We start from the raw sequence: 115,343 nt of genomic DNA, 5'->3' as shown, positions 1-115,343 counted from the left end.
GGGTACCCAGTCCACATTCTTTGGTCCTATTAAATATGGCATTTTGCCGGATCATTTACGCGAAGAAGAATTGATCGGCGGTAATGGTTTGATTGGAATGGCGACATTTCTTGCAATTTTGCTTGGCACCATCGCCGGTGGATTACTCATAATGACGGATTTCGGCGTCGGTATTGTGACTGTATTGGTTCTTGCGGTGTCCGTATCCGGATACCTGTCAGCACAGAAAATACCTGTTTCATATGGTGGGTCACCGGATCTTAAAATCAATTATAATTTTATGGCTGAAACCATAAATATTATCGGCAAGGCCCGCGCAAAACGTCCTGTATTTTTGTCGATAATGGGTATTTCGTGGTTCTGGTTTTATGGTGCAACATATCTTGCGCAATTTCCAACTTTCGCCAGTGAGGTTCTTGCATCCGATGAACAGGTAGTGACATTATTGCTTTGCACATTTTCCATTGGTATCGGCCTTGGTTCTATGATTTGTAACCGCCTTGTAAAGGGAATGGTGACGGCGCGTTTTGTACCGCTTGCGGCACTTATGATGACCGTATTCAGTGTGGATTTATATTTTGCAAGTGGCAATGTGGTGACACCCACTTTTGCGGCGGCGGGTGAATTAAGCGGGGTAGTTGATTTCTTATCTGAAAGTGCCAATTGGCGCGTGGTTGGCGATTTGTTTGGTATCGCCATATCAGGCGGTATTTATATCGTGCCACTTTATACCATTATGCAAACGGGCGCGGGGGACGCGGAACGTTCACGCATCATTGCTGCTAACAATATTTTAAATTCACTCTTTATGGTGGGTTCGGCTGTTGGTGCAATGGTTCTTATCATGATGAATTTCACGTTACCGGAAATTTTCCTCGTAATTGCGATATTAAATGCGTTTGTTGCCCTTTATATCTGTCAGTTGTTACCACAGGATTTAATCCAGTCTATCATCAGAACACTGCTTAAAACATTTTACCGCGTGGAAATTACGGGATTAGAAAATTACCGTAAGGCGGGCGATAAAGCGGTGGTGATTGCCAATCATACATCATATCTTGATGCGTTACTATTAGGCGCATTTTTACCCGATCAACTTACCTATGCCATCAATACACATGTTGCTGAAAAATGGTGGGTAAGACCTGCATTTACATTTTTCAATTTATTGCCGGTTGATCCAACAAATCCAATGTCGACCAAAACAATGATTAAGGCCGTGCAGTCAGGTAAGCGACTTGTCATTTTCCCGGAAGGAAGGCTTACCCAGACGGGGGCACTTATGAAAGTATATGAAGGGCCGGGAACAATATCATATCTATCGGATGCGCCAATGTTGCCGATCAGGATCGATGGTGCGGATCGTTCCCCCTTTTCAAGGTTAAAAGGCTTAATCAAGCGCCGGATGTTCCCGAAAATTAAATTGAATATTCAGGAACCGGTTAAATTTGATGTGCCGGAAGGCTTAAGTGCCCGTGCGCGGAGAAATTGGATCGGACGTGAATTATATGACGTGATGTCGAATGTGATCTTTAAAACCAGTAATGTTGACCGGCCACTATTCCATGCGCTTATTGATGCGAAGAAAGTCCATGGTGGCGGTAATATTGTACTTGAAGACGTGGAACGTGCACCGATCAATTATAATAAAACCATATTGGGTGCATTTGTGTTGGGCAGGAAAATTGCTACATTGACCGAGCGTGGTGAAAAGGTTGGTTTGATGCTTCCTAACACGGTTGGGGCTGTTGTTACATTCTTTGCTTGTCTTGCATATGGACGTGTTCCGGCGATGCTTAACTTTTCAACCGGTACAGGGAATATGATTTCTGCCTGTAAAACGGCGGAAATTAAAACCATTTTGACGGCCAAGCGTTTTGTTGATCTTGGCGGGTTAGAAGAAACGGTTGAGGCACTCGAAGAATATGCAGATATTGTTTATTTGGAAAATGTAAAAGAAGAAATCGGTATTGGTGATAAATTGTTTGGGTTGGTTGCGAAATTCTTACCAAACACATTCCACAATATCGTTGCCGGAAATCCGAAAGCGGATGATGAAGCGGTTGTATTATTTACATCCGGTTCCGAAGGCACACCAAAAGGGGTGGTTTTAAGCCATAAAAATATCCAGTCAAACAGATATCAACTTAGCGCCCGTGTTGATTTTACACCAAGCGATAATGTCTTTAACGCATTGCCGATATTCCATTCATTTGGTCTTACGGGTGGATTATTGCTGCCGATCCTGTCGGGATTAAAGATATTCTTATATCCGTCGCCCCTTCATTACAGAATTGTTCCAGAACTGGTTTACGACAGCAACGCGACCATCATGTTTGGCACGGATACATTCTTAAGCGGATATGCCAGATTTGCGCATCCTTATGATTTTTATTCCATGAGATACGTATTCGCGGGGGCTGAGAAATTAAAGCCGGAAACACGTACCCTTTGGGCAGACAGATTTGGTGTCCGCATACTTGAAGGATATGGTGCCACTGAAACATCACCTGTTCTTTCAACCAATACGGCCATGCAGGTAAAAAGCGGCACCGTTGGCCGTTTGATGCCGGGCATTGAATATAAACTTGAAGATGTTCCGGGCATTGATAAAGGTGGCAAGTTGGTTGTGAAAGGCCCGAATGTGATGAAAGGTTATTTGCGCGCTGAAAATCCGGGCGTTCTCGAAGAACCGGATGGGGGATGGTATGATACCGGTGATATCGTTGAAATTGACGATGAAGGGTATATCACCATCGCAGGACGCGCGAAGAGGTTCGCCAAAATCGCCGGTGAAATGGTATCACTTACTGCCGTAGAAGGCATCGTTAGTACCCTATGGCCGGAAGATTCCCATGCGGTCGTATCGCTTCCCGATCCGAAGAAGGGTGAACAGCTTGTACTTCTCACCACAAATAAAGAAGCGGATAAAAATTCTGTGCGTGACGGTGTAAAAGCCGCGGGACATTCAGAATTGATGGCGCCGAAAACCATTTTAACGGTAGATGAGGTTCCTGTACTTGGTACCGGTAAAACAGATTATGTAACTGCACAGAAACTGGCCGAGGAAAAAATATAAGCTTTTTTATGTTAAACCTGTTAATGTCCGCCTTAATAATTACAGGGTAAAGTAAAATGGACGAAGTTAATCAAAAGAAAGCCAAACTCGCGCTGATCTATATGGCCGTGATTATGGCACTCGTATTTTCAGTATGGCAGGTGATGCTGAATAATTTCACGGTTGAAAAGGCCGGTTTTTCCGGATTTGATATCGGAAGTCTACAATCCGTGCGTGAAATTCCAGGTTTTCTTGCTTTTACCGCTGTCTTTATTCTTGTTTTTATCCGCGAACAAACATTTGCGATTACGGCGCTTGGGGTGTTATCGGTCGGCGTACTGGCCACGGGATATTTCCCAAGTAATGCGGGGCTTCTTATTACGACATTTATCATGTCGGTTGGTTTTCATTATTTTGAAACCATAAACAGCAGCCTGACGTTACAGTGGTTACCGAAAAATCAGGCGGCATCATTTATGGGGCAGGTGATTGGTTATAGCTCATTTGCAGGGTTATTGGCATTTGCCGCTGTGTGGCTATTATATAAACAAATCGGCCTTGATTATATCTGGATTTACACCATTTTTGGCACGCTTGGGATTGCCATGGTATTGCATCTTTGGTTCATGTTTCCAAGGTTTGAAAATATTGTGCCGCAACGCAAAAAACTGTTCCTTAAAAAACGTTATTGGGTTTATTACTTGCTTACCTTCTTAAAGGGTGCAAGACGTCAGATTTTTATGGTTTTTGCCGCTTATCTGATGGTGGAAAAATTTGGCTATACACTTGATGAAATTGCCGCGCTTTTCCTGATTAATAAGGCGGCGAATATCGTTATTGCACCGCTTCTTGGTAAAATGATTGAAAAGATCGGTGAACGAAAAGCGCTGACCATTGAATATGTTGGTTTGGTGGGTGTTTTTGTTGGTTATGCTGTGGTGGAAAGCGCCATGATTGCCGCGGTTTTATATGTGGTTGATCATTTGTTCTTCGGGCTAGCCATCGGGATTAAAACTTATTTCCAGAAAATCGCTGATAGCGAAGACATGGCAGCGACACAAAGTGTTAGCTTTACCATTGACCATATTGCGTCGGTGGTTATTCCGATTACATTTGGTGTGATTTGGATGTCTGATCCATCGCTTGTGTTTTATGCGGGTGCGGGTTTTGCGTTTTTATCATTGATTGCATCGAACCTGATACCGAATAGCCCGGCACCAGGGAACGAATTTATCTGGTCGAAAAAACGGCTCGCCGCCTGATTATTCCCAGACAACCAGTTTTAAACGTTGGCCGGCACGGATCATCGAATTGTCATTAAGGCCGTTCATCGCCATAAAGCGTTCTTTTTGGTATTTGTCGAATGCCATTCTACTCGAAAGGCTATTAATGCTATCACCACTTGCCGCACGAATAACACGGATTTTACGGCCTTTAATGGCGGCTGCTTCCTGATCCGATAATTTATTAAACGTATATGATGTACGCTGCAGGCTTTCTGAAAGGCTATTATACTTACTTTGCGGGGTCAGCATCAAGAAATGGTACCCATTATTTCCGCTATGCTGAATGGCGATAAGGCGGACGATATAATTCTGATTATTCATGGACATTGTCGTATAGCCGGTCGCAGCTGCCATGCCATTAATGTCTAAATCTTGTAAACTTTGCATGGCGTTTTCAATTTTATATTTTTGCCAAAGTTCAGAGGCATGATCACGTACTGATTTTCCATTCATATTAGCACCTGCAAAAATGATTACCGCGCCTTCCGCTGTTCCAGTTCCGCGTGCCATCACGACCTGTGATGAATTTTGAAGTATGTAATTATCAGGAACAGTGAATTTAAATTTCATGGATGGATGCTTAAATTCTTTACCGTCAATAATGCCTTGCTTTGGATCATCGCCAAAACGCATTCCATCGATAATATTGAAATACACCTCTTGATTACGGTTTCTGCTGTTTTGTGGGATACCTGTTTGTGTGGCACCTTGGAATGCACGTGCCACACGCTCTTGAGTGTTTGGATGGGTTGATCCGAAATCAGTACCGCGGCTTTCCCCTTCGCGGTTTGCGAGGGTCAGTTGTAATTTATGTTCGTTATCTAGGCCGTTTAACATGCTTGATGCTGCATATGGATCAAATCCGGCGCGGCTGGCATATCGAATGCCCAGCTCATCGGATTGATGTTCCTGGTCACGGGAATAGCTCATTAGATAAGCTTGTGCCCCTTGGCCAACACTATTGGCAAGGGCGCTGTTTCCTGTGGCGGCACCGACCAGTATGGTACCAAGACCAGCAAACATTTGATTGTTATATCTTTTGGCAGAATGGCGCGCGGTCACGTGACCAATTTCATGACCGATGACGGACGCCAGTTCAGATTCATCATTCACAAGTGCCATAATCCCGCGGGTGACATAAACATAACCGCCCGGAAGCGCAAATGCGTTAACAAGTGGGGTATCAAGTACTGTAAAGGTAAATGGATAATCGCTCAGTTCAGAATTGGCCACTAGCCTTTGGCCCATGTCATTCACATATTGGGTGATACGCGGGTCATTATATGTGCCTCCGTTATCTTTTAGAATGCCTGGGTGTGCTTCTTGACCTATGGACATTTCCTTTGATGGTGACATAAAGGGGGTAAAATCTCGTTTACCTGTTGCCGGATTAACGGTGGTACATGCCGCAAGAGTTAGAGGCAGAAGAATCGTGAATGCTTTTTTTATTTGTTTTTCAAATATCATTTATGTGTTCCTTCACTGTATCACCAGTTGTTCGGGATGCGTTAGATCGATTGACGGACCATTGTAATATTTTAGCCAGCCACGAACAAATATATTTTTACCCTTTAAATAGGACAGATTTATGTCTTTTTCTTCGAACATTTTTTTAACCCGGTTGGGGATGACAATGGTGAAATCTTTGCGGTAATCTTCGCCGAAATTCAGGTATGTATTATTTCTGACTGTGGCGACTTCTAATACTCTGCCGGATATCACTTGAAAACTATTGGTGTGGTCACCTGAATTTTCCTGTGGTTTTATTTTATAAAAATCCAATGCCCATATACCCATGTCACGAGTGCGCGCTTTATATTCTTCGGTGTACATTTCGCCTACGATGCTGCGGTTGTCAGCAAAACTATAAACCCGTGCCATGCCCTTTTTTAGCATTTCGCCCTGAACCCATGTGCCATCTTCAAGGAATAGATGCGCGAGCGCACGCCCGTATCGGTCCATCTTCCTGCCACCATAATAAAGAGAAACCGTTTTTCCCATTACGATTTGGCTGAGTGCGTCTTTTGATTCATATCCAAGGGGCCATTCAATGAAATTTTTTCGGCCTAATGCGATTTTTGGAGCTTGTAATCCAACCAATCTTACTTCCGTACCATTTGCAAGCATCACGGTATCGCCATCGACGACTTCAGTGACAGTGGATGAAAAATTATCCTCCGTTTCCGGTTTTAAAGATGCGCGAATTAAATCACTTTCATATGCAAAAAGCACATTGAAAGTGGATATAAAGGTAAAAAGAATGGCAAGAATAGTTCGCATAAAAGCGATCATACAGTGTCACTTAAATACGTCAAATTGTTATTAAAAACCGATGGTATCGGATTTAAAGGATTGCTCTATTTTCTTTGTTTCAAGATTTGCGTTTTGTTGATCTTGATATTGTGCTTCTTGTTCTATAGTCAGGTTCAAGGATTGATTTTGTTTAGCACGGTCAGCCACTTTATTTAGTGATTTTGAAAGATTGATATCATTCTGTTCATTATCAGATTTTAATTCGTTAAGTGTTGCGCGTGCATCTCTTAACTTATTTGTGACTTCAGGGCGTTCCCCAATTTTTGATGAAGGATCATTCTTAGAGACCTCTACACCCGGCACATTAATTTGAGGTTTGAGATCTTCTGGCTTTGGCGCTGCCGTATCTTCATAGAGCTTTTTATGGGCTATAAACTCTGCTTGTGCTGCTTTTGTATCTCTTTTGCCACGAAGTTTATCTTGTTCAACACCGACGGCAATACGCTTATTATCTTGAACGCTGCGTTCTGTGTCTATTTTCACGGATTTATTATCTTGAAACTGTAATAGTGTCAGCATGTTGTTGGCTGAAAAAAGTGGCTTGCCCGGCATCGGTCCACTTGCCTTTTGTGCGTAAGCAGGATTATCAAAAACCTTATGATCGCTATCCGCTTTAATTGTTTGGCTGTTTACGTGGCGAAGGCGAATGTCTTTTTTATCACGGGTATTCGCGATTTCAGTTTTTTGTTGGTCTTGATTAACAGCATCCTGATTGGTGCGTAACTTAATGTCCTGCTTCTTTTGAAGCTGGTTTTCCTGGGCTGCTTTAATGTTGTGGTTGTGCGATAGACCATATGCCGATTGTCCGGCAAACGAGCCCGCAACGCTTTCAATCGCTGACACGACTAACTTCTCCAACTTAACTCAATCAGGATTTTTATGATTTTTGTGATGCCCTGATACTATTACTATACTCAAAACTATTTATGCTCTTTTGGCGGCATTTATTAGTCTATATATTCAGTGATAAAAAAAAGAAGTTAATGGTTTGTTAACGATTATTTTCAATTTTAGCCAACTCGCGATTTTATGGAAAAATGTAATTTATGCGCGTGCTTTTTTTGCTTTTCTACCTGTTAAAGGTTTAATGTATTTTCGGTATGCGAGTGCAAGCCCAGTCCAGACGAGAATGGCTGCAAAGAGTGATACAATACCCGCCACTGTTTGTCCTATTATGCCGAGTGCCTCACCCGTGTGAAGAAAGCGGATGAAATATCTGGCTTGTTTACCTGTGGAATAATCCTGATATGGTTCCCATTTGGCTGTGCCACCATCTGCGCGGCTTAAATAAAGGTCCGCTTTTTTCTGCGGTTCGCCGCCATTTCCTGTATCAACTGAAAATCTGACATTTTCATCGGTCGCTTTAGGATATGTCATGGTGATGGTTGTCCAGTTTTCACGCATGGTGACGGCTTTATCAAACATACTTTCAAAGGGAACGTTTTGATCAAATGTTGGCGCGCCCGCATTTTGCGCGCCTCTATTCCTGACCGGCGGTTCTTCGCCGGCCATTTGATACACAAGATTATTGGCCCATGAATAATAAAATACGGTCGCGGTTGCCACGATTACGATCAACGGAATTGCAGACCAAATACCCATTACATTATGCCAGTTAAAATCGCGGGCACGTGATGAATTTGTTTTTCTGAAGAAAAGAATTTTCTTGAAATTTTCTTTTGTAAATACGCGAGGTAACCACAAGTACATTCCTGATATAACAATAAATAAAAACATCAAATTGGCAGCACCCGTAAACATACGAGCGGTTGAACGGTTTTCACCGGTCATAAGCAGCCATCTGTGTAAGCTGCGCATATCACTGAAGAAACCCTTTACCCCTTTGGGGCCGTTTCCTAAGATTTCACCATTATAGCGGTTGATATAGTAATAATCGCCACCGCGCACAACAACCGGAGCTTCAGGATTATTTTCGAGCTTTACACTGCGTAGCGGCTTTTCGCCAAAAGCGGCGTTATTTTTTGATAAAATTTCATCAATAGAAAGCGGTGCTTCACCCATTGGAACTTCACGGTCATATGAGCCTTCTGCCCATGAAATCATCTGTCTTTCATAAGTCAGAATAACCCCTGTAACAGACATGATAAAAATTAGAACACCAGCAATGACACCACAAATAAGATGTGGCCAATAGATCAGCTTGCGAAATTCCATGATGCGCACTCATATTAATATTAATAATTATTATTATTATCAAGCAATATTAAGAATGATTCTTATTAAGTCAAATAGATTTTATTAATTTTACTTATTTTTGTAATGAAGCTAATTTATGATCACAAAAAATAATCACGATAAACCAACGGGAACAACCATGGAAAAAATCAATAAAATACGTCGCGGTATTTTGAAATCGGTGCCAGCTGGCGCAGCACTCGCTTTAAGCACAAATGCAAGTGCGCAGGAAAAATATACCAACATCAAATTTGATCATGGTGTTGCCAGTGGTGATCCGTTACAGGACCGCGTTATCATCTGGACAAGGGTTGCGCCGCAAGATGCCGGTTTTTCCGGTGATATTTCCGTTGAATGGGAAATGTCAGAAACGGACGATTTTTCGTTGGTTGTCAAAAACGGAAACGCGCAAACAAATGCTGATCGTGATTTTACTGTTAAGGTTGACACAACCGGATTAAAAGCGGGTCAGAAATATTTTTATCGTTTTCGTGTTGGTTCCAATGTCTCTGTGACGGGTGAAACAAAGACATTGAACGCATCGGGTCTTGATGAATTAAACTTGGCTGTGGTGTCATGTTCAAATTACCCATGGGGTTATTTTAATGGGTACCGTGCGATTGCGGAAAGCGGACCGTTTGATGCGGTGCTTCACCTTGGTGATTATATATATGAATATCAGGTTGGTTTTTACCAATCCCCCAATGCCGCCAAAATGGGTAGGCTGGTTAGCCCTGAACATGAAATAAAATCATTATCTGATTATAGAACAAGATATGCACTTTACCGTGCGGATGAAGATCTTCAGGAAATTCACAGACAATATCCGTTCATTACCGCATGGGATGATCATGAATTTGCCAATAATGCCTATATCCAAGGGGCGCAGAACCATAGTGATGATGAGGGCGACTGGACGAAACGCCGAAAAAATGCGGCAAAAGCATATATGGAATGGATGCCAGTACGTGTGACCGAAGGGGGCCTGCCAACAGTTAGGTCATTTGAATTTGGTGATCTTGCGACCCTTGCGATGCTTGATACCCGTATTGTGGGTCGTGAAAGACCGCTTGAATATGGCCGTGATGTTGAAATTGTTGATGGCAAACCGGATTATGCCGCATTTCACAAACGCCTTGAGACAGAAGAAAGATCATTGATCGGTCAGGAACAGGAAAAATGGCTTGATAAAACGCTCGCGCAATCAGCCAGTCGAAACGTACCATGGCAGATATTAGGGCAGCAAATCATCATGAGTTACCGCCCCGAACCACCACTTGATAATGTTTTTACGCCGGAAGAAATAAAAACATTTTCGGCGGGTGAACAGCTTAGTATCGAGGTCGCGCGTGAACAGGGTGGTTTTTATAATCCGGATGCCTGGGATGGATATCAACCGGCCCGTAAACGCGTGCTTGATATGCTTGATAAACATGATGGCAATCCAATTGTTTTAACGGGTGATACCCACTGTGCTTGGGCTATGTCGCTTACCGATAAAAAGGGTGGCAAGCATTATGGGGCGGAATTTGGCGTTCAGGGCATTACATCGCCGGGCCGTGGGGACCGTCTTCCAAAAGTAAAACAAGTGGAACAAGCCTATTATGATCATCTTGATCATATGGCGCTCGCGAACCTAAAAGGGCGTGGTTACATGACCCTTAAAATTACGCCTGAAGAAACGATTACCAATTGGTATGTTTTATCGACAATTGAAAGCCGTGAATTTGATGTCGAACTCAGAAAATCGCTAAAATATCAAGCGGGTGATGTGCTTGATGGTAAAGTTGATCTGATCGATATGACGAAGGGGTAACCCCCGTATACTTGAAAGTTACCATATTTATTCGTAAGCTTTAAATCAGGGAGCATTAAGTGAAGAATAAATATAAAAATTTCAAGCCAAGCGCAGAACAAATGGCATTATGGCCGGATGTATCGGGAAATGATGTTAATGGGCGCGGGGAAACGGAAATTCGGCCGCCATCCCCCATATATTGGCAAACGCCATCAATGACCCCGTTCGGCCCATTAATGAATTTTTTTGAAAAGCACGCCCACCCGGATGAAGACTTATACCGCACCCAAATGGAAACGGACCGCATTCGCGATACAGAAGTGCCGCCCGCATCAAGCGTCCGTATTGAAAAATCATCGGCCAATTGGACTGATGAATTAAAGTCTGTCGGCCTTGATAGTGGTGCGGTATGTGTTGGTATTACAAAAATGCGACCTGAATGGATTATTGACGGTTTTGAAGTGCCCTATGATACCGTTATTACCATTGGTGTTGCCATGGATTTCGAAAACTTGAAAACAGCACCGGAACCACCGGCCGCGGTCGAGGTTGTCAAAAAATATGGCGAAGCACACCTTGTTACCCATGCCATTGCCACGTGGATCCATGAACAAGGTTGGAACGCCATTTCATATGGCGGATCAAATAATGTACCTATTCAGCTAATTCCACCTGCCCTTGAAAGCGGCCTTGGGGAGCTTGGTAAGCATGGGTCACTTATAAACCGGGTAAATGGTTCCGTTTTAAGGCTAGGTGGACTTGTAACCAATATGCCGCTTGTTACTGATACACCGGATACATTTGGTGTTGATGATTTCTGTATCAATTGTAAAGCGTGCGAGAATATCTGCCCACCGGATGCCATCAGTGCGGATAAGCAAATGGTAAGAGGTATTGAAAAATGGTATGTGGATTTTGATAAATGTCTGCCGTTTTTTAATGAAAGCACAGGATGCGGTATGTGTCTTGCCGCCTGCCCCTGGAGCCGTCCTGGCATCCAGGAAGGATTGATTAAAAAGATTGCTAAGAAAAAAGCGTCGAGGGCAAATTAACAGATCAAGAAAACGTTATTAGAAGTCCTTTCTTTTCAATTGAAAAGTTACGCAAATTGGGTAAGCTCATACCCCATAATAATGAACCAGAAAAATCAAGGGGTCTTTCCATGCATAAAGCCTTAATTTCAATGTTTTTTGTTTTCTTACTTGCGTCATGCGGTTCGGAACAAACAAGTGAGCCATCATCTACTGATACTATGGAAGTGGCACATAGATCGCAGAATGTCACCATTTACCGTGATGAATGGGGTGTGCCGCATATCCACGGTAAAACGGACGGTGATGCGGCCTTTGGTATGGGATATGCACAGGCAGAAGATAACTTTGAACAGCTTGAGCTGGGTTTCATTATGGGAACAGGTCGCCTATCCGAAATTCTGGGTGAAGATGCGGTGATTGCCGATTGGGTGGTCCATAGTTTTGAAAATAATGAACTGTCAAAACGCGATTATGAAAATGCCTCACCGGCGATTAAAGCATTACTTGATGGTTATGCGGCGGGTATCAATTATTATATGGAAACCCATCCTGAACTGGAAACACGTCTGCTTGATCATGTTGAGCCATGGTATTCATTGGCGTTAATCCGTCGTTGGTATTATCTGGGCGGTTTCTTAAGCCGCCTAAGGTTCACAATGGATGAAAGAACCGCTGCATTTGAAGCGATTAATGGCAATGACCTTGAAATGGCACAAATGGATTATCCGGAAATTGATCCGGAAGACCGTAAAGAGTTTGGTTCAAACAGTTGGGCCGCGAATGGTGCAAAAATTGACGGTACTGGTTCCATGTTATTCATTAACCCACATTTGCCAGCATTTGGTATTGGTCAAACATACGAAGCACATATGCTGTCTGATGAAGGATGGAATTTCACGGGTTATGCCCGTTTTGGTTATCCGCTTCCGTATATCGGGTTTGGTGAAAACCTTGGCTGGATGAGTACTGATAATTTTAGCAATCAGGAAGACAGCTGGATCGAACATTTTGATGATCCTGAAAACCCACTTTCTTATACATATGGTGATGGCACACGCGAAGCTACCGAATGGGAAGGTGAGATTAAAGTGAAAGACGCAGGCGTGCGCAAAGTCAAATACCGTAAAACCCATCATGGTGCGGTGGTTGCCATGCGTGATGGCAAATATTTAAGCGGCATGTTCGCCACTTATGATCAACCGGGTTGGCTTGATCAATGGTATAATATGCAACGTGCCAGCAACCTTGAAGAATTTACCAAGGCCATTGAACCGCAACGCATGAATTTCGGTAACATCATGTATGCGGATCGTGACGGTAATATTTGGTATATTTATAATGGTTCAGTTCCAATCCGTAAGGACGGGTTTGACTGGAACACTGCGGTGGACGGAAGTAACCCTGATGCCGACTGGCAGGGATATCATTCGCTTTATGATTTGCCGCAGGTGAAAAACCCTGTTTCAAACATGATGCAAAATACCAACACGACACCGTTTAACGCTAGCATGTCGGAAAGCGATGCGAAGGAAGAAGATTACCCATATTACATGGTCCGCGAAGGGGATAATGCACGTTCGCGCAACGCGAGACGGATTTTAAATAAACATGAAGTGTTTGATTATGACACGTGGGTTTATGAAAGCCTTGATACAACAATGGTCGAATGGGATATTTCAAAACCGATCATCAATGATGCATATGCCGCGACCTCAGCATCAAATACGGAACGTGCGGCAAAACTTGCACCAGTGATTGAAATGTTAAATGCGTGGGATGGTGTCGCAACACTGGAAAGCATTGCACCAACCGTATATGTGGAATGGTTTGAAGGATTATACAGATCAAAACCACGTGGTTCAGAATTTACGGACGAAGAAGTGATTGATTATCTTGAGCGTGCAGTAGACCTGCTGAATGACAATTTTGATACGTGGCAAGTGGCATGGGGTGAGATGAACAGGTCACAGCGCCCACCACTGAATGAAGCAGGGGACCCTGTTTTCGATGATAACGCACCAAGCATTGCCACTGTTGGTGTGCCGGGTTGGTCCGGCGGCAGTCAGATTGTTTTTAATAATCGTCGTGACGGATTAAAGAAACGCTATAAAACTGGCGGTAACAGCTATACGGCCGTGGTGCATTTCCCATCTGGTGATGAGAAAGTAAAATCAAAATCTATCCATGTGTTTGGTGCAAGTGCCGATCCAAGTTCCCCGAATAATATGGATCAGGCCGCGATGCTTGCCCAAAAACAATATAAACCAGCATGGTTATATCTTGAAGATGTAAAGGCAAACGCCGCTCGTTCCTATCACCCTGGTGAGGAATAAGATTGCAATGATTGATTAGGCGGGTGTGGTGATTTCACCCACCCGTCCATAAAATGTCATGCTTGCTTTTTCAGAAATGGCAATGCCCGGTTCTGAATTATACGCCAATACCACCAGCATGCGGGTTTTATCACCAATGGTTGGTGTAACGCGGTGGATTGCGTTACGTCCCCTGAATAGCACAAGCGTGCCCTCGTCGGCTTTTAAATGTTTGACGGGGGTATTTCCATCAAGCACTTCTTTAACACCGTCATAATTCATTTCGCCCTTATCCGCATCACGCATGTTTTCCACATATTCAAATTCACCGCCCCCATTTGGTTGTTGAATAAGAAGCGTGGTTGCAAATGATGAATTATCAAAATGCCATCCTAGTTCCTGCCCTTCATCTGCGTAATGAAGGTTTATGGATGAAAGGCTGTCTGCGTAATCATAGAGCGCCTCTTCACCGAGAACAGTTGCAAGAAACTTTCGAAAATCATGATCATCATAAAGCGTATGAAGCGGTGAACCGTCCGGAATTTGATCATCCTGAATGCATCCCTTGGATGATGTGACGGATGTTCTCATTGCGTGACCTTCCGGATAGCTCGTATCAGGCGTCATAAGATAAACATTGTGTTCTTCATGACAGTAAAAGGCGAGGTGCTTGTTATCACTGCCTTCTTTACGGATATATTCAACGGCATCATTTGTTAAAAACTGATCCAGAACCAATGCACCGGTTTTATCCAGTGTTTCTTTGCATTTTTCGATGAATGTTTGATCTGTGATCGGATGATCAGCCAAGTTTACTATGTCGGAAATATTCATTACTGCCTCACAAAATAATTAACCCTGCAATGAATAGCACAGGAAATGAAATTATTGAACGCAGTATAAAAATAAAAAACAGGTGATGCAGTTTTAACGGCAGTGAAGACCGCAAGATGATCAAGCCCACTTCGGACATATAAATAAGCTGCGTGACAGCAAGCCCTGCAAGTACAAATTTGACCATTTCATTTTCAATGTCGGACGCGACAATGGCGGGCATAAATTGATCAAGGAAACCAATGATCATGCCGGGCGCGGCACGTGCGGCATCTGGAAAATTAAACAGATCAAGCAGCATCAAGATGGGATAGCTTAAAATATTAAAAACAGGGGTATTATTCAGCAAGATAATCGTCATGGTTCCAATAGCCATGGACGGGGCAATAACGCCGAAAATAACGGAAATGGCACTGTGCCAGCTCGTTAAGATAATTTTTGATGTTGGTGGTGCATTTTCCGCTCGAATGGACGCAAGTTTTATAGCTTGTTTAAAGAGTTTTAAAATTCCCCGAAGAAAACCATCAGAAAAATCATACTGAATTTCTTCTTTTTTTTGTTTATTTATATAATTATTGTTTAATTTTGATAATGGGGGGATGCGAACTAGAATGATCGCACATATCATACAGGCTATGCCTATTGCGATATACCAGCTGATGAAAATACGTTCTATCCCAGCAACAGAGGCAATCAAAAAACAGAATGATACGGAAACCACCGAAAAATTAACAGCCACTGATGCTGCTTGCCTCGTGGAATAATATCCTTTCTCATATTGGCCGATAGTGATCAATAGCCCGACATTAGATGATGTCAAAAATGATGCGAGGGCATCAATTGCAGATCTGCCAGGTAACTTGAAAAGAAATCTAAATAATATACTGACTATTGTACCTATAAATTCCATAAATCCAAATTCGGTGAGGAACGGCATTAAGAAACAGGCGACAGTGATAATGAAAAAGATGGTCGCGCCGATTTCAGTGAAGACCGTAAATCCGTTATCCTTACCCCAGACCAGTTCCGGGCCAATTTGGAAATAAACCATGATGGCAAATATCGCCCCCAAAAGCCGCATTAAAAACCACGGGAAGGATGTATTGCATATAAGTCTTATTGATTTATTGGTGGTTGCCCATGTGGGTTTAAAAAGTTGATACCAACCGCTGCTCACGGCAGAAATGATCACCACAGAAACGATGATTTCCAGAATATATCCTTCAAACGGTGTTCTAAAAAGGGTCGTGAGCACCGCGAGCAAAATTGTCGTGTTGCCATTATATTCAACGGGCGTTAGGAACAGTAAAATGCCGACCGTCGATGGAATGATAAATTTTAAAATTGAACTGATGCGCAAGTGAATAGCTTCCCTTTTTCAGAGCATGCTAACACGAAATATAACGCTGTAAAACTTTTTTAGCTATGCCCTAAGCCATTGAGAAAAAGGGATAGATGAATGAGACAATAACTTCTAATGTTGATTTCTTTTCCATAACAAACCTTCATAGATATATTTTTTTTATATCTTTAAAGTACACATAATGGATTAAAATTATCTTAATGACGAAATTCCAAAAAAAATCCCGGCAATCGCCGGGATCTTCATTGCGTTAAAAATAAAACCGGTGTGATTAGTTCAGAACCATCACATCACAGCTTAACTCACGGATGATGCGTTCTGATTTATTGCCTTTCATTGCGGCCATAACACCGCGGCGGGCAAGAGTACCGATCACTACGATATCCGCGTCAATTTCTTTTGCAGTTTCAGAAATAATCGCACGTGGGCCACCTTGTTTGACGTGGATGTTTTCTTGTTTTGTATCAGTTTCTTTGATCAGCTTGGCGCGGTCAGGGTATTCCATGCCGTCTTCATAACCATTTACCAGATGCTTTTCTGCGGAATATTTATCAGCAAGTAATGCGCTATATGATAGAATTTTATCATTGAGTTCAGCATAACGCGGGTTATCAGTTTGCATGTTAACTGCTGCAAGAATGTTGTTTCTTTCCATATTTGTATTTGGATGCACAATCATGACCGGGCATTTTGATGAACGTAGAAGCGCCCATTTTGATGGTGTTAGGTCAGTACGCCCGTCTTCTGTCGCATAATCAGAAACGATCACAAGATCGGCATCATATTTTTCACAGGCAGCATTGATTGATCTATGCCATGCATCTGTCCAGATAACTTCGGATGTAAATTTAACGCCTGCATCGGCCATTGGCTTGGTCATTTCATTGAACCAGTCGCCATCACATGAAAAATCATAACGGTCATGCATTTTATGCAGCTTGTCCATTTCAAGTGAAATAAACAAATGGATGTTAACACCGCCTTCAAGAACGTCGTTCATTTTCATTGCACGGTTTAGTGAATATTGTGTTTTTTCAAGCGGATCGATTGAAACAACAATATTTTTAAGATTTAAATCAGACATGACATTTTCCTTTCCTGAGTGTTCGTGTCGCGTGAGGGCAATATGACCTAAGGGTGAGGAAAATTATTTGATCTAGGTTAAATTTTGACCGATTTATGAATTTTTGCTGAATTATTCGTTACTGGTTACGGCCAGTTTTAAAGCAAGCCCCACGAAAACTGTGCCAGCAATTCTGTTTAAGATGGTTTGTGCCTTATCCGATGATTTTAAGAAATCACCAATGGAGCCCGCCAAATAACAAATGGTCATAAAGACGATCAAAGTGGCGATATTAAATATAGTACCAAGCAATAAAATCTGCCCGGGAATATTTCCAAGCGCTGGATCGGCGAATTGCGGCAGAAATGCCAGAAAGAATACAGCAATTTTTGGATTGCTGATATTCATGATGATACCGCGACGGTATAATTTAAAGAAACTGATATCTTGAATGCTTTTGCCGTTTATTTTGGCATCCCCCGCGTTAAAAGCCCCCCACGCAAGATAGAGTAAATACCCAACCCCGAAAATCTTAAGAGCGGTGAATGCAACAGGCGAGGTTTGAAAAATAACGGCGATACCAAGGGCAACAGCAACCGTATGACAGAAAATACCAGTTAATAGACCAAGTGTAACAGCAACACCAGCACGTCTTCCAGCAACGGCGGATTGTGTCAGCACAAAAATATTGTCCGGCCCCGGCGTAATACCAAGCAAGATGGCCGTCACAAAAAATGCTGTTAATAATTCAATTGGTAACATGTTTATTCCTTTAAAAAGATACCATAAAGGGCATATCCCTGAATGCAAGCCCTTGCTTGCAGTTTTTAAATCAATATGTCATTGTCATCCCTAAAATAAAGGAGGGTTCCAATGAAAAAAATACTCATTCATTTTATCTGCTCATTTCTGGTATTGACGACTTCGGTTCTGGCGCAGGATCTTAATATTAAAAGAATGGAACCCGGTTTTCATAGGATGGAAGTGACCCACCCTGATGGTACATTACAGCGTTATGTGATTAGTATTCCGGAAAATTACGATAGTAGCACACCAACACCAATGATCCTTGGGCTTCATTACGGCTTTAACGGAATGCGCGGTGATAACCGTCCTGAACCATATTGGACAGAAGGTTTTTTTAATAAAATCTATAAACAGGCGTTTGAGCCATTAAATGCTATTTTCCTCGCGGCTGATTCTGTCAGTGGTAATTGGCAAACACCTGAAAATGAAAAAGCACTAAATGCATTATGGGCGGCGGTTAATAAAACCTATAACATTGATGAACGTAAAACGATTGTAACAGGTTACAGCATGGGTGCATTTGGTACATGGCACTGGGCATCCAAATATCAGGACCGATTTGCCGGTGCATTCCCGATTGCCGGAATGCCTGCGGATATGAATACATATCGTGATGGTGTCAAATTGCTGGATACCGATTGGAAAATTCCGCTTTATATCATGCATTCCCATGTGGACGGTTTAATCGACATTGAACCTACAGTGGAATATGTAAAAATGCTGAAAGAGCAGGGCAAGGATGTCACCTTCCATGAACTCTTTGTCCTGACCCATCATCAGGAAAATCTGTTGCCGGAACCAGTTGGGCATGCCGTTCCATGGATCAAGAAAATTTGGGCAAAAATTGACGCTGAATAAATAATGGAACTTTTGGCTTTAATATTAGTGACACTTATTGCGTCTGTAGTGCAGTCGGCAACTGGTTTTGGATTTGCGCTGATTGCGGTGCCTGTTTATCTGCTAATATTAAATAGCGCAGCTGCCGTTCAAGTGGTGATTATCATATCAATTGCAATGTCTATCCCGCTTGTAATTAAGCTTAAAAATGAACGACCGACAAATTTCATGCGCTGGATATTTCTGGGTTGCTTGATCGGGTTTCCGATCGGTGTTTATATGTTTTTGAAACTGGATCTTAAGGCCATAAAAGCGGTTGTGGCAACATTTGTCATTTTGATCAGTATATCAAATGCGTGGCAGATGTTTTTATCAAAGCGTGGCAAAGATCTGCTGGATGTGAACAAATTGCCGAAACCGCTGCTTTCATTTGTTGGTTTATTTTCCGGTATTTTTGGCGTTGCTATGGCCATGCCTGGGCCGACATTGATGCTATTTTTATCAAGAACGGCACTTCGGAAAAACGAGGTTCGCGCCGTTATGATGGCGATTTTTGTTTTTGCCTATAGTGGCGCAACCATCATGCAAATGGTATTTGTTGGAATTGAAAAACAAACCTGGATTAATAGTGCCATTGTACTTCCGGCGGCACTCTTGGGTGTCTATGTGGGGCATTTGCTTTCTAAAAAAATTAATGAACGCTTGTTTAAGGGGATCATTTTGGTGATCCTGATATTAACAGGCGTTTTTATGCTGATGAATTTATAAAGGGTTCTCATGTTAACAGGTCATTATCCCAGAACGAAACTTGCCTTTACACCAACACCGATTGAAAAGCTTGATCGGTTAAGTGAATTTCTGGGTGGGCCGGAAATTTATATAAAACGTGATGATCAAACGGGGCTCGCGTTTGGCGGTAATAAGGTTCGTCAACTTGAATATTATTTTGGCGAAGCCGAAAAACAAAACGCAGATGTGATTTTGATCACGGGGGCCGTACAATCCAATTATATGCGCACCGCTGTTGCAGCCGCTAGAAAACTTGGTATGGATGTGGAAGTGCAGCTCGAAGAACGCGTGCCGGACCAACCGCAGGAATATTATAAATCCGGCAATCCCTATCTGATGAAATTGATGGGGGCAAAATTTCATCATTACCCAGTCGGTGAAGATGAAGAAGGCGCAGACAATGCGTTATATGAGCGGGCGGAGATATTAAAATCACATGGAAAAAAACCTTATGTTATTCCGCTTGCCGGTCATCATCTGCCCCTTGGCTCGCTTGGATATGTGGATTGTGCCGCCGAAATTAATGATCAAATGCCTGATGCAGATTATATTGTCACTGGATCAGGAAGCGCGACAACACATTCTGGTGTGTTGGCGGGATTAAGGGCGATTGGTAACAATACACCTGTCATTGGCATATGTGTAAGGCGTGATAGACATGCTCAGCAGGAAAGAGTTCATAAAAAAACAGAGATCGTAATGGATATGATCAATGTTGATAAATCTGTTCCGTTATCAGACGTACAGCTTTTTGATGATACGCTTGCCCCCGGATACGGAAGGTTGAATGACTATGTTAAAGAGGCAATAAAACTGGCGGCAGAAAAAGAAGGATTGCTAGTTGACCCGGTTTATACGGGGAAGGCACTAGCGGGCTTGATAAAATTAATTAGGGACGGAAAATTTTCCAAATCCGATAAAATTTTGTTCATTCACACGGGCGGGACACCCGCATTATTCGGGTATCCTGCACTGACGGAAAGTGATTAACGACAAGGCGCGAATGTGGTTGAAACCAGTGCAGTGCTGTTCGATACAGCAGCGCGCTTCATCCCGTCCGAATTAAAGGCCATGGCGATTTCACCTGATTTACTTACTGCGATAAGGCCGCCATTACCACCAAGTCGCTCAACTTCATCAAGCATGCGCCAAAGTGCTTCATCTAGAGTATCACCAGCCAGTTTATAACCATTGGCCGCGGTTAATGCACCACCAGCACGCACAAAATATTCACCAGTGCCAGTACAGGAAATGGCGATATCCTGATCTGCCCAGGTACCTGCGCCAATAATTGGTGTATCGCCCACACGTCCCGCCGGTTTACCAAATACACCGCCAGTTGATGTTGCAGCCGCGAGATTTCCATGAATATCAAGCGCTACAGCACCAACCGTGCCATGCATCATGTCTGTTTGTTCCGTATCTTCCTGACTAACGCCGATGGGCAGAACATAATAATTTTCAGGATCACCTATTTTTTCAAATCCATGTTCATCGGCAAATTGATTGGCGCCTTGTGCAGTGATCATCACACAAGGTGAATTTTGCAAAACGGCCTTGGCGACGCCGATCGGGCTGATGACATCCTGAATGGCAGATACGGAACCGGCCGCTTGTGTGTGTCCTTCCATAATGGCGGCGTCTAGTTCCACTTTGCCCATGACATTTGGGGCGGACCCTTTACCAGCAACATAAAGGCCAGAGCTTTCCAGATTGGCCACCATAATTTCAACGACATCAAGTGCTGTTTCGCCCGATTTAAGAAGTGCTTCCCCTTCGCGGGTGAGTTCTTCCATATGGGCTTCGGTTACAGAATAATCTTTTCCGGCTCTTGGGCCGGCACCCCCATGTAGTGCAAGTGCAAACTTATTGGTCATCACACATTTCCTTATCGTCGTATTATTGGCGGTTAATCAATAAAATCCGCTATAAGATAATTTCTTTAATATGTATAGGATTATTTGGCAGGGCAGGTGTTTTCGCCTAATGTTTTGCCATTTAAAAAAGTCAATGTGGCATATGTTGCGATGCCAGGAACACCTTGATGACGCATTACATCGGCGGTCGCCTGTTCGACAATAAATTGATAACTAACACCCGACGACAAGCTACTTGCCGGAATAGTAAATTCCGTTGTTTCATAAGTCAGATATGGTTTGCCGTTATATGGTCTGCCACTGTGGGCAATGTTGTTTCCGAAACAATCAAACCCGAGTACGAACGTCAGATCGGCTAGTTCGCTATTAGGGTTTTTCATGTTGCCTTTCATCGGTGTCCAATGAACGATTAAATCCTGTTCAGGGTCAATATCATTTTCGTCTATGTCCAGTCCATTTTGGGACAGTGAAATCGTTGCCGGTAACGGCATGATATCCGTTGTGTCACGGCGGGTAATCGCCAGTGGTTGTCCGGTCATTTCACCATTTGGCGTTTGATAATTGAAAATATAGGTGCCATCTGGGTGGGCATCATGCAATTCTTCCGGTGTCATGGTTCTGGCGCCATGGGCAAGGAATTGTGGCCCTTCCGGGTTAAAGGGTAATGAAAAGGATGAATCATCAGCACTGGTTAATGTACCGCCCAATATTTTTCCTTTTTCTTTAGGCATTATTTCGGCAACGAAATGATGATCGCGTAATTCATGGCCCCCATCAGCATCTTGGTTGTAAAGTGACATTTTACCGAGCACAATAAACAGGACGTCTTCGTTTACAGGATGAATTTCATTTTCACCTGCGCAAGATGCCAAAGAAAATAGCATAAGTGAAAGCAGAGTTTTTTTTATCATATGATTTCACCATCCTCGATGTACATTTTTTTACCAACATTTTTGGCACTGTGTTTTAAGGCATCAGTTAACGTCGCCTTTAATCCATCAAGATTTCTATTTTGGATAAGATGCAGGATTTTATTATTTAAAAACACGAGGCTTGTTTGTCTACGTGGTTTGCCGATGGATAGAAAACATGGAAATCCATTTACAATAAAACCGCCGAGTACTTCGATAAAGTCCATATCATGAATGACAGATTTTTTGCCGATCACTTCGAAATTAAGGGCGATTTTTCCCTCGTATCCTTTTGGAATGCCGTTATAAGCTCTCCTAATCATAATGCCTTTAAGATCAGGTCTCCAGTTTTCGTCAAGGTTTGGCATAAAACGCCACATGCAATAATAATCGCGGCATGTTTTGGGTCTATTTTCATAGACGGTGCAGCCGTGTTTTTTTGATAAATGCTGACATTTTACACCGGGCAGCTTTAAAAGCTCTGGATCTTGAATGGTTAATTCGACACAGCATGCTTCGCATTTGCCGCATTCGCGTCCTTCAACCAGCAATGTATTATCCATAAATTTTATTCCCCATTTTCTGCTTCAACCACGGCGGTTGTTTCAATTTCAATTTTAGCTTGGGATTCCATTAATGCAGATACCTCGACACATGCCATTGCGGGGAAATTTTTCCCCATAACATCGCGGTAAATGGCTCCCATTTCTTTTAAGTTTGAAAGATATTCTTCGCGGTCGGTAATATACCATGTCATGCGCACGATATGTTCTGGCCCTGCATTATCACACGCAAGCACGGCAACGGTATTTTCAAGTGTTTTTCTAAATTGATCGGTTAAGTTATCACTTTCAAATTCTTCGCGTTCGTTCCAACCCACAAGTCCCGCCACATAAATAGTGCGGCCGTTTTTAACACTGATTGCGTTTGAATATCCTTTTGGTCGTGGCCAGCCATCTGGCAAAAGATGCTTCATTTTTATTATTCCTCGAACTGTATTAATGTTTCCCTGGCGATGACCACTTTTTGAACTTCGGTCGCCCCCTCATATATTCTAAGCGCACGAATTTCCCTATATAATTCTTCTACTTTGACACCGCTGACGACACCTTGTCCACCAAAAATCTGGATGGCGCGGTCAATGACCTGCTGTGCGGTTTCTGTTGCGTGCATTTTTGCCATGGCGGCTTCACGGGTGACGCGGCCCGGTTTGGTATCTTTCGTCCACGCTGCACGGTAAATCAGTAGCGCACTTGTATCAATATCTGTGGCACTGTCGGCAAGCATGCCTTGAACGAGTTGTAAATTATGAAGTGGCGCATTAAAAAGATGGCGTTCATTGGTACGTTTAACCGCATCTGATAAGGCGCGTCTTGCAAACCCCAGGGCCGCCGCACCAACGGTTGATCGGAATATATCAAGTGTTGCCATTGCGGCTTTGAAACCGTCGCCGCTGTTTCCTAAACTTTTAGAAACAGGAATCTTCACATTGTTAAATTCAAGTGTCGCTAGTGGATGTGGTGCGATGACCTCTATCCGTTCTGTGATTTCTAATCCGCTGGCATCAGCATCAAGAATAATGGCTGATAATCCTTTTGCACCCGGTGCGTCACCAGTTCTTGCAAAAAGAACATAATAATCGGCTATACCACCATTGGATATGAATGTCTTTGCACCGTTAATGACATAATGATCATCATTAAGTTCGGCTGTGGTTGTCATATTGGCGACATCAGAACCACTTTCCGGTTCGGTAAGGGCAAATGCCGCCATTTTTTTGCCGCTTGCAACCGCGGGCAAATATTCTCTTTTTATGTCATCTGAACCAAATAGTGTGATTGTGCCGCTGCCAAGGCCCTGCATGGCGAATACGAAATCCGCGAGACCGTCATGACGGGCAAGTGTTTCACGGATCAGACATAATGATCTGACATCCAGATTTTCATGAATGCCGCCATATTCTTTTGGAACGACATATTGAAGCCAACCACCACTGGCTAGTTTTGATAGAATATCCTTACAGGCGCGATCAACATCACAATGGTCAATGTTGTTTAGATGTTCCTGACACCATTTTTCCAGATCAATAGCGAGTGTGCGATGGTGATCTTCCAGAAAGGGCCAATCGAGATATGTTTGATCCACGTTGATATTCATCAGTCACCTTCAAATACTGGTTTTTCTTTATTCACGAATGCATGATATGCGCGTTCGAAATCTTTGGTTTGCATGCAAATTGCTTGCGCTTGTGCTTCTGCTTCTATGGCCGCGTCGATGCTCATATCCCATTCCATATTCAGCTGGTTTTTGGTGATGCCATTGGCAAATGTTGGGCCAGATGCGATTTTTGATGCCATCTTTTCCGCTGCGGCGATCAATTCGTCACCGGATACAAGCTGATTGAAATATCCCCAATTGTATCCTTCTTCGCCGCTCATGCTACGCCCAAGGTATAATAGTTCTGATGCGCGCCCCTGTCCGATAATGCGTGGTAATATGGCACAGGCACCCATATCACATCCGGCAAGTCCCACTTTGTTAAATAGAAACGCTGTCTTACTTTCCGGTGTTCCGATGCGTAGATCACTTGCCATAGGGATAATCGCGCCAGCGCCCACGGAAATACCATCAACCGCGGCAATAACCGGTTGCGGACAAGCACGGATGGCTTTCACAAGATCGCCGGTCATGCGTGTGAAATCCAACAGTTCCGTCATATCCATTTTAACGAGTGGCCCAATAATATCATGGACATCACCGCCTGATGAAAAATTGCCTTCGTTCGGGGCAAAAATAACCACTTTTACATCTTTGGTGTAAACCAGATCACGGAATGTATCGCGTAATTCAGCATAGCTATCAAAGGTAAGCGGATTTTTTCTTTCCGGTCGGTCAAGCTTGATGGTGGCGATGCCGTCTTTGAAATTCCATAAGAAATGTTCCGGATTGAATGTTTCTGGGTTCATGATTATTCTCTTTCTTCCCCGTCGATGATAATGATTTCACCGTTTAAATTCTGTTCGCATATTTTGATGGCTTGTTCTGCGATTTCATCAGGCTCGATTAATCTTTGTTGCCCGCTTGGGGCCAACATGCCATTGATGGCTTCTTCTTCGGTTTTTCCTTTTGCCGCCATGATATTTTTAACCGCATTCATGACAAGGTCGGTTCTGGCATATCCGGGGCATAAAGCGTTTACGGAGATCCCCTTATTTGCCATTTCAAGGGCGAGCGATTTTGTTAACCCCACGACGCCATGTTTCGCCGCGCAATAGGCGGATGTATAGGCATAACCATGCAATCCGGCGGTGCTCGCCACATTGATGATGTTACCCGCACCGCGTTCCAGCATGTCAGTCATTACGGCACTGGTGACCAGATAAGTTCCGGTTAGATTAAGATCAATCATAAATTTCCAGCGGTCCAAATCCATTTTTTCGAAAGGTCCGCTGTCCGCATCACCTGCATTATTCACAAGAATATCAATGGGTTTGAATTCACTTGTCTTTTGGATGGCATTTTGAACACTTTGTTCATTCATGATGTCGATTTGAACGGCGTGGATTTTATCATTTTTCTGGGCGATTTTTTCAAGGCGTTCAAGGTTACGCCCCATAATCGTTACATCGGCGCCCCCAATTACCAAAGCATTGGTGATCGCAAGGCCAATACCGGTTCCGCCACCGGTTACCACTGCATGTTTTCCTGATAGTGCCATCTTCGCCCCTAAAATATTCATTACATGTAAAGTAAAAAGAGAAAAGCTTAGGCGCAAGTAAAATAAAAATATGTTTCAAATTTATGATATTATTTGCAAAATCAAATGATTCGTATTTATAGTATCTATTAAGACAAAATTTTAGGGAGGATTCTATGTCAAATACATTAGCCGATCTGGCAACAGGACTGGGGACTGGTGATATCGAAGTTGTTGACTTAACGCAAGTGTTAGGACCTGACACACCGATCATCCATCTGCCGGAAGAAATTGCCAAAAATTCAGCACCATTTTCAATGGAGCAAATTTCGAAATATGACGAAGACGGACCAGCGTGGTATTGGAACGTTATTCATATGGGTGAACATACTGGCACCCATTTCGATAGCCCGATCCATTGGGTCAGTGGTAAAGATTATCAGGACGGTGGCACGGATACATTGCCGGCACAAAATCTGGTTGGCCCTGCGTTTGTGATTGACTGTTCAAAAGAAACAGCAGCAGATAAAGATTACCTTTTGACCAAAGAAGGTGTGCAGGCATGGGAAGCAGAACACGGTGAAATTACAGCGGGTTCATGGGTGCTGATGCGTACGGACTGGCTTGGTTTGGTTGGCCGTGATAATTTCTTAAATGCGGATGAAAATGGTCCGCATTCACCGGGACCATCAGCATGTTGTATTCAGTATTTAATTGAAAAAGACATCATGGGTTGGGGTGTTGAAACCGTTGGTACAGACGCCGGTGCGGCCGCGATGTTTGAAATTCCGTTTCCTGCGCATTCATTAATGCATGGGGCCAATAAATATGGTCTCGCGAGCCTTACCAATCTGGATAAGCTTCCGGCGACGGGTTCGATCCTTATCGTGCCGCCATTAAAAATTGAAAATGGTTCCGGTAGCCCGCTGCGCGTACTCGCGTTAAAGGATAAATAATCCTTTATGGCGGAACGGTCCTTTAAAAAAGAAGTTGAAAAATTAAGACTGGGTAAAGGGGAAGACTTTCGTGGCGAGGGCATATTAGCCGTCACGAAAGCTCTTCTCCAGTCCGGTGTTTCTTACGTGGGCGGGTATCAAGGATCCCCCATATCCCATTTGATGGATGTTTTGGCGGATGCGGAAGAGATTATGAATGAACTTAATGTTCATTTTGAAACATCTGCGTCCGAGGCCACAGCCGCCGCTATGCTGGCGGCGTCGGTGAATTATCCGTTAAGGGGGGCTGTGACCTGGAAATCCACAGTTGGAACCAACGTGGCCAGTGACGCGCTTGCCAATGTATCATCCGGCGGGGTGACGGGTGGTGCGCTGGTTATTGTCGGCGAAGATTACGGCGAGGGTTCCTCAATCATGCAGGAACGAAGCCATGCTTTTGCCATGAAATCGCAAATGTGGTTGCTAGATCCGCGTCCGAATTTAACGTCGATCGTTGATATGGTTGAAACCGGTTTTGAACTTTCTGAAGCGTCAAATACACCCGTGATGCTTGAACTGCGTATCAGGGCTTGTCATGTATATGGCCGCTTTACCGCCAAGGATAATGTGGAACCTGAATTTAAATTACAGGATGCCATGGAAAACCCGAACAGGGACACGTCACGGATCGTTTTACCGCCTGCCAATTATCTTCATGAACATGAAAAACTAAAAAACCGCTGGCCCGCTGCGGTGAAATTCATCAAAGATAATAAACTGAATGAATTGCTTGGTGGTGATAGAAAAGACATCGGCATCATTGTTCAGGGCGGCCTATATAACAGTTTGATACGCGCCCTTGAATTACTGGGGTTAAGTGATGAATTTGGCAATACGGATATTCCTATTTATGTGATGAATGTGACCTATCCGGTCATTGATGATGAAATTCTTGAATTTACCAGTGGCAAGGAAGCGGTCCTTCTTGTGGAAGAAGGGCATCCCGAATATATCGAACATGAACTGAGCAATATTTTGCGTAAGGCGAAATCTAGCGTCTTGTTGCATGGTAAAGATATGATCAGTGATATTGGGGAATATACCACCGATGTCATAAAGGCGGGCCTTGAAAAATTTGCCCGACAACATGGATTGATTGGTGAAAAATCATTCGATGTTAAAAAGTTTGATATGGTTGATGTGCCGCCGCGTCCGGCTGGATTTTGTACGGGATGTCCGGAAAGGCCGATGTTCACAGCCATTCAATTGGTACAAAAAGAAATCGGCGACCTTCATATTAGTGCGGATATCGGCTGTCATTTATTTTCTATTTTGCCGCCTTTTAATATTGGCAACACCACAATGGGTTACGGCCTTGGGTGGGCGGGGGCATCAGCTTTTAATAAAGATGCGAATAAACGCACGCTTTCCATCATGGGGGACGGCGGATTTTGGCATAACGGACTGACCAGTGGTGTCGGAAATGCGGTTTTTAATCAGACCGACAATGTGTTGATGATTGTTGATAATAACTATTCTGCGGCCACGGGCGGACAGGACCTGCTTTCATCAAAAGGGGAACATGAAAAACGCAGTACCCAGCATTCTATTGCTGACGCCGTTAAGGGTGTGGGCGTTAAATGGGTGAAAACGGTGCGTACATATGACCTTGTAGAAATGCATAGCACGCTATTGGACGCCATGACGACCAGCTTTAAAGGGCCAAAGGTTATTGTCGCGCAGGGCGAATGTATGCTCAACAGGCAGCGCCGTGAAAAACCGATTTTTAATAACAATGTTAAATCCGGCGAACGAATGGTGCGAGACCGGTTTTATGTGGATAGCGAAACATGCACAGGTGATCATAGCTGCATACGCTTGTCAGGGTGTCCGTCACTAACGTTAAAAGAAAATCCAGATCCCTTAAAATCCGATCCTGTTGCCTATGTGGATAATAGCTGCGTGGGATGTGGCCATTGTGGTGAAGTCGCTCATGCAGAGGTATTATGTCCGTCATTTTCAAAAGTATCGCTTATTTATAATCCATCATCATGGGATAAATTTAAGGATAAATTCAGACGTAATGTAATTGGTTGGATGCAACATGGCGCAGAAAAGAAACGCATGACTAGATTAAAGAAAGCGGGGCTATTATGACAAATTCCCGTGACAGAATTTCTATTGCCGTTTCTGCCCTTGGCGGACAGGGCGGCGGCGTGCTTAGTAACTGGATTGTGGAACTGGCCGAAGCCAACGGATACCGCGCCCAATATACCGCCATCGCCGGTGTGGCGCAGCGAACAGGGACAACCATTTATGCCATTGAAATTTATCCTGAAAATAATATTAAAGATCAAGAACCGGTCCTTGCTTTAATGCCAGTATCCGGTGATGTTGATATTTGTATCGCCGCCGAATTAATGGAAGCGGGACGCGCCGTCAACCGCGGCATTGTAACACAGGACAGAACAACCTTAATCGCATCGGATCACCGTGTTTTTGCCATTTCAGAAAAAGAAAATATGGGCGATGGGCGGTTGGATAGTGATGCGGTGCGTGATGCCATTAAAAAGGCCGCTAAAAATTTAATTCTGTTTGATATGAATGAAATGGTGCTTAAATCATCAAGCGTTATTTCAAGTGTATTATTTGGCGCTCTTGCCGGATCAGGGGCATTGCCGTTTAAACGTGAAACATTCGAAGCAACCATTAAAAAATCTGGTCGTGCGGTGGAAAGTAACCTCGCTGGTTTTGAGCTTGGTTTTAATGCAGCGCAGAATGGAAGTATCGAAAAACAGGAAAACCAAAGCCCAGTAAAATTACTTGATAGTGTTAAAGATTTCCCAGAAGAGGCACGAGCAATCATTACATATGGTGTGCATAAATTAGTGGATTATCAGGATGTGGAATATGCAGATGAATATCTTGCCAAGCTTGAAGGGATTAATGATCCGACGCTTTTAACAGAAACAGCAAGACATTTGGCGCTTTGGATGTCATTTGAAGATATCATCAGGGTCGCCGATTTGAAAACGCGCGTGGAACGAAATGAAAAAATATCATCCGAAGTTCGCGCAGGTGATCATCAAATCTGGTACGGGCATGATTTTTTCCATCCCAGATATGAAGAATTTTGCCATACGCTGCCGGCAGGGCTTGGCCAGATGATGAAAAACTCTGCGTTTTGGAAAAGGTTTTTTTCCAGATTTTTCAAGAAAGGCCGCATTATCCGCCCAAAAACAATAATCGGGTATTTAATATTACGCTTTGTTGCGAGTTTAAGGGGCATGAGACGTAAAACATTACGGTATAAAGAAGAAATGACGCGCATCAATGCATGGCTTGAAATTGTAAAGGCAAAACAAGGCGATAGTGAATTAGCACTTGAAATTTCAAAATGTCCGCGTTTAATTAAAGGGTATGGCAGTACCCATGAACGGGGCATCAATCGCTTTTCACGCATTATGGCGTTAATTGAAAATGATGAAACAATCACGGCAGAAACAATTATAAGGATACGTGATGCTGCCCTATTAAGTGAGCGGGGGATAGAGTTTAACGAAGTTCTGAAAGACCAGAAAATGACGGAGGTTTCAGAAAAAGATGCAGGAAAAGGTGAGTTTGCATGGGCCGGATCATCCTGATTTCATTTTAGATGATTACCCGCTTTATAATTTAAACAGAACGTCCGCGACATATACGCAGCAGACAACAGAACGATTAAAAGATCTGGATATGGATCAACCAAGCTGGCGTATTTTGATGTTGCTTGGCGATAAGAATCCAAGCACGGTTGGTGAGCTTTCCAGAAGATCTGTGACCAAAATTTCTACCATTACCCGCATCTTGATCCGCATGGAAAATGATGGCTTGATCATCAGAAAACCATTTCCGGATGATAACCGCGTGATCGAAGTTTTTATCACCGAAAAAGGAACGGGCATGTTATCGGACTTGCGCGCACTGGCCAGTGATGTTTATAAAAAAGCATTTATCGGCATAGAAGAAGACGATATCATCAAATTCACCAATATCCTGATGCAGGTTAGACAAAATTTAAGCGAGTAACATGAGCGCACATATTGATACATTTGCAAAAGATAGATTGCCGGCACGGGACACATGGCCGGAATTTATTTTTGGCGATGATGTACCACCATACCCAAATGTCTTAAATGCTGCGGCCGTTTTGCTTGATAATGGCCATCCCGAAAATGACGCCATTAAAATGGGGGATATATGCTGGTCATATTCTGAACTTGATAAAATTTCCAATGATGTGGCGCTGACGCTTGTTGATGATTATGGCTTGGTTCCCGGCAACAGGGTTTTACTGCGAGGGGATAATAGTCCCATGCTCGCCGCTCTTTGGTTTGGTGTTTTAAAAGCCGGGTGCATCGTTGTCACGACCATGACCATGCTAAGGCAAAAAGAACTAGATGGGATTATCGGTGTTTGCGAGCCGGATATGATTATCATGGAAAATGATCTGTCCATTGATTTGCTGTCATCAAGTCGTGGCAAAGCAAAACATGTTGTTTCCTATAATGATATTCAGGGAAAAATGAACGGCAAATCAGGCCAGTATGATGTGGTGCAAACCGCCAGTGATGATGTTGCCATTCTTGCTTTTACTTCCGGGACAACGGGACTTCCCAAAGCGACAATGCATTTTCACCGCGATATTTTGGCGATGGCGGATACATTTTCGAAATATACACTAAAAATGAAATCGGATGATGTTGTATGCGGTTCACCGCCGCTTGCATTTACATTTGGGCTTGGCGGGTTATTGGTTTTTCCAGCCCGTGTTGGTGCCTGCGTGGTTTATTTGGAAAAACCGGGTCCCGATGCCATTTTGGACACAATTGAAAAACATAAAGTCACGACCTTATTCACCGCGCCGACAGCTTATAAAGTACTAACGGGGCAGGTTCATGAGCGTGATATTTCGTCACTAAAAACTTGTATTTCTGCGGGTGAAAATTTGCCTAAATCAGTGTCGGATGATTTTTATGATGCAACAGGCATAAGGTTAATTGATGGCATTGGTGCCACGGAAATGATTCATGTGTTTATTTCCGCAAGTGGCGATGACATCAGACCCGGTGCAACGGGAAAGGTCGTTCCCGGCTTTATCGCCGAAATACTTGATGATGACGGAAATCCGTTGCCGGACGGTGAAGCGGGAAGATTGGCGATTAAAGGGCCAACGGGATGCCGATATTTAAATGGTGATCGGCAAGGAAATTATGTTGAAAACGGATGGAACATCACGGGTGATATTTTCAAAAGGGATCAGGATGGCTATTTTTGGTTTGTGGCCCGTGGTGACGATATCATTATTTCATCCGGCTATAATATTGCCGCTCCGGAAGTGGAACAAGCCGTGATGGCCCATGATGCGGTTCAGGAATGTGCGGTTATTGGCGCGCCAGATGAAGATCGCGGTACAATTGTAAAAGCCTTTATTGTTTTAAAAAGTGGGTTTAAAGGCGATGATGATTTGATCAAGGATATTCAGGATTTTGTGAAATCCATTGTGGCCCCATACAAATATCCACGTGCCATTGAATTTATTGATGCGCTTCCAAAATCAGCGACGGGAAAGCTGCTTAGGAAAGATTTGAAAAATTAATCTTCGTCGAGTGTTGCACGGGACTGATTTAAGAAATTTGTGAATTCTTTCATATGTTCCATATCAAGGGCACTTAAGGCATTTTCCACCCACTGGGCATTATTTTCGGCCATTTCAGTAAACAGCTTAGTGCCATTATCGGTGATGGTGATGATGAAACTGCGGCGGTCATCTTTTTTCGCGGTTTTAACGATAAGGCCGTCTTTTTGCATGCGGTCAATCAGGCCCGTGATATTCCCTTTGGATGCGATCAAGCGTGACGCAAGTTCACCAACGGTTAAGCCGTCACCATTTTCACGAACCAATTGTGAAAGCACATCAAAACGCGAGATATTCTGGCCATAATTCTGGCGCAGCTTGTCATCGATAATCTGTTCCAATTTATTGGAATATCGAAGCAGCTCAATCCAGAGTTTGAGGCTTTCTCTTTGTCGTTCTGTGTATTTACTTTCAACCATTCTTTTTAGTCCTCCGTCAGTGCACTATATCGGGAACAATAAAAACTGCAAGTGTGCAATATTAGTTTACATGTAAGATAAATGAGGTTACTGTATTCCTTTCACAAGAGAGGAACAAAAATGAAGATATCAGTGATCGGTGGGGGTCCGGGCGGATTATATTTTGCATTACTGACGAAAAAGGCAAAACCGGATTGGGAAATTGAAGTCTTTGAACAAAACAGGGCTGATGACACCTTTGGTTTTGGTGTGGTTTTTTCCGATGATACACTGGATGAATTTTTAAGCCGTGACCATGAATCATATGAACTGATCCGTGATGAGTTTGCATATTGGGATGATATTATCATTAAATATAAAGGGGAAGAGGTCAGATGCGGCGGCAACGGTTTTGCCGGTTGTTCCAGACTTAATCTGTTAAAGGTATTACAAAACAGATGTTCTGATCTGGGGGTCAAAATTACATACGGTGCAAGAATTGATGCATCAACGCTTGAGGATGATTTTGCAGACAGTGATATGATTCTTGCCTGTGACGGGATCGGGTCCAGTATCCGCGAACAGTATAAGGAATATTTTGATCCGAGCATCACGGTGAAATCGAACAGATTCACATGGATGGGATCAACCAGAAAAGTGGATGATTTTACGTACTTTTTTAAAGATACGGAGCATGGCCCCATTTGCGCCCATACCTATCAATATGAAGAGGGTACATCGACATGGGTCTTTGAAATGTCAAACGAGTGCTGGGAAGCCTTTGAATTTGAAGAATTTGATGAGCAGGGATCAGCCGATAAGTTAGAAAAGATTTTCGCGGAAGAGTTGGAAGGTCATAACCTGATCATCAATCGTTCCATGTGGCGTCAATTCCCGCGTATTTATTGCAATAATTGGTATCATAAAAATATCGCTATTCTTGGCGATGCAAAGGCATCAGCACACTTTTCAATTGGATCAGGATCAAAACTCGCCATGGAATGCGCGATTTCATTATCGGATGCGGTGGTGGAACATGGCGAAAATTCCATTGAAAAAGCATTTAAACAATATGTTGCGGAACGTGAAACACCGGCTCAAATTTTACAACATAATGCGGATGTGTCACTTGCATGGTTTGAACATATGGACCGTTCCTGGGATATGGATTTGATGCAGTTTGCAGCGGTCGTTATGTGCCGTTCAAAATCGATTACATATGATAACCTGATTTTGCGCGATCCTGAGTTTGTCAAGAAAATGGATGATGCATGGTACGAGCGGTATTATCAGCAAAGTGGATATGATTACCGCGAAAGCAGACCGACACCGATGTTCACCAAATTTAAACTCGGGGAAATGGAATTAAGAAATCGTGTGGTGATGTCACCAATGGCACAATATTCCGCGGATGAGGATGGCAACCTGACCGATTGGCATCTGGTGCATTATGGTGGTGCCGCACGGGGCGGCATGGGATTAATGAATGTGGAAATGACATGCCCGTCACCGGAAGCCCGCATTTCACTTGGCTGTCCTGGCATGTGGACCGATGAACATGAGGCGGGATGGAAACGCATCGTCGATTTTGTTCATGAAAATACAAAAACAAAAATTTGTATGCAGCTTGGACATGCGGGACGTAAAGGATCAACCCAACTTGGATGGGAAACACCGGATCACCCGATTAAGGATCAGGGGAAAAATTGGGATCTGTTATCAGCATCATCAATGGAATTTCTGGACGGTATTTCAGACATGCCGAAAGAAATGAACCGTGATGATATGGATAAGGTCATTGCCGATTTCAAACAAGCAACCGTGCGCGCTGACCGTGCCGGATTTGATATGATCGAAATGCATGCCGCCCATGGTTATTTGCTGGCGTCATTCCTTTCGCCATTAACCAATGTACGTGATGATGAATATGGTGGATCCATTGAAAATCGAATGCGTTTCCCGCTTGAAGTATTCGCGGCAATGCGTGAAGTTTGGCCAGCTAACAAGCCAATGTCGGTGCGTATTTCAGCATCCGATTGGAAAGAAGGCGGCATAACGGAGGAAGACACATTCGCAATCGCAAATGCATTTAGGGATGCGGGTGTTGACCTGATTGATGTGTCCGCTGGACAAACAGTCCCTGATCAAAAACCGGTTTATGGTCGTATGTTCCAGGTTGGGTTTGCCGAAGCCATTCGTAATGTTCCGCGTGTTGCGACAATGGCTGTTGGTGCCATTACAGAACCAGCGCAGGTGAATACCATTTTACACACAAGACGGGCTGATCTTGTGGCCATCGGAAGACCGCATTTATGGAATCCGTTTTTCACACGTGAAGCGGCAGCATGGTATGGGGTGGATTTGCCTGATAATGACTGGGAAAAACAATATCTTTCTGGAAAACAGCAAGCCTATAGCTTAAAAGAGAAGGCAAGAGCACAGCAGCTTGAATGGCAACAAAAAGCCAAACCAAGCAGCCATAAATAATATCTTTTGAGGGAATAGCAAATGGCCGTTTTTAAAGTCACGAGAAAAATTCGATTTGGGCAAACCGATGCCGCCGGGATCACATATTACCCGCGTCTGGTGGAAATGATAAATGATATCGTTGAGGATTTCTTCGCCGAAGTCGTAAAATTTTCATATAAGGAAATGATTGTTGATACGGACTACGGCGTCCCAACCGTCAATTTAAATGTAAATTTTAAAAGCCCGGCTGAACTGGAAGATTATGTTGAATGGTCATTAGTGGTAACAAAAATTGGTCGAGCATCATTTTCTGTATTTATTGAGGCCAAAGTCGGCGAAAAAGAAATCTTAAGCGCTGATGTAAAACTCGTTTACATCAAAGGAAAAGGCAACATCATGAAAAGCCACCCGCTTCCTGAATTTGTGAAAGAAGCCATGCAACCCTATATGACGGAGGATGCAGCAACTTGAGCATCGTAAGCACCAGTATAAATGACAATATCGCAGTTGTTACTATTGATAACCCGCCCGTAAATGCGCTTTCGCATGCGGTTCGCGACGGGGTTTCAAAAGCCTTAAGCGAATTAAACAATAACGATACTGTAAATGCCGTCGTGATCCATTGTGCGGGAAGAACATTCTGTGCGGGTGCTGATATTACCGAATTTGGCAAACCACCTGTAAGCCCTACGTTACCGGAACTGATGGCGGAAATGGATGAATTCTCCAAACCACTGATTGCCGCGATGCATGGAACGGCTTTGGGCGGTGGGTTTGAAGTGGGGCTTGCCTGTCATTACCGTGTGATGGACGGGCGCGCAAAAGTCGGTCTGCCGGAAGTGAATTTGGGACTTATGCCTGGTGCAGGTGGCACGCAACGATTGCCGCGTTTAATCGGTGCTGAAAAATCCCTTGAAATGATTACGTCCGGAAAACCAATTAAGGCCGAAAAGGCATTGTCACTCGGGGTGGCTGATTTGGTGTCGGATGATTTGTTATGTGACGCTATAAATTTTGCAAAAGATAAAACCGTTAGACGCATTCGCGATTTAAAGTGTGACGCGGGCGAAGAATTATTTGCTGACTTTAAAAAGAAAATTGCCAGAAAATCGCGCGGGTTTCTTGCGCCTTTTGCTGCTATTGATGCCGTAAAAGTGGCATGTGATCTTGATTTTGATGCAGGGATAGAGTTCGAACGTGAAAAATTTATGGAACTGGTGGCAAGTTCCCATTCAAAAGCGCAAAGGCATCTTTTTTTCGCGGAACGTCAAGCCGCGAAAGTAGATGGCATTGATAAAAATACGGCCACAAGAGATATCAATAACGTCGCCGTGGTTGGTGGTGGCATTATGGGATGCGGTATTGCCGTCAATTTCTTAAGTTCCGGTATGGCGGTCACGCTTCTTGAAATTACGGGTGACGCTGCAAATGCGGCGAAACAAAAAATTGAAAAAATTTATGCATCCAATGTCAGTAAAGGCAGAATGACGGACACACAAATGGCGGCCGCCATGAACGCGTTATCGGTAACGACGTCTTATGATGATTTATCAGATAGCGATCTGATGATTGAGGCCGTATTCGAGGATATGAACATCAAGAAAGAAGTGTTGTCAAAACTGGATAACGTGGCCAAAGATGGTGCGATTATCGCGACCAACACATCATTCCTGGATATTGATGAAATGGCAACGGCAACAAGCCGCGTTTCAGATGTCATCGGCCTTCATTTCTTTAGCCCGGCGCATATCATGCCGCTTTTGGAAATTGTAAAAACGGATAATACATCTAATGAAGTAATCGCAACCGCATTTAAGCTTGCGAAAAAAATTAGAAAAACACCAGTTCTTTCCGGCGTATGTTATGGGTTTATTGCGAACCGTATGTCATCCTGTTATGGCCGTGAAGCGGGACTTTTGCTGCTTGAAGGTGCAAGTGTCGAACAGGTTGATCAGACCATGTATGATTTTGGAATGCCCATGGGCATGTTCAGCATGCTTGATATGGCGGGGATTGATATTGGTGTGATGGCCAGATCAAAGCTATCAGATGATGCTTATGATAAGCGAGCGTTCAGTGTGCATGCTGCATTGGTGGACGCCGGACATAAGGGTCAAAAAACAGGGGCAGGTTTTTATGAATATGATGGGCGTGATAAAAAGAAACACGCGCTCGTAGAAGAGCTCGCTGAAGAATTTGCCAAGAAATATAATATAAAGCGCGACGATATTTCATCAAAAGAAATCGAAGAGAGATGTATTTTCGCGCTTATTAATGAGGGGTATAAAATTGTCGAAGAGGGCATCGCCCAAAGGACAAGTGATATTGATGTTGTTTATGCATTTGCATTTGGTTTTCCGCGGTACAAGGGCGGGCCAATGCATTATGTAGAACATCTTGGGTTAAAATACGTGTTAAAAAGAATAAATGAATTTGCCGCAAAATATGGGGACAGGTGGTGGAGACCGTCGCCATTATTGGTGAAACTTGCTGAAGAAAGTGAAGAAAATGTCTGATGATCCTGTAGAATATGTTGTTGAAAATAAACCGTGTCTGGTAAGCCTTGAAGAAGGGAAGAAATACGCATGGTGTACCTGTAAATTAAGTAAAACACAGCCATTCTGTGATGGTGCCCATAAGGGGACGGAACATAGACCGATGGTGTTTAAGGCAGAGAAAACGGAAGATGTTCTTCTTTGTGCCTGTAAAGCAACAAAATCAGGCCCATATTGTGATGGTGCCCATAATAACCTTGAAGATGTTTACGCTGAAGCATCTGATGCTGAAATCTTATCAATGAAAGATTCGGTTCAAATTGATCAGGATGCAAACGGTAAAGCACTTGTCGATGGTGGTGCATATGTTATGACACCAAATGATAAAAATGATACGGTCGTGGGTAATTTAAGGTATCAACCGGTCATCGCCAAGGAAGACGGTGCAACTAAATTAAGTCTTCACCGTTTAACTGTATCAGCTGGAACAACCAAGTGGATGGAATATGAAGGGGTCGATACGGTTCTGTATTTCGTATCCGGCGCGGGTACTGTTGATATCGCAGGCCGCGAATTTAATGTTGATAAAGAAGCGGGTCTTTATGTCCGCCCTGGTGAAAAATTCCGTGTGATTACGGATGAAGAAATGGTGATTTATGCGACCGCATGTCCATTACTAACGGATTTAACGGTTACGGATGACAATGAAACAACATTCCAGACGGAACAGGAAGAACGATACATTGCATTTGATGAGGCAACAGCAAATGTGATGGCGAACCGCATTTATCAGGAACTCGTGGATAAAAAGGTTGGGTCAAACGAGGTAACACAATTCATTGGTCAAATTCCGAAATCGCGTGCGGCAATGCACCGCCATTTATATGAAGAAGCGATCGTCATTTTGACGGGTTACGGGAAAATGTGGACCGGAACTAAAGTCACGGAAGTAAAGACAGGTGATGTATTATTCCTGCCGCACCGTCAGGGCCATTCTGTTGAATGTACGGATGAAGGTGGAATGCAGTTGATGGGTGTATTTTATCCATCCGGCAGCCCGGCTATTAATTATTAGGATTTATGAAAACCATGAAATCAATGCGTGCTTATCGGGAACATTTCCCGATATTTAAAAATACTGTTTATATCAATAGCTGTTCTTATGCGGCCTTGTCGTTAGAGGTCGAAGGCGCTTTCCAGCGTTATTTGAAAGACCGTCATGAGGTCGGCGCGGACTGGATTGGGTGGTGTGACCGTTTGGAACGAGTGCGTTCCTTATTTGCAGATTTACTATCAGCAAAGGCAGATGAGATGGCCGTGACCACATCCGCATCCGCATCATTAAGCGCCATATCCAGTAGCCTTGATTTCAGTGGCAAAAGAAAGAAAATCGTAACAACCGATCTTGCTTTCCCGACAGAGGCACAAGCATGGCATGCACTTAAAAAGCATGGCGCTGAAGTGGTGCATGTGAAAGAAACGGACGGTATGATTGATCTTGATGATCTGGACCGTCTTGTTGATGATGAAACCTTACTGGTTGCCGTGCCGCTTGTGTGTTACCGCAATGGTGCACTTGCGGATATTCCCGCGATCCGTGATATTGCCAGAAAGAATGGCGCACTTATTTTGGTGGATGCGTATCAGGGTGTGGGTGCGGTTCCCATTGATGTTAATGAATGGAAAGTGGATTTCATCGTTGGCGGGTCGCTTAAATATTTGCTTTCAACGGCGGGTGTTGGGTTTTTATATGTACGCGAAGACCTGATTACCAAATCAGAACCCACACAAACCGGATGGTTTGCGCAAGAAGATATCCATGCGATGCTTATTCATGATAATATACCGGCAACGAATGCACGTCGTTTTGAACAAGGTACGCCATCGGTCCCTAATCTTTATGCAGTGGAAGCGGGGCTAAAATTAATTCTGGAAGTGGGCGTGGAAAATATTCGTGAACATGTTGCCGCTTTAAATGAGCGTCTTAAAAAAGGAGTTCAGGAAATTGGCGGAAAACTGATGTCACCAATGGACCCGAATAAGCATGGCGCTATGATCACTGTGGCATCAACAGATGAATATGCTTTAGTGGCGGCACTGGCCGAAAGGAACATTATCGCGTCCTGTAGAGATGGTAATTTAAGAATATCAGCGCATTTTTATAACAACAATGATGACATTGACGCGGTCATTGGTGCGTTAAAGGATAATAAGAATCTGCTTGCATAATTAACATCTCTTTGGCATGATCTGTTTTATTATGTTACTGACCAGTAACTTTTTTAAAAGGACACGATCAAGAGATGACCAAAATTACCACAGAAGATGACATTCGCAGCTTAAAACTCCTTGAAAAGAAGGTGTTATGGCTCGCGAGTTATATGATCCACAATGCCAATCACTTAAGACCAAGCCGTGATGGGCTAAAAGTCGGTGGTCATCAGGCATCAAGTGCGTCTCTAGCCAGTATCATGACGGCGCTGTATTTTCATATTCTTGGTCCCAATGACCGCGTTGCGGTTAAACCGCATGCGTCACCAATTCTTCATGCGATCATGTATTTGATGGACCGTCAGACACAGGAAAAGATGCATAATTTCCGTGCCTTTGGTGGTGCGCAGTCATACCCATCCATGACAAAAGATACAACGGATGTTGATTTTTCAACGGGATCCGTTGGTATGGGTGTGGCCGCAACGCTATTTAATACGCTGACGCAGGATTATATGGTTGATCATGGCTGGTATGATGAAAATGCGACGGGCCGGATGATTGCGCTTGCGGGGGACGCGGAATTTGACGAAGGAAATATTTTTGAAAGTCTACTTGAAGGATGGAAACATCAGGCAAGAAACCTATGGTGGGTGATTGATTATAACCGTCAAAGCCTTGATGGTGTTGTTGATGATGCTTTATTTGAGCGGATCAGCGGTGTTTTTGATAGTCTTGGTTGGAAAGTATCAACCTTGAAATACGGTAAAAAACTGATGAAGGCCCAAGATGGTCCCGCCGGTGAAGCGATCCTGAATTGGATTGATAATTGTCCGAACCAATTATATTCCGCGCTTACCTATCAAGGGGGCGCTGAATGGCGTAAACAACTTGAAGAAGAATTAAAAGGCACCAGCGGGATTGGTGAATTTCTGGATAGTTATGATGATCCGGAACTTGCTGAAGTGATGACGAACCTTGGCGGTCATGATCTTGAAACATTGACCGAAGCTTTCGGTGAAGCAGACAGCGAACAACCACAATGCTTTATTGCTTACACGGTCAAGGGTAAAGGCTTGCCGCTTGCAGGGCATAAGGATAACCATGCGGGTCTTATGAGTGTCGGCCAAATGGCACAATTCCAGAAAGATCAACAAGTACCGGAAGGCGCAGAATGGGATAAATTTGGTGGTGTTGAAGAGCATGCGGAAAAATTAACCCATTATATTTCAAACTGTGATTATCAGCAGCGCCATAAAACCATGAAAAAAGCGGCGACAATCCGCATTCCGGAAATTCCGGCGCCAAAAGATGATCTTCAATCCACGCAAGAAGCGTTCGGAAAAATTATGTTCGAACTGGCAAAGGGTGACAGCGAACTGGCGGACCACATTATTACCACAAGCCCGGATGTGACATCATCAACAAACCTTGGGCCGTGGGTGAACAGAAGAAAACTTTATGCCCGCGAAGATGTAGCGGACGTATTTAAAGATAAACGCATCCCAAGCTCACAAATCTGGCAAAAAGGGCCAGCAGGGCAACATATGGAACTTGGGATTGCGGAAAACAATCTGTTTTCATTGCTCGGGCAACTTGGGCTTGCACATAAAAATTTTGGTGAAAGATTGTTCCCTGTGGGCACACTTTATGATCCGTTCATTGCACGTGGTCTTGATGCCCTTAATTATGCTGCGTACCAAGGCGCCCGATTTATGCTAGTGGCGACACCATCCGGTATTACACTTGGGCCAGAGGGCGGTGCTCATCAATCGATCGGCACGCCTCTTATTGGCATATCGCAACCGGGCCTTACGACACTTGAGCCATCTTATGCTGATGAGTTAGCTGTACTGATGAAATGGGGTTTTGAAACCATGCAGGATGAGGATGGATCATCCGTATATCTACGTCTATCAACCAGAAAAATTGAACAGCTCCCAAGAACCCTTACTGAAGAAGATAAAGATAACATCGTCAAGGGTGCCTATTGGTTAAGAAAACCAACAAGCAGTACATCTCGCGTGATTATTTATGCGGGCGCCATTGCACCAGAAGTAATGGGCGCGGTTCAGGATCTGCAACAGGAAAACAAGGATATGGCCGTGATGGCGGTAACATCATCGGATATTCTTTATCGTGACTGGGCCGCATCAAGAAGAAGTTCGGCGATTAATAAACGCCCGAAAGTGTCTCATATTGAAAAATTATTGGATGAATTGCCACGTGATTCAATGGTTGTGTCTGTTTGTGATGGTCATCCGTTAAATCTATCATGGCTTGGTAGTATTCGTGGTAATCCAGTTGTGCCGCTGGGTGTTGAAGCCTTCGGACAAACCGGTGACTTGCCTGATTTATATGAGCACTTTATGATCGACAGCGCCGCCATTGTTGGCGCGCACGGAAGATTAAAGAGGCATTAATGAAAGCAGTTCTGTTTGAACAATATGGTGACATGCCAAAAATCAAAAATGTTGCCGATCCAACACCGGAAAATCATGGTGTTGTCTTAAAAGTAATGGCAACAGGCGTCTGCCGCAGCGATTGGCATGGCTGGGTTGGTCATGATCCTGATATTCCACTGCCCCATGTGCCGGGTCATGAACTTGCCGGTATTATCGAGGCGGTTGGAAAAGACGTTACAAAATGGCAAGTCGGTGACCGTGTCACGGTGCCGTTTGTTGGTGGTTGTGGTCACTGTCCTGAATGCGATAGTGGCAATCAACAGGTTTGCGATAATCAGTTCCAGCCCGGATTTACCCATTGGGGATCATTTGCCGAATATGTCGGCATTCATCAGGCGGATTTAAATCTGGTAAGATTGCCGGATAGTATGAATTTTGTAACGGCCGCCAGTCTTGGTTGTCGGTTCATCACATCATACCGCGGTATTGTGGAACAGGGTAAAGTCGCTGATGGTCAATGGGTTGCGGTTCATGGCTGTGGTGGTGTTGGCCTATCCGCAATTATGATTGCCCGTGCCTATGGTGCACGCGTTATTGCCATTGATATTGATGATCAAAAACTTGAATTTGCAAAATCCATCGGTGCTGAGTTTGGTATCAATGCGAAAACAACTGCCAATGTATCAGAAGCCATCTTTGAAATTACGAAACGTGGTGTTCATATTTCTATGGATGCGCTTGGAAATCCGATTACGTGCGAAAATTCAATCAGGTCACTAAAGAAACGTGGAAAACATATTCAAGTTGGACTTTTGGTGGCTGATCAAAGCACACCGCCACTACCAATGGATATTGTGGTTGCCAATGAACTTGAAATAATCGGAAGCCACGGTATGGCCGCGCACAGATACCCGGAAATGATGGATATGATTGCAGCGGGGAGCCTCGCGCCAGAGAAACTAATCGGTCAGGAAATATCGCTTGAACAATCCATTGATGCCTTGATCAATATGGATAAATTTGAAAGTAACGGTGTTACCGTTATTTCCGAATTTTAAGTTTGATTTCAGTTATTTGTGCTATCAATCATAATTATTTTTGAAAAATATCATAATCACTTTATGATAAAGTCATTAATAGACGCAGGTAATATGTCATCATATGAAAGTTAGATTGTTTGCAATAAATACCATACTGATTTTTATGGTTCTTTTCTTGAGTAATGCGTCTGCGCAGCTTGTCGGAAGCAGTTCCCTTTCCCGTGGTGAAATAAATGAACACCTCGAAAGCGGTAATGTGCTGGATTATGAATATATCCTTAGCAAAATTCCCAGAGCCGAAAATGACAGAATAATTGAGGTCGAATTGGTCAGTTTTGACGGAAACCTTATTTATTATTTTGAAATTCTTAAAGAAAACGGCGTCGTTGATGTCCATCTGATTGATGGCAGAACAGGGGAAGATGCATCGCATCTTAAGGATGAATAATGCGGCTATTACTTGTTGAAGATGATCCGAAATTAGGGCCGAGATTAGCCGACGATTTAAAATCAAAGGGCTTTGCCGTTGATCTTATCACCACAGGCGAGGACGCCGAGTTTATGGGAAATGAAATTTCTTATGATGTTGTGATCCTTGATATTGGCTTGCCGGATATTTCGGGGTTAGAGGTTCTTAAAAACTGGCGTAAAGACGGCAATGCATCCGCCGTACTTATTTTGACCGCGCGTGATGATTGGCAGGAACGTGTGGATGGTTTCCAGGCGGGCGCAGATGATTATCTGGGAAAACCGTTTCATTTTGAAGAACTGCTTGAACGATTGAATGCCCTGATCAGACGTACCAAGAAAAAAGTCACAAAAACAATGGAATGCGGTGATATCAAACTGGATGAAAATAGACAGTCCGTGATTAAAGGGGATAAAGAACACCCATTAACCGGGACAGAATTTAGATTGCTCCGGTATATGATACTGCATCAAAATGAAATTTTATCAAAAGGGCATCTGACCGATCATATTTATGATGATGGTTCCGATAAAGATAGCAATGTTATCGAAGTTTATGTCAGAAGACTGCGTAACCTTCTTGGGGCCGAATATATCAAAACCAAAAGAGGGCAAGGCTATATTTTCGGGATAGACCAATGAGCAGCTTGAAGACCCGATTAAATCTTGGTGTTTTTCTGGTTTCATTGATCTTTTTCAGCACGTTGATGATCATCAATATTGTATTCTTCAATAGTTTTGGAAAAACATTCGTAGAATCAAGATTACAGTATGATACGGACGGTCTTATTGCCAACTTAGCACCTGATGAAAGCGGGCTTTTAAGGCTTAATGAGGTAAGCCTTAATCCGGTGTTCTCAAACCCATTTTCCGGAAATTATTACCGTATCGATTTGGATCATCAAACATACCTTTCCAGATCCTTATGGGATCAGACGCTTGCTGAAGCTGATCTTGAAGTTGGGCAAGTAAGGCTAATTGAAAGCGATGGCCCGGTTGAACAGAAACTTTTAGTGCTTCAGGGCGCATATGAAAAAGAAGGCCAGAAAATAATAATTTCTGTTGCCGAGGATTATACGCCAATCACAGAAAACTTACAGTCACTAACCATTGCGCTTGTGTTTTTAAATGGTGGTATTGTTGTGCTGCTCATGCTTATTCAGCGCTTCATTGTGAACAGGGGGATGGAACCATTACAAAAAACATCGGAAGAATTAACGGCAATTGGGTCCGGTGATAAATATTTCCTAGATGAAAAAGTACCTGAGGAAGTTTTACCACTGGTGCGGGAAATTAATAAATTAATGGTGATGGTTGATAACCGTATTAAACGATCATCAACGGCGCTTGGTAATCTTGCGCATGCATTAAAAACACCGCTTGCACTTATTGAACAAAGTGCGTCGGGTAGTAAAGATGAACGATCATCAGAAGAAATCATCAGTGCGACGGCGCAAATTAAGCATCAGCTTGATAGTGAACTTAAAAGAGCGCGTATTATCGGCACATCAGCACATGGTCATAAAATTAATATCAAAACCATGTTGGTGCCGCTGATTGATACATTGGAAAAGATCTATCAGGATAAATCCTTGGAAATCAGTGCAGACATTAATGACAATGCCACCTATGTCGGGGATCAGCATGACATGATGGAACTGTTTGGTAATTTGCTTGATAATGCATGCAAATGGGCAAAGAGTAAAATTGCAGTAACTGTTGAAGGGCGACATAATTTTAAAGTCATCATCGAAGACGACGGCCCCGGTATCACGGACGAAAAAATTAAAGAAATTGAAAAACGCGGTATCAGGCTTGATGAAGCGGGTGAAGGGCACGGTTTGGGGCTTTCCATTGTTCGTGAAATTATTGATCTGATCGGTGCCGATATAAAATATGGTAGGTCAGAACAGTTGGGGGGGCTTAAAATCACAATTCAGCTTGGTTCAAGTTAGTCTTTACAAACTCCGTAAATTATTGTCCAATACCTGCCATAAGAGTGGGACTTAACAAAAATTTCAAATATACGGAGGAGAATTCATGACATTTAGAACTCTAGGAAAAACGTTGCTTGCGACAAGTGCAATTGTTGCAGCCATGACAACATCGGCACTGGCACAGGATAACCCATATGAACCTGTGGGTGACGCATGGTTTGATTTGCCTGATGGACGTCAGTGGGGCGCGACAAGCACAGTTTATTATGCAGGTGATAACAAAATCTGGGTCGCAGAACGTTGTGGCGGTAATTCAAATTGTCTTGATACCCCGGACGTTGATCCGATTATGCTGGTTGATCAAGACGGCAATATTTTAAAAAGTTTTGGTCGTAATATGATCGTCTGGCCGCATGGAATGCATGTGGATCCGGATGGCAATCTTTGGATTGCGGACGCACGTGGTGACGAAGAACGCAAAGTCGGTCATCAGGTTCATAAATTTAGCCCGGACGGAGAACTGTTGATGTCCATCGGGACAAAGGGTGTTGCCGGTCAGGATAAATATGTATTCACAAATCCGAATGACGTGGCCGTTGCGCCAAATGGTGATATTTTCGTGGCTGATGGTCACCGTCCCGGAACAAACAACCGTATTGTGAAATATAACAGCAAAGGCGAATACCTGATGGAATTTGGCACGATGGGTGCGGAACGTGGTGAATTTAATGAACCACATGCCCTTGCGATCAATTCAGAAGGTAAATTGTTTGTTGGTGACCGCCATAATTCACGTGTGCAGATTTTCGATCTGGATGGTAACCATATTGATCACTGGACACAATTTGGTCGCCCGAGTGGTATTTACATTGATAAAAATGACGTGATGTATGTGGCGGATAGTGAATCAAACACTGGTTATCAGCGTAACCCTGGTTGGGAACGTGGTATCCGTGTTGGTGATAGCCGTACGGGTTGGGTGCATGCATTTATTCCTGATCCAAATCAGGGGTATATGCCGGGCACCAGTGTTGCGGAAGGTGTAACCGCCGATGAAGACGGTAATATTTACAGTGCTGAAGTACGTCAACGTAAAGTACGTAAATATATTCCAAAAACATACCGCGGTGAACCACGCCGCAGATAATGTTTGATTATTGATTGAAAAGCCCCCATTTTACGTGGGGGCTTTTTTTTATGGGATAAATTATGGAAATCATCAGAAGCAAAGAATTTAAAGCGGATAAAGCGTGGGGTGCCAAAGATATTGCAAATATGGACGGTATCACGACGCGACTTCATTGGACTGATGAGCCATATATCTGGCATATCAATGACGGGGAAGAGGTTTTTGCCGTGCTGGATGGCCGCGTCGAAATGAAATACCGCGAGGACGGAAATGAGCATGCCGTGGTCCTTGAAACAGGGGATATTTTTTATGCATCCATTGGTACGGAACATGTGGCGCATCCTATTGGCGCAGCACGAATACTCGTTATTGAGAAAGAAGGTAGTGTATAATTAACCAAAATATCGTATAATGATAAATCAAGAACACAAACTCGTCATGATTCTGTTTTATACTTGGTTCATTACACGTTCTTTTATTGATAAAAATAACATTTTACTCTCGAAAATTTGATCATAATTTTTTAATTCGCAACCGTTTATTTGATATATTTAATATATTGAAAAATTTGCATAATGAGTTGCAAATCGGGGAAGGAAGTCGGCGCGTGATAAGGCTTCCACATACGCAAAAATTAGGAAACTTATCCAAGTCCACTTCCTTCTGAAGACCTGTCAGAATAGGTGAGCGTAATCCCATAGTATCAATAACGCCTCTTCTGTCTGACAGTTACTTTAATTCTTTATGATGGAGAGTATTATGACAGCAGAACTAAATGTATTTGACGAGTTCTTCAAGCAATACGAAGAATATAAAGAGACAGAAATGTCCCTTCGGGATTATTTGCATGGATGCTCTGAAGATCCGTCAATGTATGCTTCTGCTTCTGAACGGATGATAAAAGCCATTGGTGACCCAACCCTTGTTGATACATCCAAGGATGAACGTCTGGGCCGCATCTTTATGAACCGCACCATAAAAATTTACGATGGGTTTAAAGATTTTTATGGCATGGAAGAAACCATCGAAAGAATAGTTGGTTACTTCACCCATGCATCACAAGGGTTAGAAGAAAGAAAACAGGTACTTTATTTGCTCGGCCCTGTGGGTGGTGGTAAATCATCACTGGCGGAACGATTAAAAAGCCTGATGGAAAATGAACCGATTTATGTGCTTAAGGCTGGCGATCAATTAAGCCCAATTTTTGAATCGCCTTTAGGTTTATTTGATAAGGAAAAAATGGGTGACTTGCTCGAAGAAAAATACGGTATCGCAAAACATAGATTAACCGGGCTTGCGTCCCCATGGGCGCTAAAAAGACTTGAAGAATTTGACGGTGATATTTCCAAATTTTCGGTGGCACGATTAAGACCATCCAAATTAAGACAAATCAGCATCGCGAAAACGGAACCCGGTGATGAAAATAATCAGGATATTTCAACACTTGTCGGTAAAGTGGATATCAGAAAACTTGAATATTTTAGTCAGAATGACAGCGATGCCTATTCATATTGCGGTGGGTTAAATGCAACAACGCAAGGCATTTTGGAATTCGTGGAAATGTTCAAAGCCCCGATCAAAATGTTGCATCCATTATTAACCGCAACACAGGAAGGAAATTATATTGGTACGGAAAACCTTGGCGCCATTCCGTTTCAAGGCATCATCATGGCCCATTCAAATGAATCTGAATGGCAGACCTTTAAAAACAACAAAAACAACGAAGCCTTTATCGACCGTGTTTACGTGATCAAAGTACCTTATTGCCTGCGGGTTGATGAAGAGGCGAAAATTTATGAAAAACTTTTATCCGGCTCAGAACTGGATACCAGTAGATGTGCGCCGGGCACGCTTGATATGCTTTCAAAATTTGCTGTGATGACGCGGCTACATGAACATGAAAATTCAAACTTGTTTTCAAAAATGCGGGTTTATAACGGTGATAATTTAAAAGATGTCGATCCCAAAGCAAAACCAATTCAGGAATATAAGGATACAGCCGGCATTGACGAAGGAATGAAGGGCGTATCCACACGGTTTGCGTTTAAGGTTCTTGCAGAAACTTTTAATTACGACACGCTTGAGGTCGCATGTGACCCTGTGCATTTGATGTATGTGCTTGAACAATCCATCTTACGGGAACAGCTCCCTGATGATATGGAAAAACAATATCTTGATTTCATCAAAGGTGAACTTGCACCAAGATACGCTGAATTCATCGGTCATGAAATTCAAAAGGCCTATCTGGAATCCTATTCTGACTATGGTCAGAATCTTTTCGACCGATATATTTCATACGCTGATAGCTGGATCGAAGGACATGATTTCAAAGATCCGGATACCGGACAATTGCTTGACACAAAAATTCTGGATCAGGAACTTTCAAAAATTGAAAAACCGGCGGGTATTTCAAACCCGAAAGATTTCCGTAATGAGGTCGTGAAATTTGCGCTTCGGGCTCGGGCCAATAATAAAGGGCGTAACCCAAAATGGTCCTCTTATGAAAAGCTACGCGAAGTCATCGAAAAACGTATGTTCAGTAAAGTGGAAGACCTGCTTCCTGTGATTAGTTTTGGTTCCAAGAAAGACAAAGAAAGCGAAGTGAAACACCATGAATTTGTCAGCCGCATGACAGAGCTTGGCTATAGCGAAAGACAGGTTCACAGACTTGTGGAATGGTACATGCGGATCAATAAAGCCGGATGATGAGGGGTGATGAAAGACGTAAGGAGAATGAAACCAACAAACGAAAGTAAATGAGTAATGATGCATATAATTGACAGACGCCTTAACCCAAAGGGTAAAAGCATATCGAACCGTCAGCGCTTTCTTAAACGTGCGAAAAAGCAAATCAAGAAAGCGGTCAATGATGCCATTACCAATCGAAAAATTTCAAACACCGAAGGGGAAGAAAATATCCGCATCCCCGCTGATGGATTGCATGAACCACGCTTTATCGGTGATCAGGAAAAAGGAATTCGCGATAGAATTTTTCCTGGCAACAAGGATTTTATGCCCGGAGATAAAATTAGCAGACCACCAAGTGGCGGAAAAGGCGCCGGAAGCGAAGCCAGTGAAGACGGTGAAGGTGAAGACATGTTCCAATTTTCACTGACCAGAGATGAATTTCTGGATATCTTTTTCGAAGATATGGAATTGCCGGATTTCGTCAAAACATCAATAAAAAATGAAACCACCCATGAATTGCAACGGGCCGGATATAGAAGGTCCGGATCTCCAAGCAATCTAAACCTGAAGCTAACCATGAAAAATAGTCTGGCAAGACGGTTATGTCTTAGACGGCCTAGCGATGAAGAACTTCAAGCCTTAGAAGCAGATATTGCAAAAGTCGAAGCAAAGAAAAGAAAAACCGATGCTGATAAGGAAATGCTCGAAAAACTGCGTCAGACGTTAAAGAAAAAATCAGGCAGGCGTCGGGTCATTCCATATATCGATCCTCTTGATGTGCGCTTTACTAGTTTCAATCAAATCGAAAAACCAACGACACATGCGGTAATGTTTTGCCTAATGGATGTTTCCGGTTCCATGAGCGAGGTTCACAAAGACCTTGCCAAACGTTTCTTCATGTTGCTGCATCTATTTCTGATCAGGCAATATTCAAAAGTGGATATTGTGTTTATCAGGCACACCCATATGGCAAGCGAAGTGGACGAGGATACATTTTTCCATTCCCGTGAAACGGGGGGAACCAAGGTTTCAACGGCATTGGAAGTAATGAATGACATCATCAAGGAACGCTATCCCGCCGAAGATTGGAATATCTATGCCGCGCAGGCATCCGACGGTGATAATTTAACCAGTGATAATGAAAGATGCCAATATTTGCTGCAGAATGTTTTACTGCCGCAATGTCAGTATTTTGCCTATGTCGAAATATGGGATCAACGGGAAGAAGCCATTTTCAATGGGCAAAAAAGTGCGACTAACCTGTGGCAAACATATGATTCTGTGAATATGGGTAATCAAAACTTTGCCATTAAAAAAGTGACGGGTGCTGCGGATATCTTCCCGGTTCTGAAGGATTTATTTTCCAAATCAAATGCGCAGGAGGGAAAATAAATGGCGGACGTTTCAAAAAAAGAAATCGGTAAAGAGCTTCTTTATTCACAGGCGGAATGGGATTTTTTAACCATTGAACGAACCTTTAAAGCGATAGAAGATATCGCCTTAAATGAAATGGGCCTTGATGTTTATCCAACACAGGTCGAGGTCATAACATCGGAACAGATGCTGGATGCCTATTCATCAATCGGCATGCCGATGATGTATAATCATTGGTCCTTTGGTAAAAGTTTCCTGCGTGATGAGATTATGTATAAAAAAGGTTTCAGCGGGCTTGCTTATGAAATTGTCATTAATTCTGACCCATGCATTTGTTATATCATGGAAGAAAATTCAATGACCATGCAGGCGCTTGTGATGTCGCATGCGGCCTTTGGTCATAATCACTTCTTTAAAAATAATCACCTGTTTAAACAATGGACGGATGCGGATGCGATCCTTGACTATTTGCAATATGCGAAAAACTATGTCGCCAAATGCGAAGAAAAACACGGTGTTGAGGCCGTTGAAAAAATCCTTGATTCCGCCCATGCGTTACGCGACCAGTCCGTTGATAAATACACCAGACCGCAAAAGCTTGATAACAGTGAAATTCAAAAACGGGAAATTCAGCGCCTTGAATATGAACAGTCACAATACAGACAGTTATGGCGTACCCTTCCTGAAATTGAAAAAGAAAAAACAGACGATCAGGCAGAATACGAAAGAATATTATCGCAAAAATTAGGATTGCCGGAATCCAATCTGATTTATTTTCTGGAAAAACACAGCCCAGTTCTTGAACGTTGGCAAAGCGAAATATTACGGATCGTCAGGTCCATCGCCCAATATTTTTATCCGCAAAAACAGACGAAAATGATGAACGAAGGATGCGCTTGTTTTACCCATTATCACATCATGAACAGGCTTTATGACACGGGGCAAATCACAGAAGGTTCAATGCTTGAATTTATTGATTTTCACACGCGTGTTGTCGCCCAACCTGAATTTGACAGTCCCTATTATGGTGGGCTTAACCCCTATGCGCTGGGGTTTGCGATGATGAAAGACATCGAGAGAATTTGTGAAAATCCCACTGATGAAGACCGCGAATGGTTTCCTGATTTCGCAGGCAGCAATAAAACCGTGGAAACATTAAAAGACGCATGGGAAAATTTCCGTGATGAAAGTTTTATTTTGCAGTTTTTAAGCCCAAAATTGGTGCGGGATTTCCGGTTTTTCAATATTTATGACAATATGAAAAAACGCGATCTTGAGATTAAAAACATCCATAATCAGGCGGGCTATAAAGCCATCAGAAGCGCACTTGCCGCGCAACATTCGGTGGCCAATATGGATCTGGATATTCAGGTAACCAATGTGGATTTAAAAGGGGACCGGACGTTAACCCTGCTTCATTGGATGAATAATGAAATTGAATTGGATGATAAAGAAGCCAAAAGGGTCATTTCCCATATCCGCAGGTTGTGGGGGTATAAAATCGAATTAAATTCCATCAATCCGCTAACCAACGAAGTTGTGATGTCCATTGACGGCTGAATTTTAATTCACTACTTTCCCTGATGATCATTATTTTGTTGTGGAAAGTGCCATGCAGTTAAATGCCGAATTTGATAAAACCGTTGTCATAAGACCGGATGATTATAAATGGGTTCCGTCGCCGATGGCGGGGGTAGATCGGATGATGCTTGACCGCATTGGTGATGAAGTGGCCCGTGCCACCACCATCGTCAAATTTGCCCCCAATAGCGAATTTTCCCCGCATACCCATGTGGGCGGTGAAGAATTTTTCGTGCTCGAAGGGGTGTTTTCCGATGAACATTATGATTATCCGGCAGGCAGTTACGTGCGTAATCCCATCGGCACCAGCCACACGCCACGTATTGGCGATGAGGGCGCAACAATATTCGTAAAACTGTGCCAGTTTGATGAAAATGACACGGCGCAATTTTGGATCAACACAAATGATGCCGAATGGTTGCCGGGACTTGTACCGGGGTTGTCGGTCATGCCGCTGCATGAATATGGAACGGAACATGCCGCGCTTGTAAAATGGGCACCAAACACCGTTTTTAAACCGCATCAACATTGGGGCGGCGAAGAAATTTTTGTACTTGAGGGCACTTTTTACGATGAGCATGGCGAATATCCCAAGGGTACATGGCTGCGTTCACCACACCTTAGCCAGCATCACCCCTATACCAAGGATGACGGTGCGCTTATTTATGTGAAAACAGGGCATCTTTCCCCTGAATAACCCTTTACAAAGCATGATATTTATTGTCCAATGCGTAATGTTACAAAATAACAAACGCACAAATTATTGGAGGACATTAAATGTTAAATAAAAAAACACTGGCAAAACTTCTGATTACAGCAAGCGCTGTTTCAGCGGCTTTCGTCGGTACGGCGAATGCGCAAGTTTCAAACCCATACGAAGCCATCAAAGGCGAATGGATTGAATTGCCGGATGGTCGTAAATGGGGTGCTACAAGTACCGTATATTATGCTGGTGATGGCAAAATCTGGGTTGCGGAACGTTGCGGCGGCAATTCAAACTGTCTTGATACACCGGATGTAGACCCGATCATGCTTGTGGATCAAGAAGGTAACATTTTAAAAAGTTTCGGTAAAAATATGATCGTTTGGCCACACGGAATGCATGTGGATCCGGACGGTAACCTTTGGATTGCGGATGCACGCGGCGATGCGGAACGTGGCAAGGGCCATCAGGTTCATAAATTTAGCCCGGATGGTGAACTGTTAATGTCACTGGGTAAGGCGGGTGTTGCTGGTACGGGCGCCTATGAATTTGATCAGCCGAATGACGTTGCTGTTGCCGCCAACGGTGATATTTTCGTGGCTGATGGTCATAACCCATCTGGTAATAACCGTATCGTGAAATTCAACAGCAAGGGCGAATATATCAAAGAATGGGGCGAGGCCGGCACAGACCGTGGTCAATTCCTTGAGCCACACGCCATCGCCATCAATTCAGAAGGCAAAGTATTCGTTGGTGACCGTTATAATAACCGTATTCAAATCTTTGATCAGGATGGTAACCACCTTGATTACTGGACACAGTTTGGTCGCCCAAGTGGCATTTACATCGACAAAAATGACGTGATGTATGTGGCCGACAGTGAATCAAATACTGGATACCAACGTAACCCAGGTTGGGAACGCGGCATCCGTATCGGTAGCTCGCTTACCGGTTGGGTCACGGCATTTATTCCTGATCCAAATAACGGCATGGAACCACGTTATACATCCGTGGCCGAGGGCGTAACCGCCGACGAAGACGGTAACGTTTACGGCGCAGAAGTGCTGCAACGTAGAATGCGCAAATATATCCCAAAAGGATATTTCGCAAACCCACCACAACGTCGTTAATTCGCGTTAGATAATTAAAAGAAAAGCCTGCTGAATTTCAGCAGGCTTTTTTTGTTTGAAGATATTGATCCCAGTCGATGTTCATACGTGACTTGCTGATACAGTATGCATTGAAAACCGGGGCAAGATAGGGAATGCCGTCCTCGGGACGATTTATTGTATAAAATATAGGTACTTTCTCACCTACTGCTCTTACATGTTTACGACCCCAATAAGTTACTAGACCACCCCAAGAACGTTTATGAGCTATAGAGTTATCGTCTATATATGTACATCCTATGAAACCATTTCCACCATTAAGTATGGCAGGAGTAACGTACTTTACATAAGAATATTCACCGGAAACAACACAACCCGTAGAATAAGCAATAATTCTATCTTTCGCCAAGGACCTGGGTAACTTAATGGCTAGAATCGCGAGAAAAACTGAGAATAAAAGTATAAAATGTTCATCAGGTTTTATGAAAAGATAGAGATAAAGAACCCCCATAGATAAAATTAATAGCAGCCAGAAACGCAAATAAACTCTTCTCAACCCTTTTGGTCGAAAGTCATTCTTTGATTTTAACTCATAAATAGCTTCGCGTAATTCACGTGGAAATAATATCCAGCCCAACATGGTTTACCTTTTCTCAATTGTAAAGGGCAGTATCAGAGCAAGAAAATTTGAAACCCCAAGTGCCCCAATGCAGGAACCTTGCGTGATAGGAGCTTAATTGTCAATATACCTCACGTGTCATTCCAAACTTGATTTGGAATCCACGAAATCATTTCAGTGGATAAATTTATTTTGTCATAGAGGATTCCGTGGACTCCGGCTCGGGGGCCGGAGTGACGGATTATTGTGGGTTGGTGAACTTATTTCACCGTTCGGCGTTCGATGTATTTCGCGAGTTCATACATGGCCCATGATGCGGCGCCGACGATGACGGCGAGCATGCCCCAGCGCATTAGTTCCGCATAAAAGGCTGCATTGAATTCCGGCCAGATGAAAACATATTCATTCAGGCGGTCATTGCGTTCTGTCATCCAGTGCCAGCCGCTGTGGGCGACAAGCGCGGATAGTAAAATTGTACCCGGCTTTTCAGCGACGAAAAATCTGAACATCAGATTAAGCACCGGTACCAGCACTATAAGAATAAGCAGCTGACCCAGTTCCACACCAAGGTTAAATGACAGCAGCGACGTAAACAGGTGTGATCCGGCAAATTGCATGCTTTCCGATAGAAGGAATGAGAAACCAAAGCCATGCACAAGACCGAAACCAAAGGCCACCATCCAGCGTTTCTTAAGCTTGGCACCGACAATATTTTCAAACGCCATATAAACGATGGAAACTGCGATTAACATTTCAATCAGCGGCGCAAACCAAAGGGCCTGCGGCGCAAGGCCAAAGGCCGTTGAAATAAGCGTGATAGAATGGGCTACGGTAAACGATGTAATCACCGGGATTAATTCACGAATGGTACGCGCCGGAATAACAAGACATAAAAGGAATAGGATATGGTCAGTTCCTTCAAGAATATGCAGGAAACCAAGTTCCATAAATTCATAAAGCGCGTGCAGCAAGCTTGGGTCCAGTTCAACAACACCCGGGTTACCAATATAGTTAAACACGCGTTCGCCGCTACCGGCAGGAATAAACCTTAAAACCGTATTAGTGATGGTCGCCAGTTTTTTCAAGGTCGGTTCAATGGAAAAACGGGATTGATCGGATTTGATCGGAAATTCATACATAATATCCAGAACCGCTTGCCCGTAATAAAGGCGTTCATCATTCTTTAGCGGCGGCTTATTGATATTTTCAATGGCCGTATCCCATGATCTGATGGCGCTATCTTGTGGGGAAGTGGCACGGTAAGCGGTGATTGTCTTATCTTCGATCAACACGCCTTCTTCGTATACTTTTAATTCTTCCGTCAGGTAAACATGCGCGGCATCAAGGAATACCGCGTCCGCCTTTTCAAAATCGAGAAAGCCCGGGCCCCAGGTGGGATAGACAAGTTCGCTCATGGATTCGAGCGGCACACGCATTAATAATTTTAATGTGTCCCCTTCCGGTTTTACATACATATGCACCGTGACAGACGCCGGAATATCATGCGCCTTAAGCGGTGATGTTAGTGCAGAAAATAAAATCATTACAGACAAAATGATCTGTAGTGCGATTTTGGTCATTTTACCGTTTAAAAGTGCCATTTTTTCCCTTTTTCCCAGATTTTGATCTTGTTTTATTTTTACCCGCGATATTCATAGGAAACCCTAGGGAAAGAGTCAATTTTTTAAGAAAAATATAGTGTGATTCAATGCTTGAACATACAAATGATATATTGTATCATCATTTCGCAGCATAGTGTTCAGTTTAGGAGAACGTAGACGTTATGCTAAGCTGAATGATAATAAACAAAATAATGGAATGAAATCATGAAATTAAAGAATAAGGTTTTAATGGGGGCCGCTCTTGCTGTTTCTCTCATTGGTCTAAACCTTGGACAAGACTACATGAAGACAGAAGCCACGGCACAATCTGCCCAGGCTCCTTCTTTTGAAGTCGATCCATTTTGGCCACAGCCACTACCAAATGGCTGGATTTTGGGGAACGTAATCGGTGTAGCTGTTGATAAACGCGACCATATTTATATCGTTCACCGCGCATGGGGTGAGGGAATCTTTAAGCCGTTTGCTGAACTGGGACTTCAGGAAGGTACATCAATTTGCTGTACACCGGCTCCTCCTATCGTAGAATTTGATCCGGACGGTAACCTCGTTCGTGCATGGGGTGGCCCGGTTGAAGGCGCGCCATACACATGGCCTGATTCAAACCACGGTATCGAAGTTGACCATAAAGGTAACATTTGGATCGGTGGTAACGGCCGTGGCGACAGTCATATCCTTAAGTTTACAAATACTGGTGAATTTATCGCTCAGTATGGTACACCTGGCATTAACAGACCAGATAGTAATGACACAACTCACTTCTCTCGTGTAGCGAAGATCTCTGTTGTTGAAGAAACAAACGAAGCGTTTGTTGCTGATGGTTATGGTAACCGCCGTATTGCTGTTCTTGATGCGGATACTGGTGAATTTAAACGTTACTGGGGTGCATATGGTGAGAAAAACATCGTTGACCCGACAGAGCGCTATCGCCATGATCCAAACACACCACCGTCAAAAACATTCACTGGCCCGGTTCACTGTGTTGAGCCATCAAACGACGGCCTGATTTATGTTTGTGACCGTACGTCTGACCGTATCCAGGTTTTTGACCGCGATGGTAACTATCTATCAGAAACATTCATTGCTATTGAAACTGGTTCACAAGGTTCAACTTGGGATCTTGATTTTTCACGCGATGAAGAGCAAAAATACATCTATCTTGCAGATGGCCAAAACCAACGTGTTTACATCATTGACCGTAAGTCAATGGAAGTACTAACTAAGTTTGGTGGCGGTGGTCGTCAACCAGGTCTATGGTTCGCACCACACAGTCTTGCAACAGATTCAAAAGGCAACATCTATACAACTGAAACTTACGAAGGTAAGCGTATTCAGAAGTTTATTGCAAAAGGTATCACTGATATCCCTGCAATGGACCAAGGTGCACTATGGCCTGCTGGCGAGCTTAACTAAGCGAGCGTTGTATTGAAGGTGAGAGCTTAGCTCTTAAGCCTTTTTAGTTAGAATTTTAAACCCCCGACGAGCAATCGCCGGGGGTTTTTTAGTGGTCGTTAAAGACGGCGAACAGTTACGTGTAATCATTCCTTGCTGTGATCCTTGAGCCTCTCAAGGAGAGAGCGGTAGGAACGAGCGCTGCTATGCACACACATATATTGACTAAACTCAGCAATGCTATTCGTAATACGCTTAATGGACGTTTATATGGTGGGATATATAATTGAGAGAGCTGATTGTAGATAGGGGAATACTATTCTTATGGCTTTGAAGTCTATTACCTTGCTCGCTCGCTATACAGGCACAAAAAAAGGGAGCGACAAGCGCTCCCTTTAAATTATTTATGGGTTACCGATTAATCCTCTGGAAGAGCATACGCACGGAATTCACCCGGATATGCACCGCCCGATACGGAAACGATAATGAACTGTCTGCCATCAACCATGTATGACATTGGTGAACCGGATTGTCCTGCTGGCATCCAAACTTCGCCAACATTTTCACCAGTCATTTTGTCGTATGCACGAAGCATCGCGCCACGCTCACGGTCACCTGGGTTTGTCACGCGGTAATCACCAGCGATCACAAGTGTCTTGGTTACAACAACACCAAGTGCACCACTTTGACCAGTACGTGGAATATCTAAGCCACGAAGTTTCGGGTGGTTACGAACGTTGTCTGGTGTTTCACCGTGTGGTGCTTGCCAGATCACTTCACCTTTATTCATATCGATCGCAGCGATCACACCGTATGGCGGCTTAAGAATTGAAAGACCCTCGACATTTAGTCCAGGAATTTCAACACGTGGGCCATCAAATACAGGATAATTCACTTCTTTCGGTGCGTCAGGGTTTTGACCTGTACCCGCTGCATTACGCATGCGGAACTGCTGACCCTTACGACCCGCCATATAGCGAACGTTTGAATATCCTTCTGGTGGAGGCGCCATTGAAAGGTTGTTTAGTGCAATCATTGATGCTGGCGCATATACGATACCTGTTTCAGGATCGAATGACGCACCCGGCCAGTTTGTACCACCGTTTGTCGCACCGATGTTAATCGCACCAAGTGTACCATTTACATCACCTTCGATCGGTGGGTTATACATGCCGCCGTTGCTCCAATCCCAGTGATGCATTTTATCAAGGGCTGCTTGACGTAGCTCAGGTGTAAAGTCGATCAGATCATTCGGTAGATCAAGTTTACCACGACCATACATTAGATGCATTGGTGGCATTGGCTGTGTTGGCGAATACCATTCGCCAGGAATGTTGCCTTGTGGTACCGGAACTTCCGGAATATCCCAAATCGGCTCACCTGTTACACGGTCAAACGCGTAGATGAATGCCTGCTTTGTTGGCAGTGCAATGATCTCGCGGTCTTTACCGTCAATGGTGACATCCATAATCAGCGGTGCTGATGACAAGTCATGGTCCCAAATTGGATGGTGAACCACTTGGAAATGCCATCTGTATTCACCTGTCTTAAGGTCAACAGCTACTAGGCTCTCACCGAATAGGTTTGGACCAGGGCGGTGACCACCATAGAAGTCAGATGATGGTGATTCAACGGCTAAGAAAACAAGTTCGTTTTTCTCATCCACAGTAATCTGTGTCCAAACTCCTGTGTTACCGTTTCTTTCCCATGAATTGTCTAACCATGTGTCGTTACCAAACTGGCCCGGACGTGGAATCGGGTCAAATTGCCAGATTTTCTCGCCAGTTCTGATGTCAAATGCACGTACAAGACCTTTGGTATTATTGTAGTTATCAATGGTCATACCTTCTTTCATCGCAGAACCTACGATGATCATGTCACCAACAACTGTTGGTGTCGCATGAAGACCAATTTCACCGGTTACAAGATCGATCTGTACTTCGTTACCTTGAACAGCGCCGACCTTAAGGTCAAGAATACCGTTACCATCAGGGCCAAAGCTGTCGATTGGAACACCAGTATGCGCGTTTAGCGCGATTAGGCGGTAACCAGTTGTTACGTAATAAACGCGGTCATCGCCATTGCCGTCTGACCAGTAAGAAAGGCCACGACCGGATAGCTGACGAGGGGCCATACCACCACGAAGACCTTCGCGCATGCTGTGAAGCCACATTAATTCGCCCGTTGCCGCGTCAAGTGCGATTGCCGTACGGCGCGTACCGGCTGTTGCGTAAAGTACGCCGTCCACCATTAGTGGGGTTACTTCAAGCTTATACTCGCCACGTGTACCGAGGTTTTTGGTTGAAAAGTTCCAGACCATTTCAAGGTCTTCAAAGTTGTCCGCATTGATTTGATCAAGTGCGGTATAGCGGGAACCCTTAATATCCCCGGTATAATGATGCCATTCACCGTTTTCGGTGCCCGGCGCTTCTGCCATTGCAAATGATGACGCAAGGCCGGTGGCCAGCATCGTCAAAGCAGCAAAAGACTTCTTAAAGTTAAGCTTCATGCTTCTCTCCCTAAATTAATTCCAGATTTTCTTAAACCCATAAGAAAAAGCCCAAAATATCATATGATTTTTTGGGCTTTCATTGCAAGAATATTGTCTAAGATTTTTGCTTAATTTTCAGCAGGATTCAGTGCATTCCATTGAATTCTCTTCAACCTTGAATTCTGATACGGAAGTGGCGCGTTGCCAGCTGGGAAATTATTCTGTTGCATGATGTATGCAAGGATGTCCGCTTTCACTTTACGTGGGGTGCCGCGTGGATCATCCAGTGGCATTGTTTCACGAAGACGTTGGAAGAGTACGCTTACTGGCATACCGTCCCAGTTATAAATAAATGCACCTTGTTTTAGCGCCGGTGCTTCTTCACGGCCTTGCATTTGTGTGCCGTGGCATTCGGAACAATGTTCCTGATATGATTGTTCACCGCGAACGGCCTGTGCTTCTGTATAGGCACCATCCCAAACGTTTGCCATTTGGGCATTTGCGGAATTACTCATGATTAATGCAGCAAACATTGGGGCTGCTACTACTAAAATTTTTTTCATTACTTTCATCTTATTCTCGTCTTACTGTTAGAAATTTAACCCTACGAAATGATTATGTCATTTTAAGGGTAGCACTAAATCCCACTTCTCTTCGTTTATTAATCTTATACATAACATAGCTTAATTTAAACTGAACATTTTTAAAAGGGGCACTGATCAGCGCCCCTTTTGGGTTTGATCAATCTTCTGGTAATGCATATGCACGAAACTCACCCGGATATGCACCGCCGGATACGGAAACAATAATATACTGTCTGCCGTCCACCATATATGACATCGGTGAACCTGATTGCCCTGCTGGCATCCATACTTCACCAACATTTTCACCGGTTTCCTTGTCATATGCACGAAGCATCGCACCACGTTCACGGTCACCGGGGTTCGTCACACGTGGATCACCTACAATCACAAGTGTTTTGGTGACAACGGTACCAACACTGGAACGTTGACCGGTGCGCGGAATATCCATATCACGAAGTTTTGGATGGTTGCGAACATTATCCGGTGTTTCACCGTGTGCAACACGCCATTTTACCTCGCCCTTGTTCATATCAATCGCTGCAAGAACACCATATGGTGGTTTAAGGATATTAAGTCCTTCCACATTTAGTGATGGAATTTCAACACGTGGGCCATCATATACTGGATAGTTTACTTCTTTCGGTGCGTCTGGGTTTTGACCAGTGCCGGCCGCATTACGCATACGGAATGGTTCACCCTTACGTCCAAGGATATACCGTACGTTTGAATATCCTTCTGGTGGGGGTGCCAGTGATATGCCGCCAATAGAACCTGTTGTTGCCGATGTATAAACGATACCTGTTTCAGGGTCGAATGCACCGCCCGGCCAGTTGGTACCACCACCAGCATTACCAAGGTTAATCGCACCAAGCATTCCATTTACATCACCAAGAATTGGTGGGTTATAAAGGGTGCCGTCTTTCCAGACCCAACGTTCAAGGTTCTTGATGGCTTGCTCGCGCATTTCCGGCGTAAAATCAATCAGGTCATCCGGAAAATCCAGTTCAGGATTACCATATAGTAGCTTGTCCGATGGACGTGGCTGAGTTGGGGAATACCATTCACCGGGCACATTGCCTTGTGGTACCGGCACTTCCGGAATATCCCAAATCGGCTCACCTGTTATACGGTCAAACACATACATGAATGCCTGTTTTGTTGGTAGCGCAAGAATTTCGCGTTCTTCACCGTCGATGGTGACATCCATGACAAGCGGTGCTGATGATAGGTCATGATCCCAAATTGGATGGTGAACAATTTGAAAGTGCCATTTATAAGAACCATCTTTTAAGTCAACGGCAACGATACTTTCGCCGAACAGATTGTTACCCGGACGATGTCCGCCATAAAAATCTGATGATGGTGATTCTACGGAAAGGAAAACAAGTTCGTTTTTCTCGTCTACAGTAATTTGTGTCCAAACACCTGTGTTACCGTTTCTTTCCCATGAATTATCAAGCCAGGTGTCGTTGCCGAATTGGCCCGGGCGTGGGATTGGATCGAATTGCCAAATCAGTTCACCGGTACGAATATCAAATGCACGCACAAGGCCTTTGGTGTTATTGTAGTTATCAATCGTCATGCCTTCTTTCATCGCAGAGCCCACGATGATCATGTCGCCAACAACTGTTGGTGTCGCGTGAAGACCGATTTCACCGGTCACAAGGTCGATCTGTACTTCGTTTCCTTGAACAACGCCGACTTTAAGGTCAAGAATACCATTGCCGCTTGGTCCAAAGCTTTCAATTGGAACGCCGGTATGGGCATTAAGCGCAATAAGGCGGTAACCGGTGGATACGTAATAAACGCGGTCATCGCCATTGCCATCTGACCAATAAGAAAGGCCACGGCCCGATAATTGACGTGGGGCCATACCCGCACGAAGTCCTTCGCGCATACTATGAAGCCACATCAGTTCCCCTGTTACAGCATCAAGTGCAATTGCCGTGCGGCGGGTTCCTGCCGTCGCGTAAAGTACGCCGTCCACCATAAGTGGCGTGACTTCAAGCTTATATTCGCCACGTGTACCAAGGTTTTTAGTCGAAAATGACCATACCATTTCCAGGTCTTCAAAGTTATCCGCGTTGATTTGATCAAGCGCCGTATAACGTGACCCTTTAATGTCACCAGTATAATGATGCCATTCGCCGTTTGTTGTGCCCTTGTCTTCTGCATTGGCAATGCCGAGTGAAAATACGGTTGCCAGTGTCGTGATTGCCATCACGGTTTTCTTGAAACTTAAGTTCATTCTGCTCTCCCGTCATATTTTGCATTTATATCATTGTTATAATATAACAAAATGTCAAGGTTATTCCCAAAATCAGCGGATATTGCCACGCAAAATAATGAAATATTGCGAAAATAATAAAAAACCCCTCTGAAAACAGATGTTCCAGAGGGGTTCTAAACGATGAAACTAAAGTGATTCTATTCTGGTTTTAAAGCATTCCATTGAATACGCTTAAGTCTTGAATTCTGATATGGAAGTGGCGCGCTGCCAGCAGGGAAACCATTTTGCTTCATGATGTAAGCAAGAATGTCCGCTTTCACTTTACGTGGTGTGCCGCGTGGATCATCCAGTGGCATTGTTTCACGAAGACGTTGGAAGAGTACGCTTACTGGCATACCGTCCCAGTTATAAATAAATGCACCTTGTTTTAGTGCTGGTGCTTCTTCACGGCCTTGCATTTGTGTGCCGTGACATTCGGAACAATGTTCCTGATATGATTGTTCACCGCGAACGGCTTGTGCATCTGTATAGGCGCCATCCCAAACGTTTGCCATTTGAGCGTTAGCGGAATTTTGCATGGAAAGCGCAAATAATGCTGCGCCTGCAACCATTGAAATTTTGTGTGTTAGTTTCATTTTTGTCCCGTTTAATATTGGTTAAATTTCATCTTTAAATGTACAGGGGGATCAATGATTGATCCCCCCAAATTTGAATGTATCGCTACCTATTAATCTTCAGGAAGCGCATATGCACGGAATTCACCCGGATATGCACCACCCGATACAGATACGATAATATACTGTCTACCGTCGATTTGGTATGACATCGGTGAACCGGATTGACCCGCTGGCATCCAAACTTCGCCAACATTTTCACCAGTCATTTTGTCATAGGCACGAAGCATCGCACCACGTTCACGGTCACCAGGGTTTGTTACTTGTTGATCACCAACGATTACAAGTGTTTTGGTCACAACCACACCAACGTTTGCACGTTGACCAGTGCGTGGAATATCCATGCCACGTAGTTTTGGATGGTTACGAACGTTGTCTGGTGTTTCACCGTGTGGAACTGTCCAGATCACTTCACCTTTGTTCATATCAATCGCTGAAAGAACACCGTATGGTGGCTTAAGGATTGAAAGACCTTCGATGGTTAGTGATGGAATTTCAACAGGTGGGCCATCATACACAGGATAGTTTACTTCATCCGGTGCGTCAGGGTTTTGACCTGTACCCGCCGCATTACGCATGCGGAATGGTTGACCTTTACGGCCAGCCATGTAGTTCACGTTTGAATAACCTTCTGGTGGCGGCGCCATTGAAAGGTTGTTCAGGATTGATGTCGCTGCTGGGGCATATACGATACCTGTTTCAGGATCGAATGATGCACCCGGCCAGTTTGTACCACCGGTTGTCGCACCAATGTTAATCGCACCAAGGATGCCGCCCACTTCACCAAGTAGTGGTGGGTTATACATACCGCCGTTGCTCCAGTCCCAGTTTTTGGACTTTTCAACTGCTGCTGCGCGCATTTCAGGTGTAAAATCGATGAAATCATCAGGTAGATTTAGCTTACCACGACCATAATGCAGGTGCTCTGGTGGCATTGGTTGTGTTGGTGAATACCATTCACCCGGCACATTACCTTGTGGTACCGGAACTTCCGGAATATCCCAAATCGGCTCACCTGTTACACGGTCGAACGCGTAAATATATGATTGCTTTGTCGGAAGCGCGATGATCTCGCGGTCCTGACCGTCAATTGTTACATCCATAATTAGCGGTGCTGATGACAGGTCATGGTCCCAAATCGGATGGTGGACCACTTGGAAATGCCACTTATATTCACCCGTGTTTAGGTCAACAGCAACAAGGCTTTCACCAAACAGGTTATCACCAGGACGGTGACCACCATAGAAGTCAGATGATGGACTTTCAACCGCTAGGAAAACAAGTTCGTTTTTCTCGTCCACAGTGATCTGTGTCCAAACACCTGTGTTACCATTGCGTTCCCAAGAATTATCAAGCCATGTGTCATTACCGAACTGGCCTGGACGTGGAATTGGGTCAAATTGCCATACTTTTTTACCAGTACGAACATCAAACGCACGAACAAGACCTTTGGTATTGTTGTAGTTATCGATGGTCATACCTTCTTTCATCGCAGAACCCACGATGATCAGATCGCCTGCAACAGTTGGTGTCGCATGTAGACCGATTTCACCAGTGACAAGGTCGATCTGTACTTCGTTGCCTTGTACGGCACCGATTTTAAGATCAAGAATACCGTTGCCATCTGTACCGAAGCTATCGATTGGAACACCTGTGTGGGCATTAAGTGCGATCAAACGGTAACCAGTTGTTACGTAAAAGATACGGTCATCACCATTGCCGTCTGACCAGTAAGAAAGACCACGACCAGATAGCTGACGAGGGGCCATACCACCACGAAGACCTTCGCGCATGCTATGAAGCCACATTAATTCGCCCGTTTGACCGTCAAGGGCGATTGCCGTACGGCGCGTACCCGCCGTTGCGTAAATAACGCCATCAACCATAATCGGTGTTACTTCAAGCTTATACTCGCCGCGTGTACCTAGGTTTTTGGTTGAAAAGTTCCAGACCATTTCAAGGTCTTCAAAGTTATCCGCGTTGATTTGATCAAGCGGTGTGTAGCGGGAACCCTTCATATCCCCCGTATAATGATGCCATTCACCATTTGCGGTACCCGGCTCATCCGCATTGGCGATAGCAGACGTTAGGCCAGTAGCCAACATCGTGAGCGCCATGACGGACTTTTTCAAGTTAAGCTTCATGCTTCTCTCCCTATTTTGGTTAATACGAAATATGTATTTTTTGGTTATGTTGATCGCATCCAATGAAATTGGTGGTTTATTATTTTTCCAACATAATTGGCATCCTTATAGGCAGAAACCGTAGGCTTGTACATAGAAAATTGGTCAGATCAGGCAAAAAATGTAATATTATAGCATATTGTTTAGTTTTAAGGGGTGAATTGGCCAATTGAAGGTTGTAAAATTTACTGAAATTCAGTAATTCCCATGTGTTTTTAAACTGATTCTATGAATTTCTATTCAGTTTCGTTTCAGCTTGTATGTTTATAAGCGCACTCAATAATGTAACTTTATAACCTAGAAAGAAAAAAATGAACGTCAAAAATATAGCTTTATTGGGGGTTAGTGTTTTTGCATTCTCACCAATCTTCTCTCAGGCTCAGGAAACTTCTGATGCACAGGTAAACGAAGATGTGGTGACAGTGACTGCAACACGCAGTACTAAAATCGCAAGCGATGTTGTGGGTAACCAAGCTTCCGTATCAGGGTCGGAAATTTCATTTATCGCGCCAACACATATTAACGAAGCACTTCAGGGTATCGCTGGTGCCAACATTTCCAGAAACAATGGACAAGAGTCTCTCATCTCGCTCCGTTCGCCGATCTTTACCGGTGCGGGTGCCTGTGGTGCGTTTCTGACGGCAATGGACGGCATTCCATTACGTGGCGCCGGTTTTTGTAACGTGAACGAGCTTTTTGATGCATTCCCAGAACAAGGTGGTCGCGTGGAAGTGGTGCGCGGGCCGGGTTCTGTACTTTACGGTTCAAACGCAATGCACGGCATTGTTAACGTAGTTTCCCGCCCAGTAGGCGATGCGGAATCAGAAGCAAGTTTTGAGGGTGGTTCATGGGGATATTTCCGTGGAACGGGTTCTGTTGCTTTTAAAGAAGGAAACCATGGCGTTCGCGTAAGCGGCATGGCAGCCCGTGATGGCGGTTATATCGAAGAAAGCGGATTTAACCAACAGAAGGGTCATTTCAGACACGAATTTGATAATGGTGAATTAAGCATTTCAACGAATTTCCAATTCACAAACCTTGATCAGGAAACAGCAGGATACCTTGAAGAGCCGGACGATTGGACAGAGCTTGGTATATATAAAGACCCGGTTGCAGCCAAAACAAACGGTAACCCGGAAGCATACCGTAAGGCGAAGTCATTCCGTTACTGGTCAACAATTTCCACAGAAATTGCTGATAACGTACGTTTCCAAATCTCACCATATGCTCGTACAATGGATATGGAATTCTTGATGCACTTCCTTCCAGGTCAGCCGCTTGAAGAAAACAAGCAAACAAGTTTTGGTTTCCAGAATGGTTTCTATATCAATGAAGGTGGCCAGTTCGAAGTGATCGCGGGTATTGATGCTGAAATTGGTAAAGGTGAGCTTGTGCAAACACAGGAAAATCCACCAACACAAGGTTTCTTAGTCACAAGACTACCTGTGGGTAAAAACTATGATTACGAAGTTGATACCAAAATGATTGCCGGTTTTGTGCGCGGTGATTTTGATGTGACGGACCAATTGACACTTGTCGGTGGTATTCGCGCCGAACATATGGCCTATGATTATGATAACCGTATGGTTAGTGGTCAGGTCGATGAAAATGGCGATGCATGTGCGCATTCTGATGGTTGTCGTTATACGCGTCCTGAAGACCGCGAAGACAAATTTGATAATGTGTCATTTGAAGCAGGCATGCTTTTTAAGATCGATGAAACAAACCGTTTCTTCGCCCGCTATAGCCGCGGTTTCCGTGCACCACAATCAACTGAACTATACCGTTTGCAACGTGGGCAATTGGTTGCAGATATCGATAGCGTAAAACTGGATAGTATTGAAGTGGGTATTCGCGGTAATGCAGATACTTATTCTTATGAAGTTGCCGGTTTTTACATGAAGAAAGACAATGTGATCTTCCAGGATAACCGCATTAACGTTGATAATGGTGCATCCAAACACATCGGTGTGGAAGGTATGTTTGAATACCGTTTCCCACAAGATGTAAGCGTTCGTTTCAACGGAAGTTATGCGGAACATACATATGATTTCGATTATATGACTGGTGATATCAACTGGAACGGCCTTGATATTGATACAGCCCCACGTAATTTCGGTAGCATCCAGCTTAACTGGGCGCCTGCGGATAAGGTTAAGGCTGGCCTAGAATGGATTTATATGGGTGAGTATTATATGGAACCGACTAATACCATTAAATACGAAGGTCATAATTACCTTAATTTCCGAATTGAGGCAGAAGCAATGGAAGGTGTGGATATCTTCATGCGCGTCATGAACCTGACGAATGTTAGATATGCTGAGCGTGCTGACGTATCATTTGGTACACCGCGTTACTTCGTTGGCAGACCACGTGCATTCTTTGGTGGTGCTCGCGTACGCTTCTAATATTGCGTAAAATAATTAAAACAAGGCTCGTATCAATTGATACGGGCCTTTTTTATGGTCTAACCCTTTACAGGGTTGGTGACTCGCACTATTGTCATTTCATAATTGCAATAAGGGGCAAATAATCTATGAAAAAATTACTATTATTATCAACAATTCTTGCTGTGTCTGCCTGTTCTGGTGGCGATGTAAATCAACAGGAACAATCAACAAATGCAGCACCGGAAGCAGCCGCAGTTTCCGATGAAGTTGCACGCTGGGAAGCACAAGCACAAAATATCACGATCAAACGTGACAACTGGGGTGTGCCGCATATTTACGGTAAAACGGATGCGGATGCAGTATTCGGTGTGATGTATGCACAAGCGGAAGATGATTTTAACCGCGTTGAAGTGAATTACATGAACGCAATGGGACTTCTTGCGCAAGCAGAAGGTGAAAGCGAAATTTACCGTGATCTTCGTATGCGCCTTTTCATTCAGCGTGATGAAATGAAACGTTTATATGCAGAGGCACCAGAATGGTTAAAAGAGCTTATGAACGCCTATGCGGATGGACTTAATTATTTCCTTTATAAAAACCCGCAAGTTCAGCCAAAAGTGATCAAACGTTTTGAACCATGGATGGCGCTTTCATTCTCGGAAGGTAGTATCGGTGGTGATATCGAGCGTGTTTCAATTGCGGATCTTGAAAAATTTTATGGCGGTACAGATACATTGGCATCAGTCGAAGTAGATTTTGACCGTGTTGATTGGGAGCCACGTGGTTCAAACGGTATGGCAATTGCACCGGAAAAAACAAAAAACGGTAAAGCACTTCTTTATATTAACCCGCATACAACCCATTACTTCCGTGAAGAAGCCCACATGGTTTCTGAAGAGGGGCTAAACGCATATGGTGCGCTTACATGGGGTCAGTTCTTTATTTACCAAGGTTTTAACGAATATAACGGTTGGATGCATACATCAACACGTTCAGATGTGATTGATGAGGCACTTGAAACCATCATCGAAAAGGATGGCAAATTATTCTATAAATATGGTGATGAAGAACGTGAAGTAAAAGTATCAACAGAAACCATTGAATATAAAACAGATAGTGGTATGGCATCGCGTGATTTCACCGTTTACCATACACACCGTGGACCAATTATCCGTGAACAAGACGGTAAATGGGTCAGTATTCAGCTAATGAACATTCCGCTAACGGCACTGAACCAATCATATGTACGTACCAAAACAAAAACATATGAAGAGTTCTATGAAATGATGAGACTTAAATCTAACTCATCAAATAACACTGTTTATGCGGATAAAGACGGCAATATTGCTTACTTCCACGGTAACTTCCATCCGATCCGTGACACACAGTTTGATTACAACCATCCGGTTGATGGCAGTAACCCTGCAACAGATTGGCAAGGTTTACATCCGGTTGAAGATGCGATTAATCTGCTGAACCCGGGTTCAGGTTGGCTTTATAATACCAACAACTGGCCATTTACAGCAGCGGGTCCGGGCCACAGCCCGAAACAAGAAGATTACCCGCCTTATATGTCGGTGAACTTTGAAAACCCACGTGGTGAACATGCGCTTAAGCTTTACCCAAATATCAATGATTTTGATGTGGATAAATTGATCGAGGTTGGTTACGACGGGCTTCTTCCTGCGTTTGAACGTTTTGTTCCTGTGCTGAAGGCCGCATATGATGCGAACCCAGATGAAAGCCTTAAAGAAGCAGTTGATATGCTTGTGGCATGGGATAAAAAAGCAAGTGCGGAATCCATTGAAACATCGCTGGCCCATCATTGGGGTAACGAGCTTTGGAAACTGTTGCCGCGTGGACGTGGTCTTCATCCATATTACGAATATGAATATATTGAAAAAGAGTTCACAGCAGAACAACAGCTTTCATCACTTAAAGCAGCGATGGACCGTATGACAGAAGATTTCGGTTCATGGAAAATGCCATGGGGCGAGATCAACCGTTTCCAACGTAATGATGGTAGCATTCGTCAAACATTTGATGATAGCAAGCCAAGCTATCCAATGGAGCTTGCATCAGGTCGTTGGGGTGCGCTTGCATCAATCGGTACACGTCAATATCCAACAACCAAAAAATGGTACGGCACAAGCGGTAACAGCTTTGTCGCATCCGTTGAGTTTGGTGATAAGGTTACCGCGAAAGCGATTATGGCGGGTGGCTTAAACAGTGATCCAAATTCACCGCATTTCTTCGATCAAGGCGAAATGTATGGTAATGGCACATTCCGTGATGTTCATTTCTACAGCGAAGATGTGGACGCGAATGCGGAACGCACCTATCACCCAGGTGAATAATTTACCAAAATATTAAATTTGATAGGCCAGACAGGAAATTGTCTGGCCTATTTTTTTGTGCTTGATTACTATGACTAAAAAACAAGGGTCAAGACATGTTTAAATGGTTGCTACGAATTGGGATTTTTTCATCAACGCTGACATTTGCAGCGCTTGCGGTTATCTATTACGGGTTTCAAGCGAGCCTTCCGAATTTAGAGGGTGAGTTGGAAACAACAGGGGTATCGGCCCCTGTTTCTGTTGAACGTGATAAAAACGGTAATGCAACCATCACCGCAGAAAATAGAACGGATCTTGCCTTTGTGACGGGTTATATCCATGCGCAGGAACGTTTCTTTCAAATGGATCTGTCGCGCAGAATGGCATCCGGTGAATTGTCGGCACTATTCGGTGATCTTGCAGTAGAAACGGATAAGGAAAACAGATTTCACCGTTTCCGCCACCGTGCCCGTGTTGCCATGGATCATATATCCGCGGAAGAGCTTGATATTTTAAATCAATATGTTGCGGGTGTTAATGCGGGGCTTTCGTCACTTGGATCAAAGCCATTTGAATATTGGCTTTTGAATGCTGACCCGGAACCATGGACACGCGAAGATACGTTTCTTGCCATTTATTCGATGTTTTTTACATTGCAAAGTGCTGATGGCGGCTTTGAATGGCAAAATCATTTATTGAAACAATCGTTATCACCGGAAATGGTGGCGTTTTTGCTGCCGGATAGAACAGAATGGGATGCCCCACTTCAAGAAGATGCTGCGCCATTTCAAATGACAGAAATACCGGATGCGCCAAATTATAATATCGCCTTTAACCAGTTTGAACGTGATGATAAACCGATGCTCGGTAGCAATAACTGGGCGGTAACAGGGAACCTGACGGAAACTGGTGCAGCGATGCTTTCAAATGATATGCATTTGACCATTAGGGCACCGTCGATTTGGTATAAATTAAGGCTTAAATCAAATGACGGATCGCTTGATATAACGGGTGTTTCCCTCGCAGGTGCGCCAGCCATTGTTGTGGGAAGTAATGGTGATGTTGCGTGGGGTTTTACCAATACCAATATCGATACATCTGATCTTATCGAGCTAACCATCAATCCGGAAAATGAAAACCAGTATTTGACGAAAGATGGCTATAAAGATTTTGACCGAATAACCGAATCCATCAGCGTTAAAGGGGGTACGGATGATACGTTAGAAGTCGTTGAAACCATTTGGGGTCCGGTTATTGATAAAGGGACGCATGGTAAATATGCCTATCGTTGGGTTGCGCACATGCCGGACGGGGTCAATATGTCATTAATGCAAATGGAACAGGTAAAATCCGTAGAACAAGCCATGAGTATCGCCGGCGAAATGGGCATTCCTGCACAAAATGCCATGATTGTTGACCGTGATGGTAATGCAGGATGGACCATATTTGGACGCATTGCTAATAGACCGAATGGTGATTACCGTGAAATTTTTAATTGGTCAGATGGATCGCGGGTTTGGAATGATTGGTATGGATCAGCAGAATACCCAAGGGTTCTAAACCCTGAAAATGACAGGTTATGGACGGCCAATTCCCGCGTTGTATCTGGCGATGATTTAATACAGGTGGGCACAAATAGGTATGATCTTGGTGCCAGACAGCAACAAATTCGTGATCGTCTAAATCAATTAAACTCACCAGTTGTCGAGGATGATTTATATGGCATTATGCTTGATAACGAAGCGGTGTTTTTATCGCGTTGGCAAGAACAATTAACAGGTGTTCTTGAAAAATCGGGTGATGCGGCATTTGATGCGTATTTGACAGGAGTTAATAATTGGGGTGGTTTCGCCGATAAAAATTCGGTTGGATTTAGGTTGGTGAAAGATTACCGCGATCAGGTTTATGAAAATCTATTTTCACGAATAACCGCAGCTTGTGTTCAGTTTGATGAGGCATGTGAATATGACCGTGCCACCAAACAGTGGGAAGCACCGCTTTGGAAACTGGTGAGCGAAATGCCAGCGGGATGGTTGCCACCGGAATATCAAAGCTGGCAATTTTTCTTTGAAAAGGCGGCCTTTGATGCATGGGAAGATGTGATTAAGGGGGGAACACCGCTTAATGAATATACATGGGGTGTGCGTAATACGACCTCTATCAAGCATCCGTTAAGTGCGGCGGTGCCATTGCTTGGTAATATGATTGATATGCCCGCATATGCGCAAAATGGTGATACGGAAAACATGCCGCACATCGCCGGAAAAACACAGGGTCAATCGGAACGAATTGTGGTCAGTCCGGGTTATGAAGAAAATGGTTATATGGACTTACCATCCGGGCAATCGGGTCACCCGCTTTCGCCATATTATGGTGCGGGCCATCAGGATTGGTTAGAAGGAAATAAAACGCCGTTCTTGCCCGGCGAGGCGGAATGGACGCTTAAATTTAATCCATTGCCCCGGCATTAAAGAGATAAGTTTGACCATTTTTTTCGGCTCTACTGATGTTGATGTGGTAAGCATCTTTAATATTTTCATCAGTCAGTACGTCATCTGGTGATCCGCTTGCCATGATGTTTCCTTGATTTAACAGGATCAAGTCATCACAAAACTGGTTCGCGAAATTTAAATCATGAAGCACCACAAGAACACCTTTCCCATCATGGGCAAGGGTTGATAAAATCTGCATGATTTTGATCTGGTGATAGGGGTCGAGCGCCTCAATCGGTTCATCGGCAAAAAGAAAATCACTGTCCGTCACAATGGCACGCGCAAGCATAACACGCGCGCGTTCGCCACCCGAAAGGCTGGTCGCAAGCCGTGTTGATAAATGGGCGACGTCGGTTTTTTTCATAGCGTCCAGTGTTAACTTTTGATCATTTTCACTTGTTGACTGCCATGGGTTTAAATGGGGTATGCGGCCTAATGAAACCAAATTCCCGACCATCAATGGCCAGTGGACGGGCGCGCCTTGCGGTGCATATGATATATGTTTGGCGCGTTCCTTTTCATGAAGTTCTGAAAAATCCTGATCATCAATGCGCACGTTGCCATCTGCTTCATCGATAAGGCCAAGTATGGATTTTAATAGCATGCTTTTTCCGGCGCCGTTGGGGCCAATTAAGCCAACAATTTTTCCGGTCTTTAGCGATAGTGATACATCATTTAAAATCTTTGTTCCATCAAGGGTGAGGGACATATTTTGAACGTTTAACTGGCTCATCTCATTGTCCTTCTGGTTTTAAAAATAATATACAGGAACATTGGCGCGCCGATGATGGCGGTCACGACACCTAATCTTAGTTGCCCTGCGCCAAATGGAACACGTGTCAATAAATCGGCAAGCATCAAAAGAACGGCTCCCATAAGTGCAGACGGTATTAAAAGCTTACCCGGTTCATATCCGGAAATACGGCGGATGATGTGCGGTACCACAAGGCCGATAAAACCAATGGCGCCACATGCTGCGACAACAGCCCCGACAGACAGCGCGCTGCCAATGATAATGCGTAACTGCATGTTTTTGGTATTAATGCCCATGGTTTTTGCTGTTTCTTCACCAAGGCTTAGGGCATCAAGTCCATGTGAAATACCGACATGCATCAACCATCCAACAAGAATAAACGGCAGCGATATGGAAATATCGTAAATGGTCCTGTTTTCAAGGGACCCAAGCATCCACATCACCATTTCCTGTAATGTCATTGGATTGGGTGCAAAATTCATTGCAACGGATATGGCGGCAGTTGCCAGTGAACTAATCGCAACCCCGGACAGGATCAGTGTTAACACGCTGCTGTCTTTGGATGCGATCAACATCAATATAAATATGGCAATTAAAGCGCCAGCAATTGCCATAATTTGAATGGCAGCGGGAAAAAGGGCCGTGAGCCCGAAATAAATGGCAATCACTGCGCCAAGTCCAGCCATTGATGAAACCCCGATGATGCCGGGGTCCGCAAGTGGGTTTCTAAGCATACCCTGAAGGGCCGCACCACTTAATCCCAATGTTGCACCTGCAAGGATGCCCATAAACACCCGTGGGAACCTTAATTCATAAATAATGATGTTTGATGTATCGCTACCACCGCCAATTAATGTTGTGAATGTTTCAGCGATGCTAAGGTCGACAGAACCGATAAAAAGCGATGCGAATGAAATGCTGATTAGTAATAAAGTTAATAATAAATTCAATTGTTTATGGGAAATGAATGGTGTCATTTTATTTCCTCATGTTTTAATAAATCATCTGCCTGATTACGAATATAATCTGCGGCCTCAATAGAAAATAAGCCACCACAGGCAGAAAGTTGCCCGGGGACCGGAATGGTTGGAATATGGTCCATCAGTTCAACAATTTTCGGGTGGCGTGTCAGGCTCCAATGGGAAACATGAACATTTTTATTATCAAAGAAACTGGTAATGATCAGATCAGGAGGATTTAAAATGACCCGTTCAAGTGATAATGGCTGCCAACTGGTAATTCCATGTGTTTCGGCATAGGATTTATATCCGGCCATCTTAATAACATCATCCACATAGGTGCTAGTGCCTGCTGTATACCCGCTTGGGGTTAAATACAGTATTGTTTTGTTTTTAGATGGCAGTGATTGCAGTTTAGCAAGGATCGTCTGACGTTCTTTGATCAGTGTTTGACCACGTTCTTCTTGATTAAGAAATTTCGCGAAATTTTCGATATTTTCATATACGACCTCTGGTCTGTGGCCGTAACTTGTTCTGATTGTTTCGATGCCGTAATTAATGAGTGCTGGTAACACATTATAGGCCCCTTCGGTGGCCATGATGTGCGTGTTTTTTAAGGTAAGGATTTGTTCCAGTGTGCCATCAAAATTGGGCAGTGTTTTTGCACGGTCTCTGTAATATGAATGTGGTTCCAAAGATTGTTTCGATATCGAAACAATCTGATCATTACTTGCCAGCGCAAGTAAATATTGATCGGCGCAGAAATCAATAGAAACGGCGCGGGGGCGATCCGCATGGGACACCCCCGACATTAAAATCATGAAAGCCGTCATTAAAAAATATTTTAAAATGCCTGCTTTCATTGAATTTCCCTAAAATTTTGCTCTTACACCACCATAATATGAACGGTCCGGCGTACCGTAGCCATAAACTTGCTGGTATTCTTTATCGAACAGGTTATCAATTCTTGCGTAGATTTCAAAATTTTCATTTATTGTATATGACGTTCTGAAATCGGCACGTGTCCATGCATCAACAGTTGGGGAATATGGATCGGTTGATTCATCATTATGTGTCACACTGAATGAAAAGAATAATTCTTCAATTGGCCTAACGCGCAATTCAGCAAAAATAGTATTTTTTGGCACACGTGGTAACGGATCACCCGTTTCAACATCCGTTGCGTCCGTATATGTATAATTCGCAGCGAAAGAGAACATTTCGTTTATTTCAGCATCAATGAATACTTCAATACCTTTTGATCTTGCTTCTGCGATATTGTCATATCCAGCGGTATAACTGAAATCGATCAGGTTTGTTGTCTTTTGATCGAAATAAGTAATCCCGGCAACAATATCTTCACCAAGAATTTCCTGCTCGATACCCACTTCCCAAGATGTGCTTTCTTCCGGTAATAGATTTGGATTAGGTTCCGTTAAACCACAGCAGAAGAAAGAAAGCTGATAAATACTTGGTGCTTTAAAGCCTTCTGCCCAGTTTGAATAAATCTTGGTGCCACTATCTTCCATGTAATAGGCTGCAGTGACACGCGGGCTAAAGGTATCACCATATTGGCTGTGGTTATCATAACGGCCACCTGCTGTTACGGTAAGGTTTTCAATACCTTGGAAGCTGACTTCTGAAACGATACTATCGATGTTGAATTTACGGTCGCTAGCACTACTGGCTTCAGTTTCTTCGTGTTGAAGGCCAAATGAAAGGCCGACCATATCGTTCACTTTATAATGACCGAAATAATCGATATTGATACGTTTACCATTGCCAACTTCTGTTTTTGTGCCGTCCGTTGCTTCACCTTCACGCTTTGTTTGGGATAACTCAAACGATAGTGTGTTTGTGAAGCGCCCGTCTAAAAGTTCAAGTCTGTTACGGTTTGCAATCAAATAATCGGTTGTATGATCAATTTGGTCGCCATCAATTGGGCCAAAGGCATCATATTCACTTCTTGATTTATTATATCGGCCGATAAATTCGGTTTTGAAATTTTCGGTTAGATTTCCAGTGAACTTACCATGCAGAGCTGTGTTTTTATAACCGTCACGTTCGGTGTTGCCATCGTTTTCGTCAGCTTTTGAAATACCGTCAGTGTCAATTGTTCTGGCGGAAAGACTATAGCCGAATTGTTCTGTGCCGCCGTAAATATTGCCGCCGCCGGAAAATGTATTAAAGCTGCCGCCTTCTACGAATGCACTGCCGCCGAAACCTTCTTGGCCGCTTTTTGTGATGACGTTAACCACACCGCCCATGGCGTCTGAACCATATAAAATGGACTGTGAACCGCGAAGAACCTCGATCTGCTCAATAGCGTTTACGTCAAAATTCGCGTAGTTGCCGGTACCGTCTGTTGTCGATGGGTCATTGACCTGTACACCATCGATTAGGAATGTGACCTGCTTCGCGCCACGGATACGCAGTGATGAAACGCCACCGAATGTACCGTTCTGATTATAATTAACACCTGGTGATCTAATCAGTGCATCATGCAGGAAATTGACTTGTGAAAGTTCGATGTCTTCTGCGGTGACAACAGAAATACTGCTACCGATATTGGAAAGGGGTTGTTCTGTTCTTGTGGCACTAACCACGATGACTTCTGTTTCTTCCTGCGCGGTCGCAGGTTGAATGAATAAAGGGGTAATTAAGCAAGTGCTTAATAATAATGTTTTTTTCATAATGATATCCTCATTTATGTTCTTACTAAGTCATGCATGAGGAATGATTTTGATGTACCTCTCGTATGACTGATGAGATATCACCCATACGGAATGTCCGCTCCTGTCACTAACCCGGTGACCGGTCATGGCGATTTAGATGGCAGGTTTCCTGACTTAAGGATTAATGTCCATTTTCGCCTTCCCGATTTGCTCAGTGGCTTAATGAAAATGAACGCTCCAATCACAGTTGCGGGCACAGTCACGGATTACCGTGTTCCCTATTATCCCTTGGGGTACTTACCCCGCGGGCACCGTCTGCGGTAACTGATACTCTTAAAAATTATGAATTTCAACCGGATATTTTATTATAGGCCAAATTTGCAGCAACCAAGTCTTCCAGCGCGGTTCCAACGGATTTAAAAACAGTATGTTTTTGATCTGGTCTTTTAAAATCATCGGACACCATGGAAAATAGATCAGCAAGCACGTCATCTTTGGTAATCACGCCTTCATCAATGGGGCGTAAAATGTCACCGGCTTCCGCCATCGCGCCATCGAACGTATCAACAAAAATGGCGGCATTTTTCATGACATCGTTATCGGCTTCGCGCATATCATAATTATAACCGCCAACTATATCGATATGTTGCCATTTATCAGGGTTCAACCAAGCGCCCTTAATGATAGGGTCAGTGGCGAGCGTTGCGGATGAAATAATGTCACATTCATAAACATATTTTTCCGGATCGTTCACTGATATGACTTTTGCTGATAATTCATTATCTAACGTTGCTGCCAGCTCTGTTGCCTGATCATGGTCTCTGGACCAGATATAAATGTTTTTCAAATTTCTGACGGTGGCGTGGGCTTTAATCATATGCGGGGCAAGTTTACCCGCCCCCATCATAATCATGCTTGTGGCATCAGGATTTGAAAGAAAGGAACTTGCGAGTGCGGAAGCACTTGACGTGCGCCTGACCGTTAATTCATCGCCGTCCATCTGCGCAAGCGGTATTCCCGTATCTGCATCCAGCAACATGTATGATGCCTGCACGGCACCTAATCCCTGTTTATGATTATCAGGGCAGACCATGACGGTTTTAATGCCCATTTTACCGCCCGCTTGCCAACAAGGCATAATCAGCAAAGTATTATCAGTACCGCTATGGGTTTTAATTTGATGCGAATGACGAAGTGGTGTTTCGGCACCCTCTTTAAAACCTTCTTTTAACGCGGGGATCAGTTCAGCATAAGGCAAATTATTGGCCAAATCTTCTTTGCTTAGGATTTTCATCTGGACTCCGAATAAATATGAACTATACAGGGATAAATTATAACAACAATGCCGTAAAGCCAATGACTGAACAAGCAAATAATTCCCTTTGGGCGAAAACCCGCCATTCGGAAATAAAGGTAAACATTCTGGACCATGAAGCCGTCTGTGATATGGCAATTATTGGTGGTGGTTTTACCGGATGTTCCGCGGCATTAAGGCTTGCGGAAGACGGTATAAACGTCACGGTACTAGAGGCGGAATTCAGCGGTTTTGGTGGTTCGGGCCGCAATGTGGGCTTAACCAATGCGGGGCTTTGGATTGGCCCCGATGATGTTGTAAAGGCATTAGGATCAGCATATGGCGAACGATTAAATGCGCTACTTAGTGAGGCACCATCACTTGTTCATAAAATCATCGAAGATAACGATATTCAATGCGAAGCTTTACGCAATGGAACGCTGCATTTTGCCCATTCTGAAAAAGGCATGGATGATCTAAAGAAAAAGATAGAACAAAATGCAAGGCGCGGTATTGATCTGGAACTACTCGACCGTGAACAGACGTTTGAATTATCGGCCGCGGAAAATTATCTGGGTGCAATTCTTGATAAGCGTGCGGGTACTATTCAACCGCTTGAATATTGTCATGGGTTAATGAAGGCGGCCGAAAAAGCGGGCGCGACCATTTACACGGGAACGCCAGCGCTTGATATATTTAAGGTCGGTGATCTTTGGTACATCAAAACGGAAAAGGGGCTTTTGAAAGCAAAGAAAGTATTGGTGGCGACGAACGCATATCTTTCAAAAATTTGCCCTGATCTGGAACGCACATTTACGCCCATGTATTACGCGCAAATGGCAACAGATCCATTATCTGAAGAACAGCTTGAAAATTATCTGCCCGGTAAAAACGGGACATGGGACACGCGCATGGTCATGCGTTCTTATAGAACCGATGAAGCGGGCCGTTTGATTATCGGCACGATCGGTAATATTTTTATGAATAATGCGCCTCTTTTTACCAGTTGGGCTAATAAAATGGTGCGTGATACTTTCCCGAAAGTGGGACCTGTTGAATGGACCTATAAATGGGCGGGGCGGATCGCGTGTTCAAAAAATTATGTGCCGAATTTTCATCATTTATCAGATAATCTATACAGCATTAACGGCTTTAGCGGCCGTGGTATTTCACCGGGAACGGCGATTGGACGTGAAGTCGCTGATTTCATGATGGAAAAGAAAACGGCAGGAGAATTACCCCTGCCGTTAAAATCACCTGAAAATGTGCCGTTTAATCTATTACGTCAGGCTTTCTATGAAACCGGTAGTCAATTGACACGTATTAAAGATCATTTTTTATAGCGTTCAAACCACGCCATGATATTATCGACCTTTGCGTTTAATCGCGATGGTCGTCCGGCGATGCCGTGCGGTGAACCGGGAACGCGTACCATGATGGTATCCACACCTAATAACTTGAGCGCTTGATAATATTGTTCAATTTCCGGAATTGGTGTTCTGCGGTCTTCTTCACCAGTCATCAGCAATGTCGGAGTTTTCACATTACCCACCAGTGACATTGGGGACCGTTTCCAGAAATGATCAACATGATCCCACGGGTATCCTGGGAACTGGTTTCTTAACTGCCCTGTAGAACTGTCGGCGTAGAGAGATTTACTAAGCCAGTTTGTAATTGGCTTGATCACACCAGATGCATTAAATCTGTCCGTAAGGCCTATGGCATAAGCGGCGGCAATACCGCCCGCTGAACCACCAGTGATAAACAGGTTGTCTTCGTCAATGAAACCAAGATCAATCATGGCATCAACACCGGAATTATGATCGGCGAAGTCATATTCACTTGAATATTTGTTATGCAGCAACATTGAGAATTTTTCACCGTAGCTGGCGCTGCCGCGGTGGTTATCATAAAAGACCACATATCCTTCGGCGGCAAAGCGTTGAAATTCGGCAGAAAACCCTGGACCATAAGCAGCGCTCGGCCCGCCATGGATTTCAAGGATCAATGGATATTTCTTGTTCGGATCAAAATTGGGTGGTGTTAGATACCAACCTTGGATTGGCGTTCCGTCAATGGATGATGTGTAATTTATTTCATGCACTTCTCCCAGATCTTTATGGGACAAGAAATCTTCGTTTAACGCAGTAAGAACGCGGCGATTATTGTCGGCGCTAATAGCGATGTTCGCCGGCCGTTGATCCGTGCCGTATGTATAGGCAATAAGACCGCTTTTGCCGACATTATATCCGCCACTTAAATACGGGCGACCAAGGGACGTGCCGCCAAGGTTTAAGGCCACGATTTCCATATCGCCATCAAAATTTGTTTTACCAACGGCGCGTACTGCATGGTCATCAAACTGGAAATAGATATGTTGGTTATCTTGATCCCATTTAATACTGCTCGCCGGACGGTCAAGGTCAGGTGTCAGATTTTTTTCATCCGAACCATCAGCATTCATCACATAAAGATAGGTGTTTTTAAACATCACCTTTGCGTTTGATTGTTTGGTGAATGCAATTTTACTGCCGTCCGGTGAATAAGTTGCGTTGCGTTCTGATCCTGGCTCATTTGTGATTTGGCGTAATGAGCCATCATTAATATCAACGGCGAAAATATCGGATTCTGATGATTCCATTTCCCAGTTTTCATGGCGGTTTGACGAAAACAGGATATGTGAACTGTCAGCTGACCATGATAGGGAACCACCACTATCGAAATTACCCTTGGTAATTTGTCTTGGGGTGCCACCGTCAGATGGCAATACAAAAATCTGTGTGTATCCAGGGGTCATGATGCCGCTGCCGTCTCTTTGATAACGTGCTGCATCAATGATAACCATTGGGTCGGCCCATTTGGCGCCCTTTGGTTTTGGGACGGGTTTTGCAAGTGTTGGATTTTTAACGGCAACACGCGCTGTAAAGGCGATCCATTTCCCATCCGGTGACCATGTGATGTTGCTTGGTGAAACGGTTAAATTGCTAAGAAGCGCTGTTTGGCCACTATCATGCCAGCGTAGGTAAATTTGGTTGCTGCCTTCTGCACTTGACAGGTAAGCAAGCTTTTTGCCGTCTGGCGACCAACGTGGGGATGAATAATTATCACGCCCTGATAATAACGGGCGATTTTCGGAACCATCCGTTTTAACGCTCCAGAGGTTTGATCTGGTTCTGTCCGTCATAATGTCATTTGATCTTCTGACATATACAATTTCACTGCCATCGTGGGATGGTTGTGGATCAGTCGCATATTCCAGATTAAATACGTCCAGTGCCGTAAATTTACGGTCGGTATCGGTTGTCTGTGCTGATGCAGTGGCAATCAAACCCGCAACAGCAAGCGTTGATATTATAAATTTCATTTTAGTCCCCTTATTATTTTGTGATGTTTATTTATATTTAGTTTCCTTCTATCCGGTCAAGGAAACTATGCCATTTTAGGACGGCCGGCATAAACCAAGGGTTTCCGTTGTAAAATGGTTTTGATTTAAACCCTAAATCATCAAAGGCGGTTTGGTGGTTTTCTTGACCTAATATCCGGCGGCTTAATTGACGGGCGAGGTATATTGATCTGGTGACGCCGGAACCGCAATATCCGATCGCGTAATATATGCCGTCCTGTATTCCAAGATGGGGTGTATGATCAAACGTATAAGCAACACGCCCAGACCATGAATAATCGATTTTGACATTTTCCAGTTCAGGGAAAATTTTACAAAGATGTTCTTTTAAAACGGGGCCGTTTTTATCGGCTCTATCTAATCTGTCCGGCCCACGTGCACCAAAAAGGACACGTTTATGATCCGGACTAGCACGGTAATATTGCACCAGTCTATGATTGCCGCCATGCATACGTTTCTTCGGGAAAAACCTGTCAATGGTATCTTTCGGAAGTTCTTCCGTCGCGATCATTGCAGATGTTATCGGTAATAACCTTTTCGAGAACCATTTGGAATAATTGCCACCAAATTTTTTGGTATAGGCATTACTAGCCACAACAACATCACCAGCACTAACAGTACCGATGGTCGTTTCAACTTGAAATCCGTTTGGTGTTTTGGTGATGTCGCTTACGCGGGTGTTTTCATGAATGATACCGCCCAGTTCGGTCACTTTTGTCGCCAGTGATGTCACAAGCTTATAAGGTTGTAAGCCGCCATCCTGATGATAAATTACCCCACCTTGGTAAAGATCAGACCCGATTTCATCATGGACGTTTTGCTTTTCGACGACGTCATATTTAAAGCCATCAAGCGCGAGCAGGTTTTCACTATCACGTTTTACCCCCTCTAATGCTTGTTCATTGGTGACACCGCGAAATCGACCCGTCATTTTTAGGTCGCAATCAATATTTTCTTCAGCAATGAATTCCTGAAAATAGGAAATGGCCGTCATGCCTTCTTGTAATATTTCTAATGCTTTTTGACGGCCGTATGCGTTTGTAAGTCCAGCAAGTCCAAGTTTATGAAGGCTTGGGCCGACCATGCCGCCATTTTTACCGCTTGCCCCTTCGCCAATTGTCATGGCATCGAATATTGTGACGGATTTTCCCGCGCGGAGTAGATGAAGTGCGGTCGCAAGCCCCGTGAACCCAGCGCCCACAATGACGATGTCTGATGAACTTTCAAGAGGTTTTTTATCAATATGAAAATCTACATTTTGATGCCAAAAGACTTTATTCTGATACTCGCTCAATGACTTCTCCTTGAATTTCATTTCTATAATAAGTAACCTTCTATTTTCACTTTGTCAGTAAAATTGATAAGTGAGCACCGTATGATAAAAATATAATAATTTTATGGGAGTAAGAATGTCAGATTTCGCTGGTCTAAAAGTATTAATCGTTGATAACAATACTTTCATTGCGAAAACCTTATATTCAATTCTTGATGCATTCGGCATCAAGAAACTGACCCTTTGCAAAACTCTCGAAGACGCGGAAAAGCTTTTTTACAATAAAACCTATGATGCGATTTTTATCGACTTTATGCTTGAAAATAGAAAGGGCCTTAATTTCATAAAAATGATCCGCGCATCAAGTTGTGATAAAAATCCAGCAGATATTCCGGTCATTCTAAATACAGGCCTTACTGACATTGATACAATTACCATGGCAAGAGATGCTGGCGTAACCGAAGTCATCGGCAAACCATTTTCACCAGATCAGGTTTATAAAAAAACATATAATGCGCTTTTTAACAGACGCGAATTTATCAACGTTGATGAATATGTTGGCCCGAACCGTCGTCGGAAAACCATGAATATTCCTGAATGGACCGGTGATAATGATAGAAGATCATCCACAGGTAATGGCGAACAAGCGGGAGGGGGCGATGAATAAAGATCTTGAAATGGAAAAAGCTGCGATGCTTATTCGTGCCAGACATGCCGTTAAAAAAGTTGCGGTTGAATTTAAAACTGAACTGCGTACCCGGGTGGGTGAGATTGAAAACGCACTACTTAAAGGCGAGATCGAAAAGGTCGTTGAGCTGTCCTATAACCTTGAAGGGGAGGCGGCCACATTTGGTTGGCCGCGTGTAACACGCATGTGTAAATGGTTACGACAAATATTCACCGGTGATTATGACCAAAAACCCGACGCGGAAGACATCTTAAAGGTCATAAACGCATTAAAGTTAATGGTGACTGACCCTGATAACCCGAACGAAGAACGCGACGAGGCATTATTCAGGGAAATTTACCCGATGATGAGCCGCGCCGTATCCGATATTTAATCTTCACTGATGGCATTAAGATAAAAATTCAGGAAATTTTGCGGAAAATGTTCCCATTCAGAAAGTTTGCCCGGGCGATAATATCTGGAATCCACGCCTTTCTGATTATTCACAATGATTTCTTCGTCATCCAAAATGGTGACGTGCCATAACCATGTCAGGTCATCAAGGTCGTAATCCTTACCTTCAACCGCGTCATCGCGCACAAACCAGAACAGGTCACAAATGCTTGTTTCCTGCGTGTCTGGCAAAAAGCGATAGCCCAGCATATGATCATCATAAATTAGGAAATATGTCACAGGGCCTACCATGAACTCTGATGCGGCCTCTTCGTATTTTTTAAGTTTGCCAAGTAACGGCGCAACTGGTTCTGCGCCCTTGCTTCCTGTTTTTCTGCCGGGCAGCAGTGGGTTACGGTCGTACTGGTAACATTCTTCGCCCTCTTTTGCTAAGTCGAAATAAAAGGGTGATGCTTTGGTTCTGACATAACCATCGGACTTGGCGATAAAGTCTTCTTTTTGTTTGTTGAATTTTTCTGGCGTCATCGCCATTGCGTGCACTTTTGCGAAATCTTTATGGGATGGGGCGCAGTGATAACATTCCTGATAATTTTCAACGGATAGTTTCCAGTTGGATTTAATGTGATACGTTTGATGTTTGGCGACTTTCATATGATCAAAACCAAACACGTCAAATACGTCTGCGAGGTCTTTACGCATACCATCAAGTGACGGCGGGTTTTCGGATAGGCTTACAAATATCAAACCGCCTACAAGTTCCACATTGGCCTTATGAAGGCCATTGTCGGAAAAATCAAAATCTTCATGCATATTGCGGGCGGCTTTTAATTCACCGTCCAAATTAAATGTCCACGCATGATAGGGACAAGTTAGCGCTTTTACCGTTCCTTGTTTTTCAAGACAGATGTGCGAGCCGCGATGTGTGCAGACATTCATATGGGCCTTGACGCTGCCATCTTCTGTTCTGATGACAATGACACTTTCTTTATCAAATTCAAAAAGCAGGTAATCGCCCTTATTTGGAATTTGTGAAGTATGGCCAGCGAGGATCCAGTGTTTCATGAAAATATTTTGCATTTCCACTTCGTATAGATCAGGGTTTTTATAGAATTCCTGCTCTAATGAATAACCGGTCTGATAATTATTTATAAGCTCAGAAATTGGTTTGAATTTTGCCATTTTTTATTCCACACTATCATTTTGTACAAATGTACAATATAGGGATGAAGAATATTTTTGCAATCAGATTCTGAAATCAGAATTTTTAAAATCAGTTGAAGAATTCTTTGTGTTTTGGGAATATCTGACACAAATACTGCATCATGATGTTCTCAGCATCGCTTCTTTTTAAGCCTTTTCCAGAAGAAATAAGAATATTCAGCCATAACCCATCTGCCATGGCAACAATGCCACCAATTAACGCATCAAGGTCATCAATTTTATATTGCCCCTCTTCGATAAGGGCGATGAGGGTTTCTTCGAGAACTTCGGAATAATCGGCAACGCGTTCCTGGCTGATCTTTTTATATACCGGTCTTGATTTAGCCTCGCCCCAAAATGCGAACCAAACGGCCAGTTTTTTTACATCGGCAACTTTTCGGTGATAATCAGATTTTAAAAGGGCGGCTAACTTTGCAGCAGGTTCGCTTGAGGCTTTTTCAAGGGCTGCTTTCCAGTTTTCCTGATATTCACTGCGGACATAATGAATGGTTTCATTCAGAAGATTTTCTTTACTGGTAAAATGAAGGTTGATGATACCCTGACTTAATCCTGCTGTTTTTGCCACATGACTTAGGGTGGTGTCGCCCAACCCACGTTTGGCAATTGAATCGATCGCCGCTTCGATTAATTGGCGTTTTCTATATTCTTTTCCGGCGCGCCTTGAGCCAGTTTTTCGCTGAACAGTCATGCAAGTCCTTATTTTCAATAATATTCACAATACAAAATATAAAAAATTAAGTCAATATAATAGCTTATTTTATATTACTGAATGGTTGTTCATTCATTTTTTACTGGACAAACCGTTTTGTTATATGCATATATCAGAACATGAAACGGGTCTGATTCTTGGATTTTTCAGACTTTAAAGGGAAAGTGTAATGAAAAAGTATGATGTCATTGTTGTTGGGTCGGGCCATAACGGCTTAACCAACGCAGCATTTTTGGGTAAGGCGGGGCTTGATGTTCTTGTTCTCGAAAAAAATGATTATATCGGCGGTGCGACCGTCAGTCGTAATCTTCACGAAGATTGGAAATATTCAAACTGTTCTTACTTGGCCAGTCTGTTTAGACCAGAAATTTACCGTCAGTTAAATCTGGCGAAACATGGTCTTCAGGTTGTGACCTATAATGGCGGTTTCACAGTTACGGATTGCGGTGATTATCTTGGTAGTTACAGTGATCATGAAGTGATGCGCCGTGAAATCAGACGTCATAGCCCGGTGGATGTGGATGCATATGACCGTTATTACCATCAAATGGCAAAATGGTGCCGTTTCATTCGTCCTATGCTTCTGCGCACGCCACCTGATCCCACAAGTTTCAAATTCCGTGATCTGGATGAGCTGCGTTGGCTTGGTAAAAAGTTTCTTGAACTTGGCCCACGTGATCTTCATGATTTCATGAAATTCTTCACGGTTAGTGTTGGTGAATTTCTTGATGAATTTTTTGAATCCGACCTGATTAAAGCGCATAAAGCCGGTTCCGCGGTTGTGGGAACGAACCTTGGTGCTATGTCACCGGGAACGGCATATGTGCTTCTGCATCATTACATGGGTGATGTTGATGGTGCTGTTGGTGCGTGGGGTTTCCCACGTGGCGGTATGGGTGCAATGTCTGGTGCGCTTGCGGGTGCAGTTCGCGAACACGGCGGTGAGATCAGAACAAGTGCAGGCGTTGATCTGATCATGGTCAAAAATGGTAAGGTGCGCGGTGTCGTACTTGAAAGCGGTGAAGAAATTTATGCAGACCGTGTCGTTTCTAACCTTGATGCAAAGAAAACATTCTTAGGATTACTTGATCCAAAAGATGCCGGCGACAAAGTAGTCAAAATGGCGAAGCGTTATAAAAGCCGTGGTTCATCAGGTAAGCTTAACATCGCCCTTAATGGCGTTCCTGAATTTTCCGCACTCCCTAAGGGTAGTGAACTGATCAAGGGTGATTTTCATGTTGTTGATAATATGGAAGCATATGAACGCGGTTATGATGAATGGAAAGAGGGCAAATGGTCTTCAAGCCCATATCTTGATCTTTTGATTCCGACGCTTACCGATCCAACAATGGCGCCTCCGGGTAAACATTATATGACATGCTTTGTGCAATATTGCCCAGCCCGTGTTGAGGGTAAAGACTGGACACCGGAATTGCTTAAACAGTTTGGTGACAATGTTATCAATACAATCGCGAAATATAGCCCGAACTTTAAAGACCTGATCGAACATGTTGAGATCAGATCAGGTCAGGTGATCGATAATGAAATCGGTCTTACAGAAGGGAATATCTTCCAGGGTGAACTTTCACTGAACCAGTTATTGTTCAACAGACCATTCCATGGCTGTGCCCAGTACCGCGGTCCTGTTAACGGGCTTTACCTAAGTGGATCGACAACCCATCCAGGTGGTGGTGTTATGGGTGCGCCGGGTGCGAACTCTGCTCGTGAAATCTTAATGGATATGAATATAAGTACCACCGTACCGGAGGACGAAGGCGATGACTAAAATGAATAATCAATCATATGATGCCATTATTGTTGGTGGTGGTCATAACGGACTAGTGTGCGCGGCGTACCTAGCAAAATCAGGTAAGAAAGCCGTTGTGCTTGAGGCAAACGCAGAAGTGGGTGGCGGTGCTGTAACCGGTGCGCTTGCGGGTGGTAAAAAAGTTTCATCATGTGCATACTTTTTAAACCAGCTGAATGGGAAAGTTTCAAAAGATCTGAACCTTTCATCGCATGGCTTAAAGATGGCGGCGACAGATGTATCAACGATTGCGCTTAATGCGGGTGGTGATCATCTTTACTTAACGAAAAACACTGCAAAAGGTGGTGGTATTTCAGAAGCAGATGCGGCCAATTACACGACTTTCAAAAACCTTATCCACGAATACGCAAATACGTTAGGGTTTCTTGTTGATCTTCCGCCATTTGATATTTTTGATATGGATTGGGATGATAAGGTTGCGGCACTTAAGCTTGGTTGGAAAATGCGTTTCGGCCTTGGTGCAGAAAAAATGTCAGAATTCCTTCGTATGATCGGAATGAATATCCGTGACGTACTTGATGACGAATTTGATAATGAACTGCTTAAAGGGGCAATGGCCTTTGATGCTGTGCTTGGTACACATACAGGGCCATTTTCTGCGGGTAATTTCCTGACTTATCTTTACCGCTTTGCGGCGGGTAATGACGGTGCACTTGATGTGCCGGAAGGCGGCATGGGTTCAGTGACCCAGGCCATGGCAAAAGCTGCTGTCGCATCCGGTGCGGAAATCAGAACGGACGCGCGTGTTGCAAGTATTGATGTTGATAACTGCGCCGTATCCGGTGTCACACTTGAAAATGGTGAGGTTCTGTCATCAGCAACGGTTGTTTCCAATGCACATATCAAAACAACAGTTCTTGATCTTGTTGGTACAAAGAATTTCGAAGCTGATTTCGTGAAAAGAACAACAGACGTTCGTTCCCGTGGTTCTGCGGCGAAGCTTCATATTTCATTAAAAGATGTTCCTGAATTTACAGGATTGTCAGCGGATGATCTAAAAAGCCGTTTGGTGATTGCGCCAAGTCAAATGGAAGTTGAGCGTGCCTATAATCATATCAAGTATCGTGAGTATTCCCAGAGGCCGATGATGGAAATAACCATCCCGACATTGGTTGACGGAACGCTTGCTGATCAGGGTCATGTATTAACAGCAACCGTTCAATATGCGCCATATGAACCAAAAGGTGGCTGGACAGATGCGGCAAGAGCAGATTTCCTTGATATTTGCATTAGCCGTATCGCGGAATATGCACCAAATATCAGAGAGCAGATTGAGGAAGCAGAGCTTCTAACACCGCTCGATCTTGAACAACGTTTCGGACTTGTTGGTGGTAACTGGCATCATGGTGAATTGACACTGGATCAAATGTTGATGCTTCGTCCGGTTCCGGAAGCATCACGTTACGCACTTCCGCTTGATGGAATGTATTTATGTGGCGCCAGTGCCCATCCTGGTGGTGGTGTGATGGGCGCAGCAGGCCGCAATGCGGCACAAGCAATTATTAAAGGAGACGCATAATGTTTTCTGCAACAGGTAAAAACCTATCTGAAAAAGATCCGATGCACTGGAAAAGTGCCGTTAAATATTCGCCGTTCTATAATAAGATTAAAGAACATGATTATGTGAATAAATGGCACCGTTGGGCGGAATATACAACGCCAGACATGCTTGAAGATCCGACCATTGAATATTTTGCTATCCGAAATTCGGCCAGTATTTTTGATATTACGCCAATGTCAAAATACCGCATTAAAGGACCGGATGCGCTTGATTTCATGAACCGCTTGCTGCCGCGTGACATGACCAAAATCCGTGTGGGTCGCGTTGCTTATACGGTTTGGTGTGATGATGAAGGCATGGTTTGTGATGATGGTACCGTTTTCCGCGTCGCAGAAGATGAATATCTTCTATGTGCACAGGAACGCCAGATGGAAATCTTAAGACGTAACGCCATTGGTATGGATGTTCAATATGAGGAAGTAACGGATGATGTCGCCGCCATTTCTTTCCAAGGGCCAGTGACTTGTAAGATCCTTAAAAATATGGGCCTTAAGGACGTTGAAACCATGAAGATGTTTGATCTTCGTTTCTTTGATTTCCCGGGTGGTGAGATCATGGTTTCGCGTACTGGGTATACTGGTGATCTTGGTTATGAAATCTGGGTCAAGAATGATCAGGCAGAACCGCTTTGGGATGCATTATATGAGGCAGGCAAAGATTATGCACTGCGTCCAATTGGTGGCGATGCCCTTGAAATCGCACGTATTGAAGCGGGTTTGATTGCGGCGAAAGTTGATTTTTCACCGGCAAATGAAACGGTACGTCCTGGACACGCCAAATCCCCTTATGAACTTGGCCTCGATTGGCTTGTGAAGCTTGATAAAGGGGTGGTCTTTAATGGTCGCCGTGCCCTTAAACGCGAAAAAGAAAATGGTTCACGATACCGTTTCGTCCGTCTTGATGTTGAGGGTAACAAACCAGCTGAAAATGCATATCTGTTTGATAGTGAAAACGGTAAGAATATTGGCCACGTAAGCAGCGCCGGATGGGCGCCAACAGCCAAGAAAAATATCGCAATGGGATTTGTTGATATGCCATACGGTAAAGTGGGTGATACCGTTTGGGCCGAGATTTACTATCAAAAAGAGCTTAAGTGGAACAGACGCTGGGCGAAATGTACTGTGATGGATGGTCCGGCATGGAACCCACCACGCAAAACATTAACGCCACCTGAGGATTTCTAAGGCTTTCAAAGGGAATAGTTATGAAAAAGAATGACACAACGACCGTGCTTACGGTCTGTTGCCCGGATAAGATCGGCCTTGTTGCAGCGCTATCGGGATTTTTAACATCCAATGGCGCCTTTATCCGCGAAGCAAATCATTATTTTGAGGAAAAATCCGGCAAGGCGTTTTTAAGGTTTTCATTTACTGAAGAAAGCGCGCCGCTTGGTGTTAAGGTTTGGCAGGAATGTTCAAAAGCGATTGCCAAGCAATATGAAGCCGAGATGCGTTTCTATGACATGACCAAGCCAATGAGAGTGGTGATCGCTGTATCAAAGTTTGGTCATTGTCTTCATGATTTGATCCACAGATGGAAAGCAAATGTGCTGCCGATTGAAATCTGTGCGGTTATTTCCAATCATGAAGAAATGCGTTCCTTTGTTGAATGGTCGGGTATACCATATCATCATCTGCCAATAACAAAGAAAACAAAGAAGGATCAGGAAAATCAGATTCGTGAACTCTTTGCGTCGTATGATGCTGAATTATTGGTGCTTGCACGGTATATGCAAATTCTATCCGAAGATATGTGCCGTGATTTTAGCGGAAAAGCGATTAATATTCACCATTCATTCTTGCCAAGCTTCAAGGGTGCGAGACCATATAGTCAGGCACACGACAAGGGTGTAAAAATTATTGGTGCGACCGCACATTATGTGACCACTGATTTGGATGAAGGTCCAATTATCGAGCAAGCCGTAGAACGTGTTGATCACGCGACATCCGTTGATGCTTTCGTGAATATCGGCAGGGACACTGAAAGTGTTGCGCTGATGCGCGCAGTACGCTGGCACGCCGAAAGACGTGTGATGCTCAGCGGCAGAAGAACAGTTGTTTTTAAATAGTTTTGAGTTTTAATCCGGTTGTGCTTTCGACAAAATCAAAAACAATTTCGATGTTTTTATTTTGGGAAAGCGCATCCGGGTTCAAACAGCATTCAAGCCACATACCATCAAGCAATGACATAATACCAATTGCCATTGAATTTATATTCATTGAAGGCGGGGTCGATGAATAATCGTGCGCATCTTTAAGAAGCTCTTCAATAGATTTGATGTAACTTTTGTATATCTCTTGGTGGGTTGATCTTAAATCTGGTTCGGTTAGGGTGAGTGTCCAGAAAGACAGCCATACTCTAAGGGGTTCTGGACCAAGCCCGTCTGCCCTAAAAATATTTTCAATGAAGGAACGTAAAACAATCAGCGGATTATTTTCACTATTATCAATATTTTGTCTAAAATCATTTAGGAATGACTGCGCAAGATATTGATAACTTTCCGCGATCAGGACTTCTTTACCATCGAAATAATGGGTGAGTAACCCCGGGGCCACCCCGGCGTATTCAGCAATTTTTCTAACTGTCGTTCCCTTGTACCCATGTTTGGCTAATGAGCAAATTGCGGCATCGATAAAGAGCTGTTTTTTATCTGGATTAGATTGATCAACGAAAGCATAATTTGTTTGTTTTGACATTTTTTGTATATTTTAAAATAATTTTTGAGCTAGTCTGGAATTGTTATAATAATATTCTTATATTCATTTTAAGTTATCATAACCTAAAATATCAAGTTTTGGAGAGTAAAATGACAGAATTTACACCAATCGAATCTTTAGTCGGGGGGACATTAATTGGATTATCTGCAGTGATGCTGATGTTGTTCCATGGCCGCATTGCAGGAGTGAGTGGCATTTTAGGGCGACTTTTACCGCCCTATTCAGGTGGAAAGGGCGGTAACATTTGGCGTCTTGCTTTTGTGCTCGGCATGATCGTCGCGCCGTCACTAGTCATGATGATAACAGGAAATCCAATTGATCATGTGGTTTCAAATGACATGATGACAATGATTGCGGCAGGTTTGATTGTTGGTATTGGCACCGGTATAGGTAGTGGCTGTACAAGCGGGCATGGTGTTTGCGGAATTCCAAGGCTTTCCAAAAGATCAATCATTGCCACCGTTACATTTATGGCGTTTGGTATTATCACCGTGTTTATCATCAGACATGTGGTGGGGGTATAATCATGGGTAAGATTGTTTTTGGATTTTTAGCAGGTCTGCTTTTCGGTATTGGCCTTGTGGTCTCAGGGATGAGCAATCCCGCGAAAGTATTAAATTTTCTCGATCTATTTGGTACTTTTGACCCAAGTCTGATGTTTGTAATGGGTGGTGCTGTCGTGACAGTATTTATCGGTTATAGGCTGGTTTTAAAAAGAGAGCTTCCGATATTAAGCGACGCATTTCAAATTCCAACCCGTCAGGATCTTGATAAGAACTTGATTATCGGTGCGGCAATGTTTGGTATCGGTTGGGGAATTGGTGGGTTTTGCCCTGGCCCTGCGGTTACGGCAATTACACTTGGTAGTGAAGGAATAGCTTATTTCTTTCCGGCAATGATCGTCGGATTAATGATATCTAAAGTGCTAAAATCTTAATAGTTGTTGGCGGGTTTAATTATTCCGCCACAACTTCGCCTGTTTCTTTTTCACGCTTATCGCGGTGGTGAACCATATCGTCCATAAGGCGCGTGATCATTTGACTTCCTGTTTTTTCAAACAGAAACGGAAGAAAGGCATGTACAAGACAAGCCATCAATGCAACGGTCATTTTTGCACAAAAACTAAGTGCTGAAAACATGTGTCCGAAATAAGTTTCGCCAACGGATGCCGGGTGTTCTGTAAACGAAATTTTCATGTAAGCGTCCTTTCACTATCTATTATGAAAGGCTAGCATGGGAAATCCGGAAAGTTATTTCTTAATATGCTTAATTTTTGCGCATGTTGGAAAATTAAACCAATATAAATTATTAAATTAGAATAAAATAAACGTTTAAAAGTTTATTGTGTAATTCTAATCTCATTAAACGTAGTTTAGTGGTAACTTGGTTGTATGCTTAATTTCTTCCATTACAAAGCTAGAGCTGACGTCATAAAGATCATCAATTTTTGAGATAATTTCTTTATATACGCGGTCATATTCTTCGATATTTGGTACAAGGATTTTCAATGAATAATCTGTTTCACCGCTCAGGCGTAAAACCTCGACCACTTCGGGGATATGAATGATGGATGTTTTAAAGTTATCAAGCCAATCTTTCGAATGTTGACTGGTTTTGATATTTACAATCACAGTAAGACCAAGATTAAGCTGTTTTTTATTAACGATGGCGACACGTTTTTCGATATATCCTTTTTCTTCCAGAATTTGCACACGACGCCAGCAAGGGGTGGTTGATAACCCCACTTTTTCCGATAAAGCGGATGTAGAAATTGTTGCGTCTTCCTGAAGGCATTTCAGAATTTTTTTATCAAAATCGTCCATAGTGCACCATTTTTAAAACTTAAGTTTTATAGAATGAAATTCTATGTATCAGAAATGACAGAAAAAATATACTAAAAATTATCCAAATCGAATATCACACCAGGATTTAGAATGTTTTTGGGGTCCAATGTACGTTTTAACAGTCTCATTAGTGATATTTCAGCATCACTGCGACAGTAAGAAAGCCATTCTTTTTTCTCAAGTCCTATGCCATGTTCTGCTGAAACGGCACCGCCAATTTTTCTTAAATGGCCATAAATAATCTCATTTGATTTATGATGAAGTGTCTCGTCCCCTTGATTTGGACAGATAAAAAGATGCAGATTGCCATCACCGATATGACCGATGACATAAATATCGGCATCATTCCATTCACTGAGCAACTCTTTTTCAATATTTTGAATGTAATCGTCCATTTTAGGGATTGGTAGGCTGATGTCGTATAGGAATATCGGCTTATTTTCTAAAATAGGTTCGAACCCTTCACGAACGGTCCATATTGCTTTACGTTCTTTTTCGGACTTTGAAATGATGGCATCATCAATGATGCCTTGTTCAATCGCTTTTTCGAGAGCGTTCATAAAGATTGCCTGATCGCTTTCTGGATCAGAACCACTGCATTCGGTAATGACGTAGTATGACGCATTCCGGTTCATTGGAGGCTTATGACCATCAGGACCTGTGACGGCGTCATAATATTTCCCCCACATGACCTCAAACGCGGTAAGGCGGCTTGCGGTTTCTTTTTTCATCAGGTTTAAAAAATCAGTTACTTTTTCAAAACTGCTTAAGGATGCCATCGCGGTTTCAAGGCTTTTGGGGGCTGTTTCTAGTTTCACAATCAGTTTTGTGATGACACCTAATGTGCCTTCTGTGCCGATGAATAATTGCTTTAAATCATAACCGCTGTTGTTTTTGATGACCTTATTCATTGATGAAAGAATAGTGCCATCAGCAAGAACGGCTTCCATCCCTAGAATATGGTTACGCATCATGCCGTAACGGATCACATTAATGCCACCGGCATTGGTGGCGGCATTACCGCCGACCGTACAGCTTCCACGGGCGCCAAGATCAAGCGGGAAATAAAATCTTTTTTCCGCCACCGCATTTTGCACATTTTCCAAAATGGCTCCGGCTTCTAATGTTATGGTGCCGCCGATTTCGTCAATTTCGATGATTTTGTTCATTTTTTCTAATGAGAGGGCCACATGATCCGGGGTGGTGTTGGCGGCCATGGCGCATCCTGTTAAACCGCCGTGGGTCACGACAATTTGGCCTTCTTCATTTAACATCGATAATATGTTGGATGTTTCCTCGGTTGAACTGGGGCGAATAATGGCTTTCGCTGAAATGGGGGTTGGATCCCAATAGCTTGTGGCCCTATTTGAAATTTGATCGCCTTCAAGAACGGTATTTTCACCAAAATTTGTTTTTATTCTACCGATGACATCAGACATAATTATTTCCATTTCTTGATATAGGCGTTGTGACATTAAGAAAAGTCAGATTATAATCGCGCACATAAATTTGTCGCGATAAAAAGGGTATATTATGAAAATTTTTATGACATTCATTATGGGATTTCTATTCAGCATTTCTGCGGTGACGGCCAATGATGAAAATGCGGACCTGTTAGGGGTGATTGGTCCAGAACAGTTACAAGAAGCACCATATTCAGAATGGTATAATAAAAGCGCGGGTGAATATGAAGTTGATAAAGCATCACTCGCGGATCTTGATGCGCTTATGCAAGGTGTCGAGGTTAAAGTCGTCATGGGTACCTGGTGTCATGATAGCAAACGCGAAGTACCAAGATTTTACAAAATCATCAATGGTCATAACGCCAATATTGAAATGATCGCCCTTGATAGAAATAAGCAAGCGCCGAACGGTGAAATCGATGGTATGGGCATTACCAACACACCGACTTTTATATTTTATAAAAACGGTAAAGAGCTAAACAGGATTGTTGAAACACCCCGTGAAAGTTTAGAAAAAGACACTATCAAGATTTTAAATGGCGAAGCTTATCGTCATTCAAAGATGGCTTCTGAATGATCGAAATTTCAAAAGATACGCCGATTGTTATTTTAACAGGGGCCGGTATTTCACAAGAATCCGGCCTTGCAACATTTCGCGGTGAAGGGGGACTTTGGAAAGGCATTCGGGTTGAAGAAGTCGCTAGCCCCGTTGCCTTTGAAAATCAGCCTGATGTGGTTCATTCATTTTATAATAAACGCAAAGAAAAGTTACTGGCCCCGTCCGTTCAGCCAAATGACGCACATTTTGCCATTAAACGATTACAGGATGAATGGCCGGGTGGTGTTACACTGGTTACACAGAATGTTGATGACCTACATGAGCGTGGTGGATCAACAGACATCATTCATATGCACGGGGAATTATTAAAAGGCAGATGCACAAATTGTGCTGACGTTTTCCCATGGGAAGGTGATATGGACGTGCATTCAGAATGCCCAAAATGTCATTCAACTGGTACCGTTCGCGTGCATGTTGTCTGGTTTGGTGAAATGCCATTGATGATGCCGGAAATTGAAGATGCACTATTAAAATGCGGTCTTTTTATCTCTATCGGGACATCCGGAAATGTGTATCCTGCAGCAGGTTTTGTGCAGGTTGTAATACAGAATCCGGCTTCCCAAACGGTTGAACTAAATCTTGAACCATCTTTAAATGCGCATCAATTTACGCATGGGATATACGGCCCTGCGACCAAAATAGTTCCTGAATTTGTGGATAATTTATTAAGCCGGTAATTTAATTGAAACAACCGTGCCTTTACCGGGTTCGCTGTCAATTTGCAAATATCCATTATGAAGTTTAACAAGTTCATTTACAATTGATAGCCCTAAACCTGTACCTTCGTTTGAAAGTAATGGATCGTCATTTAAACGTGTAAAGGGTTGTAAAATTAACTCAATGTTTTCTTTTTCGATACCTTCACCGGTATCTGAAATATCGATCGTAATATGTTCATCACGGGGATAGACATTGATGCCAATTTTGCCGCCTTTACCTGTAAATTTGATCGCATTGGAAAGCAGGTTGATTATGATCTGATTGATCGCTTTTCGGTCACATTCAATTTGGGGAGATTTATCATCGTACTCAAAACTAAAAATTAGATCTTTTTGGGAAATTAGTGGGGATAATGTGCTGATTTGATCATTAATCAGTTCTTTTAAGTTTATTTTTTCTTTTGTTAATGTTTTCTTATTTGCTTCGAGTGCCGATAAATCAAGAATATCATTAATCAATTCAAGTAAAAATTGGCTGGATTTATGAATATCAGAAATATACTCATTATATTTGGTGTTATTTATTCTACCAAATAACTGGTTCTTCATAATCTCAGAAAACCCGATAATAGCATTAAGTGGCGTCCTCAAATCATGGCTCATATTTGCCATAAATTCGGATTTTGCGCTGTTCGCTTTTTCCAACGCTTTTGTTCTTTCATGTACTTTGGTTTCAAGAAAAATGCCTTGTCCCGTAATAATTGTAATACCTATGGCAATCAATGAAGCGATTATCATTCCGGCGAAACCAATAATGACTGATTGTTCTGATCGTTCATTAATAATGAAGTCTTGTTTTTTATATGCGGACATCTTCCATGTTCTATTAAACATTGGGATGTTTACTTCAATTTTTTCTAAGTTACTATTTATGTTTGATGAAGACTGGAAGAAAGTAACTGGATTATTTTCTTCAGTTATATCTGAAATTATTATCTCAATTCCTTCAGAATCTTGGCTGTTTAAAATATCACTCATCAATGAACCAAGATTTATAACTATAGTAGCAAAACCACTCATTTTGCCGTCATGAATGTTTGCTAAATAAAAAGGTAAAAGTGAATTACCATTTTCATCTGGCGCTTGAACTGGAGCGGTTACTGCAATGGCATTATGTTCCATTGAGTATTGGAAGGCTTTTTTTCTTTCTTCATCAATTAGTAAATCATATACAATATTATTTCCTTCGAATGTGCGAGATGCAAAATACTTAGCGAAAATATAATTTTCACGGTCGGATATGATGCGTCGATTGCCTTGATGCATTTCAAATAACTGAACATTAAGACCGTATTCGCGGTTATATTCATCTTTAAATTGCTCAAGGTTTTCATGTGATACCATCACATTCCAGTTGACATTATTAATATGCGGATTTCGCGGAAGTATAGAATGCGCTAACATAAGAAAACTTTCCCTTGAGAAACCGGCAGGATTATTCGCAACACTATTCATAACATTTAAAAGTGATCTATATGTATCATTGGAACCTTTAATAGTTTCTTCTATATTTGCTACGCGTTGTTCGAAGATTAATGTAAGGCGGTCTCTATCCCATTTTTGCTCTACAATGAAAAGTGCATACGCAATAAGAAACGCGATGAAAGTTATAGTCGATACTATAATGTTACGGTTTTTAGGAAACTGAAATATTGCTAGTGTAATTGTGGTAAAAATGATTACTGAACCTACATCTGCGAGCCACCAATGCCACCATTCTCTAATAAATTCTTCGGTTGTTATTACATTGAAATATAATGCATTAATATTACCAAATGTACTGCCTAGGAATGCAGGGAAGCATCCTGCTACAAGGTAAAAATATAAAATATCTTTGGCTGAACTATAGTCGTTAGGGAATAATTTTAATCGTTTGAGCGCCCATGCCCCACCGACTGCATGCAAAATATTATTAAAAGGAACATAGTAAATAGCAACTGAAGTGGCTTCACTAAATGAGGATCCGGAGAACAACAATTCAAAATTTATATATGATAGAAAACTTGCTAACAGAATACTTGGCCAGATGCGATATCCGATCAATAAAACAAGCGCAAGATTGATACCAGTCACTGGCCAAATGGGGGAAGAAAACCCCTCGAAAACCAACGCATGATAACTGATTTTTATGAGTGTATAGCATAATATGGTCGTAAGAATAATGACCATAAGGTCACGATTTTTAATATTATGCCAGATTTTCTCCCCTAAACTCATACCACTACTATATACTATTACTCGCTATACTGGAAAGTTAACTTAAGAAGTAATTCTTACTTAAACGTTAAGAGGTGCAATTTAGACGCTAATTGTTAAGGATTTAAGGCAATTTGATATTCTGATTTTAGCGCTTTTACCAAAGTTACAGCATCATATGAAATGCCATCCGGCTTTTCTTCAAATAAATGAATGGTCATATTTGCTTTTGGATTAGGAGCACGGGGAATGGAAGGCACGATGTTATTGCTGCCACCTCTTGATGCGCCCATGCTCATGTTATTACGGCTGACAAGAATATCCGCGGTGTCGATATAGGCACTTAAGCTTTGGCTGAATTTTTCATCTTTTAAATAACAATAGCCAAGCATACCGTATATAAGGCCGTCCCCTTGTCCCAGTTCAAGAACTTTGTTCAGATTGGGGTATGCCCCTTCACAATTTTCAAGTTGCATATAGGCAATTGATACATTTTTATATGCCCTTAGAAAATTTGGGAATTTACGAATAGCATTGTTATAATGGGGAATTGCTTCTTCGGCTTGCTGATTTTCAAGATAAAGCTGCCCCAACATATAATCTAAAACGGGTGAGCTATCCGCTTTTAATTTCGGTTCAAGATAAAAAATACCATTTTCAATATCATCTTCGATAAAGGGGAGAAGATCGCTTAAAATAGTTGATTCATTTAAGGATATTTCAGGGCTTAATTCAGTATCGACGCCGTAGGAACCAAGATATCTTTCTACAAATTCCGGATTGTCCCAATCATTTTCTGATAAGGGGAAAAGCTGGGCAAAAGCGGGAACGGGCGCAAGAAAAAAAATAGCAGCCATTAATGTAATCAGATATGTTTTTGAAATCTTAAACATATTATTCCTCAGTTATTCTGCTTTGCACTGTTGTTTTGTCCATTGCGATCTTTAAATTCTATTTCTCTACGGTCTTGGAAAGATAGAAGCGGAATACGAATAGGTAATCTGAATCTAACTCGGCCAACTTCACCATCTTTTGTTGGCGGCGTGTATCTTAATTTTTCAATGTATTCTCTTGTGGCTTCGTTGGCTTCCTGATGGCTTAAGGAAATAAATTGAATAAACTGAACCTCACCAAATTCATTTAGAATGACCAAAGCTTCAGCCTCTACGGCTTCATCACGACTTCTTTCCAGTTCTGGTGGTGTTCTAAACAGTGGGTCATTAACGCTCATGGGAATGCCATCAAGTTCAGAAAGTTGAAACATTTTAATCTCTGCGGCGAAACCTTCCGCGCCTTGGCTTACTTTAAAACTACCAACATCGATCTTGATTGTTAGGTCGCCTTCTAGGCTGGCATCAATCTGCACATCCAGTGGTTCAAGTTCAATTTCTGCTTTTTCTGTTTGGATATCCACTATTTCTTCAATCGGAATTTCTTCTTCGCGCTCTATTTGTTGTTGTGGCGGCGGCGGTGGCGGTGTCACAAGCTCTACGCTACGCATTGTTTCTTCCGGTGCCGGATAATTTTGAAATAGTTTTGAAAGCGGCAATAATAAAAACAATATTAGCGAAAAGAGTAGCGCATAGAATGTTACTCGAATGGGGCTGGATTGATATTTGAATTTAGGGAGTGTGTTTGCCAATTTACCCTCCCGTTCTTGTTGAAACATTAACGTTGGATGCGCCACCTAGCTTTGCTTCATCCAGTACTTTTATCAATAGCTCCGTCGGAACTTGCGCATCGGCTTGTAAGATAACAGGTTGTGCTTCACGGGATGACATGCGGCGCACCAAATTACGGACCCCGACGACGCCGATATTTCGGCCACCATAAAAAACCTGACCATCGGCGGTGATCGCGATCATGATGGATTTGCTTTCCAAATCTTGTTGTGAAATGGCCTGTGGTTTATTTACCTCTACACCGGTTTCTTCAAAAAATACTGTGGTCACAATAAAGAAAATCAACAATATAAATACAATATCAATCAGTGGTGATATGTTAATTTCGCTTGGTTTATTTTCCATATTTAAAAAAAGCCGCCGTTTCATTGATGCACCTCTGATGATTGCATCAATGATCTATTGCATTCGCTTTCTAGTTTTTCAAAAAAGTTATTAAGCTTGTCTCTTTTGGATCTTAATAAGACAAGCATCACAAGCGCGGGTACTGCGATGATTAAACCTATTTGTGTGGTGATCAAAGCTTCGGATATGCCGCCTGCCATCAGGTCTGCCTTTTTAACGCCGACATCATTCATTAGTGAAAATGTACTTAGCATGCCCATCACGGTACCAAGCAGCCCCATCAACGGGGAAACACCAACCAGAATGGTTAGAAAATGAAGACGATTATTCAGAACCGGTAAGTGGTCTGATTTTATAATCAAAATCCTTTCCTTGAGTGTTTTTTTATTGTCGCATTTTTCAAGAATATCCGATTTTAAATCATCATATCCTTCGTCATATTGATAACCGGACAACCTTGAAAATAAGTCAAAGATGTTTGAATACATAAAAATCGCAATTATAAGAAGCGGCCACATCAAAATTCCACCGCTTTGCCATAGCGTGAAAAATTCAGATATGAAATCTGTTAGTTGCTCCATATTAACGTCTCTTGTTCGGTAAGCCGTTCACAAATATAACCGCAAATTTTTCCATATCGGTCATAATGGCTTGTACTTTCCGGCTTAACATCGCGTGCATGATCAATGCAGGGATCGCCACGATCAACCCAAATTCTGTGGTGATAAGGGCTTCCGATATACCGGATGATAATGATTGCGCATCGCCCGTACCGAATAATGTGATTAATTCAAATGTATTGATCATTCCGGTTACTGTGCCGAGCAACCCCAGTAATGGTGCTGTTGCGGCGCTAATGGCAATAAGCGAAAGATATTTTTCAAGCCTTGGTTGGGTATCAAGCATGCTTTCATACATGATCTCTTCAACCAGTTCTTTATTTTCGTCAGCATGATTGACGCCTTGTTTGATCATATCACCGATGGGGTAAGGGATCTGATCTGCTGCGGTTGCGGCTGCGTTTTTATCACCATTTACAAGTGATGAAAGAACATCATGTAAGCTGCCGCGTTCAGGCATTTTAATTCGATAAATCTGTTTTAATTTTATGATTGATGCAATTGTTGAAAGGCCGGCAAATAATAAAATCGGAATGATCCAGATGCCACCTTTACCAATATGTTCGAACAGGCTGTCATCACTATCTTCTATGCTGATGGCTTTACCGTTTGTGACATCTATTGGTAAAATCGTCTGACCTTCAGAATTGATGTTGCTAATTTCTCCTAAACCCGATGTATCGGTAAAAAGATGCGGGATTTCTCCTTCACCAGAAATGACCATTCCGCTTATATCTGATGATGTGTTTTGGTAATAAGCAAGGGGACCAAATCTTGTTACTTGCCCCGGGCTTAAAATGCCGTCTTCTGTAATCACTTCACTTTGATATTGGTCACCGCCTAATGCGCGGCGCATTCTTGCAAATCCCTTATCGATTAATTCCAGTTGGACAGATATTCTATTTTCACCGGTTTGATTGGGGTCTAGTGCATTAAAAGCCGCAAGATCATTTTTATAGTTTTCACGTTCTGTTACATTAAGGCTTCCTTCAAAACGTCTTGCATATTCATCAAGCAAGCTGGTCAGGAAATTGTTTTCTTCTTCCCATTCTTGTAAGTCGTTTCGGATATCCTCAAGCGCGAGCGTATTTGCGTCATTGGCCGCTTGGATTTTTGCGGCTTCACTTCTTAGGGAAAGAATGCTGTTTTCACGTGATGATATGCGCCTTGATAGCGGAATACGTTCTTCTGCGATTTGATCTCTTAATTGATTTAGCCTGTCAATTGCGGCAAGCAGATCACGCTGTGCTGATGTCTGGACCTCGGTAAGTTCTTGCGCGATGACATTGCTTTGAAAAAAGGCGAGAAAAGAAAGAATGAGTATAGCGAGTATTTTGATTTTATTCATTGCTTACTCCTGATCCAGAGTAAGTGGTAATTGAACCAATGCAGGGCTTTCGCGGTTTTCATAAATATCAATGGCATTCAATATGTCACCAGATAGACCTGCTTGTTCTTGCCAAACCCAACCGGTGCCATCGGCATTATTGGATGGCGAGCCGACACCTGCTGTTCTTCCTGCTTCATCGGCATAGTAAGCATTGGAAAGCCCGATAAATAATAATTTTACCTCGATCCGTTCACCTGATGGAATTTCTCTTACCTCTCGTGTGACAGTAATGGAATTATCAAAATCTTGTATTGTGCTTAAAATATTTATGAGGTTTTGTGCACGTTCACTAAGTGAATATTGGCCGGAATTGATCAGGTTTAATCTATTGATAAGTGGACCCATTTCATCACGCAAAATAGTCGGTAGTCTGTTAACAAGCTGGATTGCCTGTCGTTCGAATAAGGAAAGTCTTTCCTGAATGATGGCGGAATTACCCTGATACTCTTCGCGTTTGGCAATGAGTTCCAAACGTTCCTGGTCAACACGTGATGTATCCTGTTTCGCGTTATCAATGGTTTCACGTAAGATACGTTCTTCTTGCCCAAGTGAAGAAAGGACATCATTCAGCAATTGTTCTTCTTCAGCCCATGATGATTGTTCTTGCGAGATTGCTTTTTCGGTTTCAACCCATTCTTTAAGGATATTACGTGTGTCAGATAATGGATCGGCCATGACCACGTTACCCCCCAAGGATAATATCATGATCATGGCCGGCCCAAACCATTTTGATACGTATTTTACTAATGTCATTTTGCCCCTCAAAAAAATTGATCTAATCTATTTATGTTATCATTTATTTTGGTTGTATATTATTTTTTATTACAACTATAATAAGATTGTTATCAATTAATTGTAGAAACAGTACATCAAAAGTGATATGTATGCAACTTAAATTATAGTTGGTGCAAAATGCATAATTAAGTTTCCGATAAAATTATGCTTCACTCAATTCAAGTGTAATCACGAATATGTGAAGCGTGATTTAGAATTTTGATTTCTGCATTTTTGATGCTTATCATATAATCATCGGCGAAGGTTGAGGTGTCCATGATGCGAAATATTCAAAAAATTGTGATGTGTCTTTTGGCATTTGTATTCCTTTTTCCGGTGGCGCATGCGCGGAAATTTGATGCGACGCTCTCATATATTATGGTAGAGCAAAGCAAAAGAGATGAAGAACATTTCATAAAAGAGTTAAGCAAGAATTTTACGGCCGTTCAGCCATTTGATATTTCGCGCAATACAAATTTCTATCTATATTTTTTTGCAACGGACGAAAATTATATTCAATTTGACGTTGATGCTAGAAATTTGGAAGAACTGGTTGGTGAGGATGCGGCATCAAAGCGTGCAGCAGGTGATTTGGGTTCCAGACGTGAACGGGTCACCGATACAGCGAGGGGCATGCGATCCCAATATTCATCGGGTGCCAGAACATCCGAAGTTAAGATTGTTGCAAAACCTTTTAAAGGTACAATGGTGCTATATAATTCATATGGTACTGAATTATTCCGCGTGGAAAGTCAGGATCATTATAAAACCGAAAGTGCCGCCTTTAAAAATACAATTAAACAAATACGACGCCAAATTGACCGCCAAGATGACAAAATGGCGATCCGGCAAAAATACAGATGCTTATTTTGTGACTATAACGATTTAAAGGAACGCCAGAAAAATAATGTGGATCATATAGCCTACATTGCGCATCAAGATGTGTTGAACCAACTTTATGGTAATGTCGTTGAAAATGAACTTCCGACTGGTTTGGTGCCTTATGCGAATATATATCAGTCTTTAAATGAATATGACACACTAGAAGATTTATTGGATACGGATGCGGTTATATTTGATAACCAGCAAGAAACTCGCAGGTTACCCGGCCACCTGATAAATGAAATTCTTAAAAGCGATGCTTCAGATGAACTTATTCAAAAGATAGCAACCGCATACAAAAAAACGAATTTTCAGGAATTAGACCGAAATAATCTGACACCGCTTTGGTCCGCAATAACCCAGAATGATCTTGAATTGATGTCAAAGTTAATTTCGCTTGGGGCTAATGTTAATCAGTCAACCAATGTTGATGGTAATCATTTAACGCCGCTTATGTTATCGGCACAATATGGTACTGCTGAAACCACAAAATTATTGTTGGAAAAGGGCGCCAGAGCTGAACAAATGACACCAAATGGATTTACGGCATGGTCTAGCGCTATGTGGCTTGCAAAATACGAACAGGCGGATTTGCTCTGGCCAGAGTTTTTGTTGGATACTTCATCCATAGAAGCACAAAACTTGTTAATTCAGGCGGCATATTATGGCCGCGTTGAAAAGGTTATCTCTCTAATGGTTTTTAAGCCTTCTCTTTGAAGTCCTCCCAAAATCGACTTCATTTTAAGCGCAAACTCATCTGCGTCTAGTTTATTGATCTGTGCTAGCTTTACTCCGTTTATTCGGTTTAACTAAAGATGAGAATGAAGGACGTTCAGGAATAGATGCCCATCTTGAGTTTGAAGGTGCGTCCTTGCCATTTGAGTTGAAGACTACATCCAACGGTTCAGTTACTACGGTCAGAGATTTTGGGCCAGATCATATTGAGAAATGGAAGGATAGAGGGCATTAAATGATGTTCCTGCCTTCTTCGAAGGATATACATTTCCTGATATCTTATTAACCTCCTTAGAGCCGCCAGTTTTCTTGAAATGGTATTTGCAGGTGATAGGGGATATATCATCCAGATCAAGCGTAATTGGGTTTGGTAGGAGGTCTAAAGCAGCCCCCACAATGTCTTTAGTGAAGTTGATATGGGTCTCTTCCCATTTGACTTTTAGTTTGTCTATGCGGGGTTTTAGGAAGCCAACAGTAGCATGAGGATATGTATGTCTAGTATATGTATAAGCTAGTATATCACTATACTTAGTATTCTTACTTATATGGTCTTCCCAATCTATGTGATCAGGAATTATTCCGTGCTTGTTAAGGGAATAATCATTGCAATTAATTGCACTAGGTTGGGCATTTATTTTTACTGACAATTGTTTTCCTTGTGCTTGCTTAATATATCATTTCTTGTTTTTACTATCAATCTACTTCTCAATTAAATGGTCAAGATTTAAGTCATATTCCGCTAGGTCAATGCATTTCTTTAAAAGCTTAAGGTCGTCTTTAAGGTAGGTATCATCTTGGTCAGCTTGTGCGTGGCCAGAAAGAAACTTTCTGTCCTCACTATTGCCTCCCCCCTTGTGTAACGCATTAATAAAATTATGCCGTAAGGAATAGTTAACAAGACCCTTTCGTTTTAAATTTAACCGCTTCAAATCCTCAGTAAATTTACGGCCATACAAATCTGAATAAGTCCCCGTTTCCATTTTCCCTTTTTTGCTACGTTTGATTTCATCAAATATTCTGACATTACCATCTTCCTTGCGGGAGTTTAGGAAATCAAGATAGCCCAATCTAATTAGCTCTTTGTGGATTGGTATTCTTCTCGCGGCTGCTTTGGATTTTAATGATTTCACAATGTCATTGTTAGAGGTATCATTAACATCAAAATACCAAATACCACTCTCTTGTTTCACGTCACAAATTTCCATTTGAAAGAGTTCGGCAGGTCTCATGCCTGAATATATTGTAATAACTGGTGCCCAGAAATAAACGTCCCGATAGATATTCTTGCCGGGGGAGTTTACTTTTCCTGGTGATTTGATGCCAGTATAATAAGGGCAGTTAAACCACGCCTTCAACTCGGCAGTAGTAAACACCTCTCGTTTGTCTTTTTTTATGGTTTTGTCTTTAATGTGTAGACCAGAAACCAAGTTTGGGCGCAAGCCTTCTTCATCTATCAGCCATGTAACGAACGTTTTTATAAAACCCCATTTCTTCTTTGCGGTGGCAGGTGCAGGTGCCGTTTCGCCTTCATCTAATTCTATGGCTTCTTGAATAGTTAGACCATCGAACTTGTCATAGTTATTCATGCTGACTGGTATCCACGGAATTGTACTCCATACTTCTTTCATAACTGGACGCGTTAGTCTGGTTATAAGTCTATCACCTAGAATATCGACCATAACTTGGAGGTTCTTCTCCATTTCATATGCTGTCTTCCCTTTCCAAGTAGATCGTTTTTCAGCAATAAATTCTGTGATCTTAGTAGAAAGTAAAAGTTCTTTGGGATCACGGCTAAATGAAAGCGAAATCACTCCATCTATTTCACCGTGTTGAGTTTTAAACAGGTCGTCTTTGATCTTTCTTTCGGCGATGTTGCCTTTTAAAGTTTCAATGTAAATGCGATATATTTCAGCGTTAGCACGCGCTATTCCCATTAACAACTGTCGTTTTAATGCACTAGGTTTTGGATAATTATATTCATGTTCTTCCAACAACTCTTTTGCATTGTAAATAGTGCCTTCAGAAAATGAGCCACTTATTATTTCTTTGGCATACTCATTTTGATTTTTTGTTCATCGGACAATTCATGATCAATGTCGAAATTTGGTACTGACATATCTAGGCCAAGCAAGACTTCTCGTTGCTCGTATTCCTCTTGGAAGTAAACTTGAATTAAATCATCTACTATTTCTTTGGATAGCTCTTTGTTGTGATCCATTGCCCCCACCATTTGTTCGAGTGATTTTGCGTTCCTGCTTAATCTTAGACATTTTTCTGCGGCTTTGTCTATATCGCTGGTGTTGAGGGATTTCCAGATTTCTTGTCGGAAGAGGGCGGTGGAGGCTTCTTTATTGAAACGGTATCTGAAATAATATTGACCGTTTCGGTTGTATAAGTGCGGGTGTCTATTCTGTCTCATAACACATCCTGTGTAGCAGTTTGTGTAGCAGAAAAGCGGTGGAGGTTTCCCAATAATGGGGAAAACCCTAGTATTGTGGGGTTTCTCGAAGTGCTGGAGGAGAGGAAGGGATTCGAACCCTCGAGAGCTTGCGCTCAACACACTTTCCAGGCGTGCGCCTTAAACCGCTCGGCCACCTCTCCTTTGATCAGTATCAAGGGCGCAATATAACGTTCTTTTGAAATGACGCAAGTTTTTTGCACAGTTTCTTTATTTTCCCTCTTTTATTGATAATCGTGAGGCGTTAGTGTGATGTTCAGAGGGAGCAATCATGATCATAGGACGGTTAATTGGATATATTTCACTCTGCCTGATGTTCATGGTTATGGGCGCGGAAGGTTTAAGATTGCTTGAGGGAAATAGCGAAGGCTGGATATCATTATTTGATGTTGTTCAAATTTCAGGAATTGTACATTTAGAATCGGAGACTTCAAGTGGCGCATGGCATGATCTTTTGAATTCTTTATTGCGACTCCCGGCGATTTTTACGCTATTATTCTTTGGTCTGTTGTTTCCATTTATGTTTCGAAAGACATTTTAGCAAAGATTGCCTAATATTCGTTCGATTTTCCAAGAAACACTTGACATTAGACCCAAGTTTAACGATAAGACACTGTTTTTGAGATTCAGGACCCTTAAGTGTGGTCTTTTAAGATATTAGGAAAATAAAATGGCAGTTCCAAAGAGAAAAGTATCACCACACCGTCGTGGTAACCGTCGTTCACACGACAGTTTAAGCGTTGACACATATGTGGAAGACCAGGAAAGCGGTGAGCTTCGCCGTCGTCACCACATTGACCTAAGCACAGGTAAATATCGTGGCCGTCAAATCCTGGAGCCAAATGACGATTATTAATCGTTAAGGCAATAAAGATTTATAGAAAATCCCGTCTGAAATATCAGTCGGGATTTTTTTTGTGGTTTTGGTAAATTTTTGATTTTGATCAATTCAGCTTTTGGTGATTTCGTTACATAACGGCTTATATGAAATTAAACATAGGAAAATGTTATGAAAGCAAATGTCGGATCGATTGATCGTTTAGCCAGAATTATCCTTGGGGCACTCTTAATGTATCTTGCCTATTCAGGAACGGTCGGCCCATGGGGATGGCTTGGTGCTATATTCCTGTTAACAGGGATTTTAAGTTCCTGTCCGATCTATACGGCGCTTGGGATCAGAACATGCAAAAGTGAAGAAAAAAGCGAATAGCCTACTTATCGTCGCCCATTTTAAGAGCGGCGATGAAGGCCTCATGCGGGATATCCACTTTCCCGTATTGGCGCATTTTCTTCTTACCTTTTTTCTGTTTTTCAAGCAGCTTGCGTTTACGACTGATGTCACCGCCATAACATTTGGCGGTTACGTCTTTACGCATGGCGCTGATGGTTTCACGGGCGATGATTTTTCCGCCAATGGCTGCCTGAATTGGAATTTTAAACAGTTGGCGTGGGATTAGGTCTTTTAAGCGTTCACAAAGCGCTCTACCGCGATATTCGGCCTGACTACGGTGCACCATCATACTAAGCGCATCAACAGGTTCTGCATTTACGAGAATGGAAAGTTTTACAAGGTCGCCTTCGCGATATTCATCCATTTGATAATCGAAACTGGCATATCCACGTGTGATTGATTTGAGCTTGTCATAGAAATCATAAACAACTTCGTTTAGAGGCAAGCTATAAACAACCATGGCGCGGGTGCCGGCATATGTGAGCTCGATTTGTTCGCCACGTTTTTCCTGACAAAGAGTAAGAACCGCACCCAAATATTCATCGGGCACAAGTATTGTTGCCTTGATCCATGGTTCTTCCATATGGCTGATTAGGGTCACATCCGGCATATCGGCCGGATTATGCAGTTCAGTGACTTCGCCTTTATTCATGTGAAGTTTATAAATAACGCTTGGTGATGTAGTGATGATATCAAGATCAAATTCACGCATCAGGCGTTCCTGGATGATCTCCAGATGAAGCATACCGAGGAAACCACAACGGAAACCGTATCCAAGGGCCGCTGATGTTTCGGTTTCAAATTCGAAACTGGCATCATTAAGGCGCAATTTATGCATGCTTTCGCGAAGGGCTTCGAAGTCCGCAGCATCCGCAGGGAATAATCCACAGAAAACCACACTTTGAACTGGTTTAAAGCCGGGAAGGGCTTCGGGGGTTTCATTTTTAAATTCGGTAACCGTATCACCAACGTGTGTTTGTGATACTTCTTTAATGGAGGCAGTGAAGAAACCAACTTCGCCCGGGCCAAGTTCATCAACAAGAGTATCTTTTGGTTTAAAGACGCCGACACGGTCAATAAGATGATCCGAATCCGCATTCATCATTTTCACACGCATGCCTTTTTTAAGCTTGCCATCAATGATGCGCACAAGAACCATCACCCCAAGGTATGTGTCATACCAACTATCCACAAGCAGTGCTTTTAACGGTGCCGTATCATCCCCTTCAGGTGGAGGTAGAATTTCAACAATGCTTTCCATCATTTCTTCGATGCCGACACCGGTTTTCGCAGAAACGCTGATGGCGCCGGATGCATCAATACCGATCACATCTTCGATCTGGGCACGAACCTGTTCTGGCTCTGCGGCGGGCAGATCGATTTTATTTAACACTGGAACCAGTTCGTGATCATTGTCGATTGCCTGATATACATTGGCAAGGGTTTGTGCTTCTACGCCCTGACTGGCATCAACAACAAGGATTGATCCTTCGCAGGCGTAAAGACAGCGACTTACTTCGTAAGAGAAGTCAACATGGCCCGGTGTATCCATTAAGTTTAGCACATAAGTTTCGCCGTTCTTCGCGGTATATTCCAAACGCACCGTTTGTGCTTTAATAGTAATGCCGCGTTCGCGCTCGATATCCATGTTATCAAGGACCTGTTCCTTCATTTCACGGTCGGATAATCCGCCGCAGAATTGAATCATACGGTCAGCAAGGGTCGATTTCCCATGGTCAATATGGGCAACGATGGAAAAATTTCTTATGTGCGATAAATCTGTCATGAAGGGGCTTTTATCATTAGTTAGCCATAACATACAAGTCTGCTGAGCTATATTTATGAGAAATTACAACGATAATTGCCGATTATTTAATCTCAGAGGGCTTATACGCCAGAAAACGCCATGCTCTGACGTGTCCTTCTTTCATAATCTTTGATCTGAGCATCCAGAATTCTGCCTCTTTTACCAATCTTTGAATGGTTTCAGATTTATCTTCAGGATGATTATGAAGGCTTTCAATCACGTCACTGACACCAGCCCAGCTGCGAGCAATCATATCGATATATTGATCTGTGATGTCTTCGTTTACGCGCAGCACATAACCACAATCAGTCAGCAGTTGTTCCATGATTTCATTAGGAATTGGGAATGGTTGTGTCGGTTCCTGACGTAACCATTTCTGAACGTCTTTATTACCAAGAGAATCCATACTTGCGAGCGTATAATCGTTAATCAGGAAAAGACCGCTGTCTTTTAAGTTTTCAAAAACACTTTTTAATAGTCTTGGTTTATCATCAACCGTGTATAAGGCCTCTTTGGAATAGGCGCGGTCAAACGTTCTTTCAAAGGGGTTTTTACCGTTTGGATCGTAATGCTGAATAGGGGCTTTGCTTTCAAGGCCCGCTTTGGTGGAAAGTTCCATACCTCTTTCGGCGAGTTGTTCAGATTCTTCGAAACCAGTGATCCATGCACCAAACTCTTCGGCGAGAACTCGTGAGGGTCCACCAAGACCAGCGCCAATAACGGCGACACTCATTTTAGGGGTCATACCAAGAAGTTTTGACATACTGGTCACATATTCGGAACCACCAGGACCACAATAACCCTCACCCCATATAAGTTGTGCGGTTTCAAGTCGCTGATTATCCCAAACAAGAGCGTCCGGAGTGCGGCCTTCTAATTCCCGCGTTTCCGTTTCCAACTTTGGTTCTGGCTCAGCCTGTTTCTGAAGTTCTTCTTCAACGTCGTTGCCACTGGCTAACGCTGCCCTGACATCATCAAGGTCATAGCCCTCCCACCAGGCTTTCATGCGCCATTTCATTGGAACTTTTTGTTCTTCTTGTCCGGCCATTGTAAATAGTACCCACTCGAAATTTCTACTGTGGGTACTATAATAACATGATCTTTATATATGGTTAATATATAACGTTATCTCTTAAAAACGGCGGCTACCTTAGTGTTCCGCCTGCTTTTTTCGCGACAAGATCGATAATTTTCTGTCTTAGTGATTCGATTTCATCATCTGTCATGGTGCGGTCCATTGGTTGGAAACGCACATTAACAGCAACAGATTTCTTATCATCATCGATGCCTTTACCCCAATAAACATCAAAGACATTAATGTTATCGATAAGCTTTTTATCAGCACTGCCTACTACTTTTATAATCTGTTCAGCAGGCAGATCTTTATCAACAACAAATGCGAAATCACGTTCAACCGCTTGATAATCAGATGATTTAAGCGGCCCACGGCTGTTGCCAGATTTTGACCTTGGTAATGGAATGTTGCCAAGCATAATTTCAAAACCAATCAGTGGACCGGTCACATCAAGCTTTTTAAGAACGGCCGGGTGAATTTCACCGAAATACGCCATAATATTTTTAGGGCCAAGACGAATAACACCGCTTCTGCCCGGGTGATACCAATCTGGTGCTTCCGCAACGACCTGTGCATTATCGGCATTTACGCCGATAGCCTTAAGGATTGCCATTGCGTCTGCCTTAGCATCATATACGTCAACAGATGACGGTGCATCTTTCCAGTGACGGTCATGATTTTCACCGCGACGAATACCAGCAAGCACATATTGTTGTCCTTCTGGTGTATCGGACAGGAATTGATTGCCAGCTTCAAAAAGCGCAACATTTTTAAAACCACGGTCCACATTACGCCCAGCCGCCGTAATCAGGTTCGGAAGCAGGTTAGGGCGCATGGCATCCAAATCAGAACTAACCGGATTATCCAGAACCATATTTGATGCGAGATCGCCGAAAATTTTTGCATGCTCACTCGGGATAAATGACCATGTCACAGCTTCACGTAAACCAAGGCCAGCCGCTGTGCGTTTCGCCATACGAATGCGGCGTTGCATCGGGTTAAGGCCAGTGACAATATCACGTGATGAAGCCGGTAATGGCTCAACACGGATTTTATCATAACCGTGGATACGTAATACTTCTTCAACCAGGTCAGGTTCGCGGTCGATATCACAGCGCCATGATGGTGTTGTGACCTCAAGTGTTGCACCGTTATCTTCAACTTTGAAATCAAGGCGTTCTAGAATTGAAATAACGTCCGATTTTTCAATGTCAACACCACCAAGTTCAGCGACACGTTCCGGACGCATCGTCAAAGTTTTGCTAATGGTTGGGGCTTCACCTGCGAGGTACACTTCGCTTGGCTCACCACCACACATATCAAGAATAAGGCGTGTTGCAAGTTCAATACCATCTTCAACAGTAGCCGGATCAACACCGCGTTCAAAACGGTAACGGGCATCACTTTCGATATTCAGTTTACGACCCGTCATCGCCGTGCGGATTGGATCAAACCACGCGCATTCAAGAAATACATTGGTTGTATCATCATAAGTGCCGCTGTTTTCGCCGCCCATGATGCCACCGATGGAACTGATGCCGTTATCATCAGCGATAATGCAGGCTTCATCGTCAAAGGTATGTTCTTTTTCATCAAGTGCCACGAGCGTTTCACCAGATTTGGATAGACGGATGGTTAGGTCGCCTTTGATGTTATCGGCATCAAATACATGAAGCGGGCGTCCATAATCGTGGGTCAGGAAGTTTGTAATATCTACGAGCGCTGAAATCGGCTTCATTCCCAGTGATATTAGACGACGTTGCATCCATTCAGGGGAAGGGCCATTTTTAACGCCGCGGATATAACGACCAGCGAAAACAGGACAAGCATCATTGCTTTCGATGTTCACTTTAATCGGGCTTTCAAATTTGCCTTCAACCTTTGATGTGTCTGGTTTTTTTAGGGTGCCAAGACCAGCCGCCGCGAGATCGCGTGCGATACCATAAACACCAAGGGCATCCTGATGGTTTGGCGTGATGGCAATTTCAATCATTGGATCATTCAGTTTGGCATATTCCGCAAAACTCACGCCAACAGGTGCATCATCCGGCAATTCAATAATGCCGTCATGATCATCACCAAGACCAAGTTCGCGTTCGGAACACATCATACCATTACTATCAACACCGCGGATGTTGGTTGGTTTCAGCTTCATTCCGCTATCCGGAATGGTGCAGCCATTTGGTGCAAATGCACCGATCAAGCCGGTTTTTGCGTTATGTGC

General features: G+C 43.1%; 98 protein-coding genes, 1 tRNA gene and 1 riboswitch (2 of these 100 only partly in view). Of the genes, 49 read left to right on the top strand and 50 right to left on the bottom strand.

The genetic code is table 11. The annotated features are described in order from the left end of the window. Positions 1 to 3,079 carry the 3' portion of an acyl-[ACP]--phospholipid O-acyltransferase gene (locus KW060_RS14260; protein ID WP_249036094.1) on the top strand. 356 nt of this gene lie to the left of the window's left edge, so only the last 3,079 of its 3,435 coding nucleotides appear in the window; its start codon lies off the left edge, out of view; its stop codon occupies positions 3,077 to 3,079. A gap of 56 nt (positions 3,080 to 3,135) precedes the next feature. Next, positions 3,136 to 4,320, top strand: coding sequence for an MFS transporter (locus KW060_RS14255; protein WP_249036093.1), 1,185 nt, complete (start codon positions 3,136 to 3,138; stop codon positions 4,318 to 4,320). Here KW060_RS14255 and KW060_RS14250 read toward each other — a convergent pair whose 3' ends face one another. From KW060_RS14250 to KW060_RS14235, 4 genes are all read right to left on the bottom strand, one after another. Beyond that, positions 4,321 to 5,811, bottom strand: coding sequence for a M48 family metalloprotease (locus KW060_RS14250; protein WP_249036092.1), 1,491 nt, complete (start codon positions 5,809 to 5,811; stop codon positions 4,321 to 4,323). It abuts the gene before it with no gap. Between the two features lie 12 nt (positions 5,812 to 5,823). Further along, on the bottom strand, positions 5,824 to 6,636 hold the full coding sequence (locus tag KW060_RS14245; protein ID WP_249036083.1) for a thermonuclease family protein: 813 nt from the start codon (positions 6,634 to 6,636) through the stop codon (positions 5,824 to 5,826). Positions 6,637 to 6,666: 30 nt separating this feature from the next. After that, a complete protein-coding gene (locus KW060_RS14240) occupies positions 6,667 to 7,500 on the bottom strand; it encodes a hypothetical protein (RefSeq protein WP_249036078.1) in 834 nt (277 codons plus the stop codon). Between the two features lie 201 nt (positions 7,501 to 7,701). Continuing rightward, on the bottom strand, positions 7,702 to 8,832 hold the full coding sequence (locus KW060_RS14235) for a PepSY-associated TM helix domain-containing protein (RefSeq protein ID WP_249036076.1): 1,131 nt from the start codon (positions 8,830 to 8,832) through the stop codon (positions 7,702 to 7,704). Positions 8,833 to 8,950: 118 nt separating this feature from the next. Here KW060_RS14235 and KW060_RS14230 point away from each other — a divergent pair, with 118 nt between their 5' ends. From KW060_RS14230 to KW060_RS14220, 3 genes are all read left to right on the top strand, one after another. Next, positions 8,951 to 10,669: an alkaline phosphatase D family protein gene (locus KW060_RS14230; RefSeq protein WP_249036074.1), complete on the top strand. Its 1,719-nt coding sequence runs from the start codon at positions 8,951 to 8,953 to the stop codon at positions 10,667 to 10,669. Positions 10,670 to 10,728: 59 nt separating this feature from the next. Then, a complete protein-coding gene (locus KW060_RS14225) occupies positions 10,729 to 11,703 on the top strand; it encodes a 4Fe-4S dicluster domain-containing protein (RefSeq protein WP_249036072.1) in 975 nt (324 codons plus the stop codon). Between the two features lie 110 nt (positions 11,704 to 11,813). Continuing rightward, positions 11,814 to 14,018: a penicillin acylase family protein gene (locus tag KW060_RS14220; protein WP_249036070.1), complete on the top strand. Its 2,205-nt coding sequence runs from the start codon at positions 11,814 to 11,816 to the stop codon at positions 14,016 to 14,018. Between the two features lie 15 nt (positions 14,019 to 14,033). Here the strand turns inward: KW060_RS14220 and KW060_RS14215 are convergent, their stop codons facing one another. From KW060_RS14215 to KW060_RS14200, 4 genes are all read right to left on the bottom strand, one after another. Then, positions 14,034 to 14,831 carry a HalD/BesD family halogenase gene (locus tag KW060_RS14215; RefSeq protein WP_249036068.1) on the bottom strand — a complete coding sequence of 266 codons (798 nt, stop codon included), beginning with the start codon at positions 14,829 to 14,831 and terminating at the stop codon, positions 14,034 to 14,036. 7 nt (positions 14,832 to 14,838) lie between these two features. Beyond that, positions 14,839 to 16,191, bottom strand: coding sequence for a YjiH family protein (locus KW060_RS14210; protein ID WP_249036066.1), 1,353 nt, complete (start codon positions 16,189 to 16,191; stop codon positions 14,839 to 14,841). 274 nt (positions 16,192 to 16,465) lie between these two features. Continuing rightward, complete coding sequence (locus KW060_RS14205; RefSeq protein WP_249036062.1) at positions 16,466 to 17,278, bottom strand: universal stress protein; 813 nt, start codon at positions 17,276 to 17,278, stop codon at positions 16,466 to 16,468. Positions 17,279 to 17,389: 111 nt separating this feature from the next. Next, entirely contained in the window at positions 17,390 to 18,019 is a 630-nt protein-coding gene (locus KW060_RS14200) for a LysE family translocator (protein WP_249036061.1), read from the bottom strand. Positions 18,020 to 18,130: 111 nt separating this feature from the next. Between KW060_RS14200 and KW060_RS14195 the strand changes: the two genes are divergently transcribed. Genes KW060_RS14195 through KW060_RS14185 form a run of 3 tightly spaced genes read left to right on the top strand, consistent with a single transcriptional unit; the run spans position 18,131 to position 20,680 of the window. After that, positions 18,131 to 18,922 carry a carboxylesterase family protein gene (locus KW060_RS14195; RefSeq protein ID WP_249036060.1) on the top strand — a complete coding sequence of 264 codons (792 nt, stop codon included), beginning with the start codon at positions 18,131 to 18,133 and terminating at the stop codon, positions 18,920 to 18,922. Between the two features lie 12 nt (positions 18,923 to 18,934). After that, the gene (locus KW060_RS14190) at positions 18,935 to 19,669 is read left to right on the top strand and encodes a sulfite exporter TauE/SafE family protein (RefSeq protein ID WP_249036059.1); all 735 of its coding nucleotides are present in this window, start codon (positions 18,935 to 18,937) and stop codon (positions 19,667 to 19,669) included. A gap of 9 nt (positions 19,670 to 19,678) precedes the next feature. Continuing rightward, on the top strand, positions 19,679 to 20,680 hold the full coding sequence (locus KW060_RS14185; protein ID WP_249036058.1) for a D-cysteine desulfhydrase family protein: 1,002 nt from the start codon (positions 19,679 to 19,681) through the stop codon (positions 20,678 to 20,680). On the opposite strand, the gene KW060_RS14180 is transcribed toward KW060_RS14185, so the two are convergent. The 7 genes from KW060_RS14180 to KW060_RS14150 form a co-directional block, all read right to left on the bottom strand. Further along, positions 20,677 to 21,567 carry an isoaspartyl peptidase/L-asparaginase family protein gene (locus KW060_RS14180; RefSeq protein WP_249036057.1) on the bottom strand — a complete coding sequence of 297 codons (891 nt, stop codon included), beginning with the start codon at positions 21,565 to 21,567 and terminating at the stop codon, positions 20,677 to 20,679. The two genes, KW060_RS14185 and KW060_RS14180, sit on opposite strands and share 4 nt — an antisense overlap. Before the next feature lie 80 nt (positions 21,568 to 21,647). Continuing rightward, positions 21,648 to 22,478, bottom strand: a complete 831-nt coding sequence (locus KW060_RS14175) for a hypothetical protein (RefSeq protein ID WP_249036056.1) — start codon at positions 22,476 to 22,478, stop codon at positions 21,648 to 21,650. Further along, on the bottom strand, positions 22,475 to 23,041 hold the full coding sequence (locus tag KW060_RS14170) for a YkgJ family cysteine cluster protein (RefSeq protein ID WP_249036055.1): 567 nt from the start codon (positions 23,039 to 23,041) through the stop codon (positions 22,475 to 22,477). The genes KW060_RS14175 and KW060_RS14170 overlap by 4 nt, the downstream gene beginning before the upstream one ends. Before the next feature lie 5 nt (positions 23,042 to 23,046). Beyond that, on the bottom strand, positions 23,047 to 23,454 hold the full coding sequence (locus KW060_RS14165) for a RidA family protein (protein ID WP_249036054.1): 408 nt from the start codon (positions 23,452 to 23,454) through the stop codon (positions 23,047 to 23,049). 5 nt (positions 23,455 to 23,459) lie between these two features. Further along, a complete protein-coding gene (locus tag KW060_RS14160; protein WP_249036053.1) occupies positions 23,460 to 24,635 on the bottom strand; it encodes an acyl-CoA dehydrogenase family protein in 1,176 nt (391 codons plus the stop codon). Then, positions 24,635 to 25,444, bottom strand: a complete 810-nt coding sequence (locus tag KW060_RS14155) for an enoyl-CoA hydratase family protein (RefSeq protein WP_249036052.1) — start codon at positions 25,442 to 25,444, stop codon at positions 24,635 to 24,637. The genes KW060_RS14160 and KW060_RS14155 overlap by 1 nt, the downstream gene beginning before the upstream one ends. 2 nt (positions 25,445 to 25,446) lie before the next feature. Further along, positions 25,447 to 26,196 (bottom strand): SDR family NAD(P)-dependent oxidoreductase, encoded by a 750-nt coding sequence (locus KW060_RS14150; protein WP_249036051.1) that lies wholly within the window; start codon positions 26,194 to 26,196, stop codon positions 25,447 to 25,449. A gap of 155 nt (positions 26,197 to 26,351) precedes the next feature. Between KW060_RS14150 and KW060_RS14145 the strand changes: the two genes are divergently transcribed. From KW060_RS14145 to KW060_RS14125, 5 genes are read left to right on the top strand one after another with little or no spacing between them, the layout of a single operon-like run. After that, positions 26,352 to 27,131, top strand: a complete 780-nt coding sequence (locus KW060_RS14145) for a cyclase family protein (protein WP_249036050.1) — start codon at positions 26,352 to 26,354, stop codon at positions 27,129 to 27,131. 6 nt (positions 27,132 to 27,137) lie between these two features. After that, the gene (locus KW060_RS14140; RefSeq protein ID WP_249036049.1) at positions 27,138 to 29,267 is read left to right on the top strand and encodes an indolepyruvate ferredoxin oxidoreductase subunit alpha; all 2,130 of its coding nucleotides are present in this window, start codon (positions 27,138 to 27,140) and stop codon (positions 29,265 to 29,267) included. Continuing rightward, positions 29,264 to 30,754: an indolepyruvate oxidoreductase subunit beta family protein gene (locus tag KW060_RS14135; protein ID WP_249036048.1), complete on the top strand. Its 1,491-nt coding sequence runs from the start codon at positions 29,264 to 29,266 to the stop codon at positions 30,752 to 30,754. Before KW060_RS14140 ends, KW060_RS14135 begins: the two co-directional genes overlap by 4 nt. After that, positions 30,714 to 31,178 carry a MarR family winged helix-turn-helix transcriptional regulator gene (locus tag KW060_RS14130; protein WP_249036047.1) on the top strand — a complete coding sequence of 155 codons (465 nt, stop codon included), beginning with the start codon at positions 30,714 to 30,716 and terminating at the stop codon, positions 31,176 to 31,178. The genes KW060_RS14135 and KW060_RS14130 overlap by 41 nt, the downstream gene beginning before the upstream one ends. Before the next feature lies 1 nt (position 31,179). After that, positions 31,180 to 32,748: an AMP-binding protein gene (locus tag KW060_RS14125; RefSeq protein ID WP_249036046.1), complete on the top strand. Its 1,569-nt coding sequence runs from the start codon at positions 31,180 to 31,182 to the stop codon at positions 32,746 to 32,748. Here the strand turns inward: KW060_RS14125 and KW060_RS14120 are convergent. Then, complete coding sequence (locus KW060_RS14120) at positions 32,745 to 33,206, bottom strand: MarR family winged helix-turn-helix transcriptional regulator (RefSeq protein WP_249036045.1); 462 nt, start codon at positions 33,204 to 33,206, stop codon at positions 32,745 to 32,747. The genes KW060_RS14125 and KW060_RS14120 overlap by 4 nt on opposite strands. Before the next feature lie 120 nt (positions 33,207 to 33,326). On the opposite strand from KW060_RS14120, the gene KW060_RS14115 reads away from it, so the two are divergent. The 17 genes from KW060_RS14115 (at position 33,327) to KW060_RS14035 (ending at position 54,815) form a co-directional block, all read left to right on the top strand. Further along, on the top strand, positions 33,327 to 35,672 hold the full coding sequence (locus tag KW060_RS14115; protein ID WP_249036044.1) for an oxidoreductase: 2,346 nt from the start codon (positions 33,327 to 33,329) through the stop codon (positions 35,670 to 35,672). 21 nt (positions 35,673 to 35,693) lie between these two features. Continuing rightward, positions 35,694 to 36,125, top strand: a complete 432-nt coding sequence (locus tag KW060_RS14110; RefSeq protein ID WP_249036043.1) for an acyl-CoA thioesterase — start codon at positions 35,694 to 35,696, stop codon at positions 36,123 to 36,125. Continuing rightward, on the top strand, positions 36,122 to 38,170 hold the full coding sequence (locus tag KW060_RS14105; RefSeq protein ID WP_249036042.1) for a 3-hydroxyacyl-CoA dehydrogenase NAD-binding domain-containing protein: 2,049 nt from the start codon (positions 36,122 to 36,124) through the stop codon (positions 38,168 to 38,170). The genes KW060_RS14110 and KW060_RS14105 overlap by 4 nt, the downstream gene beginning before the upstream one ends. Beyond that, positions 38,163 to 39,224 (top strand): CDGSH iron-sulfur domain-containing protein, encoded by a 1,062-nt coding sequence (locus tag KW060_RS14100; RefSeq protein WP_249036041.1) that lies wholly within the window; start codon positions 38,163 to 38,165, stop codon positions 39,222 to 39,224. The genes KW060_RS14105 and KW060_RS14100 overlap by 8 nt, the downstream gene beginning before the upstream one ends. 14 nt (positions 39,225 to 39,238) lie before the next feature. After that, positions 39,239 to 40,378 (top strand): aminotransferase class V-fold PLP-dependent enzyme, encoded by a 1,140-nt coding sequence (locus KW060_RS14095; protein WP_249036040.1) that lies wholly within the window; start codon positions 39,239 to 39,241, stop codon positions 40,376 to 40,378. Between the two features lie 74 nt (positions 40,379 to 40,452). After that, the gene (locus KW060_RS14090; protein WP_249036039.1) at positions 40,453 to 42,783 is read left to right on the top strand and encodes a transketolase-like TK C-terminal-containing protein; all 2,331 of its coding nucleotides are present in this window, start codon (positions 40,453 to 40,455) and stop codon (positions 42,781 to 42,783) included. Beyond that, positions 42,783 to 43,823, top strand: a complete 1,041-nt coding sequence (locus tag KW060_RS14085; RefSeq protein ID WP_249036038.1) for a zinc-dependent alcohol dehydrogenase family protein — start codon at positions 42,783 to 42,785, stop codon at positions 43,821 to 43,823. Before KW060_RS14090 ends, KW060_RS14085 begins: the two co-directional genes overlap by 1 nt. A 103-nt stretch (positions 43,824 to 43,926) precedes the next feature. Continuing rightward, positions 43,927 to 44,253, top strand: a complete 327-nt coding sequence (locus tag KW060_RS14080) for a PepSY domain-containing protein (protein WP_249036037.1) — start codon at positions 43,927 to 43,929, stop codon at positions 44,251 to 44,253. Next, positions 44,253 to 44,915 (top strand): response regulator transcription factor, encoded by a 663-nt coding sequence (locus tag KW060_RS14075; protein ID WP_249036033.1) that lies wholly within the window; start codon positions 44,253 to 44,255, stop codon positions 44,913 to 44,915. Before KW060_RS14080 ends, KW060_RS14075 begins: the two co-directional genes overlap by 1 nt. Then, a complete protein-coding gene (locus KW060_RS14070; protein WP_249036031.1) occupies positions 44,912 to 46,228 on the top strand; it encodes an ATP-binding protein in 1,317 nt (438 codons plus the stop codon). Before KW060_RS14075 ends, KW060_RS14070 begins: the two co-directional genes overlap by 4 nt. Before the next feature lie 85 nt (positions 46,229 to 46,313). Beyond that, positions 46,314 to 47,357, top strand: a complete 1,044-nt coding sequence (locus KW060_RS14065) for a peptidyl-alpha-hydroxyglycine alpha-amidating lyase family protein (RefSeq protein ID WP_249036026.1) — start codon at positions 46,314 to 46,316, stop codon at positions 47,355 to 47,357. 62 nt (positions 47,358 to 47,419) lie between these two features. Then, positions 47,420 to 47,731 carry a cupin domain-containing protein gene (locus KW060_RS14060; RefSeq protein ID WP_249036025.1) on the top strand — a complete coding sequence of 104 codons (312 nt, stop codon included), beginning with the start codon at positions 47,420 to 47,422 and terminating at the stop codon, positions 47,729 to 47,731. A gap of 367 nt (positions 47,732 to 48,098) precedes the next feature. Further along, on the top strand, positions 48,099 to 50,045 hold the full coding sequence (locus tag KW060_RS14055; protein ID WP_249036024.1) for a PrkA family serine protein kinase: 1,947 nt from the start codon (positions 48,099 to 48,101) through the stop codon (positions 50,043 to 50,045). Positions 50,046 to 50,102: 57 nt separating this feature from the next. Beyond that, positions 50,103 to 51,419, top strand: coding sequence for a YeaH/YhbH family protein (locus KW060_RS14050; protein ID WP_249036023.1), 1,317 nt, complete (start codon positions 50,103 to 50,105; stop codon positions 51,417 to 51,419). Then, positions 51,420 to 52,961, top strand: coding sequence for a SpoVR family protein (locus KW060_RS14045; protein WP_249036022.1), 1,542 nt, complete (start codon positions 51,420 to 51,422; stop codon positions 52,959 to 52,961). 52 nt (positions 52,962 to 53,013) lie between these two features. After that, a complete protein-coding gene (locus tag KW060_RS14040; protein WP_249036021.1) occupies positions 53,014 to 53,679 on the top strand; it encodes a cupin domain-containing protein in 666 nt (221 codons plus the stop codon). 80 nt (positions 53,680 to 53,759) lie between these two features. After that, entirely contained in the window at positions 53,760 to 54,815 is a 1,056-nt protein-coding gene (locus KW060_RS14035) for a peptidyl-alpha-hydroxyglycine alpha-amidating lyase family protein (protein WP_249036020.1), read from the top strand. 37 nt (positions 54,816 to 54,852) lie between these two features. Here KW060_RS14035 and KW060_RS14030 read toward each other — a convergent pair whose 3' ends face one another. Then, positions 54,853 to 55,434 carry a hypothetical protein gene (locus KW060_RS14030; RefSeq protein ID WP_249036019.1) on the bottom strand — a complete coding sequence of 194 codons (582 nt, stop codon included), beginning with the start codon at positions 55,432 to 55,434 and terminating at the stop codon, positions 54,853 to 54,855. 239 nt (positions 55,435 to 55,673) lie between these two features. Beyond that, positions 55,674 to 57,014 carry a HupE/UreJ family protein gene (locus tag KW060_RS14025; RefSeq protein WP_249036018.1) on the bottom strand — a complete coding sequence of 447 codons (1,341 nt, stop codon included), beginning with the start codon at positions 57,012 to 57,014 and terminating at the stop codon, positions 55,674 to 55,676. Between the two features lie 225 nt (positions 57,015 to 57,239). Between KW060_RS14025 and KW060_RS14020 the strand changes: the two genes are divergently transcribed. Then, complete coding sequence (locus tag KW060_RS14020; protein WP_249036017.1) at positions 57,240 to 58,445, top strand: NHL repeat-containing protein; 1,206 nt, start codon at positions 57,240 to 57,242, stop codon at positions 58,443 to 58,445. 397 nt (positions 58,446 to 58,842) lie between these two features. Here the strand turns inward: KW060_RS14020 and KW060_RS14015 are convergent, their stop codons facing one another. The 5 genes from KW060_RS14015 to KW060_RS13995 form a co-directional block, all read right to left on the bottom strand. Next, positions 58,843 to 60,933: an outer membrane protein assembly factor BamB family protein gene (locus KW060_RS14015; protein WP_249036016.1), complete on the bottom strand. Its 2,091-nt coding sequence runs from the start codon at positions 60,931 to 60,933 to the stop codon at positions 58,843 to 58,845. Between the two features lie 110 nt (positions 60,934 to 61,043). Next, entirely contained in the window at positions 61,044 to 61,478 is a 435-nt protein-coding gene (locus tag KW060_RS14010; RefSeq protein ID WP_249036015.1) for a c-type cytochrome, read from the bottom strand. A 178-nt stretch (positions 61,479 to 61,656) separates the two neighbouring features. Further along, entirely contained in the window at positions 61,657 to 63,747 is a 2,091-nt protein-coding gene (locus KW060_RS14005; RefSeq protein WP_249036014.1) for an outer membrane protein assembly factor BamB family protein, read from the bottom strand. Between the two features lie 179 nt (positions 63,748 to 63,926). Then, the gene (locus KW060_RS14000; RefSeq protein ID WP_249036013.1) at positions 63,927 to 64,364 is read right to left on the bottom strand and encodes a c-type cytochrome; all 438 of its coding nucleotides are present in this window, start codon (positions 64,362 to 64,364) and stop codon (positions 63,927 to 63,929) included. 92 nt (positions 64,365 to 64,456) lie between these two features. Then, on the bottom strand, positions 64,457 to 66,547 hold the full coding sequence (locus KW060_RS13995; protein ID WP_249036012.1) for an outer membrane protein assembly factor BamB family protein: 2,091 nt from the start codon (positions 66,545 to 66,547) through the stop codon (positions 64,457 to 64,459). Between the two features lie 350 nt (positions 66,548 to 66,897). Here KW060_RS13995 and KW060_RS13990 point away from each other — a divergent pair, with 350 nt between their 5' ends. The 3 genes from KW060_RS13990 to KW060_RS13980 all read left to right on the top strand — a co-directional run bounded on the left by KW060_RS13990 (position 66,898) and on the right by KW060_RS13980 (position 73,783). Further along, on the top strand, positions 66,898 to 68,994 hold the full coding sequence (locus tag KW060_RS13990) for a TonB-dependent receptor (RefSeq protein WP_249036011.1): 2,097 nt from the start codon (positions 66,898 to 66,900) through the stop codon (positions 68,992 to 68,994). A 128-nt stretch (positions 68,995 to 69,122) separates the two neighbouring features. Further along, entirely contained in the window at positions 69,123 to 71,333 is a 2,211-nt protein-coding gene (locus tag KW060_RS13985; RefSeq protein WP_249036010.1) for a penicillin acylase family protein, read from the top strand. 95 nt (positions 71,334 to 71,428) lie between these two features. Then, entirely contained in the window at positions 71,429 to 73,783 is a 2,355-nt protein-coding gene (locus tag KW060_RS13980; protein ID WP_249036008.1) for a penicillin acylase family protein, read from the top strand. On the opposite strand, the gene KW060_RS13975 is transcribed toward KW060_RS13980, so the two are convergent. From KW060_RS13975 to lhpI, 5 genes are all read right to left on the bottom strand, one after another. Further along, entirely contained in the window at positions 73,761 to 74,537 is a 777-nt protein-coding gene (locus KW060_RS13975) for an ABC transporter ATP-binding protein (RefSeq protein WP_249036007.1), read from the bottom strand. The genes KW060_RS13980 and KW060_RS13975 overlap by 23 nt on opposite strands. Beyond that, a complete protein-coding gene (locus KW060_RS13970; protein ID WP_249036006.1) occupies positions 74,534 to 75,535 on the bottom strand; it encodes a FecCD family ABC transporter permease in 1,002 nt (333 codons plus the stop codon). Before KW060_RS13970 ends, KW060_RS13975 begins: the two co-directional genes overlap by 4 nt. Then, positions 75,532 to 76,380 (bottom strand): ABC transporter substrate-binding protein, encoded by an 849-nt coding sequence (locus KW060_RS13965; RefSeq protein WP_249036005.1) that lies wholly within the window; start codon positions 76,378 to 76,380, stop codon positions 75,532 to 75,534. Before KW060_RS13965 ends, KW060_RS13970 begins: the two co-directional genes overlap by 4 nt. A gap of 9 nt (positions 76,381 to 76,389) precedes the next feature. Further along, positions 76,390 to 78,210 (bottom strand): TonB-dependent receptor plug domain-containing protein, encoded by a 1,821-nt coding sequence (locus KW060_RS13960; protein WP_249036004.1) that lies wholly within the window; start codon positions 78,208 to 78,210, stop codon positions 76,390 to 76,392. 124 nt (positions 78,211 to 78,334) lie between these two features. Continuing rightward, positions 78,335 to 78,523: riboswitch (cobalamin riboswitch) on the bottom strand. An 18-nt stretch (positions 78,524 to 78,541) separates the two neighbouring features. Then, positions 78,542 to 79,486 (bottom strand): bifunctional Delta(1)-pyrroline-2-carboxylate/Delta(1)-piperideine-2-carboxylate reductase, encoded by a 945-nt coding sequence (gene lhpI / locus KW060_RS13955; RefSeq protein WP_249036003.1) that lies wholly within the window; start codon positions 79,484 to 79,486, stop codon positions 78,542 to 78,544. Between the two features lie 62 nt (positions 79,487 to 79,548). Here lhpI and KW060_RS13950 point away from each other — a divergent pair, with 62 nt between their 5' ends. Beyond that, positions 79,549 to 80,829: an NAD(P)/FAD-dependent oxidoreductase gene (locus KW060_RS13950; protein ID WP_249036002.1), complete on the top strand. Its 1,281-nt coding sequence runs from the start codon at positions 79,549 to 79,551 to the stop codon at positions 80,827 to 80,829. Here KW060_RS13950 and KW060_RS13945 read toward each other — a convergent pair. Together KW060_RS13945 and KW060_RS13940 are read right to left on the bottom strand one after the other, a co-directional pair. Continuing rightward, a complete protein-coding gene (locus KW060_RS13945; protein ID WP_249036001.1) occupies positions 80,817 to 82,850 on the bottom strand; it encodes an alpha/beta hydrolase family protein in 2,034 nt (677 codons plus the stop codon). The two genes, KW060_RS13950 and KW060_RS13945, sit on opposite strands and share 13 nt — an antisense overlap. A gap of 37 nt (positions 82,851 to 82,887) precedes the next feature. Further along, complete coding sequence (locus KW060_RS13940; protein WP_249036000.1) at positions 82,888 to 84,183, bottom strand: NAD(P)/FAD-dependent oxidoreductase; 1,296 nt, start codon at positions 84,181 to 84,183, stop codon at positions 82,888 to 82,890. Positions 84,184 to 84,298: 115 nt separating this feature from the next. Between KW060_RS13940 and KW060_RS13935 the strand changes: the two genes are divergently transcribed. After that, complete coding sequence (locus KW060_RS13935; RefSeq protein WP_249035999.1) at positions 84,299 to 84,829, top strand: response regulator; 531 nt, start codon at positions 84,299 to 84,301, stop codon at positions 84,827 to 84,829. Continuing rightward, positions 84,822 to 85,223 (top strand): Hpt domain-containing protein, encoded by a 402-nt coding sequence (locus KW060_RS13930; RefSeq protein WP_249035998.1) that lies wholly within the window; start codon positions 84,822 to 84,824, stop codon positions 85,221 to 85,223. Before KW060_RS13935 ends, KW060_RS13930 begins: the two co-directional genes overlap by 8 nt. Here KW060_RS13930 and KW060_RS13925 read toward each other — a convergent pair. Together KW060_RS13925 and KW060_RS13920 are read right to left on the bottom strand one after the other, a co-directional pair. Further along, positions 85,220 to 86,422, bottom strand: coding sequence for an aromatic ring-hydroxylating oxygenase subunit alpha (locus tag KW060_RS13925; protein ID WP_249035997.1), 1,203 nt, complete (start codon positions 86,420 to 86,422; stop codon positions 85,220 to 85,222). The genes KW060_RS13930 and KW060_RS13925 overlap by 4 nt on opposite strands. Positions 86,423 to 86,513: 91 nt before the next feature. Further along, entirely contained in the window at positions 86,514 to 87,152 is a 639-nt protein-coding gene (locus tag KW060_RS13920; RefSeq protein WP_249035996.1) for a TetR family transcriptional regulator C-terminal domain-containing protein, read from the bottom strand. 190 nt (positions 87,153 to 87,342) lie between these two features. On the opposite strand from KW060_RS13920, the gene KW060_RS13915 reads away from it, so the two are divergent. Genes KW060_RS13915 through purU form a run of 4 tightly spaced genes read left to right on the top strand, consistent with a single transcriptional unit; the run spans position 87,343 to position 92,630 of the window. Further along, the gene (locus KW060_RS13915) at positions 87,343 to 88,959 is read left to right on the top strand and encodes a phytoene desaturase family protein (RefSeq protein ID WP_249035995.1); all 1,617 of its coding nucleotides are present in this window, start codon (positions 87,343 to 87,345) and stop codon (positions 88,957 to 88,959) included. A gap of 1 nt (position 88,960) precedes the next feature. Continuing rightward, entirely contained in the window at positions 88,961 to 90,520 is a 1,560-nt protein-coding gene (locus KW060_RS13910) for a phytoene desaturase family protein (RefSeq protein WP_249035994.1), read from the top strand. Next, complete coding sequence (locus KW060_RS13905; protein ID WP_249035993.1) at positions 90,520 to 91,746, top strand: aminomethyl transferase family protein; 1,227 nt, start codon at positions 90,520 to 90,522, stop codon at positions 91,744 to 91,746. The genes KW060_RS13910 and KW060_RS13905 overlap by 1 nt, the downstream gene beginning before the upstream one ends. Before the next feature lie 20 nt (positions 91,747 to 91,766). After that, positions 91,767 to 92,630: a formyltetrahydrofolate deformylase gene (gene purU / locus KW060_RS13900; RefSeq protein ID WP_249035992.1), complete on the top strand. Its 864-nt coding sequence runs from the start codon at positions 91,767 to 91,769 to the stop codon at positions 92,628 to 92,630. Here purU and KW060_RS13895 read toward each other — a convergent pair. Beyond that, entirely contained in the window at positions 92,623 to 93,258 is a 636-nt protein-coding gene (locus tag KW060_RS13895; RefSeq protein ID WP_249035991.1) for a TetR family transcriptional regulator C-terminal domain-containing protein, read from the bottom strand. The genes purU and KW060_RS13895 overlap by 8 nt on opposite strands. A gap of 110 nt (positions 93,259 to 93,368) precedes the next feature. On the opposite strand from KW060_RS13895, the gene KW060_RS13890 reads away from it, so the two are divergent. Together KW060_RS13890 and KW060_RS13885 are read left to right on the top strand one after the other, a co-directional pair. Continuing rightward, positions 93,369 to 93,803, top strand: a complete 435-nt coding sequence (locus KW060_RS13890) for a YeeE/YedE family protein (protein ID WP_249035990.1) — start codon at positions 93,369 to 93,371, stop codon at positions 93,801 to 93,803. Between the two features lie 2 nt (positions 93,804 to 93,805). Further along, complete coding sequence (locus tag KW060_RS13885) at positions 93,806 to 94,216, top strand: DUF6691 family protein (protein ID WP_249035989.1); 411 nt, start codon at positions 93,806 to 93,808, stop codon at positions 94,214 to 94,216. A 19-nt stretch (positions 94,217 to 94,235) separates the two neighbouring features. On the opposite strand, the gene KW060_RS13880 is transcribed toward KW060_RS13885, so the two are convergent. The 3 genes from KW060_RS13880 to KW060_RS13870 all read right to left on the bottom strand — a co-directional run bounded on the left by KW060_RS13880 (position 94,236) and on the right by KW060_RS13870 (position 96,562). Further along, positions 94,236 to 94,475, bottom strand: coding sequence for a DUF6356 family protein (locus KW060_RS13880; RefSeq protein ID WP_249035988.1), 240 nt, complete (start codon positions 94,473 to 94,475; stop codon positions 94,236 to 94,238). Positions 94,476 to 94,640: 165 nt separating this feature from the next. Then, a complete protein-coding gene (locus KW060_RS13875) occupies positions 94,641 to 95,102 on the bottom strand; it encodes an Lrp/AsnC family transcriptional regulator (RefSeq protein WP_249035987.1) in 462 nt (153 codons plus the stop codon). Positions 95,103 to 95,173: 71 nt separating this feature from the next. Next, on the bottom strand, positions 95,174 to 96,562 hold the full coding sequence (locus KW060_RS13870) for an FAD-binding oxidoreductase (RefSeq protein WP_249035986.1): 1,389 nt from the start codon (positions 96,560 to 96,562) through the stop codon (positions 95,174 to 95,176). A 94-nt stretch (positions 96,563 to 96,656) separates the two neighbouring features. Between KW060_RS13870 and KW060_RS13865 the strand changes: the two genes are divergently transcribed. Both KW060_RS13865 and KW060_RS13860 read left to right on the top strand, forming a co-directional pair. Then, a complete protein-coding gene (locus KW060_RS13865; protein ID WP_249035985.1) occupies positions 96,657 to 97,163 on the top strand; it encodes a thioredoxin family protein in 507 nt (168 codons plus the stop codon). Next, on the top strand, positions 97,160 to 97,882 hold the full coding sequence (locus KW060_RS13860) for an NAD-dependent deacylase (RefSeq protein WP_249035984.1): 723 nt from the start codon (positions 97,160 to 97,162) through the stop codon (positions 97,880 to 97,882). Before KW060_RS13865 ends, KW060_RS13860 begins: the two co-directional genes overlap by 4 nt. Here the strand turns inward: KW060_RS13860 and KW060_RS13855 are convergent. The 7 genes from KW060_RS13855 to KW060_RS13825 all read right to left on the bottom strand — a co-directional run bounded on the left by KW060_RS13855 (position 97,871) and on the right by KW060_RS13825 (position 104,910). After that, entirely contained in the window at positions 97,871 to 100,141 is a 2,271-nt protein-coding gene (locus KW060_RS13855; RefSeq protein WP_249035983.1) for an ATP-binding protein, read from the bottom strand. The two genes, KW060_RS13860 and KW060_RS13855, sit on opposite strands and share 12 nt — an antisense overlap. A 95-nt stretch (positions 100,142 to 100,236) precedes the next feature. Beyond that, positions 100,237 to 101,013 (bottom strand): tetratricopeptide repeat protein, encoded by a 777-nt coding sequence (locus KW060_RS13850; protein WP_249035982.1) that lies wholly within the window; start codon positions 101,011 to 101,013, stop codon positions 100,237 to 100,239. Positions 101,014 to 101,021: 8 nt separating this feature from the next. Further along, positions 101,022 to 101,762 carry an energy transducer TonB gene (locus tag KW060_RS13845; RefSeq protein WP_249035981.1) on the bottom strand — a complete coding sequence of 247 codons (741 nt, stop codon included), beginning with the start codon at positions 101,760 to 101,762 and terminating at the stop codon, positions 101,022 to 101,024. Position 101,763: 1 nt separating this feature from the next. After that, the gene (locus tag KW060_RS13840) at positions 101,764 to 102,171 is read right to left on the bottom strand and encodes an ExbD/TolR family protein (RefSeq protein ID WP_249035980.1); all 408 of its coding nucleotides are present in this window, start codon (positions 102,169 to 102,171) and stop codon (positions 101,764 to 101,766) included. Further along, positions 102,168 to 102,728, bottom strand: coding sequence for a MotA/TolQ/ExbB proton channel family protein (locus KW060_RS13835; protein WP_249035979.1), 561 nt, complete (start codon positions 102,726 to 102,728; stop codon positions 102,168 to 102,170). Before KW060_RS13835 ends, KW060_RS13840 begins: the two co-directional genes overlap by 4 nt. Before the next feature lies 1 nt (position 102,729). Then, a complete protein-coding gene (locus KW060_RS13830; RefSeq protein WP_249035978.1) occupies positions 102,730 to 104,115 on the bottom strand; it encodes a MotA/TolQ/ExbB proton channel family protein in 1,386 nt (461 codons plus the stop codon). Between the two features lie 3 nt (positions 104,116 to 104,118). Beyond that, positions 104,119 to 104,910, bottom strand: a complete 792-nt coding sequence (locus KW060_RS13825) for a DUF3450 family protein (RefSeq protein ID WP_249035977.1) — start codon at positions 104,908 to 104,910, stop codon at positions 104,119 to 104,121. A 300-nt stretch (positions 104,911 to 105,210) separates the two neighbouring features. On the opposite strand from KW060_RS13825, the gene KW060_RS13820 reads away from it, so the two are divergent. Beyond that, complete coding sequence (locus KW060_RS13820) at positions 105,211 to 106,530, top strand: ankyrin repeat domain-containing protein (RefSeq protein ID WP_249035976.1); 1,320 nt, start codon at positions 105,211 to 105,213, stop codon at positions 106,528 to 106,530. A 200-nt stretch (positions 106,531 to 106,730) separates the two neighbouring features. Here the strand turns inward: KW060_RS13820 and KW060_RS13815 are convergent, their stop codons facing one another. From KW060_RS13815 to KW060_RS13800, 4 genes are all read right to left on the bottom strand, one after another. Then, entirely contained in the window at positions 106,731 to 107,195 is a 465-nt protein-coding gene (locus KW060_RS13815) for a hypothetical protein (protein WP_249035975.1), read from the bottom strand. 51 nt (positions 107,196 to 107,246) lie between these two features. Next, the gene (locus KW060_RS13810) at positions 107,247 to 108,539 is read right to left on the bottom strand and encodes a site-specific integrase (RefSeq protein ID WP_249035974.1); all 1,293 of its coding nucleotides are present in this window, start codon (positions 108,537 to 108,539) and stop codon (positions 107,247 to 107,249) included. A gap of 47 nt (positions 108,540 to 108,586) precedes the next feature. Next, on the bottom strand, positions 108,587 to 108,967 hold the full coding sequence (locus KW060_RS13805; protein ID WP_249035973.1) for a DUF6538 domain-containing protein: 381 nt from the start codon (positions 108,965 to 108,967) through the stop codon (positions 108,587 to 108,589). Positions 108,968 to 109,061: 94 nt separating this feature from the next. Further along, positions 109,062 to 109,149, bottom strand: a tRNA-Ser gene (locus KW060_RS13800). Between the two features lie 128 nt (positions 109,150 to 109,277). Between KW060_RS13800 and KW060_RS13795 the strand changes: the two genes are divergently transcribed. The 3 genes from KW060_RS13795 (at position 109,278) to KW060_RS13785 (ending at position 110,216) form a co-directional block, all read left to right on the top strand. Next, complete coding sequence (locus KW060_RS13795; protein ID WP_249035972.1) at positions 109,278 to 109,547, top strand: hypothetical protein; 270 nt, start codon at positions 109,278 to 109,280, stop codon at positions 109,545 to 109,547. 129 nt (positions 109,548 to 109,676) lie between these two features. Then, complete coding sequence (rpmF, locus tag KW060_RS13790) at positions 109,677 to 109,862, top strand: 50S ribosomal protein L32 (RefSeq protein WP_249035971.1); 186 nt, start codon at positions 109,677 to 109,679, stop codon at positions 109,860 to 109,862. Between the two features lie 153 nt (positions 109,863 to 110,015). After that, a complete protein-coding gene (locus tag KW060_RS13785; RefSeq protein ID WP_249035970.1) occupies positions 110,016 to 110,216 on the top strand; it encodes a YgaP family membrane protein in 201 nt (66 codons plus the stop codon). A gap of 1 nt (position 110,217) precedes the next feature. Here the strand turns inward: KW060_RS13785 and lepA are convergent, their stop codons facing one another. From lepA to pheT, 3 genes are all read right to left on the bottom strand, one after another. Further along, positions 110,218 to 112,023, bottom strand: coding sequence for a translation elongation factor 4 (gene lepA / locus KW060_RS13780; protein ID WP_249035969.1), 1,806 nt, complete (start codon positions 112,021 to 112,023; stop codon positions 110,218 to 110,220). Positions 112,024 to 112,105: 82 nt separating this feature from the next. Next, the gene (locus KW060_RS13775; RefSeq protein ID WP_249035968.1) at positions 112,106 to 113,092 is read right to left on the bottom strand and encodes a methyltransferase domain-containing protein; all 987 of its coding nucleotides are present in this window, start codon (positions 113,090 to 113,092) and stop codon (positions 112,106 to 112,108) included. Between the two features lie 97 nt (positions 113,093 to 113,189). After that, a protein-coding gene (gene pheT, locus KW060_RS13770; protein WP_249035967.1) for a phenylalanine--tRNA ligase subunit beta crosses the window boundary here: on the bottom strand, positions 113,190 to 115,343 show its 3' portion. The gene runs 237 nt beyond the window's last position; 2,154 of the gene's 2,391 nt are visible here — the last part of the coding sequence; the start codon falls outside the window, past its right edge; the stop codon is at positions 113,190 to 113,192.

Source organism: Pseudemcibacter aquimaris (assembly GCF_028869115.1).
GTDB lineage: Bacteria > Pseudomonadota > Alphaproteobacteria > Sphingomonadales > Emcibacteraceae > Pseudemcibacter > Pseudemcibacter aquimaris.
This window is presented reverse-complemented; position numbering and strand designations above follow the sequence as displayed.

What these genes read in the sequence shown, in the direction of transcription:
- KW060_RS14075 (WP_249036033.1), top strand. Translation starts at nt 44,253, where the DNA reads ATGCGGCTATTACTTGTTGAAGATGATCCGAAATTAGGGCCGAGATTA.
- KW060_RS14130 (WP_249036047.1), top strand. Translation starts at nt 30,714, where the DNA reads ATGCAGGAAAAGGTGAGTTTGCATGGGCCGGATCATCCTGATTTCATT.
- KW060_RS13785 (WP_249035970.1), top strand. Translation starts at nt 110,016, where the DNA reads ATGAAAGCAAATGTCGGATCGATTGATCGTTTAGCCAGAATTATCCTT.
- KW060_RS14090 (WP_249036039.1), top strand. Translation starts at nt 40,453, where the DNA reads ATGACCAAAATTACCACAGAAGATGACATTCGCAGCTTAAAACTCCTT.
- KW060_RS13995 (WP_249036012.1), bottom strand. Translation starts at nt 66,547, where the DNA reads ATGAAGCTTAACTTGAAAAAGTCCGTCATGGCGCTCACGATGTTGGCT.
- KW060_RS14170 (WP_249036055.1), bottom strand. Translation starts at nt 23,041, where the DNA reads ATGGATAATACATTGCTGGTTGAAGGACGCGAATGCGGCAAATGCGAA.
- KW060_RS13820 (WP_249035976.1), top strand. Translation starts at nt 105,211, where the DNA reads ATGCGAAATATTCAAAAAATTGTGATGTGTCTTTTGGCATTTGTATTC.
- KW060_RS14060 (WP_249036025.1), top strand. Translation starts at nt 47,420, where the DNA reads ATGGAAATCATCAGAAGCAAAGAATTTAAAGCGGATAAAGCGTGGGGT.
- KW060_RS14145 (WP_249036050.1), top strand. Translation starts at nt 26,352, where the DNA reads ATGTCAAATACATTAGCCGATCTGGCAACAGGACTGGGGACTGGTGAT.
- KW060_RS14220 (WP_249036070.1), top strand. Translation starts at nt 11,814, where the DNA reads ATGCATAAAGCCTTAATTTCAATGTTTTTTGTTTTCTTACTTGCGTCA.
- KW060_RS13980 (WP_249036008.1), top strand. Translation starts at nt 71,429, where the DNA reads ATGTTTAAATGGTTGCTACGAATTGGGATTTTTTCATCAACGCTGACA.
- KW060_RS13855 (WP_249035983.1), bottom strand. Translation starts at nt 100,141, where the DNA reads ATGAGTTTAGGGGAGAAAATCTGGCATAATATTAAAAATCGTGACCTT.
- KW060_RS14250 (WP_249036092.1), bottom strand. Translation starts at nt 5,811, where the DNA reads ATGATATTTGAAAAACAAATAAAAAAAGCATTCACGATTCTTCTGCCT.
- KW060_RS14115 (WP_249036044.1), top strand. Translation starts at nt 33,327, where the DNA reads ATGAAGATATCAGTGATCGGTGGGGGTCCGGGCGGATTATATTTTGCA.
- KW060_RS14245 (WP_249036083.1), bottom strand. Translation starts at nt 6,636, where the DNA reads ATGATCGCTTTTATGCGAACTATTCTTGCCATTCTTTTTACCTTTATA.
- KW060_RS13985 (WP_249036010.1), top strand. Translation starts at nt 69,123, where the DNA reads ATGAAAAAATTACTATTATTATCAACAATTCTTGCTGTGTCTGCCTGT.
- KW060_RS13920 (WP_249035996.1), bottom strand. Translation starts at nt 87,152, where the DNA reads ATGACTGTTCAGCGAAAAACTGGCTCAAGGCGCGCCGGAAAAGAATAT.
- KW060_RS13835 (WP_249035979.1), bottom strand. Translation starts at nt 102,728, where the DNA reads ATGGAGCAACTAACAGATTTCATATCTGAATTTTTCACGCTATGGCAA.
- KW060_RS14205 (WP_249036062.1), bottom strand. Translation starts at nt 17,278, where the DNA reads ATGTCTGATTTAAATCTTAAAAATATTGTTGTTTCAATCGATCCGCTT.
- KW060_RS14035 (WP_249036020.1), top strand. Translation starts at nt 53,760, where the DNA reads ATGTTAAATAAAAAAACACTGGCAAAACTTCTGATTACAGCAAGCGCT.
- KW060_RS13860 (WP_249035984.1), top strand. Translation starts at nt 97,160, where the DNA reads ATGATCGAAATTTCAAAAGATACGCCGATTGTTATTTTAACAGGGGCC.
- KW060_RS14230 (WP_249036074.1), top strand. Translation starts at nt 8,951, where the DNA reads ATGATCACAAAAAATAATCACGATAAACCAACGGGAACAACCATGGAA.
- KW060_RS14120 (WP_249036045.1), bottom strand. Translation starts at nt 33,206, where the DNA reads ATGGTTGAAAGTAAATACACAGAACGACAAAGAGAAAGCCTCAAACTC.
- KW060_RS14005 (WP_249036014.1), bottom strand. Translation starts at nt 63,747, where the DNA reads ATGAACTTAAGTTTCAAGAAAACCGTGATGGCAATCACGACACTGGCA.
- KW060_RS13830 (WP_249035978.1), bottom strand. Translation starts at nt 104,115, where the DNA reads ATGAATAAAATCAAAATACTCGCTATACTCATTCTTTCTTTTCTCGCC.
- KW060_RS14155 (WP_249036052.1), bottom strand. Translation starts at nt 25,444, where the DNA reads ATGAACCCAGAAACATTCAATCCGGAACATTTCTTATGGAATTTCAAA.
- KW060_RS14040 (WP_249036021.1), top strand. Translation starts at nt 53,014, where the DNA reads ATGCAGTTAAATGCCGAATTTGATAAAACCGTTGTCATAAGACCGGAT.
- KW060_RS14015 (WP_249036016.1), bottom strand. Translation starts at nt 60,933, where the DNA reads ATGAAGCTTAACTTTAAGAAGTCTTTTGCTGCTTTGACGATGCTGGCC.
- lepA (WP_249035969.1), bottom strand. Translation starts at nt 112,023, where the DNA reads ATGACAGATTTATCGCACATAAGAAATTTTTCCATCGTTGCCCATATT.
- KW060_RS14030 (WP_249036019.1), bottom strand. Translation starts at nt 55,434, where the DNA reads ATGTTGGGCTGGATATTATTTCCACGTGAATTACGCGAAGCTATTTAT.
- KW060_RS13895 (WP_249035991.1), bottom strand. Translation starts at nt 93,258, where the DNA reads ATGTCAAAACAAACAAATTATGCTTTCGTTGATCAATCTAATCCAGAT.
- KW060_RS14010 (WP_249036015.1), bottom strand. Translation starts at nt 61,478, where the DNA reads ATGAAAAAAATTTTAGTAGTAGCAGCCCCAATGTTTGCTGCATTAATC.
- KW060_RS13850 (WP_249035982.1), bottom strand. Translation starts at nt 101,013, where the DNA reads ATGTTTAAGATTTCAAAAACATATCTGATTACATTAATGGCTGCTATT.
- KW060_RS13915 (WP_249035995.1), top strand. Translation starts at nt 87,343, where the DNA reads ATGAAAAAGTATGATGTCATTGTTGTTGGGTCGGGCCATAACGGCTTA.
- KW060_RS14150 (WP_249036051.1), bottom strand. Translation starts at nt 26,196, where the DNA reads ATGGCACTATCAGGAAAACATGCAGTGGTAACCGGTGGCGGAACCGGT.
- KW060_RS13805 (WP_249035973.1), bottom strand. Translation starts at nt 108,967, where the DNA reads ATGAGACAGAATAGACACCCGCACTTATACAACCGAAACGGTCAATAT.
- KW060_RS13890 (WP_249035990.1), top strand. Translation starts at nt 93,369, where the DNA reads ATGACAGAATTTACACCAATCGAATCTTTAGTCGGGGGGACATTAATT.
- KW060_RS14200 (WP_249036061.1), bottom strand. Translation starts at nt 18,019, where the DNA reads ATGTTACCAATTGAATTATTAACAGCATTTTTTGTGACGGCCATCTTG.
- KW060_RS14175 (WP_249036056.1), bottom strand. Translation starts at nt 22,478, where the DNA reads ATGATAAAAAAAACTCTGCTTTCACTTATGCTATTTTCTTTGGCATCT.
- KW060_RS14080 (WP_249036037.1), top strand. Translation starts at nt 43,927, where the DNA reads ATGAAAGTTAGATTGTTTGCAATAAATACCATACTGATTTTTATGGTT.
- KW060_RS13935 (WP_249035999.1), top strand. Translation starts at nt 84,299, where the DNA reads ATGTCAGATTTCGCTGGTCTAAAAGTATTAATCGTTGATAACAATACT.
- lhpI (WP_249036003.1), bottom strand. Translation starts at nt 79,486, where the DNA reads ATGAAAATCCTAAGCAAAGAAGATTTGGCCAATAATTTGCCTTATGCT.
- KW060_RS13795 (WP_249035972.1), top strand. Translation starts at nt 109,278, where the DNA reads ATGATCATAGGACGGTTAATTGGATATATTTCACTCTGCCTGATGTTC.
- KW060_RS14100 (WP_249036041.1), top strand. Translation starts at nt 38,163, where the DNA reads ATGTCTGATGATCCTGTAGAATATGTTGTTGAAAATAAACCGTGTCTG.
- KW060_RS14125 (WP_249036046.1), top strand. Translation starts at nt 31,180, where the DNA reads ATGAGCGCACATATTGATACATTTGCAAAAGATAGATTGCCGGCACGG.
- KW060_RS13870 (WP_249035986.1), bottom strand. Translation starts at nt 96,562, where the DNA reads ATGTCTGATGTCATCGGTAGAATAAAAACAAATTTTGGTGAAAATACC.
- KW060_RS13965 (WP_249036005.1), bottom strand. Translation starts at nt 76,380, where the DNA reads ATGAAAGCAGGCATTTTAAAATATTTTTTAATGACGGCTTTCATGATT.
- KW060_RS13885 (WP_249035989.1), top strand. Translation starts at nt 93,806, where the DNA reads ATGGGTAAGATTGTTTTTGGATTTTTAGCAGGTCTGCTTTTCGGTATT.
- KW060_RS13865 (WP_249035985.1), top strand. Translation starts at nt 96,657, where the DNA reads ATGAAAATTTTTATGACATTCATTATGGGATTTCTATTCAGCATTTCT.
- KW060_RS13945 (WP_249036001.1), bottom strand. Translation starts at nt 82,850, where the DNA reads ATGAAATTTATAATATCAACGCTTGCTGTTGCGGGTTTGATTGCCACT.
- KW060_RS14025 (WP_249036018.1), bottom strand. Translation starts at nt 57,014, where the DNA reads ATGGCACTTTTAAACGGTAAAATGACCAAAATCGCACTACAGATCATT.
- KW060_RS14110 (WP_249036043.1), top strand. Translation starts at nt 35,694, where the DNA reads ATGGCCGTTTTTAAAGTCACGAGAAAAATTCGATTTGGGCAAACCGAT.
- KW060_RS13950 (WP_249036002.1), top strand. Translation starts at nt 79,549, where the DNA reads ATGACTGAACAAGCAAATAATTCCCTTTGGGCGAAAACCCGCCATTCG.
- KW060_RS13960 (WP_249036004.1), bottom strand. Translation starts at nt 78,210, where the DNA reads ATGAAAAAAACATTATTATTAAGCACTTGCTTAATTACCCCTTTATTC.
- KW060_RS13825 (WP_249035977.1), bottom strand. Translation starts at nt 104,910, where the DNA reads ATGACATTAGTAAAATACGTATCAAAATGGTTTGGGCCGGCCATGATC.
- KW060_RS14000 (WP_249036013.1), bottom strand. Translation starts at nt 64,364, where the DNA reads ATGAAACTAACACACAAAATTTCAATGGTTGCAGGCGCAGCATTATTT.
- KW060_RS14165 (WP_249036054.1), bottom strand. Translation starts at nt 23,454, where the DNA reads ATGAAGCATCTTTTGCCAGATGGCTGGCCACGACCAAAAGGATATTCA.
- KW060_RS14185 (WP_249036058.1), top strand. Translation starts at nt 19,679, where the DNA reads ATGTTAACAGGTCATTATCCCAGAACGAAACTTGCCTTTACACCAACA.
- KW060_RS14180 (WP_249036057.1), bottom strand. Translation starts at nt 21,567, where the DNA reads ATGACCAATAAGTTTGCACTTGCACTACATGGGGGTGCCGGCCCAAGA.
- KW060_RS13970 (WP_249036006.1), bottom strand. Translation starts at nt 75,535, where the DNA reads ATGACACCATTCATTTCCCATAAACAATTGAATTTATTATTAACTTTA.
- KW060_RS13875 (WP_249035987.1), bottom strand. Translation starts at nt 95,102, where the DNA reads ATGGACGATTTTGATAAAAAAATTCTGAAATGCCTTCAGGAAGACGCA.
- KW060_RS14160 (WP_249036053.1), bottom strand. Translation starts at nt 24,635, where the DNA reads ATGAATATCAACGTGGATCAAACATATCTCGATTGGCCCTTTCTGGAA.
- KW060_RS13930 (WP_249035998.1), top strand. Translation starts at nt 84,822, where the DNA reads ATGAATAAAGATCTTGAAATGGAAAAAGCTGCGATGCTTATTCGTGCC.
- KW060_RS14135 (WP_249036048.1), top strand. Translation starts at nt 29,264, where the DNA reads ATGACAAATTCCCGTGACAGAATTTCTATTGCCGTTTCTGCCCTTGGC.
- KW060_RS13905 (WP_249035993.1), top strand. Translation starts at nt 90,520, where the DNA reads ATGTTTTCTGCAACAGGTAAAAACCTATCTGAAAAAGATCCGATGCAC.
- rpmF (WP_249035971.1), top strand. Translation starts at nt 109,677, where the DNA reads ATGGCAGTTCCAAAGAGAAAAGTATCACCACACCGTCGTGGTAACCGT.
- KW060_RS14195 (WP_249036060.1), top strand. Translation starts at nt 18,131, where the DNA reads ATGAAAAAAATACTCATTCATTTTATCTGCTCATTTCTGGTATTGACG.
- KW060_RS14085 (WP_249036038.1), top strand. Translation starts at nt 42,783, where the DNA reads ATGAAAGCAGTTCTGTTTGAACAATATGGTGACATGCCAAAAATCAAA.
- purU (WP_249035992.1), top strand. Translation starts at nt 91,767, where the DNA reads ATGAAAAAGAATGACACAACGACCGTGCTTACGGTCTGTTGCCCGGAT.
- KW060_RS14020 (WP_249036017.1), top strand. Translation starts at nt 57,240, where the DNA reads ATGAAATTAAAGAATAAGGTTTTAATGGGGGCCGCTCTTGCTGTTTCT.
- KW060_RS14045 (WP_249036022.1), top strand. Translation starts at nt 51,420, where the DNA reads ATGGCGGACGTTTCAAAAAAAGAAATCGGTAAAGAGCTTCTTTATTCA.
- KW060_RS13990 (WP_249036011.1), top strand. Translation starts at nt 66,898, where the DNA reads ATGAACGTCAAAAATATAGCTTTATTGGGGGTTAGTGTTTTTGCATTC.
- KW060_RS14095 (WP_249036040.1), top strand. Translation starts at nt 39,239, where the DNA reads ATGAAATCAATGCGTGCTTATCGGGAACATTTCCCGATATTTAAAAAT.
- KW060_RS13975 (WP_249036007.1), bottom strand. Translation starts at nt 74,537, where the DNA reads ATGAGCCAGTTAAACGTTCAAAATATGTCCCTCACCCTTGATGGAACA.
- KW060_RS13880 (WP_249035988.1), bottom strand. Translation starts at nt 94,475, where the DNA reads ATGAAAATTTCGTTTACAGAACACCCGGCATCCGTTGGCGAAACTTAT.
- KW060_RS14215 (WP_249036068.1), bottom strand. Translation starts at nt 14,831, where the DNA reads ATGAATATTTCCGACATAGTAAACTTGGCTGATCATCCGATCACAGAT.
- KW060_RS14055 (WP_249036024.1), top strand. Translation starts at nt 48,099, where the DNA reads ATGACAGCAGAACTAAATGTATTTGACGAGTTCTTCAAGCAATACGAA.
- KW060_RS13775 (WP_249035968.1), bottom strand. Translation starts at nt 113,092, where the DNA reads ATGGCCGGACAAGAAGAACAAAAAGTTCCAATGAAATGGCGCATGAAA.
- KW060_RS14050 (WP_249036023.1), top strand. Translation starts at nt 50,103, where the DNA reads ATGATGCATATAATTGACAGACGCCTTAACCCAAAGGGTAAAAGCATA.
- KW060_RS13910 (WP_249035994.1), top strand. Translation starts at nt 88,961, where the DNA reads ATGAATAATCAATCATATGATGCCATTATTGTTGGTGGTGGTCATAAC.
- KW060_RS14070 (WP_249036031.1), top strand. Translation starts at nt 44,912, where the DNA reads ATGAGCAGCTTGAAGACCCGATTAAATCTTGGTGTTTTTCTGGTTTCA.
- KW060_RS13925 (WP_249035997.1), bottom strand. Translation starts at nt 86,422, where the DNA reads ATGGCAAAATTCAAACCAATTTCTGAGCTTATAAATAATTATCAGACC.
- KW060_RS13840 (WP_249035980.1), bottom strand. Translation starts at nt 102,171, where the DNA reads ATGAAACGGCGGCTTTTTTTAAATATGGAAAATAAACCAAGCGAAATT.
- KW060_RS14065 (WP_249036026.1), top strand. Translation starts at nt 46,314, where the DNA reads ATGACATTTAGAACTCTAGGAAAAACGTTGCTTGCGACAAGTGCAATT.
- KW060_RS14255 (WP_249036093.1), top strand. Translation starts at nt 3,136, where the DNA reads ATGGACGAAGTTAATCAAAAGAAAGCCAAACTCGCGCTGATCTATATG.
- KW060_RS14140 (WP_249036049.1), top strand. Translation starts at nt 27,138, where the DNA reads ATGGCGGAACGGTCCTTTAAAAAAGAAGTTGAAAAATTAAGACTGGGT.
- KW060_RS14235 (WP_249036076.1), bottom strand. Translation starts at nt 8,832, where the DNA reads ATGGAATTTCGCAAGCTGATCTATTGGCCACATCTTATTTGTGGTGTC.